Below are 109,893 nucleotides of genomic sequence, written 5' to 3'. Positions count from 1 at the left end.
GAGGGACCTCCCGTCCGGCCTTTACCTGAGAGGATAAGCGATCCCTGGCGGCCGGGCGCGGCTCGTTCGGAGGCGGCGACGGACGTGCGGGCGCCAGGGCGGGGGCACGTCGCCCGCACGTCGTCCCGTCGAAGGCTAGGGGCCGGGCCGGGTCTTGGGATCAGCCTGCCGGGTGAGATCGGCTCACCTCCTCGACGGACTGCGCACCTTCCTGAACAGCCGCCACGCGAGCACCGCCATCCCGATCATCAGGAACAGCACCAGAACCGGCAGGAAGATGGCGACCAGGCTCACGCCCAGCGAACCGGCGTCCTCCACCGTGCTGGCCACGGGGCCGCCCAGCCCTCCGGTGGTGGCGTTGACGACCGGCCTGGCCGTGGACTTCAGCACGTGCACGGCCAGCGCGGTCACGATGCCGATCAGCCACCCGGCCCACGGGTGCTCCGCCATCCAGGTGGAGTTGTCGAACTCGGCGGCGGCCGCCGTGGCGCTGAAGACCACGCCGCCGGACGCGGGCCGTATCGCGGTCTGGATGGCGTCGTTGACGCTGTCGACGACCGGCACCTTGTCCAGCACGAACTCGGCGAGCAGCAGCACCGCGATGATCGCCAGCACCCACCAGTCGGTCAGCCACGCGTAGCCGTCGGGCAGTTTGACCGCGTCCGTGATGTTGGCCAGCACCCCGACGACCAGCAGCGGGATGTAGGCGTTGAGCCCGGCCGCGGTGCTCAGGCCCAGACCGGTCAGTGCTGCGAGCATGGTGTTCCCCGTCCTGTACGGCCGGCACCCCACAGCCCGCCGCGGTCATTGCGTGACCCTCCGTCCTTCACGCTAACGCCGGCCGAACCGCGGTGCTCGCCATGGCGTCGCACCCGACGCCGGATCTTCCCCGTACTGTGACCCGTGACCCGTGACCCGCGGGCCTGTGGCGCCTGCGGCCCGTGACCCGCGGTCTGCGGCCGTGGTTTGCGGCCCGTGGTCTGCGGCCCGTGACACCTGACCCGTGGCGCGTGGCCTGCGGTCTGTCTGCGGGCCGTGGTCCGGTCAGCCGGTGATGGCCGACAGCCGTTCGACGGCCGCGGCGAACTCCTCCATCATCTCGTGCACCACCCTGCGGGCCGGCTTCACCTGGTCCAGCTGCCCCACCACCTGGCCGACGAAGTAGTTCGCCAGCTCCACCGCCCCCGGCTCGCCCCGTTCCGCGGCCCGTACCACGTGCGCCATCGCCGACTCGGCCAGCAGCATCTGCGAGGGCATCCCCAGCGGTCCCGGGCTGTCCTCGCCGCCGTCCCAGGCGGCCGTCCACGCCGAGGCCAGCTGACGGGCCGGCTTGCCCGTGCGCGAACGGGACCTGACGGTGTCGAGCGACGAGGCCGCCAGCATCTTGCGCTTCACCGACGGCGGCGTCTCGGCCTCCTCCGTGGTCAGCCATACCGACCCGCACCACACGCCCTGCGCGCCCAGCGCCATCGCCGCCGCCATCTGCCGTCCCGACGCGATGCCGCCCGCCGCCAGCACGGGCACCGGGTCCACGGCGTCCACGACCTGCGGCACCAGCACCATCGTGGCGATCTCACCGGTGTGGCCGCCGGCCTCGGTGCCCTGCGCGACGATGAGGTCGGCGCCCGCCGCCACCTGCCTGCGCGCGTGTTCGACGGTGCCCACCAGCGCGGCGACGGGCACGCCTGCGTCCCTGGCCATGGACACCATCGGCGGCGGAGGCGGCCCGAGCGCGCTTGCGATCAGGCCGATCCTGTGCTTGAGCGCCACCTCGACCAGTTCGGTGGCACCCCTCGCGGTGACGCGCTCGCCGAGCCCGCCCACCGGGCCCGCGTACGGCACGCCGTACCGCTGGAGCAGGTCGGCGGTGAAGGCGAGGTGAGCCGGAGGGATGGCCGGGCGCGGACCCTCGGTCCTGCCGGGAACGAGCACGTCGACCCCGTAGGGGCGGCCGCGGACCTGGGCGTCGAGCCGGCTCAGCTCGGTCTCGAGCTGCTCGGCGGTGTAGGCGACGGCGCCCAGGACGCCGAAACCGCCTGCGTTGGTGACCGCGGCGACCACGTCGCGGCAGTGGCTGAAGGCGAACAGGGGGAACTCGACGCCGAGGCGTTCACAGATCGCGGTCCGCATGACGTGACGCTAACCCCGGGGCCGGGCGGCTGCCAGAACCTCCGAGCCCGGGCCGCCGACAGAACCCCCGGGCCGGGCGGCTGCCAGAACCCCCGGGGCCGGGCCGCCGGCAGAACCCCCGCCCCGGCTCCCTGCGGGTGGTGCGGCGGGCGGGGTCAGGCGGTGGCCTGGCGGTCGAGCGGGGTGACGCCGGGCGGGTGCCAGCCGAGCTCGGGCGTGTAGCTCCTGACCAGCTTGGCCGGAACCCCCGCGATCACGCTGTGGTCGGGGAACTGCCCCCGCACCACCGCGCCGCCCGCCACCACGCACTGCCGTCCGATCCTGGTGCCCGGCAGGATGATGGCGCCGGTGCCCAGCCACGACCCGGCGCCGATCGAGACCGGATTGTTGCGCGGCCACTGCCGGCCGATCGGCGTCTCCGGGTCGTCGTAGACGTGATTCTGGTCGGTGATGTAGACGTAGGGGCCGGTGAAGACGTGCTCGCCGATGTCGATCGACTGGTGGGCGACGATGTGGCTGCCCCTGCCGATCGAGCAGCTCCCGCCGATCCGCAGGATGGAGGCGGGGCCGAGGTCCACGCCGGGGCCCATGCCGCACGACAGCGAGACCCGCTCCCCGATGAGCGTGTGGTCACCGATCTCGATCCACCGCTCGCCGAAGATGGCGCCCACCGGGAAGGCGATGCTGACGCCCTCGCCGAGCCTGCCGAAACGGTATCCGGCGGGGGTGGCGGGCGTGATCGCTCCCGCGGCGCGGATGGCGGCGTAGGCGCGGTGAACGAGGGAGCCGACCGCCCGCCGTACAAGTGACATAGGGCCCAAAGTTACTCTCTGGTACGCCGTTAGGGCATGTCGGGGCGCCGTTTGATATCCTGAGAGCCCGTGGACGTCAACGCCACACCTCGAGCCACGGGAGACTTCTTGCGCAGCGCATCGCAAACCAAGCATCTGTTCGTCACCGGCGGTGTCGCCTCCAGTCTCGGCAAGGGACTCACGGCCTCCAGCCTGGGCCGCCTGCTGAAGGCCCGTGGGCTGCGGGTCACCATGCAGAAGCTCGACCCCTACCTCAATGTCGACCCCGGCACGATGAACCCCTTCCAGCACGGAGAGGTCTTCGTCACCGACGACGGCTCTGAGACCGACCTCGACGTCGGCCACTACGAGCGCTTCCTCGACACCGACCTGCACGGCTCGGCCAACGTCACGACCGGTCAGGTCTACTCCAACGTCATCGCCAAGGAGCGGCGCGGCGAGTACCTCGGCGACACCGTCCAGGTCATCCCGCACATCACCAACGAGATCAAGGACCGCATCCGCGGCATGGCCGGTCCCGACGTGGACGTGGTCATCACCGAGGTCGGCGGCACCGTCGGCGACATCGAGTCGCTGCCCTTCCTGGAGTCGGTGCGCCAGATCAGGCACGAGGTCGGCCGCGACAACGTCTTCTTCCTGCACGTCTCGCTGCTGCCGTACATCGGGCCGAGCGGCGAGCTGAAGACCAAGCCGACCCAGCACAGCGTGGCCGCGCTGCGCAGCATCGGTATCCAGCCCGACGCGATCGTGCTGCGCTCCGACCGCCCCGTCCACACCTCCATCAAGCGCAAGATCAGCCTGATGTGCGACGTCGACGAGGACGCCGTGGTCAGCGCCGTCGACGCCGCCTCCATCTACGACATCCCCAAGGTGCTCCACTCCGAGGGCCTCGACGCCTACGTCGTGCGCCGCCTCGGCCTGCCGTTCCGTGACGTCGACTGGAAGGAGTGGGAGCAGCTGCTGCGCCGCGTCCACCGTCCGGCCAAGGAGGTCACGGTCGCGCTCGTCGGCAAGTACATCGACCTGCCCGACGCCTACCTGAGCGTCACCGAGGCGCTGCGCGCCGGCGGTTTCGCCAACGACAGCCGCGTCAACATCCGCTGGGTCAAGTCCGACGACTGCGAGAGCGAGGAGGGCGCGGCCCGCGAGCTCGACGGCGTCGACGGCGTGCTCATCCCCGGCGGGTTCGGCGTGCGCGGCATCGAGGGCAAGATCGGCGCCATCCGCCACGCCCGCGAGAAGAAGATCCCGCTGCTCGGCATCTGCCTCGGCATGCAGGGCATGGTCATCGAGGCCGCCCGCAACCTGGCCGGCGTCGACGACGCCAACTCCGCCGAGTTCGACCCCGACACCAAGCACCCGGTCATCTCCACCATGGCCGACCAGGAGGACGTCGTCGCCGGCGAGCGCGACATGGGCGGCACCATGCGCCTGGGCCTCTACACCGCCAAGCTCGGCGAGGGCACGCTGGCCCGCCAGCTCTACGGCGGCAAGGCCAAGGCCGACGAGCGCCACCGCCACCGCTACGAGGTCAACAACGCCTACCGCGAGCAGCTGGAGAAGGTCGGCCTGGTCTTCTCCGGGCTGTCGCCCGACGGCCGCCTGGTGGAGTACACCGAGCTGCCCGTCGAGCAGCACCCCTTCTTCATCGGCACGCAGGCCCACCCCGAGTTCCGCTCGCGGCCGACCCGCGCCCACCCGCTGTTCAAGGGCCTCATCTCGGCCTCGCTCGCCTACGCGGCGGGCCGCTCGCCCAAGGCGGCAGGCAAGTGAGCTCCGACGCCGGCCTGCCCGTGGCCGACTCTCCCGAGGAGTGGCCGGTCGTCGACTCGCGGGAGCACTTCAGGGGATACGTGATCGGCGTGCGCACCGACACCGTGCGCATGCCGCGCGACGAGGTCGCCCAGCGTGACTACGTCGTCCACCCCGGCTCGGTGGCAGTCCTCGCGCTCGACGCCGACCAGCGCGTCCTGCTGATCAGGCAGTACCGGCACCCGACGCGCCGCCTGCTGTGGGAGCTGCCCGCGGGCCTGCGCGACGTCGAGGGCGAGCCGCTGGTCGCCACCGCCGCGCGCGAGCTGGCCGAGGAGGCGGGCTACAAGGCCGACACCTGGCACACGCTCGTCGACCTCTACACCTCGCCCGGCATGTCCGACGAGCGCATCCGCGTCTTCCTGGCCAGGGACCTGTCCGAGACGGAGATCGACTTCGAACGCCGCCACGAGGAGTTCGACATGCCGGTCCAGTGGGTCCCGCTCGCCGAAGCGGTCGAGAAGACGCTCGAGGGAATGATCCACAATTCCCCGGCCGTGGCCGGTATCCTCGCCGCATATGCGGCGTCGGCCGACGGATTCGCCCACTTGCGGCCCGCCGACGCACCGGAGGCGTGACGGGAGGATCATCCGTGGAGGCAGTGCTCTCCAGCTACCTCGCCCATCTGGCGGTGGAGCGGGGCCTGGCTGCCAACACGCTGGCCTCCTACCGCAGAGACCTGCGCCGCTACGTCGACCACCTGCGGTCGCGCGGCCGGGTCTCGCTGGGCGAGGTGGGCGAGGCCGACGTCCTCGCCTTCCTCGCCGCGCTCCGCGAGGGCGACGGCGAGCACCCGGCCCTGGTGGCCAGCTCGGCGGCGCGCGCCGTCTCGGCCGTGCGCGGCCTGCACAGGTTCGCCCTGCGCGAAGGCGTCACCGGCCACGACCCCGCCCACGAGGTGCGCCCGCCCCGCCAGCTGCGCCGCCTGCCCAAGGCGATCGGCGTCGCCGAGGTCGAGCGGCTCATCGCCGCCTCCGGGCCCGACGGCGCGCCGCTGACCCTCCGCAACCGCGCCCTCCTGGAGCTCCTGTACGGCACGGGCGCCCGCATCTCCGAGGCCGTCGGCCTAGCTCTCGACGACCTCGAGGACGACCAGGTACGGCTGCGCGGCAAGGGCGGGCGCACCCGCGTCGTGCCCGTCGGCCGCTTCGCCAGGGAAGCGCTCGACGCCTACCTGGTGCGGGCCAGGCCGTCCCTGCTCGGCCACGGCAGGGGCACGCCGGCCGTCTTCCTCAACGCCCGCGGCGGCCGCCTCACCAGGCAGGGCGCCTGGGAGGTGCTGCAGGCCGCCGCCGAGCGGGCCTGCCTGGAAGGGATCTCTCCGCACGTCTTGCGGCATTCGTTCGCGACCCACCTGCTCGACGGCGGCGCGGACGTTAGGGTGGTCCAGGAGCTGCTCGGCCACGCCTCGGTGACGACCACCCAGGTCTACACGCTGGTGACGGTCGACAAGCTCCGCGAGGTCTACGCCGCCGCGCACCCCCGTGCCCGCCGGTGATCTATAGTCTTTGCGTCGTGCGGTAAGTCGGCGTGCCTTCTTGCCGCCTAAGTGCTGACGCCATAGTGTCCGTCCGGACGGTCCGGTTCGGGACCGTCAGGGAGGTTCGAGCTGGTGACTGTGACCGCCAACGGTTCGACCCCGGGGACCCCTGAGAACCCCTGGGGCGACACGAAGACCGACACGACCGCCAAGGGCGTGAATCTCGGCCCCACCGGGCGGCCGCGCCCGGTGTTCCCCGAGCCGGTGCCGCGCGAGACGCACGGCCCCGCGCGGGTGGTCGCGATGGTCAACCAGAAGGGCGGGGTCGGCAAGACCACCACCACGATCAACCTGGGCGCCGCGCTCGTCGAGTGCGGGCTGAAGGTCCTGCTGGTCGACTTCGACCCGCAGGGCGCCCTGTCGATCGGCCTGGGCATCAACCCGCTCCAGCTCGACCTGACGGTCTACAACATGCTCATGGAGCGCGACGTCGCCGCCGAGGACGTGCTGCTCCAGACCGGGGTCGAGGGCCTCGACCTGCTGCCGTGCAACATCGACCTGTCGGCGGCCGAAGTCCAGCTCGTCACCGAGGTGGCCCGCGAGCAGGTGCTGGGGCGCGTGCTCAAGCCGCTGCTGCCCTTCTACGACGTGTGCCTGATCGACTGCCAGCCCTCGCTCGGCCTGCTCACGGTCAACGCGCTCACCTGCGCCCACGGCGTCATGGTGCCGCTGGAGTGCGAGTTCTTCGCCCTGCGCGGTGTCGCCCTGCTCATGGACACCATCGCCAAGGTGCAGGAGCGGCTCAACGACGAGCTCGAGATCGAGGGCCTGCTGGCCACCATGTACGACGCCCGCACCCTGCACGGCCGCGAGGTGCTCGCCCGCGTCGTGGAGGCCTTCGGCGACAAGGTGTTCCACACGGTCATCAACAGGACCGTCCGCTTCCCCGACGCGACCGTCGCGGGTGAGCCGATCACCACCTTCGACCCGTCCTCGCTGGGCGCCAACGCCTACCGCGAGCTGGCCAGAGAGGTGCTCTCGCGCTGGCAGCAGCCTGCGACAATGGCCAGGTGACCGCGACCTCCCCCACACGCTCCGGGCAGGGGCGGCAGTCCCCGCCCGGGAAGGCCGGCCCAGCCGGCGGTCAGGGCGACGAGCGGCCGCAAGGTTTCCAGGTGCATCTCGACGTCTTCGAGGGCCCCTTCGACCTGCTGCTCGGGCTGATCTCCAAGCACAAGCTCGACATCACCGAAGTCTCGCTGTCGAAGGTGACGGACGAGTTCATCGCCTACATCAGGTCCAAGGGCCCCGAGTGGGACCTCGACCAGACCAGCCACTTCCTGCTGGTCGCCGCCACGCTGCTCGACCTCAAGGCGGCCCGGCTGCTGCCGACCGGCGAGGTCGAGGACGAGGAGGACCTCGCGCTGCTGGAGGCGCGCGACCTGCTGTTCGCCAGGCTGCTGCAGTACAAGGCCTACAAGGAGGTCGCCAAGGTCTTCTCCGGGCTGATGGCGGAGGAGTCGCTGCGGTTCCCGCGGGCCGTACCGATGGAGCCGCAGTTCGCCAACCTGCTGCCGGAGCTGGTCCTCGGCATCGGGCCCGAGCAGCTGGCGCGCATCGCCGCCAAGGCGTTCACGCCCAAGCTGCCGCCCACCGTCGGCGTCGGGCACATCTACCAACCGCTGGCGAGCGTCAGGGACCAAGCCGCTATCCTTGTGCGGCGGTTGCGGCACCTGCGCACGGCCACGTTCAGGACGCTGGTCGCCGACTGCGAGGGCACCTTCGAGGTGATCGCCCGCTTTCTGGCCGTGCTGGAGCTGTTCAGGGAGTCGGCTGTCAGCTTCGAGCAGGTGGAGCCCCTCGGCGATCTGCACGTGACCTGGACTGGAGCCGACGACGGAGACGTCGCGGTGGGCGACGACTACGAAGAGAGCGCGGAGAAGGCTGCTGATGAGTGAGTTCCCGGCTCCCAGGGACCCGTCGCCGTCCGAGCGCCGGGCCGACGGCTCGCCGGCGCCCCGGCGCGAGCGTCCGCGCGGGGCCGCGTGGGCGGGCCTGCCGGGTTCGGGCGCTTTCGGCGCCGACCTCGAGGACGCTCCGGCGGACCCAGCGGCCGCCTCCCGCGTGGACGACCCCGCCCCGCAGACGGCGGCGCCGGACGCGCCGGAGCCGCTGGAAGCGCGGGCCGAGCCGGAACCTGCCGAGGAGCCGCTGGAAGCGCGGGCCGAGCCGGAACCTGCCGAGGTCCAGGTCGGGCCTGACCTGCCGGGGGTGTCCGCTGAGCGGGACGTCCCGGCGGGGCTGGTCGAGCCGGATCGTACGGGCGGGCAGGATTCGTCGGTCCTTCCGGTCGCGCGGGCCACGTCGGACTTTCCGGCCGGGCCGGTCGAATCCGGCCCTCCGGCGACGCAGGTCAGGCCGGGCCTTCCGGCGGCACGGGGCGGGCCCGACATCCTGGGGACCGCGCACGTTCCCGGGGGGCACACCGGTTCCGAGGATGGCACGCCCGCCGCTCCGGAGGCCGAGCGCATGGCGGTCGCGGCCGAGTTCGCCGCTCAGGGTGTCGACTTCGCCGCTCCGGATGCCGAGTCCGGCGCTCCGGGCGCCGAGCTAGCCGCTCCGGAGAGGCCCGTGGGCGCGGCGGCGGATGAGTTCGCCGCTGCGGAGGCCGGGGATGTGGCTGCGGGGGTGTCCGGTGCCGTTCGGGGTGCCGGCCGTGACGGCGGGGAGACGAGCCCGGGTACGGGTTCGTCCGGCCTGGTCGGGTCGCCGGCCGATGACCCGCCCCGCCCGGACGAGGCGGACTTCGCGCCCCTCGACGCCGGCGAGCCCGAGCCCGGTACGGCCGCGCCGGATCTGAACGCGGCGCTGGAGGCGATCCTGATCGTCGTCGACGAGCCGGTCGACGCGATCACCCTCGCCCAGGTGCTCGAACGCCCCACCCACGAGGTCGAGGCCGCGCTGAATGCGCTGGCGGCGGAATACTCCGGTGCCGGGCGGGGTTTCGATCTGAGGGAGGTCGCAGGCGGCTGGCGGTTCTACTCGCGCGCCGACTGCGCCCCGCTGGTCGAGCGGTTCGTCCGCGACGGCCAGCAGGCGCGGCTCACCCAGGCCGCGCTGGAGACTCTCGCGGTCGTGGCCTACCGGCAGCCGGTGAGCCGCGCCCGTGTCGCCGCCGTGCGCGGCGTCAACAGCGACGGCGTCATGCGGACGCTGGTCGCCAGAGGGCTGGTCGAAGAGGCCGGCACCGATCCGGAGAGCCAGGCGGTGCTCTACCGGACCAGCTCCTACTTCTTGGAGCGACTGGGCCTGAAGAGCCTCGACGAGCTTCCCGAGCTCGCGCCCTTCCTGCCCGACGACGTGGAAAACCTTGAGGAGACAACGAAGTGATCAACAGGCGCAGCACCCCGTCCGGTGATGGACGCGGTCGAGGACGCACCGGCGGTTCCCGGGGCGCGAGCTCCAGGAGCGGCGGCAGTGGGCGTCCCGCCTACCGCTCCGACGACAGGCGCGACTCGCGCCGCGACGACTCTCGTGGCGGTCCCCGCCGCGACGACTTCGGCGGGGGTTCCCGCCGTGACGACTTCCGTGCCGGATCCGACAGCCGGGGCGGCTTCGGCGGTTCCCGCGACTCCATGCGCGCCGACCGCGGCGGCTCCCGTGCCAGGTACGGCAAGCCGCAGTCCCGCGACGAGCGCGGTGGCGGCTTCCGCGACGGCGGCCCGCGCGAGGACCGCGGCTTCCGCGACGGCGGGGGTCACCGTGGCGATCAGGCCCGAGACAACCGGGGTTTCCGCGACGGGCGGGGCGACCGGGACGGCCGGGCCCGTGAGGACCGCGGTTCTCGTGAGGACCGCGGTTTCCGCGGTGGCGAGCGCGGCTCCCGCGACGCCGGCCGCCAGGACCGGGGCGAGCGGGGTTTCCGCGCCCAGCGTGACGAGCGCGGCTTCCGTGCCGGCGACCGTCCGGGCCGCGGGTCCGGCGGTGGCGAGCGTGGTGAGCGTGGTGACCGCCGGTTCGGCGGTGACCGTGACGACCGCGGGTTCCGCGGCGGCGACCGGGAAGGTCGCGGGTCCCGCGAGCGCGGCTACGGCGATCGCGGGTTCGGCGGCGACCGCGGCGGCCGCGGGTTCGGCGGTGGCCGTGACGGGCGTGGATCCGGCGGCGGCGACCGCCCGGACCGCGGGTTCGGCGGCGACCGGGGTAACCGTGGTGACCGCGGCGACCGCGGTGACCGTGGGTTCCGTGACCGGGACGGCCGCGGTTTCCAGGGTGGCGACCGGGCCGGTTTCCAGGGTGGCGACCGGGCCGGTTTCCAGGGCGGTGACCGTCAGGAGCGCGGCGCCTCGGGCCGTGACGACCGTGCGGGCCTGAGGGCCGACAGGGTCGGCAGGCGCGGGGAGAGCTCCACGCGGGCCCGCTACGGCAGGCGCGAGGAGCCCCAGACGATCGGCCGGGTCCCCAGCCGTCCCGCCCCCAAGCGCGAGGCCGGCGCGGGCCGTACCGGAAGGGCGCAGTCGTTCGGCGGCGGCAAGCCGCGCGACGCCTTCAAGTCGGCTCGCCAGCCCATCCGCGACCGCGACTTCTACCCCGACGACTACGCCGACGAGCGCGACACCACCGAGGTGCCGGGCGGCGTGCGGCTGCAGAAGGTGCTCGCCCAGGCGGGCGTGGCCAGCAGGCGGGCCTGCGAGGAGATGATCGGCGAGGGCCGCGTCACCGTGAACGGCCAGGTCGTGCGGAGGTTCGGCGCGAAGGTCGACCCCGCGACGCAGGTCATCCACGTCGACGGCAAGCGCATCCCGACCGCTCCCGACCTGGTCTACTACGCGCTGAACAAGCCCATCGGCGTGGTCTCCACGATGGAGGACCCGCAGGGCCGCCCGTGCCTGGCCGACTACGTGCAGGAGCTGGCTCCCCGCCTGTTCCACGTGGGCAGGCTCGACACCGAGACCGAGGGCCTGCTGCTGCTCACCAACGACGGCGAGCTGGCCAACAGGCTGACCCACCCCAGCTACGGCGTGCAGAAGAAGTACTGGGCGAAGGTGCCCGGTCCCATCCCGCGCGACCTGGGCCGCAGGCTCAAGAAGGGCATCGAGCTGGAGGACGGCCTGGCCAAGGCCGACCACTTCGAGATCGTCCAGGAGCACGGGCAGCAGGCGCTGGTGGAGGTCGTGCTGCACGAGGGCCGCAAGCACATCGTCAGGCGCATGCTGGAGGAGTCGGGTCACCGTGTGATCGACCTGGCGAGGATCGAGTTCGGTCCGGTCAAGCTGGGCCGTACCAAGCCGGGCACGATCAGGGCGCTGACCCTCAAGGAGGTCGGCGACCTCTACGCGGCGGTCAAGCTGTAATCTGGCCGGACGCTGGAGCCCGCGCACGTGTGTGCGGGCTCCGAACCATATGGAGGGATTGACATGGTGCGGGCGATTCGCGGGGCGATCCAGGTGGAGGCCAACGACCGCGACGCGATCATCAGCGGGACCACCGAGCTGGTCTCGGCGGTCATGGAGCGCAACCAGCTGACCACCGACGACGTGATCAGTGTGCTGTTCACCGCGACGCCCGACCTCACTGCCGAGTTCCCCGCCCTCGCGGCGCGTAAGCTCGGCTTCCATGAGGTACCGCTCATCTGCTGCACCGAGATCGGCGTGCCGGGCGCGCTGCCGCGCGTGGTCCGGTTGATGGCGCACGTGCAGAGCGACCGTCCGCGCAGCGAGATCCAGCACGTCTACCTGCGCGGCGCGACCGTGCTGCGGCAGGACATCGCGCAGTGACGACCGCGCGTGGACACGCGGGGTCGTGATCGCGTGACGCGCACCTGACAATCGCGCAGTGAGAATGGACACGGAGAAAGTGGACACGGTGAAGCTCGACACCGTCCTCGTCCTCGGCACCGGCCTGGTCGGCACGTCGATCGGACTGGCGCTGCGCCAGCGCGGCGTGACCGTGCTGCTGGCCGACCGCGACCTGGGCGCCGTACGGCTGGCCAGGGAGATGGGCGCGGGCCAGGAATGGCGCCTGGGCGACCCGGTCGACCTCGCGGTGGTCGCCGTCCCGCCGGGCCATGTGGCCAGTGAGCTGCGCGGCCTGCAGCAGCGTGACGCGGCCCGCTTCTACACCGACGTCGCCAGCGTCAAGGCCAGGCCGATCGCCGAGGCGGCCGGGCTCGGCTGCGACCTGAGCACCTACGTCGCCTCGCACCCCATGGCGGGCAGGGAGAAGGCGGGCCCCGGCGCGGCCAGGGCCGACCTGTTCCTCGGGCGGCCGTGGGCGCTGTGCCCGACCCCCGAGGCCGCGCCGGAGGCCAGGGAGGCCGTGCTCGCCCTCATCGAGCTGTGCGGGGCCAACCCGGTCGAGGTGGCGGCCGAAGACCACGACAGGGCCGTGGCGGTCGTCTCGCACGCCCCGCACGTGGCCGCCTCGGCGGTGGCCGCCCGCCTGGCCGAGGCCTCGGACGTGACGCTCGGGCTGGCCGGCCAGGGTGTGCGCGACGTGACCAGGATCGCCGGCGGCGACCCCGGCCTGTGGCTGGGCATCCTGTCGGGCAACGCCGCCCCGGTGGCCGAGGTGCTGGAGGCGGTCTCGCGCGACCTGGCCGACGCCGCCACCGCGCTGCGGGCCATGGCCGCGGGCGACGACGGCGCCGGCCCCGAGGTGACCGAACTGCTCAAGCGGGGCGTGGTCGGCCACGGCAGGATCCCCGGCAAGCACGGCGGGCCCGCGGCGGCCTATGCCGTCGTCCAGGTGGTCATCGGTGACCGGCCCGGCCAGCTGGCCAGGCTGTTCCAGATCTGCGACGAGGTGGGCGTCAACGTCGAGGACGTCAGGCTCGAGCACGCGCCCGGCCTGCCGCTGGGCCTGGCCGAGCTGTCGGTGCAGCCGGACGCGGTCGCCGTCCTGAACCAGGCCCTGCAGGAACGCGGCTGGCAGGTTCCCTAGGAGAGCGCCGTCCTGGTCACTTCTGGGCGACCGCCTGGCTGACGGCGTTGGGGCCGTCGTACTCGCGGTCGGGAATGGACTCCAGCGCCTTGATCATCTCCTTGTCGGCGCCCTGCTCGCGGGCTGCCTTCACCAGATCGTCCCGTTTCGCGGGGTAGTCGACCCCGGACAGGTGCTTCTGCAGCTGGATCGGATTCGGTGTGTTCCCCATGAGGGGCGCGTACCCGAGGCGGGCGGCGGGTAACGGGTCAGGGGCGGCGTTCCAGCAGCACACGGGCCCGTTCCACGTCGCGCGGCAGTTCCTGCCGCAGGGCCAGCGCGCGCGGCAGCCGCCGTACCGCGGCGCGCAGCCCGGCCCGACCGGCGGCGCCGGCGGCGGCAGCGCGCAGCACCGTGCGGGCGACGACGGGCCACGGCCGGCGCAGCACCGCGGTCAGGACGGCGTTGCGGGCGGCCAGCGCCCTGCGCCCGTGCGGGTCGCGGGCGGGGGAGGGGTGGTGGTGGGCCACGACGTCGGCCACGTAGGCCAGCTCCCAGCCGCGCGCGGCCAGGTCCACCGCGAGCCGTTCCTCCTCCCCGAAGAAGAAGATCACGTCGTCGAAGCCGCCCGCCTCCAGGTAGGCCCGCCTGCGCACCACCGCGCCGCAGGCCAGGAAGCCGAGTACGCCGGGTCCGGCGGAGCCGGGCAGCGGCGAGCGGGCCATGACGGCGCTGACCGGGTCGGTGCGCTCCTCCGGTCCGACGAGTACGCGGGCGGCCAGCACCGCCAGGCGCGGGTGGGCGTCGAGCACGTCGGCGGCCCGGTCGAGCGCGCCGGGGGCCCACCAGGAGTCGTCGTCGGCGAAGGCCACGTAGGGGGTGGCCGCCAGCCGTACGCCGAGGTTGCGCGCGGGAGCGCCCAGGTTGCGTCCCGCCTCCACGACCCGCACGTGGGGGAAGGTGTGGCGGACGAAGGCGGCGGTGCCGTCGGCTGAGCCGTTGTCGACCAGGACGACGGGCCCGGGGTGCCGGGGCAGCGTCCTGGCCAGCGACTCGCGCCGGTCCCTCGTCGCGACGACCACGGTCACCCGATCGTTGCTCATGGGGGAGTTCTATCCGGGAACGCTCCCTTGACGCGTGGCGCGGGCGCGCGTACAAAGACGGTAACAGCGTTACCGCAGAGAAACGGCGTTACCGACCATGACGGCATACAGCGAGGCACAGCAGGTCGGGCAGGAGGCCGTCCGGGCCGCGATCCTCGACGCCACCACCCATCTGCTCGTCGCCGAAGGGCCGGGGGCGCTGACCGTGCGCCGGATCTCGGGCGCGGTCGGCTGCTCGACGAAGGTGATCTACACGCTGTTCGGCGCCAAGGAGGGGCTGGAGGAGGCGCTCTGGCTGGAGGGCTTCGCCAGGTTCGAGCGCGCCCTGCGGACCGGTCGCACCTCCGCCGACCCGCTGACCAGGCTGCACGAGTGCGGGGCCGCCTACCGCGCCTACGCCCTCGCCGAGCCCGAGTACTACCGGGTGATGTTCCAGGGGGCGCTGCCCGGGTTCGTGCCCGACGCCGCCGCGCTGGCCGCGGGCCGCAGGGCCTTCGACATCCTGTACGCCGACGTGGCTGCCTGCCTGGAGGCGGGACAGCTGCGCGGCGACGCCCAGGAGATCGCCGACCTGCTCTGGATGGCCGCGCACGGCGCGACCAGCCTCGAACTGTCCGGGCACTTCGGCCCGGTCGAGGCCGAACAGCGTTTCGTCACGCTGTGCGCCTCGGTGCTCACCCCGTTCCTGCCCGGCCCGCCCGACGAGAGGACACCGTCATGACCACCCCCTTCAGGGGCGGCTTCGCCCCCGTCGCGGAGGAGATCACCGCCTTCGACCTGCCCGTCACCGGGCGCGTCCCCGCCGAGCTGTCGGGCCGCTACCTGCGCAACGGGCCCAACCCGCTCGGCCTCGACGACCCCGCCGCCGCGCACCTGTTCCTCGGCCAGGGGATGGTCCACGGGGTACGGCTGCGCGACGGCAGGGCCGAGTGGTACCGCAACCGGTGGGTCCGCAGCGCCGACGTGGCCACGCGCCTGGGGGAGGAGCCGCGTCCGGGGCCCGTCCACGCCGACTTCGACTTCGCCGCCAACACCCACGTCATCGGCCACGCGGGGCGCACGTTCGCGACGGTGGAGGCGGGCGGCCGGCCGTACGAGCTGACCTACGAGCTCGACACGGTCGGCCCGTGCGACTTCGGCGGCACGCTGCCCGGCGGCTACGCCGCCCACACCAAGCTCGACCCGCACACCGGCGAGCTGCACGCCATCGCCTACTACTTCGGCTGGGACCACCACCAGCACGTGGTCATCGACCCGCAGGGCAGGGTCAGCAGGACCGTCGACATCCCGGTGGCCGACGCCCCGATGGTCCACGACCTGGCGCTGACCCAGCGCTACGTGGTGATCTACGACCTGCCCGTCACCTTCAGCATGGACCACGCGGCCAGGGGGGTGCCGCTGCCGTACAGCTGGAACGACGACCACCCCGCGCGCATCGGGCTGCTGCCGAAGGACGGCGGCGGCCCGGTGCGCTGGCTGGAGGTGGAGCCGTGCTGGATCTTCCACACCCTCAACGCCTACGACGACGGTGACCAGGTGGTCATCGACGTGGTGCGCTACCCCAAGAGGTTCGTCGACGCCCGGCTCGACCTGGGCGGCGTGCCCACGCTCGACAGGTTCACGCTCGACCTCACCTCGGACAAGGTCACCGAGACCAGGCTCGACGACCGGGCGCAGGAGTTCCCCCGCGCCGACGAGCGGCTCACCTCCCTCCCCTACCGGTACGGCTACGCCGCCGCGGCCGACGACCTGGCCGACCTCGTCTACCCCGGCGACAGCGACCTGGAGGACCTGCCCGACACCGCGTTCGGCAACGCGCTCATCAAGCACGACCTGGCGGCCGGCACGCAGGAGACACGCGAGCTGCCCAGGGGCGTCGCCGCGGGCGAGCCCGTCTTCGTGCCCTCCCAGGGCGGCGTGGCCGAGGACGACGGCTACGTCATGGCCTTCGTCAACGACCCCGGCAGGGGCGCCACCGACCTGCTGATCCTCTCCGCCCAGGACTTCACCGGCGAGCCGGTCGCCACCGTGCACCTGCCCGCCCGCGTCCCCCTCGGTTTCCACGGCAGCTGGGTGGCCGACACGGGCGCGGCCTGAGCGCCGGACCGATCCCGTCGCCGTCCCGCGCCGCTCCGTGTCTGTCCGCATGGGCATAAGGCGGTAGCCTCTTGAGGTTGGGAAAACGTGAAGAGGGAGAGGCCGTGACCGCTCTGGTCGTCGCCATGGACGGGCCTTCGGGGTCGGGTAAGTCGAGCGCGTCGCGCGGGGTGGCCCGCGCGCTGGGGCTGCGATACCTGGACACCGGGGCGATGTACCGCGCGATCACCTGGTGGATGCTCCAGCGGGGCGTCGACCTGACCGACCCTGCGGCTATCGCGGCCCGCGTGGGCGAGCCCTCGCTGGTCTCGGGCACCGACCCCGACGACCCCACCATCCACGTCGACGGCGTCGACGTGGCGGGGCCGATCAGGAGCCAGGAGGTGACCGGCGCGGTATCGCTGGTGGCCGCCGTGCCCGACGTGCGGGCCAGGCTCGTGGAGATGCAGCGGGAGATCATCGGCAAGGGCGACATCGTGGTCGAGGGCCGTGACATCGGCACCGTGGTCGCACCCGACGCCACGCTCAAGGTCTACCTGACCGCGAGCGCCGACGCCAGGGCGCTGCGCCGTACGGCGGAGCTCAACGTCGAGACGGGCGTCCCGGACACCACCACGGTGGAAGCGCAGCGCGCCGCGATGGCCAGGCGCGATTCTCTTGACTCGACACGGAAGACCGACCCTCTCTCGATGGCGGATGGCGCCGTCGAGATCGACACCACGCCGCTCGACCTCGACCAGGTCATCGCGGAGGTGCTGAGGCTGATCAGGGAGCGATCGAGCCAGGACGAGTCCTAGCTCGGCCGCGCCCATACACCGAGCGCGCCTGAGGCCAGGTGCGGTACTCAAAGGAACGAGACACGTGACTACGGGGGAGTACGACGACTCCGGCTGGATCGAGGCCGAGCTCGCCGACATGCGGATCCCTGACCACAGCGCCGACGAGCAGGTGGCGCTGCCGGTGGTGGCCATCGTCGGCCGGCCGAACGTCGGCAAGTCGACGCTGGTCAACCGCATCATCGGCCGCCGGGAGGCGGTCGTCGAAGACGTGCCGGGCGTGACCCGCGACCGCGTCACCTACGACGCGAACTGGCGCGGCAGGCGCTTCACCGTCGTCGACACCGGCGGCTGGGACCCGGACGCCACCGGCATGAACCTGCGCATCGCCGAGCAGGCCCAGGTCGCGGTCGAGCTGGCCGACGTGATCGTGTTCGTGGTCGACGCCGTCGTGGGCGCCACCGACGCCGACGAGATCGTCGGCGGCGTGCTGCGCGCCTCCGGCAAGCCGGTCATCCTGGTCGCCAACAAGGTCGACAACCAGCAGATGGAGCTGGAGGCGCACGCGCTGTGGTCGCTCGGCCTCGGCGAGCCGTACCCCGTCTCGGCGTTGCACGGCCGCTCCTCCGGCGACCTGCTGGACGTGGTGCTCGACGCGCTGCCGGAGACTCCCGAGCAGACCTTCGGCCAGGCGAGCGGCCCCCACCGGGTGGCGCTGCTCGGCAAGCCCAACGTCGGCAAGTCGTCCCTGCTGAACAAGCTGGCGGGCGAGGAGCGGGTGCTGGTCGACCCGATGGCCGGCACCACCCGCGACCCGGTCGACGAGCTGATCGACCTCGGCGGCACCACCTGGCGCTTCGTCGACACCGCCGGCATCCGCAGGCGTGACAGGGAGCTGCAGGGGGCCGACTTCTACGCCGCGATGCGCACCCGCGCCGCGCTGGAGAAGGCGGAGGTGGCGATCGTGCTGATCGACGCCTCCCAGCCGCTGACCGAGCAGGACCTGCGCATCATCGGCCTGGTCATCGAGTCGGGCCGGGCGATGGTCGTGGCCTTCAACAAGTGGGACCTGGTCGACGAGGACCGGCGCTACTACCTGGAGAAGGAGATCGACCGGCAGCTCGTCCGCACGCCGTGGGCGCTGCGGGTCAACATCTCCGCCAAGACCGGCCGCCACATGGACCGGCTGGTCCCGGCGATCGAGAAGGCGCTCGACTCGTGGTCCACCCGCGTGCCGACGGCACGGCTCAACGCCTTCCTCACCGAGCTGGTCCAGCAGACACCGCCGCCGGTGCGGGGCGGCAAGCAGCCGAAGATCCTCTTCGCGACGCAGGCGTCGACCGAGCCGCCCAAGTTCGTGCTGTTCACCTCGGGGTGGCTGGAGGACACCTACCGGCGCTTCATCGAGCGGCGCATCCGCGAGGAGTTCGGGTTCGCGGGCTCGCCGATCGAGGTGACGATGAAGATCCGCGAGAAGAAGAAGGGCGCCCCGGTCAAGAAGTAGGCCGCCGCCCGGCCCGCGCCCCTCTCCGCCCAGGAGGGGGGCGCTTCGCCTTTCCCGGAGACTCCAGGAGACTCCAGGAGACCGGTCCAGAGACCGGCGTGGTCGCGTCCGGGACGAGATCGGCGCGGTCGTGCTCACACCGCCGGGACGGCGACCGCCTGGGCGTGGGCCCGCGCGCCCCGCGACGCCGAGATGGCCGCGCCGAGCAGCAGCACGCCGACGACGGCGTGGAAGCCCAGGACGAACAGGCTCGCGGGCGTGGTCCTGTCCATCGTCGCGCCGGCCAGTTCGGCCAGCGGGAACAGCACGAACATCTGGACGGCGACCAGCACGATCGGCGCGGCGCCGGCGGCGATCACCTTGCCCGGCGCCCGCGCGATGGCCGCGATGATCGTCGTGATCAGGGCGACGGCGGGGATGACGATGAAGCCGTTGGCGACGTGCCAGTTGATGGCCGCCGCGTCCGGGTCGGCGGGCCTCGGCGTCTCGAAGGCGCCGTAGGTGGCCAGGTAGAACTGCAGGACGACGAGGGCGAGCTGGACCACGGTGCAGACGACCAGAACCTTGCGCATGTCGTGCTCCTCGGGGGGGATCGGTCCTGCCATGCTGCGCCCGGGACACCCGGCCGGGCATGAGTAGGCCCATACTCAGCTGTCCGGTAACGCGTGGTACTCTCCTGCGCAACACGTTGAGGGAGACGAGTAACCCGGATCGTCAACGGCCGAGAGAGCCGCCGGAAGCTGGAAAGGCGGTCCCGCGACCCCGGGCGAAGACACTCCTGAGTGCGGGGAGGAAATGCCCCGCCGGGTTGACCTCCGTCACAGGGTCGGATGAGGCCGCTCACGAGGCGGCGAAGGCGCGGTGGCACCGGGAGTTCCCTTCTCCCCCGCGTCCCCAAGGGATCATGCGGCTCAAGGAGTTGTGATGATCTCTCGTGTCCTGTCGGCAGAGCTCGCCGAGCATGCCGGGCAACGAGTGAAGGTCGCCGGGTGGGTGCACCGCCGGCGGCAGCTGAAGTCCGTTTCGTTTCTCATCGTGCGCGACCGCGCGGGTCTCACGCAGGCGGTCACCTCGGGCGACCTGCCGGTGGAGGAGAGCGTCGTCGAGGTCACCGGCACGGTTACGATCAACCCGCAGGCGCCCGGTGGCGTCGAGCTGACGTCGCCGGAGATCGCCGTGCTGGCCGAGCCCGCCGTGGCACCGCCGTTCGACCTGTACCGGCCGGGGGTCCCGGCGTCGCTGCCCACCGTCCTCGACCACGCGCCCGTCGCGCTGCGGCACCCGGCGTTGCGCGCGCCGTTCGAGATCGCCGCGGCCGGCGTGGCGGGATTCCGGTCGGCGCTGGACGCCCTCGGCTTCACCGAGATCCACACGCCGAAGATCGTCGCCTCGGCCACCGAGTCGGGCGCCGACGTCTTCGGCATCGACTACTTCGGCCGGCCCGCCTACCTGGCCCAGTCGCCGCAGTTCTACAAGCAGGCGATGGTCGGGGTGTTCGAGCGGGTCTACGAGGTCGGGCCCGTCTTCCGCGCCGAACCCCACGACACCGCCCGCCACCTGGCCCAGTACACCTCGCTCGACGCCGAGCTGGGCTTCGTGCGCGACCACCGCGACGTGATGGCCGTGCTGCGGGAGGCGATCGCCGGCATGACCGAGGAGGTACGGCTGCGCGCGGCCCAGGCCGTCGAGACGCTGGGCGTCACGCTCCCCGAGGTGCCGCAGGAGATCCCCGCGATCCACTTCACCGAGGCGCAGGCGCTGACCGGCGAGGACGAACCCGACCTGTCACCCGCGCAGGAGCGGTGGCTGTCGGAGTGGGCGCGGCGCGAGCACGGCTCGGAGTTCCTGTTCGTCACCGGCTATCCGATGGCCAAGCGGCCCTTCTACACCCATCCCGACCCGGAGCGGCCCGGCTACTCCAACGGCTTCGACCTGCTGTTCAAGGGCCTGGAGCTGGTCACCGGAGGGCAGCGGCTGCACCGGCACGCCGACTACCTCGCCGCGCTGGGCGGCGACACCGGGCCGTACGAGGGCTACCTGTCGGCGTTCGCGCACGGCATGCCGCCGCACGGCGGCTTCGCGATCGGCCTGGAACGCTGGACCGCCAGGCTGACGGGGGCCGCCAACGTCAGGTCCGCGACGCTCTTCCCGCGAGACCTGCACCGGCTCGCACCCTGACCAGCAGGGCGACCGCCGCGCCGAGCACGCACAGCGCGGCGGTCGCCACGAACATCTCGCTGTACTCGGTCCGCAGCGCCGCCTGCACCTTCGCGGTGTAGTCGGCCAGCTGCCGGGCGTAGGTCGCCGCGTCGACGCCGAGCGGCAGCGGGGTGTCGAGGTCGGCCGTCAGCGACTGGAAACGGTAGAACCCCCACGCCGACACCGCGGCGATGCCGATCAGCATGCCCATCATCCTGGCCACCACGACCGCGGCGGAGGCGACGCCGTGCTGGGCGGCGGGCATGACGCGCAACGCGGCGGAGGAGACGGGCGCGATCACCACGCCGAGCCCGGCGCCGGCGATCACCAGCTCGAGCGGGCCGGTGAGCGAGCCCGACAGCAGCCAGTAGCCGGCCGTCGCCACCAGCAGGCCCGCCGCCATGACCGGCGGCTCGCCGTACCTGCGGGTCAGCAGGCCGCCGGCGAGCGCGCCGGCCACCAGCGCGCCGAGGAACCAGGCCAGTGTCAGCGCCCCGCCCAGCGCGTCGGCCCCGAACAGCGTCTGCGCGGCCAGCTGCACGAACACCATCGTGACCAGCAGCGCCGCGCCCGACAGGAAGCTGACGCCGAGCGTGGCCAGCAGCGGCCGCTTGGCGACGCCGGTGAGATCCAGCAGCCGGACCGGTGAGCGGATCTCCCACCACACGAACGTCGCCCCGACCAGCAGGCCGGCACCGATCAGCGCCGGCCCCCAGGCGGGCAGGACGGCCTTGGCCGGATCGGGGTTGTACAGCCCCGCCACCAGCAGCCCGAGCGCGACGGCCAGCAGCGCGCCGCCCGTCACGTCGACCCTGCCGCCGCCCGTGGCCGAGGGCGGGACGGTCCGCTGGACCGCGACCGCCGCCAGTCCGGCCAGCGGCACGTTCAGCCAGAAGATCGCGTGCCAGCCGCCCAGGTCCACGCCGAACAGCGTGAAAGCGGGCAGCAGAGCCACGACCGCGCCGTAGAGCGGGCCCAGCGCGCTGCCCAGCTCCTGCGCCGCCCCCACGGCGCCGAGCGCCACGGGCCGCTCGTCGTCCTCCCACAGGTCGCCGACCAGCGCCATCGTGATCGGCAGCAGCGCGCCGCCCGCGATGCCCTGCACGGTACGGCCGGCCACGACCATCGGCAGGGAGGCCGCCAGCGCGGTCAGGACCGAGCCGAGCGCGAAGCAGGCCAGGCAGGCGTGGATGAGGGGACGCCTGCCGTACCTGTCGGACAGCTGGCCCAGCAGCGGCATCGCGGCCACGTAGCCGAGCAGGAACCCGGTGACCACCGGGGTGGCCCGCTCCAGCCGGTTGACGGGGACGCCGACGTCCTGGGCGATGCCGATCAGGACGGTGACGACCACGTAGGCGTCGAGGGCGGCCAGCAGAACGGCGGTGCCGCCGACCCCGAGGGCGACGCTGCGGCGCAGGCTCATCCGGCGGGCGGAGTGATGGTGAAGCGGGCGTCGTAGTCCGCCAGCGTCACGGTGACGGAGCCGCCGTCGAGCGGCAGGTCGATCCGGTTCAGCCGGCTGGAGGCGGCGTCGATCCAGAGCTTGCCCTTGATGTCGGAGGTGACGCCGGGGATCAGCGTGCCCATCGTCCTGCCGGGGAAGGTGGCCGCGACGCGGTAGGAGCCGTCCTCCTCCGCCTCCGTGACCGGGTCACCGAGCCCGCCGAGGAGGGAGGAGATGCCGGTGTCCGGATCGAGGAGCGTCGACGGGTCGTAGCCCACGCCCGCCATCAGCAGCCGCTTCGGCAGCTTCTGGTAGCCGCCCGTCATGGCCTTGAAATGGACGGTGTCGCCGACCACCACGAAGCTGAACTCCTGCAGGCTGTTCATGAGAAGGACCTGCAACGTGCCATCGGCCTCGCCGGTCGCGGTCAGCCTGCCGTCGGCCCGCTTCAGCTGGATCTTCGGCGCGCCGTCCGTCGTGATCGCGAACGAGGCGCTGGTCACCGCCTTCATCGCCGCCGCCGACTTCTTCACCAGCTCGGGGCCCGGCGGCAGGGTCTCCTGGCCGGCACAGGCCGTCAGCGCGAGCGCGAGGACGACGAGGAGGAGCTTTCGCAGCATGCCCGGATCGTAGCGCTCAGCGCAGGCTCTTGAGGTGCTCGAGAATCGGGTTGTAGGCCTGTTCGAGCGCCTGCAGCTGGTCGTCGGTCAGCAGGTCGACGAAATGGTCGCGGACGCTCTGGACGTGAAACGGCGCGACGCGCTGCATCGTGGCCCACCCGTCGTCCGTCAGCACCGCGAAGGTGCCACGCCGGTCGTCGGCGCAGTCCTCCCTGGTGACCAGGCCGGCCGCCTCCATCCGGGAGATCTGGTGCGACAGGCGGCTGCGCGACTGGATCGTGGCGTCGGCGAGGTCGCTCATGCGCATGCGCTTGCCCGGAGACTCGGAGAGGTTGACGAGGATCTCGTAGTCGTTCACCGACAGGCCGAACTCCTGCAGGTCGATGCCGAGGCGGTGCATGAGGAGCTTGTGCACGGCGAGGTGGGCACGCCAAGCGCGCTGTTCTGTCGTGGTAAGCCAGCGAGGCGTGCTCATGATCCCAATTTACCTCTCCGGCGGCGCTCACGACCGCGTCGCACCCCAAACGCCTGCCCGCGCAGGGGCGGGGACGACGAGGGCCTGACCGCGGAAACGCACGACGACCCTATTGCGCCGGAATCCGGACGGCAGGACGGTCGGTGATAACCGTCACCAGCACCGACCCGGGCGCCGTCCACTCCAGCAGATGACGGCCCCGCCACTCCTGCCGCTCCAGCGCCGCCAGCTCCGACAGGTCCACCTCACCCAACCGGTCGAGGGTCAGCTCGCCGCGCTTGACCAGCGCCTCCTTGCGCGCCCAGATCCTGATGAGGTCCGCGTTGCCGGTGACCAGCGCGCGCTCCCTGCCGGTGAGCGCCTGCCCGGCCAGAGCCTCGTCGAGGGGCCCGTCGGCCACCCGCTCGGCGTCGACGCCGACCTTCCCCTCACCGACCGCCGCGCAGACGTAGCCGTGGGTGTGGCTGAGGCTGACACCCAGCTCGGGATGCCCCTCCAGGTACGGCCGGCCGTGCCCGGCGCCGTGCACGTCGCAGTGTTGCAGCAGGGTGACCCGGTCGGGCGGCAGGTCGAGGTAGGCGGCGGCGCAGTGCCGTACGAGGAGGTGGGCGGCCACGAACGCGCGCCGGTCCGCCTCGCGGACGAACCTGGCGGCACGCTCCCGCTCGGCACCGGTCAGCCACCCCTCCGAACCGGTGATCTCCTCGACCGGTCCGCCCATCGCCAGAGGATCACGCATCCGCCCAGCCTAGAGGTCGGGAGGGGGATGGTCCTAGCCCTTCTTGTCGAGCTTGGTCTCGGTCTCCTTGGCCGCGCCGAGGACGGTGACGTCGCTGACCTTCCACACGCCCTTCTGCTTGATCATGACCAGCTTCAGGTGCGTGCCGAGGACGTTGCGCACCGCCTCCTTGCTGGTGACCTGCTGGTCCACCGAGACCAGCGCCTTGGCGGAGGCGTCGTCCAGCTCGGACAGGTACACCTCGCGGACCGTCGCCTTGGAGACGGCCTCCAGCTTGACGATGACCTGCTCCATCGGGCCGCCGAACGCCTCGTCGTAGGTGGCCAGGAAGTCGCCCGCGGTCATCGCGATGACCTTGCCGCGGGTGGTCTGCAGGTCCTTGTAGTCGTAGCTGAGCAGGGTGGTGGCGAACGCGCCGGCGGCGCCCGACACCTCCAGACGCAGGAGGCGGTCGTGCTCCAGCGGGGCCAGCCGCTCCTGGAGGCGGCCGGCGCTGATCCACTGGAGCACCGCGGTCGCGCCCGCCGTGGCCAGCACCAGTGCCAGCACCGCGCCGATCGCCACACCGCGCCACCGCGCGCCACGTCCTCCACCCGTACGGCCGGCACCCCCGTCCCCGGCGTCCCCGGCGGCGTCTCCGGTGGCGTCCCCGGCCGCGGTGCTCGCGGTCTTGGAGGCGACGGGCGGTGGATCGACGGCCTCCGAACCCTCGCCCTCCGGACCGTTGGTTCTCGAGGCCGGTGCCTTCAGAGCCTGTGCCCCCGGAGCCTGTGCCCCCAGAGTCTGTGCCCCCGAAGTCTGTGCCTCTGGGGTCTGTGCCTCTGGGGTCTGTGCCTTCGGGGTCGCCGCGTCCTCGGGGACGTCGGCCTTCGGGGCGTCGGTCGTCGAGGACGCGGCCTCCGGGACATCGGGCTGCGCGGTCTCGGTTCCCGAGATGTCGGCCTCCGGTTCCTCTCGGGTCGTCTCCTCGGCGAGGGACTGCTTGGTGGTCATGTGTCGTCACTCCGTTCCGCGGCGGCGAGAGGACCGTCCCACCGCGATCCAGCCCAGCACCCCGCCGCAGACGACGAGGGCCAGCAGGATCGCGACGACGAGCGGTGCGAGGTTCTGGGAGGCGGCAGCCGTGGGTGCCGCGCCCTCGGCGGCCGAGGCGGCCGGGTCGGCGTCCCGCGGCAGAGCCTCACCGGCGTCGCCATCCGATCCGGTATCGCCGTCGGTGCCGGGACTGGCGTCGGCGCCGGTCTTGTCCGCGCCCGTCCTGGCGTCCGTGTCGGCCGGGGTGTCGGCCGGGGTGCCGGCCTGGGTGTCGGCGGGCTCGGTGTCGGGTGCGGACTCCTGCGGGGCGGTGCCGTTCTCCGGTCGCCGCGGGTCGGCGGTCGTCGGGGCGTCCTCGTCCTCGTGCGGGCCCCGGTCCGCCGTGAAGTCGACCGTGGTGACCGGCGCGTGCTTCGGGCACTCCAGCAGCGGCGCCATCCTCGGCGGCCCGATCGGTTTCTCGTACTCCTCGGCGGGCTGCGGGCCGCCGGGGACGCTGAAGATGAACGTCGTCCTGCCGTACACGGTGCCGTCCGGGCGCTTGTCGCTGATGTCGTCGGTCAGGCTGAGCGCGGTCGGCACGACGCTGAGCAGGTGGTGGACGTCGCGTTCGGTCGCGGCGGAGAAGGCCGGCCGGTGCGGCAGGCCCGCGGCGGTGAGCGTGCACGACAGGCCGGGCCTGGCCGTCCTGATGAGGGTGTCGATCTGCCCGAACACGCCGGGCCCGTGGTCGAGGAAGGCGTGCAGGTCCTTGCGCGACTCGCGCAGCGAGCCGGTCACGGTCGCCAGGTCGGAGATGCCCGAGGCAAGCTTCTCCCTGCGGCCGGCCAGGGTGCCGGTCAGCCGGGTGAGCTGGACGGCCAGCTCGTCGAGGGTCCTGGAGTTGTCGGCGAGGGTGTCGGTCAGCCCGTGGGCGTCGTCGATGATGCTCCTGATCGCGGGCGCGCGGCCGTCCAGGGCCACCGCCAGCTCGTGGGTGACCGTCTTGGCGTCCTTGGCGGGGACCGCGTTGAGCAGCTTGCCCACGCCTTCGAACAGCTCCTTGTAGTCGAGCGGCACGCTCGTCCTGCGCACCGGGATCACGTCGCCCGGCGCGAACGAGGGCCCGTTCACGCCGGTCTCGGGCGGGGTCAGCTCCACGTACGGCTCGCCGATGGCCGACTTGCGCCGCACCTCGGCGGTGCTGGCTCTGGGCAGCCTGATCTCCCTGTCGATGTCGAGCCCCACGACGATCTTGCCGGGCGCGAGCCGTACGTCGCCGATCTTGCCGACGCGGACGCCCAGGTAGGCGACGTCGAAGCCGCGCACCAGGCCGGGGGAGGAGACGAACTCGGCGGTGATCCGGTACGGCTGGGTGATCACGTCGAGCTTGATGATCGTGCTGAACGCCCAGACCGTCATCACGACGCCGAGCAGCGCGAAGAAGCCCAGGTTGAGGTAGATGCGGGGTCTCATCGCGGCGGCTCCCACAGCAGCCGGAAGTCGTCCTTGCGGTTGGGCTGCGGGCCGGGGTCGACGTCGGGCCGGTTCGGGATGACGCCCTTGTTCTTCGGCAGCAGCAGGCCCTTCAGCCAGATGTAGATGAGCACCTGGCCGTTGACGGTGATCGGCGGGAGGTCGATGTAGGCCTGCATCCTGGTGACCAGCGTCTTGAGGTCCTCCTTGCCGCGCAGCATCGACGCGCTGATGGCGTCCACCTCCCGCAGCAGCGTACGCAGCCGGGCGGCGTGGCGCGGGTAGACCGTGACATTGGCCTCCTTCGCCAGTTTCGTCAGCGCGACGATCGCCTTCTTGATGTGCTTGCGGCCGTGCTTGACCCGGTCGGTGGCGGCGGCGAGCGTGCCGGGCAGCCGGTCGAGCTCCTTGCTGCCCTTGGCGAGCTGGTCGCCGAGCGCGGCCAGCCCCTCGATCGTGGCCGCGATCTCGGTCCTGGCGGCCGCGTAGCTGTCGGTGACCTGCGCGGTCTGCCTGATCAGCCGGTTGAGGTCGTCGCCCTTGCCGTCGAAGGCGGTGGCGGCGGCGTCGAGGATGGCGTTGACGTCCTGCGCGCCCAGCGCCTCGATCAGCGGGCCCGCCTTGGCGGTGACCTGCTCGATGTCGGGCTCCACGCTGGTGTCGGTGATCGTCGCGCCGCTGGGCAGGAAGGGCCCGGTGGCCATGGTCCTGCCCTTGGGCAGGGTGAGCAGCACGTAGTTCTCGCCGAGGATCGAGGTCTTGGCCACCGTGGCGCTGGTCCCGGTGGGGACCCGTTTGTCCTCCTGGATGGCCATCGTCACCCTGGCCCGGTAGCCGTCGAGCCGGACGTCGGTGACCGTGCCGACCCTGACGTCGGAGATCTGCACGCTGTGGCCGACCACCAGGCTCTGCACGTCGGAGAAGGTCGCCGACAGCGTCAGCTCGCCCTGCGTCGCGCCGACCGTCTGCAGCGTGCAACCCGAGGTGGTCAGGGCCAGGGCGAGCGCGGCGTGTCTGACTCTCATCGGCTCCCTCGCTCGTAGGGGCAGTTGCTCAGGCCGCCCGGCAGGCAGCTCATCCTGGGCAGGTTGAGCGACTCGAACAGGGGCGCCAGCCACGCCCTGGTCATCGCGTTGAGCACGACGCGGATCTTGAGGACGTGCTGCTCCTTGTCCCAGGCGTCGACGACCACGTCGGCGAAGTCGGCGGCGCCCTTGATGGCCTGGGCGAGCTGCTCGCTGTTGGCGCGCACGGTGAGCACCATCTCCGACAGCGTGGCGACGCCCTGGGGCAGGCGCTCCTGGTAGGCCTCGATGAGCACGTCGCCCCGCCGTACGAACTCGGCCATGCCGGCGACGAACCCGCGCAGCCGCCGGCGCTCCTCCGCCAGCGTGGCGCTGGCCTCGGCGAAGGCGTCGATGGTCTTGGTGACCTGGCTCTCCCGCTCGTTGAGGCTGGTGGCCAGCCTGTTCAGGCCCTTGGCCAGGTCGATGAGCTGCTTGTCCTGGGCGGCGAGCGTGCCGGTCAGCTTCGCGGTGTCGGCCAGCGCGTTGTTGATGGTCTTGCCGCGGCCCCGTACGCCGTCCGCCAGGTCGCCGGCCACGTCGCCGAGCTTGTCGGAGTCGAGGGCCTCGGTCAGCTTGGTGAAGGCGTCGAGGGCGTCGTCGATCTCCACGGGCAGGTCGGTGCGCCCGAGCGGGATGACCGCGCCGGGGGCGATCTTCGGCTTGCCGGGCTTCCACGGCGGGTACAGGACGACGTTGCGTTCGCCCAGGGTGTTCTGCGGGGCGACGACGGCCTTCACGTCGTCCGGCAGCGGGATCTCGGGGTAGACCGACATGTCCACCCTGACCTTGTCTCCCTCGATGGTGATCTTCTCCACGGTGCCGGCGTCCAGCCCCATGACCTTGACCCTGGCCTGCTCGTAGAGGCTCGGAGCCTTGGCGAAGATCGCGGTGAGGTGGTAGGGCGCGGGGCCGAGCAGCGAGCAGCCGCCGGTGGCGGCGAGCAGGACGGCCATGACGAGCAGCGCCATGCCGCGCCGGGCGAGGGTGCGCGGGCGCCGCCGCGTGCCGGGGCTCATCGGTCGTTCTTCCTGTCCTTGGCGATCGCGGCCAGCACCTCGGGGTTGATCGGTCCCAGCCCGGTGGCGATGGCCTCGATCCACGGCCCCTGCCCGCCCATCGTCGACAGCCCCGCGAACGTCGGGCCGGCCCACCCCAGCACGGAGTTGAACTCCTTCCTGCTCCCGGTCAGCTTCGTGGTGATCGCGCTGGTGTTGTCGAGGGTGTCCACCAGGCTCTTCTCGTGCTCGACGATCAGCTTGGTGGTGCCGGCGACCAGGTCGCTGCCGTCGCCCAGGAGCGTGCGCAGCTCGGCCCTGCGCGCCCGCAGCTCGTCCAGCATGACCTCGATCGCGTCGATGAGCCGCCCGATCTGCTTGTCCTTCTTCTCCAGGACGTCCATGATCTTGGTGCCGTTGTCGAGCAGGCGCTGCAGGTCGGGCTGGCTCCTGCTGATCGTGTCCGACAGGTCGCCGATGTTCTTCAGCAGGCGCGTCACCCGTCCCCGCTTGGCCAGGTCCACCTTGCCCAGCTCGGTGAGCAGCTTGTCGACCGCCTCGGTGTCGAGCCGTTTCACCAGCCTGGTGGCGTCCTTGAGCGCGTCGTTGACCAGGACGGGGGTGCCGGTGCGCTCGACCGGGATGGTCCGCTGCCCCTCGGGCAGCTGGTCCAGGTACGGCGCGGCCACCGGCCCGGTCAGCTTCACGTAACGCCCGCCCAGCAGGTTGGACAGCGTGATGTCGGCCCGGGCGTTCCTGCCGAGCCGTACCTCGCTGTCGACCTTCCAGGTGACCACCACGTGACCCTGTCCGTAGTCGGGGCGCACCTCGGTCACCTCGCCCACGCGCACGCCCGCCACCCGCACGTCGTTGCCCGTCTTCAGCCCGCCGGAGTCGACGAAGATCCCCGACATGTAGTAGCCGCCCTCGAGCAGGCCGAGCGTGCCGACCAGGAACGTGCCGACGAACAGCGAGACGAGCACGCCGAGCGAGACGAGCCCCACCGCGATCCTGTTGCGGTCGCGGAACGATTTCAGCGCCATCACCCACCCACCATGAGCCTGCGCAGGTCCTTGGAGCTCTGGATCCTCAGGCTCTCCCGCAGCGGGGGCGGCGACTCCATGGGATAGGGACACGGCTGGGGCCCGAGAGCCACGCACGGGACCGCCGAGATGAAGTAGTGGCCGCGGTTGACGCTGGCGTAGGCGCGGCTGAACAGCGGCCGGATGGTGTTCACCGTCCTGTCGACCTTGTTCACGTTGCGCCGGATGCCGGAGGTGAGCCGGGCCAGGCTGTCGGTGACCGCGCCGAGCTCCTCGGCGTTCTTGCCGAGCACCTCGTTGGAGACGCGGAAGGTGGTCGACAGCTCCACCAGGGACTCGTCGATCAGCCTGCGGTTGTCGGCGAACGACTCCGACAGCGTCACCAGGTTGTCGACCAGGCGGGAGATCTGCCGGTCGCGCCTGGCCACCACGCCCGTGACGGTGGCGTAGTCCTTCAGCAGCTGCCGGATGAGCTCCTTGCGCTGGTTGACCGTGCCGGTGATGTCGTTGACGTTGTCGAGCAGGCGGGGGATGTTCTCGTGGTTGCCCTCCAGGGCCTTGCCGGCGGCGGTGAGCAGCTGGTTGATCTGCTCGGCGTCCAGGCTCCTGGTGAGCGGGCCGAGGTCGCTGACCAGCTCGCCGATGTCCACGACGGAGGCGGTGCGCGCGATGCGGGCGCCCGGCGCGAGCCGGTCGGGGGCGGTGCCGGGGACGAGGTAGACCACGCGCTGCCCGACGGCGTTGCGCCACCTGATGGCCGCCTCGCTGTCGGAGGGGATCCGCACCGCCTCCTGCACCTCCAGCGTCACCTCCGCCCTGCCGTCGACGACCCGGATGGAGCGCACCTGGCCGACCGGCGCGCCCGCGATCTTGACCTGGTCGCCCACCAGCAGCCCCGAGACGTCGTCGAAGGTGGCGACCAGCGGGTATCCGGCGTCCGTGCTGACCCGGGCGATCTGTACGGCGAGCACGGCGATCAGCGAGACGGTGACGGCGAAGAACAGGCCGAAGCGCAGGAGCGTCCAGCGGCGCACGACGCGTTCCCTGGAGACGGCCATCTCAGCGCTTCCTCCCGTCCGTCGGACCGCAGGAGCCGACGATCAGCTCGCAGATGTCGGTGGCGACGAACGCCTCCACCTGGAGCTGGCGGTTCCCGTCGGGGCCGGGCGCCTCGATGAGCTTGTTGAGCAGGTCGACCAGCGTCGTGATGCCGCGCACCCCGTCACCCGCCAGGCCGAGCTGGGCGTAGATGAGCGCGGTCACCCGCTCGGCGGAGTGCACGCCCTCGCGCAGGTTCCGCCGGTGCTTGCGCAGGCCGTGGGCGCCGAGCGCGGAGACGTCGGAGATCTGGTCGAGCAGGACGCGCACCTTCTCGGCCCGCTCCAGCAGGCCGGGGGTGATGGTGTTGACGTCGGCGCCGATCGCGACGATCTCGTCGCCCTTGTCGGCGAGCGTGGCCGACAGCGCGGCCGCGTCGCCGAGGAAGCGCCTGGCCCGCTCGCGGTGCCGGTGCGCGACGCCGACCACGGTGCCCGCGTCGTCGACGAGCTCGCGCATCTTGCCGCCCTTGCCCTCCAGGCCCTTGGCGATCGTGTGCACGATGACCGTGACCTCGCGCGGGTCCACCGCGTCCAGGCCCCGGTAGGCGTCGCCGAGCGAGTCGGACAGGTCGAGTGGACCCTCCGTGTCGGTGATCACGGCGCCGGCCCCCAGGTAGGGGCCGCGCGCCTCACCGGAGCCGAGCCGCAGGTCGACGAACTTGGGGCCGAAGACCGAGCTCGGCTCGATGGAGGCGGCGGTCGTCTGCGGCAGCCGGACGCCGGGCTGGATGTGCATGGTGACCACGGCCTGGCCCTTGGCGTTCAGGTCGACCGCGGTCACGTCGCCCACGGTGATGCCGCGGATCTTGACGGGGGAGTTGGTGTCCATGCCCTGTCCCGCGCGGTCGAAGACCGCCTGGACCTTGGTGCCGCTGATCTCGGTGACGCCGCGCACGAGGAAGAAGCCCGTCGCGACCAGGACCACGACCACGACCAGCGCCACGGCCATGCGGGCGGGCAGGGACAGCTCGTGACGGCCCATGGCTCACCCCGTCAGCTTCACGCCGCTGCCGTCCCCCCAGAACAGGAACGACAGCAGCAGGTTGAGCAGGACGATCGTGACGATCGACTGGCGGATGGCGCGTCCCGCGGCCACGCCCACGCCGACCGGGCCGCCGGTGGCGTAGAAGCCGTAGTAGCAGTGGATGACGATGACCACGAACGCGAAGACGGCGACCTTGATCACGCTGTAGACGATGTCGCTGACCGGCAGGCCGATGTAGAAGTAGTAGTCGTAGACGCCCGGCGCCATCCCGAACAGCACCGTGCACATCAGCCGGGTGGCGAAGAAGCTGGCGAACAGCGCGATCAGGTAGATCGGAAGCAGCGCGACCAGCGCCGCGACGACCCGGGTGCAGATGAGATAGGTGAAGGCGTTGATGCCCATCACCTCGAGCGCGTCGATCTCCTCCGAGATCCGCATCGCGCCGAGCTCGGCGGTGAACGACGAGCCGACCTGCGCCGCCAGCGCCACCGCCGCGATGATCGGGGTGATCTCGCGGACGTTGGCGAAGCTGCCGACCAGGCCCATGAACGACTCGGCGCCGATCGCCTGCAGGCCCTGGTAGCCCTGCAGACCCACGGTCGCCCCCACGACGAAGGCCATCGTGAACACCACGAAGATCATGCCGCCGCCGACGACCGTCGCGCCGACACCCACGACCACGTCGCTGACCTGGCGCATGACGACCTTGAAGTACTTCAGGCGCAGGATCACGTCGCGGACGGAGTAGAAGAGCACCTTCCAGACGAACAGCGGCCAGTCGGCCAGGCGCGCGAAGCGCTCGCCCGCCTCGCGGCCGGCTGCCGCCAGGCGCAGGCCCGCCGTACGGGTGACCATCACAGCACCTTCGGGGGGAAGGCGAGGAAGTAGATCGCGGTGATCACGTAGTTCATCGCGAAGACCAGCATGAAGGTGACGACGGTGGCCCTGTTGACCGCGCGGCCCACGCCGACGGGGCTGGTGGCGCAGGTCATGCCCATGTAGCAGGACACCGCGGCGGCGACGAAGCCGAACACCCACGCCTTGAACAGGGTCACCACCAGGTCGGTCGGGACCACCAGCGACAGCGCCCCGTCGAAGTAGGCGCCGGGGGTGACGCCCTGGACGACCACGTTGAAGAAGTAGCCGCCGGCCGCGCCCGCCACGATCACCAGCGGGGCCAGGCACACCGCGACCGTGCTGGCCGCCCACATGCGCGGGGTGACCAGGCGGTGGATCGGGTTGACCGCCATGACCTCCATCGCGGCCAGCTCGTCGCGGATGTGGCGGGCGCCGATGTCGGAGGTCATCGCGCTGCCTCCGGCGCCGGCGATCAGCAGCGCGCTGGCCATGGGGGCCACCTCGCGCACCAGGCCGACGAAGACCGCGCTGCCGGTGGCCGAGGAGGCGCCTAACTGCCAGGCCAGCTCGCCCACCTGCAGCGCCACGGTGGCGCCCAGGGGGAGCGAGACCAGCAGCACGGGCACGCTGGTCACCCTGGCCAGGAACCAGCACTGGGTGACGAACTCCCACCACCAGGCCTTGACGTCCCAGGTACGGCGCAGGCCCTCCAGGGCGATCACGAACAGCTCGCCCACCTGGCCCAGCACGCTCGCGGCCTTGCGGCCGACGTACCCGGTCAGCGCCATGACCACCTCGGGGGCTCGACTATGGATCAGTCACCTTACTGACGGGTAGTCCAGTAAGTCGATGGTTCCCTGGGAATTTGAGGAAAAGGTATGAGACGCAGCTCACAGGTTGTCAGCCCGCCACGAAAAGTGACGGCCCTGTGACCTTCGGGCGTCCACCGCCGCGGGAACACGCGGGCCGGAGCAAAGCGAAAGGCCCGGCCGTGATACACGGCCGGGCCTTTCCGAAGTAGCGGGGACAGGATTTGAACCTGCGACCTTTGGGTTATGAGCCCAACGAGCTACCGAGCTGCTCTACCCCGCGTCGACATGCATAAGACTAGCAGCTCGGCGGGAGTGCTCGGGCACGTTTGTCTGGGTGCGCGGCCGCGCTCAGCCCAGCAGGGTCGCCATCCAGCCCTCCACCTCGTCCGGGTGACGGGGCAGCCCCGCCGACATCAGCCTGGCGCCGTCGGCGGTGACGACCAGGTCGTCCTCGATCCGCACCCCGATGCCGCGGAACTCCTCCGGCAGCGTCAGGTCGTCGGCCTGCAGGTAGAGACCGGGCTCCACGGTGAGGACCTGGCCCTCCTCCAGCACGCCGTCCAGGTAGCTCTCGGCCCTGGCCTTGGCGCAGTCGTGGACGTCGAGGCCGAGCATGTGGCCGCTGCTGCAGACCGTGTAGCGGCGGTACAGGCCGCTCTCCAAGAGCCGGTCCGGCGAGTCCTTCAGCACCCCCCAGTCGTGCAGGCCCTCGCAGATGACGCGCATGGCCGCCAGGTGGAAGTCGCGGAAGCGCGCGCCCGGCCTGAGGGTGGCGATGGCCGCGCTCTGCGCCTCGTACACCAGCTCGTACACCTGTCGCTGGACCGGGGAGAAGCGCCCGGACAGCGGCAGCGTCCTGGTGATGTCGGCGGTGTAGAGCGAGTCTGTCTCGATGCCGGCGTCCAGCAGCAGCAGGTCGCGCTCGTCCAGCCTGCCGTCGTTGCGGATCCAGTGCAGCACGTTGGCGTGCGCGCCGGAGGCGACGATGCTGTCGTAGCCGACGGCGTTGCCCTCCAGGCGCGAGCGCAGGCCGAAGACACCCTCCAGGTACCGCTCGCCGCGCACCTGACCCAGGGCCGCCGGTACGGCCCGCACCACGTCCTCGAACCCGCGGGTGGTCGCGTCGACCGCGAACTGCAGCTCGGCGACCTCCCACTCGTCCTTGAGCAGCCGCATCTCCGACAGGAAGGACTCCAGCTCCGCGTCACCCTCGCCCGGCGCGACCCTCGCGTCCACGCTCGCGTCGACGCCGCGCAGCACCCGCGCGGTCCCGCCCAGCGACAGCTCGCCGATGTGCGCGGTCGCCACCTGGTACAGGTCCTGGGCCTCGCCCAGGTCGGGGCGGCGGCCCACCCAGAACTCGCCGAAGCGCCGGTCGCGGTAGAACTCCTGGCTGCCCGCCCGCGGCGAGCGGGGGCGCAGGTAGAGCACGGCCTCGCCGGTCGGCTCGATCACCAGCACGTCGTCGGGCTCGGTGTCGCCGGTCAGGTAGGCGAAGGCGCTGTGCGTCCTGAACCGGTAGTCGCTGTCGTTGCTGCGCACCTTCAGCGAGCCGGAAGGGATGATCAGCCGTTCGCCCGGGAACCGGGCGGCCAGCGCGGCGCGCCGCTTGGCCGTCCACGGCGCGACGGGAAGCGGCTCGAGGCCGGTCTGCCGGGTGTCCGCCCAGCCCGTCTCCATGAAGGCGGCCAGCTCGTCGGTGATGGGCAGGTCGTGGCTGCCGGTGTTCAGCTTCTCGGACAATGCTGATCCCTGGGGTAGGAGGTGATATTTCACATGGTACGACGCTCGCGCCCCCCTGCACCTTAACGGCAAAAACAATGTCGCTCGTGATTGGTCCGAGTGAGCCCAGGGGAGAGTCAGGGGTACCTACAGCCGAGGTGGTGGTCCATGCTCATCGGAACGATCTTGCGGGGCAAGGGATCAGACGTGGTGACGGTGCGCCCGGACACCACGGTGCGAGAATTGCTGACCAGGCTTGCCGACTACAACATCGGCGCCGTCGTCGTGTGCGGGGACGACTCGGTGATCACCGGGATCGTGTCCGAACGTGACGTCGTGCGCAGGCTCAACGACAGGGGCCCCGAGGTCCTCGACGCCCCTGTCTCGGACATCATGACGGCCGAGGTGCGCACCTGCCAGATCGACGCCAACGTCGACGAACTGCGCAGGACGATGACCACCCACCGCATCAGGCACGTGCCCGTGATCGACGCGGGACGCCTGGTCGGCATCGTGAGCATCGGAGACGTGGTCAAGAGCACCATCGAGCAGCTCGAGACGGAGAAGGCCTCGCTCGTCGACTACCTGCACCGCTGACCGGAGGCGGGGGGACATGGCACGCTTGTCCCCGTGACGTACGGCCACCCCCCGCCACCACGCGCCTCGAGCAGCCCGACGCTGATCCTGCTCGCCTCGGGGCTGACCGGGATCCTCGGCTTCCTCATCGGCTTCTTCGCGGGCCTCGGATCGTCGGAGCCCGCCGCGGCGCCGCCGTACTCGGCGCCGGAGATGACCGTGACCATGGAGAGCCCGTCGGAGAGCCCGTCGGAGACGCCGACGGGCGGGATCGGCACGGCACCGACGGCACCGACGGGAGCGCCCACGGGAGGCACCGCCACGGGCCCGGCCACCGGCGGTCCGGCGCCGAGCCGGCCGCCCGCCGCGGTTCCCTCCGGAGGGTCGTCCGTGCCCTCGTCCGTGCCCTCGTCCGCGCCCTCGTCCGTGCCCTCGGCGGGGCCCTCGGCGGGGCTGCCGCTGGGCAGCGGCATCCAGGTGGTCGGCACCGACATCCAGCCAGGCACTTACAAGACGGAAGGCCCCGCCGCCGGCCAGCCGTTGTGCTACTGGGCCCGGTTGAAGGGCACGGGGGGCGATCCCGGCGACGTGATCACCAGCGGGATGCCCAGCGGGCCCGCGACCGTCACCATCGAGGCGACCGACAAGGCCTTCCAGAGCGGGGGCTGTGGACCATGGGTGAAACTGTGAAACTCAAGCTCGACCTGCACGACATCTACAACAAGGGCGACCAGATCGACAGGGCGCTGCGGGGCATCATCGACGAGGCCATCCGCAAGCGGGCCACCGAGGTCGAGATCATCCCGGGCAAGGGCAGCGGGCAGCTCAAGAAGAAGGTGCTGCGCTTCCTCGACCAGAAGGAGATCAAGGCGCTCTACCACCGCATCGACAAGGACGCCAAGAACCACGGGCGGCTCTTCGTGTACTTCCGCCACAAGTGAGCGCGGGCGGAGCAGCCGATCAGTGCCGGGAACACGCGCAAGCCGGTGGCCGTGGGAGGAACCGGGGGAGCGGGGAATGATGCGAGCATGTCGATCCTGCGAAACTTCCTGGAAAGCGTGCGCACCGGCGGCATCGAGGTCATCGACCTGACCGCGCCCCTCTCCGACCAGACGCCGATCCTTCAGCTCCCCGAACCCTTCGGGAACACGATCCCCTTCCGGCTGGAGGAGATCAGCCGCTACGACGACCGCGGCCCCGCCTGGTACTGGAACGACATCCACACCGGCGAGCACACCGGCACGCACTTCGACGCCCCCGTCCACTGGGTGACCAACCGCGACGGCCAGGACGTCTCCCAGGTGCCCGTGCAGCGCCTGCTCGCGCCCGCCGTCGTCCTCGACTTCGCCGCCGAGGCGTCCAAGGACCCCGACTTCCTGCTCGAGGTGGAGCACGTCGAGGAGTGGGAGCGGGTCAACGGGCCGCTGCCCGCGGGGGGCTGGCTCCTCTACCGCACCGGCTGGGACGCCAGGTCCGACAGCCCCGCCGACTTCCTCAACGAGGGCCACTCGCCCGGCATCTCGGTGGAGTGCGCGCGCTGGCTGGCCAGGCAGGCGCCGATCATCGGCGTCGGCGTCGAGACCGTCGGCACGGACGCCGGCGCCGCCCACTCCTTCGACCCCGCCTTCCCGTGCCACTCCTTCCTGCTCGGCGCGGGCAAGTACGGCCTGACCCAGCTGCGCAACCTCGACAAGCTCCCGCCCACGGGCAGCGTCGTGATCGCGCCCCCGCTGCCGATCGTCGGCGGCTCGGGCAGTCCCGTCCGCGTGCTCGCGCTGGTCGAACGGTGACCGTCGCGGCGCTGGTGGGCCGGATCCTCGCCGAGCTCGGCGTGGAGACGGTCTTCGGCGTGGTCGGCAGCGGCAACTTCCACGTCACCAACGCCCTCGTGGCCGGCGGTGCCCGCTTCGTGGCCGCCCGCCACGAGGGCGGCGCCGCGACCATGGCCGACGCCTACGCGCGGATGAGCGGCCGGGTCGCCGCCGTCTCGGTGCACCAGGGCCCGGGGCTGACCAACGCGATGACCGGCATCGCCGAGGCGGCCAAGAGCCGTACCCCGCTCATCGTGCTGGCCGGCGAGGCGACCCAGGTCCGCTCCAACTTCCACGTCGACCAGGACGCGATGGCCCGCGCCGTGGGCGCCACGGCCCTGCGGGTCCGCTCGGCCGGGACCGCCGTCGAGGACACCGTCGAGGCGTTCCTCACGGCGCGGGCCGGCCGTACCGTCCTGCTCAACCTCCCCCTGGACGTGCAGAGCGAGGCCGGGGACCGGGACGAGGCGTGGAAGGCGGCCGTCCTGAGCGCCCGCACCGCCGCCGAGCCGCCCACCGCCCCGTCCGAGGAGGACGTGGCCCGGCTGGCCGGCCTGCTGTCCGGCGCCGAACGGCCGGTGTTCGTCGCCGGCCGCGGCGCCAGGCACGCCCGCCGCGAGCTGGAGGCCCTCGCCGACCGGGCGGGCGCGCTGCTGGCGACCTCCGCCGTCGCCAAGGGGCTGTTCCGGGGCAGCCCGTGGGACCTCGACGTCAGCGGCGGCTTCGCCTCCCCCCTGGCAGCCGAGCTGATCGCGGGCGCGGACGTGCTGGTGGGCTGGGGGTGCGCCCTCAACATGTGGACGACCAGGCACGGCAGGCTCATCGGCCCGCGCGCCAAGGTCGTCCAGGTCGACCTCGACCCGGACGCCATCGGCGCCCACCGGCCCGTCGAGCTGGGCGTCGTGGGCGACGTCGCCAGGGTGGCCACGGCGGTGACGGCGGCGCTCGGCGGCACGCCGTCGAGGGCCTCCTGCCGCACGCCTGAGCTGGCCGCGCGGATCGCGGGGGAGGTGCGGTGGCGCGGCGTGCCGTACCAGGACGAGAGCGGGGACGGCAGGATCGACCCCAGGACGCTCACGATCGCGCTGGACGACCTGCTGCCCGCCGACCGCGTCGTCGCCACCGACTCGGGCAACTTCATGGGATATCCGGCGATGTTCCTCGACGTCCCCGACGAGCGGGGGTTCTGCTTCACCCAGGCCTTCCAGTCGATCGGTCTCGGCCTGGCCACCGCGATCGGCGCGGCGGTGGCCCTGCCGGACAGGCTCGCCGTGGCCGCGCTGGGCGACGGCGGCGCGCTCATGGGCATCGCCGAACTGGAGACCGTGGTACGGCTCGGGCTGCCGATGGTGATCGTGGTCTACGACGACGAGGCCTACGGGGCCGAGGTGCACCACTTCGGGCCGTCGGGGCACCCGCTCGACACGGTCACCTTCCCCGCCGTCGACCTGGCCGGGATCGCCCGCGGGTACGGCTGCGCGGCGGTGACCGTCACGGAGCGGGGCGACCTGGACGCGGTCGTCTCGTGGCTGGAGGGGCCGAGGGATCGGCCGCTCCTGGTCCATGCGAAGGTCAGCGCGAGTCATGGGTCGTGGTGGCTGGAGGAGGCGTTCCGAGGCCACTGACCGCCCCTCGGGCCGGCGGGGTGCCGGACGGCGGGCGTCGGGCTGGAGTGGCCGGGCCGGGCGGCGGTCAGAGCTTGCGGTAGGTGCGGGCCTCCTCCGCGGCGGCCAGCACCTGGGCGAGCGGCGCGCCCGCGGCGGCGGTCACGGCCGCGGCGATCGCGCCCTCCACGAACGGCACGTCGGCCAGCACCACCCGCCCCGGCTCCTCGAGGAGCTTCGCGGTCAGCACCGAGCTGCCGAGGTCGGGAACGAGCAGCACGCCCGCGCCGCCGTCCACCTCGGCCACGGCCCGCTCGATGCGGTCGAGGCTGGTGCCGAGCTCGCCGTCCTCGGTGCCGCCCGCGCCCGCCACCATCGCCTCGGGCCCGGCGATCTGCCGCGCCAGCGCGGCCGCCTCGGCCGCCAGCGCGGCGCTGTGCGACACCAGGACGATCCCCACCATGCCGCTCACGCTCGCCTCCCGGGCCGGCCCCGCCGGGCCGTCACCTTCGTCCTCCCGCCACCACCGGTGTCCCGGGCCGGCCCTGCCGAGCCGTCACCTTCGTCCTCCCGCCACGGGTGTCCCGGGCCGCCCCCCGCGGGGGAGGTCACGGGCGCAGCGCGGAGACGAGGAGGGCGGCCGAGGCGGCGCCGGGGTCCTCGTGGCCGACGCTGCGCGGGCCCAGATAGCTCGCCCTGCCCTTGCGCGCCTGCAGGGGGATCGTCGCCTTGGCCCCCTCGGCCGCCGCCACCGCCGCCCGCTCGAGCGCGTCGTCGGGCCGCAGGCCCTCCCGCGCCGCGTCGGCCAGCGCGCGCGAGGCGGGTGCCAGCGCGTCGACCATGGTCTTGTCGCCCTCCGCCGCCTTCCCGAGCCGCCGCACCGCGTCGATCGCCGTCGCGAAGGCGGTGGCCAGGTCGCCGAGGGAGACCTCCCGCGCGTCGCCCAGCGACTTGCCCAGCTGGCGGAACAGCGTGCCGTACAGGGGGCCGGAGGCGCCGCCGACCCGGCGGACCAGGGTGGTGCCCACGAGGGTGAGGAGCTGCCCGGGGTTGTCCTGCGGGCTCTCGGCCAGCGCCTCGCGGACGGAGGTGAAACCGCGGTCGAGGTTGGTGCCGTGGTCGGCGTCGCCGATGGCGGCGTCGAGGCGGGTCAGCCGGTCGCGGTTGACCGACACGACCCGGATGGTCTCCTGGATCCAGGCGGTGAAGAAGGCGAGGTCCATCAGCGGCCCCACCGCAGCGCGGGCGTCTGCACGGGCGCGTCCCACAGGCGCGTGAGGTCGGCGTCGAGCCGGCACACCGTCACCGAGAAGCCCTGCATGTCGAGGCTCGTGACGTAGTTGCCGACCAGCGAGCGGGACACGCGCGCCCCCTTCGCCTTGACGTAGGCCGCCACCTCGGCGAAGGCGACGTAGAGCTCGATCAGCGGGGTGCCGCCCATGCCGTTCACCATGACCAGCAGGTCACCGGCGAGGGGCAGGTCGCCGTGGATCGCGTCCATGGCGACGGTGGCGAGCTCCCGCGCGGGGGCGAGGGGCGCGCGGGAGCGGCCCGGCTCGCCGTGGATGCCGATGCCCAGCTCGACCTCCGTCTCGGGCAGGTCGAAGGTGGGCTTGCCGGCGGCGGGCACGGTGCAGGAGGTCAGCGCGATGCCGAACGACCTGCTGCGGGCCGCGACCTGCCCGGCGATCCGCGTGGTCTGCGCCAGCGGCGCGCCGCTCTCGGCCAGCGCGCCGGCGATCTTCTCCACGAACAGCGTGGCGCCCGTGCCCCTGCGCCCGGCGGTGTAGAGGGAGTCCTGGACGGCGACGTCGTCGTCGACCACGACGCTGGACACCGTCATGCCCTCCTCGGCGCACAGCTCGGCGGCCATCTCGAAGTTCATGACGTCGCCGGTGTAGTTCTTGATGACGTGGAGCACCCCCGCTCCGCCGTCGACGCGCCTGGTCGCCTCGACGACCTGGTCGGGCACCGGCGAGGTGAAGACGTCGCCGGGGCAGGCGGCGTCGAGCATGCCGTGGCCGACGAACCCCGCGTGCAGCGGCTCGTGTCCCGAGCCCCCGCCCGAGACCAGCGCCACCTTTCCCGGCCGTGGGGCGTCGGCCCGCCAGACCACCCGCCCGCCGACGTCGACCCGCAGCGTGGGGTGGGCCGCCGCGAGCCCCGCCAACGCGTCGGCGACCACGGACTCCGGGTTGTTGATGAGCTTCTTCACGCGCATCCTCCTGCCCGCTCGTTCCAAGGGACGTGCGATCACGCCGACCTCTTCTCCGGTTTACGCCTGGATGCGGGCCGAAGCGCCTCTTTACCTCAATCTTGACCCGGAGTTCTGACCACTGTCCAGGAGGGCGGGGCCTCCAGTGATCACGCGCCGGTGCTGAGCGCTCGGCGAGTGCGTTACCTTCTGCACATGGCTGAGATCGTGTACCCGCCGGTTATCGCCACCGCGCGGACCCTCTTCCGGATCATGGACTACCGCTTCCACATGGAGGGGACCGAGCACATCCCGCGCACGGGCGGGGCGGTGCTGGTCAGCAACCACATCAGCTATCTCGACTTCATCTTCGCCGGCTTCGCCGCGCTGCCGGCCAGACGGCTGGTGCGCTTCATGGCGAAGGACGACGTCTTCAAGCACCGCGTCTCCGGCCCGCTCATGCGCGGCATGCACCACATCCCCGTCGACCGCGGCGCGGGCGCGGGCTCCTACGCCACCGCGCTGCGCATGCTCAAGGCGGGCGAGATCGTGGGCGTGTTCGCCGAGGCGACCATCAGCCGTTCCTTCACCGTCAAGGACATCAAGAACGGCGCCATCCGCATGGCCCAGGCCACCAAGGTGCCGATGATCCCGGTGGCGCTGTGGGGCAGCCAGCGGCTGTGGACCAAGGGCCGGCCCAAGCGGCTCACCCAGCGCCACGTGCCGCTCACCATCCTGGTGGGCGAGCCGATGCACCCCAAGCGCGGCGACGACATGGCCGAGCTGACCACGCAGCTGCACACCAGGATGTCGGAGCTGGTCGACCGGGCGCAGCGGACCTACCCGGAGATCCCGCCGGGCGTGTGGTGGCAGCCCGCCCACCTCGGCGGCACCGCGCCCACGCCCGAGGAGGCCGCGGCCATGGACGCCGCCGAGGCCGAACGCCGCAAGGACGACGAGTAGCGATCTTCTGGGAGGCTGGCTGCCAGCCGTACCGAAGGGGTCGAATGTTTGGGATCGTCCGCCCGTGCCGCCATGCGTTATGCGGTGGGTTGTTCAAGCAGTGGATGGCGCATCTGTGCGGGTTGTGCCTCGCGCTGCGCGACGAGCACGGCCATGCCTCCAGGCTGGTGACGAACTACGACGGGTTGCTGGTCTCGGTCCTGACCGAGGCGCAGACCGTCGCGGCGGCGCCGCGCAGGCGGGCGGCGCCGTGCGCGTTGCGCGGGTTCAAGGGCGCCGACGTGGTCGAGGCCCAGGGTGTACGGCTGGCGGCGTCGGTCTCGCTGGTCCTGGCGGCCGGAAAGCTGCGTGACCACGTCGCCGACGGCGACGCCCTCTACCGCCGCCGCCTGGTGGCCGCGGCCGCCGAGCGCGTGGCCGCCCGCTGGTCGCGGGCAGGGTCCGACACGGCGGGCGCGCTCGGCTTCGACCCGGGACCGCTCACGCTGGCGGTGCGCGAGCAGACCCGGCTCGAACGCACGCCGGGCCTGTCGCTGCTGGAGCTGACCGCGCCCACCGAGGCCGCGGTCGCCGCCGCCTTCGAGCACACGGCGGTGCTGGCCGGCAAGCCCCACAACCGGCAGACGCTGCGGGAGGCGGGCCGCTTCTTCGGCCGGCTGGCCCACCTGCTCGACGCGGTGGAGGACCTGCCCCGCGACCGGGCCCAGGGCGCCTACAACCCGCTGGCGGCCACCGGCACGGACCTGGCCGGCGCCCGGCGCCACTGCGACGACGCCCTGCTGGGCCTGCGGCTGGCGGTGGAGGACCTCGACCTGGAGCGGCACGGCCTGGTCCGGGCGCTGCTGGTCAAAGAAGCCGGCCATGCGGTCACCCGCGCGTTCGCGGCGACCGATCCGGACAGCCCCGAACGCGTCAAGCGGCGCCCGGTGGACCCCGGAGGGCTGCTGTCGCTGGCGTGCACGACGCTGAGCTGCTGCACCTGCGGCCTGTACCGGCCGGAGTGGGACGAGGAGCACGAGCGCGGCTGCTGCTCCCGGCTCGACTGCAGCGGTTGCGAGGCCTGCGGCAACTGCGGCGACTGCTGCTCGTGCTGCGGCGACGGGTGCTGCGGCGACGGCTGCTCCTGCGGCTGCGACTGCTGAGCGGCCCCCTCGGGGGCCGCCTCGTCAGATCGCTTCCTGGTAGCTTCCCGGCGCGCGGACACTGGCCAGCATGCCCGCCACCCGCTCCGGCGAGGGACGGCGCGCGGGGTCGTGGTGGAGCAGACCCTCGATGAGCGGTCGCAGCATCCCCGCCCGGCGCGGGCGAGGGAAACCGCCCTGGCGGTAGAGCGCGAGAACGCTGGCGGCGTCCTTGCCCGGGTACGGCGGCCGCCCCTCGACCGCGCTGTAGAGCGTGGCCCCGAACGACCACATGTCGCCCTCCTTGGTGGCCATGCCGCCGGACAGCCGCTCGGGCGCCATGAAGGCGGGGGTGCCGCGCAGGCCGCCCGAGCGGGTGGAGGTCAGGTCGGCCTCGGCGGTGGCGATGCCGAAGTCGGTCAGGACGACCCGGTCGCCGGTCAGCATGACGTTGGCCGGCTTGACGTCGCGGTGCAGGACGCCTGACGTGTGCGCGTGGCGCAGCGCCCCCAGCAGGTGGCGGCCGAGGCCGGCGACGGAGGTGTCGGGCAGCGTGCCGACCTGGGAGAGCAGGTCGTGCAGCGACAGGCCCTCCAGGTACTCCATGACGATCCAGAGCCTGCCCTGCTCCTCGACGAGGTCGTGGACGGTGACGATGCTCGGATGGGTCAGCCGCGCCGCCAGCCTGGCCTCGCGCAGCACGCGCCTGCGCACCGCCTCGGCCTCGCCGACCAGTGTCAGCTCCTTCAGCGCCACCTCACGGTGGAGAAGCTGGTCGAACGCGCGCCACACCACGCCCATCCCACCCCGGCCCGCCTGCTCGCCAAGCCGGTATCGCCCGCCGCCGATCTCCCGCATGTCATCCCCTCGTCGCTAGGGGTAATGATGTCAAATGATCGCGAAGGATATGCCGCCTCGACTGATCTAGATATATGCGCGTTCGTAGGCATGCAGGTCAGAGCGGTAAGAACGTCGAGTCCGAGTCCCAGATCACTTTTCCTGACGGGTCGGTCAGGACCGCGTTGCCGTCGTCGCGCAGGACCAGTTCGCCGCCGGGCGCGCCTGCCGTACCGGAGCGGAAGGAGACCAGGTGGCGCCTGCGGTCGCGGGCCGCGCGGTAGACGACCAGCGCGCCCTCCGGCTGGAGCACGCACACGCTGCCGCGCTGGGGTGAGGTCATCCTGGCGTGGCGGCGGGCCACGCCGTCGGAGAAGAGGGTCAGCACGCCCTTGTCGGTGATCTCCAGCGAGTGCCTGCCGCCGGGGGAGCGGATGGGGAAGCCGTGCTCGATGGACTCGAAGCTTCTGATCCGGTTGTAGGAGGCCTGCCTGATCTCGGTGCCCGTGCACGGCGACCAGACGGGCCTGCCGTCGGGGGGGTAGATGACGAGGTTGCCGTCGTCGTGCAGGACCAGGAAGGAGCCCTCGGGGTGGCGGAAGGCGGGCTCGGGCCAGACGGCGCCCGCGGCGTTCCTGAGGCCGAGAGACCGCCCGCGGTCCATGGTGAGCCTCCCGCCGGGCACCCAGTGGTCGGTGGCCCACAGCGGCCTGCCGTACCTGTCGCTCGGCAGGGTGCCCTGGTCGTAGAGGACGAGGTTGCCGTCGGTCTGATACTCCAGCTTGAACTCCCGCCAGCCCTGTGCGGTCCTGCGCGAGAGGATCCGGTCGCCGGGGTTCATCGACTCGCCTGACTTGAGTACGCGCGTGCGCTCGGCCATACCACTCACACAGCCACAGGCTCGGGTGTGCGGGCAAGAGCCCGGGCGGCGAGAGGCATGACCATGAGGCAGAGGACGACCGCCCCGACGAAGACGACGGGCAGGCCCGCCACGCCGCCGACGACGCCGCCGAGCGCCGCGCCCAGCGGGTTGCCGCCCATCCCGATGAGCCGGTAGGCGGAGTTGACGCGGCCCAGCAGCTCCTCGGGGATGATCCGCTGGCGGAAGGAGACGACCAGCACGTTGCCCGCCGCGCTGGTGGCGCCGAGCAGGACGCCGGTGACGTAGACCGACGGGACGGTGGGCACGAGCACCGGCAGCAGCAGGGAGAGTCCGTTGACGGTCCAGAGGATGACCAGCGTCCTGCCCTCGCCGAACCGGCGGGCGGTCCGATGGGCGAGCAGCGAGCCCGCGATGGCGCCGACGGCCAGGACCGTCAGGACCGCGCCGTACTGGCCGGCGGTCATGCCGATCACCGACTCCTCGCCGACCGCCCACAGGACGAACACCGACAGGTAGGCCGAGCTGCACATGTTCATCACGCCGGCCGCGACGGCCAGGTCGCGGACCGTGCGGTCGCGCACCAGGTAGCGCAGGCCGGTGGCGATGTCCTGGCGCAGGGGCGCCGTGGAGACGGTGGCGGAGCGGTGGCGCCCCCGCATGCCGAGCAGGAGCAGCCCCGCGGCGGTGTACAGCAGCGCGGGCGCGCCGAACAGGGCGGCCGGCGCGAGGGCGGCCAGGAACCCGGCCACCGGCGCGCCGACGAAGCTGTTGCCGATCGTCCGCGCCGCGACGATGTGGCCGTTGGCCCTGCCGAGATCGTCCTTGCCGACGACCATCGGCAGCACGCTCTGCGCCGCGGTGTCGTTGAAGACCTCGCAGGCCCCTGAGACCAGAAGGATGGCGAGCAAGAGCGGCAGGCTGAGAGCGTCCATGGCCACGGCGACGGCCGTACCGGCCAGGGCCACGGCCCGCGCCCACGCGGTGACCACCATGATCCGGCGGCGGTCGCCGCGGTCGGCGAGGGCGCCGGCGTGCAACGCCAGCAGCAGCCACGGCAACGTGGTGGCCACACCGGCCAGCGAGACCAGCGCCGGGTCGCGGGTCAGGGTGATGGCGAGCAGCGGGGCGCCGGTCAGGAGCACGCCGTCGGCGAGGTTGGCCGAGGTCGTGGCGGCGAGCAGGTATCTGAAGGAGCGTCCCACGGTCTATCCTTTATGCGTAGGAAGTTGTGCACAGGTTTCTTTGCAAAGATAAGGCTGCACACTGTGGAAGGCAAGACCGTCAGAGAGATGGACGCCCAGGCGCTGAAGGCGTTCACGCATCCGATCCGGATGCGGCTGTACGAACTGCTCGAGGAGTACGGCGCGGCGACCGCCACCATGCTGGCCGGCCGTATCGAGGAGAACACCGGCGTGACCAGCTACCACCTGCGGCAGCTGGCCCGGCACGGGCTCGTCGTCGAGGTGCCGGAGAAGGCCAGGGGCAAGGAGCGGTGGTGGCGCGCGGCCGGCTTCACCAGCGACACCGACAGGTTCCGCAAGGACCCCGACACGGCCGAGGCCGCCGAGGTACTCATGGCCGGTCTGGTACGCCAGCGGCACGCCGAGCTGGCCCGCTGGGTCGAGGAGTCGAGGACCGCGTCCCGCGAGTGGATCGAGTCGGCCACGCACACCCGGCGCCACCTGCGACTGAGCCGGGAGCACCTGGCCGAGCTGGGCAGGCGGGTGCAGGAGCTGCTCGACTCCTACGACGACGACGGTGACGACGGCGAGCGCGTCATCGTCCACTTCGACGCCTTCCCGCTGGGCCTGTCCGGCGATCAGGCGGACGGCTGACCGGTTCCCGCCTCGGCGGATGTGGGCGGGCGGCGCCATCGTTCGGTGAACAGCCTCCCGGTCGGGGCCGGCCCGGGCAGCGGCTCGCCGTGCACGGCGCGCAGGCCGTCCACGGCGATGGCGACCAGGCGGGCGCGGGCGGCGGCGGCCTCGGCGAGCATGTCGCCGCGCCCCTGCTTGCGCAGCTGGTCGAGCAGGGGAGAGCTGCCCAGCTGCTCGATCAGCAAGGAGACGTCGACGGCGGTCACGCCGGGCCGCAGCACGCCCGCCTCACCGGCCCTGGTGACGAGCGCGTCGAGCAGCTCGTCACCCCTGTCGTTCTTGACCCGCATCTCCTGCGTGCCCTCGACCGTGCCGGCGACCGGGCTCAGCGTGCCCTGGCCGAACTCCACGCAGGCGGTGATGAAGCCGGCCAGCCCCTCCCACGGGTCGTCGGCCGCCAGCCCCTGCTCCGCGGCCGCGATCCACTGGTCGAGGGAGAGCACCAGCAGCCGCTGGAAGAGCTCCTCCTTGGTGCGGTAGCGCCGGTAGAGGCTGCCGATCCCGACACCCGCGCGGGCGGCGATCGCGGCCACGGAGGCGTGCGCGCCGTCGGCGGCCAGCACCTCCCTCGCCGCCTGGAGCAGCGCCCGGTCGTTACGCTCGGCCTCCGCCTGCCGCCTGCCGCGAGGTCTGCTGTCGGTCATGACGCACAGCCTACGACGGCTCGCGGAGCCCTTCACTCCGGCCGGACTCAGGCCGGACTCGGGCCGCGCTCCGGCCGGTGCTCGTGCCGCGCTCGTGCCGTACTCGGGCCGCGCTCCGGCCGCGCTCCGGCCGCGTTCGTGCCGGACTTGGGCCGCGCTCGGGCCGCGGCCGGACCTCGCGAGCGGGTCAGAGCCCCACCGGACCCGCCGGCAGGGCGTCGGCCAGGTAACCGTCCAGGTCGGGGACCTCGGGCGCCAGCATGTGGCGGACGAAGGCGCTGCGCTCGTGCTCCAGCGGCGGCAGCTCCCACACGCAGCCGATCCACGGCCGCTCCAGCGTCATGAAGTTCGTCGGATCCTCGTCGGGGCAGCCGACGGCCGGCTGCCCCGCGCACGCGGTGTGGATCTCGAGCACGTTGTCCCACACCCACGTGTAGACCAGCACGTAGGCGCCGCTGTCGCCGCCCCGGTGCAGCACGATCCAGCCCGCGGGCGAGTCGTCGGCGGACGGGGGGACCAGCCGCGGAACGTACGCGTAGGCCGCCTTCTCCACCTCGGGCTCGATCTCGTGCCCCTCACGGTCGACGTGATACCGCTTGTACGGCCTGCCGCCCAACGTGACGGGCGGCAGGGAACGCAGGTTCTTCTCCAGGAAAGCCATGACCCGGACGATAAGGATCACCCACTGACATCTATTGTCAGTGGATGCGCGCCTCCCGCCTGCTTTCGGTCCTCCTCCTGCTCCAGACGCGCGGCAGGATGACCGCGCAGCAGCTGGCCGACGAACTCGGCGTCAGCGTCCGCACCGTCTACCGCGACGTCGAGGCGCTGCACGCCTCCGGCGTCCCCCTGTACGGCGAGGCCGGCCACGAGGGCGGCTACCGGCTCGTCGACGGCTACCGCACCAGGCTGACCGGCCTGACCGAGAAGGAGGCCCAGGCGCTCTTCCTGGCCGGGCTGCCAGGGCCGGCCGCCCAGCTCGGGCTCGGCGCCCTGGCCGCGGCGGCCGAGCTCAAGATCGAGGCGGCGCTCCCTCCCGACCTGCGCGAGGGGTCGCGGTGCGTGCGCGACCACTTCCACCTCGACGCGCCCGGCTGGTACCACGACGGCGACCAGGTGCCGCACCTGCCCGCCCTGGCCGGCGCCGTGTGGAACAAGCTCGTCATCGACGTCCGCTACCGGCGCTGGCGGGAGCCGTACGAGGTGGAACGGACGCTGGAGCCGTACGGGCTGGTTCTGAAGGCCGGCAAGTGGTACCTCGTCGCGCGCAGCGGCGACAGCCTGCGCACCTACCGCGTCAACCAGATCCTCGACCTGCGGGTGACCGAGCGCGCCTTCGACCGGCCCGAGGGGTTCGACCTGGCCGCCCACTGGCGCGCGCACCTCAAGGACTTCCGGGCCCGCCTCGTCCAGGGCCACGCCGTCGTACGGCTGTCGCCCGCCGGCGTCGAGCGGGCCGGCGAGGTGATGAGCTCGGCCGTGATCGAGGCGATCTCCAGCGGCGTGACGGGCGCGGACGGCTGGGTCACCGCGACCGTCCCGATCGAGTCGCTGACCCACGCGCAGACCGAGTTCCTCAAGCTCGGCGCGGAGGCGGAGGTGCTGGAGCCCCCGGCCCTCAGGGACAAGCTGGTCGCGACGGCCCGCGCCATGGCCGCCCTGTACGCGACCTGACGGCGGGTCCCGCTACGGCGTCCCGGCGGCGGCGAGCGTCTCCCGGATGACGTGGCGGGCGTTGGCGGAGATGACCGGGTTCGTCGCGCGGTAGTACGGGAGCTGGATGACGGCCATGGACAGCGCCCAGCCGCGACCGCGCGCCCAGGTGGCGTCGTCGACGTCCAGGGCGTCCCTGAACACGCTCCTCGCCGGGGACGGCAGCAGGTTCCACGCGGGAATCAGGTCGCAGGCGGGGTCGCCGACCCCGACGGCGGCGAAGTCGAGCACCGCGGCGAGCCTGCCCCGGGCGACCAGCAGGTTGCTGGGCATGAGGTCGGAGTGCACCCAGCGGGGCGCGCCGGTCCACACCGGCGCGGCCAGCGCCTCGTTCCACACCGCGATGGCCGCGTCGGCGTCGAACGGCTCGTCGATGCGGCGCAGTTCCTCGATCGCGGCGCGTGTGCCCGCGTCGGCGGTCGCCAGCGGGACACCTCGGTAGGCGGTCGGCCCGCCGTCCAGGTCGGCCTTGTGCAGCGCCTGGACGAACTCGGCGAGGTCACGGGCCAGGACCTCGGCCTCGGCCTCGCCGACCCGGCCCTCGACCGGATTCTCGCCGTCGATCCACCGGTGCACCGCCCACGGCAGCGGGAAACCCTCGGCGGGCCGGCCCGTCCCCGCCACGGCGGGAATCGGAACGGGCAGGACCGGCGCGAGCTCGGGCAGCCACCGCGCTTCCCGCTCCAGGGACCTGACGCCGCCCGGCGTCAGGGGCAGGCGGACGGTGAACCCGGTGCCCAGGCGGTAGACCGCGTTGACGGTCCCGCCGGAGGCCAGCCGCTCGACCGGCAGGTGCGCCCACTGCGGGAACTGCCCCCGGACCAGCCGCCGGACCAGGTCGGCGTCGGTGTGGAGTTCGTCGGCGTGCATCGTGGCCATCCGAGCAGAAGACCGCCCGGCGACGCCACGCGTCAACAGCTTTTCCCGGGCGACACCCGTCGGTCAGCGGGTAGGTTGCGGCCGAGGGCCCACCACCGAGGGCCCGCACGGCACCGCCGCCCTGTCCGGCGGGGGGATCACGGCTTGCGGTAGGCGAGGAGCTGGCGGCGCTGGGTGATGGTGCCCACCCAGTGGGACACGTCCAGCAGGGCCGCCAGCACGATCCAGAACCACTCCCAGCCTCGCAGCCCGATGCCGGGCGTGTACAGGATGACGTACATCAAGGTAGCGAACGGCAGGAAGATGAGCCCGAGCAGCGGCCAGATCCAGGTGTGGAACGCCGCGTCGACCAGCAGGGGACGCGCCACCCAGACGATGAAGAGCCCCAGCCGCGGGAAGAGTCCCGCGAACACCGCGAACAGACACCCCATGCCGCCACCTCGCCGACCGCGGATATTCACCCCGAAAGGGTTATAGAGAGGAAATCCCCGGTCCCGTGCTCTCGCGCTCCCAGCGCCTCGTCAAGATTGCGTCAGACATCCTTGACGAGCGCGGCCCGCATCACCGGGTGGCCGGCCCGGCGCTTCTCTCAGGGCAGGCTCGTCCAGAGGCCTTCCAGCCAGTCAAGGGCCGGATCGGAAAGCCAGTTCACGACGAAGCCGAGGACGAATGCCAGAACCAGGAAAACCGCTTGCTGTGCGAGTCCGGATCGATTCTGGCCCACGAACTGCCGCTGCAGCGCTTTCTCCAGCGCCTTCACCTGTTCGGGAGTGAGAGCGGCCAGGCGTTCCTTCTCCTCCACCTGGGCGCTGAGAGCGTCAAGGGCGGCGAGCCGTTCCTGGAGGTAGAGTTCCAGCTCGTTGGAGACCGCCTTGGCTTCCGTGACCACCGTGGTGAGCACCTCGATGCGGTTCGTGAGAACGTCCTTCCGGCGAAGGATCAGCTCTTCGCGACGCCTGCGGGCGCGTACCATCCGCTGCACCGCGGTTACGACGGCGAAGATGACGAGCGGGACGCCCAGCAAGACGGAGAAGAAGTACAGAAGGAAGATCGACCACTCCCCGTCGAGCCCGTAGAGCAACACCGCCATCACGAAGGCCGCCGCGCACCAGGCGCCAAGGACGGCGATCGCGATGGTGCAGCCGCCGCTCGTGTCCACCTGTCGCTTCCCGTTCTCGGAATCAGGCGCGTCCGGTGAAGACGTCGCGGCGGGCGCCTTGGGGGGCGTCTTGGGAGGCTCGGTGCCGGGTTCCGGTTGGTCGGGAGATGCCGTCACGTAGGTAGAGTGCCGGTTCGCCAACCACACGATCAACCCTGATCCACAGATCCACGATCCTCGGCGGCGGTCGATTCCAGCGAGGCGCGGCCGCGCCGGCACAGGACCTGACGTCGTTCTCGGCAGGCTATCGTGGCGGTCATGGTCATCCCCCCGTCGTTGGAGCCCGCCGTCTTCCACGCGGCACTGCGCGATCAGTTCGAGGCGTTCCTCGACGAGCACCGGTCCGCGCTGAACGACAGCTTGACCGGGTTGACCGAGGAGCAGGCGCGCCGGTCGCTGGTCACGTCCAAGACCACGTTGCTGGGCCTGGTCAAGCACGCCACGTTCGTCGAGAAGGTCTGGTTCGACGAGGCGATCACGTGCCGGTCCCGCACCGAGATCGGCATTCCCGACTCGCCTGACGAGTCGTTCGACATCGACGACGGCGACACGATCGCCTCCGTCCAGCAGGCCTACCAGCAGGCCTGCGCGGCGTCGCGTCGGGCCACGGCGGAGCTGACGCTGGACGACCTCCTCCGCGGCAACCGCCGGGGCCCGCTGCCGCTGCGTTGGGTCTACCTCCACATGCTGCGTGAACTGGCCCAGCACTGCGGCCACGCGGACATCCTCCGTGAGCAAGTCCTCGGCGGCACCACACATCGCGGGTAGCCGGGGAGCACCTCAGTCCGGCCTCGGTTGCGCCGACAGCGGCCATCATCATCAGGACGGCCCGGGCAGGGAGGCGGCGGCGACGACCGGCGTGAAGGCGAGGAGCGGATCGTGTGAGTCGAGGAGGGGCCGAAGCCCTTTCCGACCATCCAGCTCTTGCCGGTGGGCAGGAGGTCCGCCCAGATACCTCCGCGATGGTAATGCGCCGTCGTCCGCCTCGACTCGGTTCAAGGCCGAGCACGGTCGTGCATGCAGTCAAGGTGACGCGGCGGTGGTGCCGAGCTCGACGCAGCACGCGCCCGGCCGGGGGACCAGGGCGGCCGTGATCGTGGTGGCGCCGAGCCCGTCGCAGTAGGCGGCCAGGAAGGCGTGGTTGATGCCGCAGACCAGGTCGGGGTCCTTGGCCGCCAGCGGGTGGAAGGGGCAGTTGTTCAGCTGGATCCGGGTCGGCGTCACGCGGACGGGTTCGAAGCCGTGGCCTTCCAGCATGTGCCCGACGTAGGTGAGGGCGCGTTCGGCGCCGAGACGGCCCGGCTTGAGCCGTTCGCGTTCGGCGTGGCCGAGGGCGTGGCCGCGGTGGCTCGCCACGCGCACGGCGGCCTGCGGCCCGCTCTCTTCCGGCCGTTGCGTCCGGACCGCGTCCATCAGGATCTCGGCGAGCAGGCCGTGCTCGCGCTGCGGGATGCTGATCCGCACCTCGAGGTCGGTGGGCCGGTAGACCTTGGGCGCCCGCCCCACCCGGCGCACCGCGTCGGGCTTGCCGTACTCCGCGGACAGCAACCCCACGTCGACCAGCTTGTCCAGGTGGAAGGCGGCGAGCTTGCGGGAGATGCCGGCGTTCTGCGCGGCCTCGTCCCGGGTGACCGGGACCGGTGATTGCCGGATGAACTCGTACATGCGGCGCCTCAGCTCGTCGCCGAGCGCCGCTACGGCCTGCACCGCGTCCCGCGTCACCCGAACACAATAACACCCGCCCTGATGGTCGAAACCGCGAAGTGCTTGACCGTCGCGGGAATAAGACTAAGACTTGTTGGTGAAATTGGAGGTGGTGCCAATGTCCGATCAGCTGCATCAGGCCAAGCGTCCCGTCACGATGATGGCCGGTCCGTACGGGCATCCGCTGCACCCGATCCTGGTCACCGTGCCGATCGGCGCCTGGGTGACCAGCCTCGTCTTCGACCTGGCCTCGCACGTCGTCGGCGACGCCGGCTTCCTCGTTCGCGGATCGCTGTGGCTGATCGCGATCGGGGTGATCGGCGCCCTGGCGGCGGCCATGTTCGGCTTCCTGGACTTCCTCGCCATTCCCCCCAGGACCGCCGCCTTCCGCACGGCCCGTGTCCATCTGGTGCTGAACCTCGCCGTCACCGCCGCGTACGGCGTGGCCTGGGCCTGGCGGTCCGGCGACCACGCGGGGCCGGTCCCCGTCGGGCAGATCGCGCTGTCGGTGATCTGCCTGGCCGTCCTGTCGGTGTCGGGCTACCTGGGCGGGATGCTGGCCTACCGCTACGGCGTCCGGGTCGCCGACGAGACCACCCAAGCAGAAGGCTTCCGTTCCTGACCTCAGGGAGGCAGATCATGGCCGTCGCCGCACTCGTCACCTGGTTGCTCACCGCACTGGGCGGCTTCTTCATGCTCGGCGTGTGGATCTCCCACGGCGGGCTCCGCCGCAAGGAGGCGGCATCCAGCCGCTTCCCGACGCCGGTGATCTTCGGTCACATGCTGCTCGCCGCGACCGGGCTGATCTTCTGGATCCTCTACCTGGCTCTCGACAGCGGGGCCCTGGCATGGATCGCGCTGATCGTGCTGCTCCCGGTCGCGCTGCTGGGCTTCGTCATGCTCGCCCGCTGGATCCCGGTGTCCCGCGCCGCCGCCACGGCGGCGCCGCCCGAGCGGGCCATCCCGGTCCCCGTCGTGGCCGGGCACGGCCTGCTCGCCGTCGTCACCCTCGTCCTGGTCCTGGTCACCGCGGTGACCGGGGGCTGACAGGCGGTCTTGTGTCAGGCCCGCGGCGGGTGGGCCGATGCTCCTCCACGATCATCCCTGCCGCCGGTTTCTGCACCTGACTTCTCGAAGGCCGGGCCGGATCCGCGGTGGCCGCCGTGCCAACCACCGAACGTGTCCTGCCGGCGCGCTCAACGACGATGCTTCTCGCGGCGTCGGTGCTCTTGCACAGAGGCTCGGACTGCTTCGTTCCCACTGTCGATCGCCCGGCGGTACCAGGTGCGGGCCTCCTTCACCCGCCCCTGCTCATACTCCAACTTGCCCAGGTCGAACATCGCCCACGGCGCATAGTCGGCGTGGCCGGTGTCGGCCGCCCGGTGGTACCAGGTGCGGGCTTCCTCCACTCGCCCCTGCTCATCTTCCAGGGTGCCCAGGTTGAGCATGGCCCTCGGCGCGATGCCGGCGTCGCCGGTATCAGTCGCCCGGTGGTACCAGGTGCGGGCCTCCTCCACCCGTCCCTGCTCATCTTCCAGGGTGCCCAGGTTGAGCATCGCCCTCGGCGCGATGTGGGCGTCGCCGGTGTCGGCCGCCCGGCGGTACCAGGTGCGGGCCTCCTCCACCCGCCCGTCTTCGTTCTCCTCGAACTCGCCCAGGTTGAGCATCGCCACAGGCGCGATGTCGGCGTGGCCGGTGTCGATCGCCCGGTGGTACCAGGTGCGGGCTTCCTCCACCCGTCCCTGCTCATCTTCCAGGGTGCCCAGGTTGAGCATCGCCGCGGGCGCATAGTCGGCGTGGCCGGTGTCGATCGCCCGGCGGTACCAGGTGCGGGCCTCTTCCGTTCGCCTGTCTTCGTTCTCCTCCAACTCGCCCAGGTCGAACATCGCTCTCGGCGCATGGTCGGCGTGGCCGGTGTCGATCGCTCGGCGGTACCAGACGCGGGCCTCGTCCACCCGTCCCTGGTCATGTTCCAGCTCGCCCAGGTTGAGCATCGCCCTCGGCGCGATGTCGGCGTGGCCGGTGTCGATCGCCCGGCGGTACCAGGTGCGAGCCGCCGCCACCCGGCCCCGCTCAGATTTCAAGACGCCGAGATCGAACATCGCTGAAGGCGCAAGGTCGGTGTGGCCACTGTTGACCGCTCGCTGGAGCCGGCGGCGGGCCGCCGCGGCGATGCTGGCGATGCGGTGAATGGTGTCCATGGAAGTGCCTTCGAGATGCAGTCGTAGGTGGCGTTCGGCGATGAGGCGATGCTGTGCGCTTACCTCGTGCCCTTTTCGGCCTTTTGTGGTGATATATCCCTTTATCTTGCCGGATGATAGTAAAAGGCCCTTGCAGGACGCTTTCAGTACACTTATCGGGTTTTACCGGCTGGGTAGGAATGGGAGGACGTCGAGCCTCCCGCCGTGAGGATCTTTTCCCAGGGAAGAAGGCATCGCCGGTGTCGTCGACCAGATCGAACGTTCACATCCACCGGACATCTCAGTCGTCGTGGGCGATGAGCATGAGCTGCCGCCACAGCAGCACCACGAACACCGCGGAACCGGCGAAGGCGAACCAGAAGGGCGCCGCGACACCGAGGCGGGTGGCCAGGACACCGCCGATCAACGAGCCGACCACGAGCCCGGCGTAGACGCAGACGGTGTTGACGCTGCCCACTCGGCCCTGCAGTTCAGGTGGGACCGCGCGCTGGCGGACGGTGACCGAGGTCGTGCCCCATATGAACGCGTGCGCGCCGAAGGCCAGGAAGATGCCCCCGGCGACCCACGGCGAATGGGTCAGGGCCAAGCCCAGGTGAGTGAACGTTTCGATGATGAGCCCGATGCGCATCAGGGCGCCGAGGCTCACCCTGCGGGTGATGGCCCCGTAGAGGCCGGTGCCGATCAAGCCGCCGATCCCGCCGATGGTGGTCATCAGACCGAAGCCCAGGGCGCCGAGTCCGAGCTGCTCCTGGGTGTAGAGGACGAGAACCGACCAGGCCGCGCCGAACGTGAAGTTGAAGATCAGGATTGTGAGCGCCAGCGTGCGGACCGCCGCGTGGCGGATCGTCCAGCTGAATCCGGCGATCAGTTCCCGCGCGGTGTCAGGCACGAGATCGTCGGCCTGCCGGCCGTGTGGCGGCAACCTGATCCGGGAGACCAGGACGATCCCCGCCACCGCCAGGAGCAGCTGGCCCGCGAACGGCCAGGTCGAGCCCAGGCCGAACAGTGCCGCGCCGATCGGCGGCCCGGCGAGCTGATTGAGCGTGATGAACCCCGTGCCCAGGCGGGCGTTGGCGATGACGAGATCGTCCTTGCTGACCATCATGGGAGTCAGCGTGGCCGTCGCGTTGTCGGCGAACACCTCGGCGATGGACCGGAGCGTGAGCGCCACCAGCGCCGTCGCCACGGTCACGGTGCCAGTCACCATGAGCGTGACGAGCGCCGCCAGCACCACGGCCCGCACCGCGTTCGCGACGAGCACGATCCTGCGCCGGTTGTACCGATCCGACAGCACGCCCGCGTACAGGCTGAACAGCAGCGGCGGCGCCCAGCCCACCAGGGCCGACAGCGAAATCATCAGCGGGTCGCGCGTCAACGTCGCGATCAGCAGGGGGCCCGCCGCGGCCGCGACCCCATCGCCGAGATTTGTCAGCCAGCTCGAGGCCAGCAACCATCGGAATCCGGTCCCCAGCCGGGCAGGCAGGACTCGCTCCACCACTGTGATCACGAGCGCAAAACCATACGTTTCGAGAGCATCAACGGCAACGCGTTTTCGCGTCGACGCACGGTGTGGCGAGTGGTCGTAGACGACAGTCTGCCCAGCTCACGCTGCGACAGGCCGGTCTGATGGCGCAGGTGGCGTCTGGACGGCGGTTGCCACGCGTGATCGAGGGCAACCGGGTCCTGGCGCGTGAAGCCGCGCCTGTTGCTCGGGCCGGGCGAAGATCCGGGCAGCGAGCCCGTGCTGCCGCGGGCCGCGTACGGGGACCACGCCCGGCCCGATCCCCCTTGCCGCCACCGCCGGAGTCCAGGCGGTGTGCGCGCATGCCGTAACCCTGCCTAGGAGATCTTGACGTAGCCGGTGGCTTCGGCGATCCGGCCGTCCCGGAGCCACATGAGGTTGACGCCTCTGGTCACTGTTCCGTCGGCCGACCTGGCGCGCCAGCGGATGGTCGCCCGCTCGCCTTCGCCGGTGACGTCCTCGACGGTCCAGGTGGTGCCGTGGTCGGCGGCCAGCGCCGACCAGAATCCCAGCGCCTCGCCTGGACCGGAATAGGTGGCGCCGTCGACGTTCTCCAGGACGCAGTCCTCGGCCACCACGTCGGCCAGCTCGGACGCGTTGTGCGTCTGGAAGGCAGCGTTGAACCGATCGATCACTTCGCTCATGGAAGCGATCCTGCCGAGGTGGCCTGCCGCCGGGCAATTCCCCGCGGGGAATCGTGGCCTGGAAAACGGCGGCGCCCCGGGCCCGTGCGGGGACCCGGGGCGCCGGTACGCGGTGCGCGTGGGTGCGCGCTGGTCAGGGGAGCAGGAATCCCCTAACTCACCGCGTGTGCGGAAATATCAGCCCATGTGGGGGTAGCGGTGGTCGGTCGGCGGCACGAACGTCTCCTTGATCGTGCGGGCGTTCACCCACCGGATCAGGTTGAAGATCGAGCCCGCCTTGTCGTTCGTGCCCGAGGCCCGCGCCCCGCCGAACGGCTGCTGCCCGACGACCGCGCCCGTCGGCTTGTCGTTGATGTAGTAGTTGCCCGCGGCGAACCGCAGCCGCTCCGACGCCGACGCGATCGCGTAGCGGTCCTGCGCGATGAGCGACCCCGTCAGCGCGTACGGCGAGGCGGCCTCCATCTGGTCGAGCACCGTGTCGAAGGACGAGTCGTCGTAGACGTGCACGCCGAGGATCGGCCCGAAGTACTCCTTGACGAAGATCTCGTCCGTCGGGTCGTCCGACACCAGGATCGAGGGCTTGACGAAGTAGCCCACGCTGTCGTCGTAGGAGCCGGTGAGCACGTCGATGGAGCCGGTCGCCCTGGCCCGGTCCAGCGCCGCCTTGTGCTTGGCGAAGGCCCTGTCGTCGATGACCGCGCCCATGAACGTGGACAGGTCGGCCGCCACGTCACCCACGGTCAGCGACTCGGCGGTGGCCACCAGGTCGTCCTTGATCCGCGACCAGATGGAGCGCGGGACGTAGGCGCGCGAGGCCGCCGAGCACTTCTGGCCCTGGTACTCGAAGGCGCCCCTGATGAGGGCGGTCGACAGCACGCCCGGGTCGGCCGACGGGTGCGCGAGCACGAAGTCCTTGCCGCCCGTCTCGCCCACCAGGCGCGGGTAGCCGCGGTAGCGGGCGATGTTCGCGCCGACGGTGCCCCACAGGTGCTGGAAGGTCGCGGTGGAGCCGGTGAAGTGGATGCCGGCCAGCTCGGGGTGGGCCAGGGCGACCTCGGAGACCGCCTGGCCGTTGCCGGTGACCATGTTGATGACGCCCGGCGGCAGGCCGGCCGCCTCGAGCAGCCGCATCGTGTGGTGCGCGGCGAACTGCTGGGTGGGCGACGGCTTCCACACCACGACGTTGCCCATGAGCGCGGCCGAGGTCGGCAGGTTGCCGGCGATGGCCGTGAAGTTGAACGGCGTGATCGCCAGGATGAAGCCCTCCAGCGGGCGGTACTCCATGCGGTTCCACACCCCGGCCGAGGAGGTCGGCTGCTCGGTGTAGAGCTGGCGGGCGTAGGCGACGTTGAAGCGCAGGAAGTCGATCAGCTCGCAGGCCGCGTCGATCTCGGCCTGCTGCACCGACTTGGACTGGCCGAGCATCGTGGCCGCGTTCAGCGTGGCGCGCCACGGCCCGGCGAGCAGGTCGGCGGCCTTGAGGAAGATGGCGGCCCGCTCGTCGAACGACAGCGCCCGCCAGGCGGGAGCCGCGGCCAGCGCCGCGTCGACGGCGTCCTGCACGTCCTGAGCCGTAGCGTCGTTGGTACGGCCCAGGACGGCGGTCTTGTTGTGCGGCTGCACGACGTCGAGGGCCGCGCCGCCACCCATCCGCTGCGCACCGCCGATGGTCATGGTCAGGTCGATCGAGGACCCGGCCAGTTCCTTGATGCGGTTCTCCAGCGTGGTGCGCTCGGCGCTGCCGGGCGCGTAGCCGTACACCGGCTCGTTGGCCGGCGTCGGGACGTTGCTGATCGCATCCATGATCACTTACCCCCAAGGGCACGAAGGAAGAAGGCGACGTTGGCGGGACGCTCGGCCAGGCGGCGCATGAAGTAGCCGTACCAGTCGTCGCCGTAGGGGACGTAGACGCGGACCGTGTGGCCGGCGCCCGCGAGGGACTCCTGCTTGTCGGTCCTGATGCCGTAGAGCATCTGGTACTCGTAGTCGCCGACGGCGCGGGAGAACCTGTCGGCGAGCAGTTCGGTGATGGCGATGAGCCGGTCGTCGTGCGTGGCCACCATGGGGTAACCCTTCCCCGCCATGAGGATCCGCAGGCATCGCACGTAGGCCTTGTCGACCTCGGCCTTGCTCTGGTGGGCGACCGAGGCGGGCTCGCGGTAGGCGCCCTTGACCAGGCGCACCCTGCTGCCCTCGACGGCCAGGTCGCGGCAGTCGGCCTCGCTGCGGAACAGGTAGGCCTGGACGGCGACGCCGGTGGAGGGGAAGTCCTCGCGCAGCGCGCGCAGGATGCCCAGCGTGGAGTCGACCGTGGTGTGGTCCTCCATGTCGAGGGTGACCGTGGAGCCGTTGGCGGCGGCGGCCGCGCAGATCTCGCGGGCGTGGTCGAGCGCCATGGAGTCGCTCAGCTCCTGGCCGACGGCCGACAGCTTCACCGACACCTCGGCGCGCGTGCCGAGGCCCAGCGGGCGCAGCGCCTCCAGCAGCGTGAGGTAGGCCTTCGCGGTCGCGGCGGCGGCGCCCGCGTCGCGGGTCTCCTCGCCCAGGTGGTCGATGGTGACGGTCAGCCCGCCGTCCACCAGGCGCTGCACGGCGGAGCTCGCCTCGGCGACGCTCTCGCCGGCGACGAACCGGTCGACGACCTTCCTGGTCGGCGGCAGCCCTGACACGGTGCGGCGCACGAGCGCGCTGCGCGACCCGGCGAGAAGTACGTGACCCAGCATGTTTCCAGGCTAAAACCCCTGCTCACGAGGGGCCCATTGACGTCCGTAACGCGGGTTGTGGCAGGCTGTCATACAAATGCACAACACCGATGACCTACAGGAGACCGTCGACGAGATCGCCCGCGTTCTCGGGGTCTCCGCGACGCTGGAGGACCGCTCCTTCCGGCTGCTGGCGTACGGCGCGCAGCACGGCGACATCGACACCGTCCGCCAGGAGTCCATCCTGCGCAGACGCGCCAGCCGCGAGGTCCGTGACTACTTCGAGCGCTTCGGCATCGCCAGGGCGGAGGGCCCCGTCCGCATCCCCGCCGACCGGGAGCTCGGCGTCCTGGCCAGGGTGTGCGTCCCGCTCCGGCACACGTCGGTGACCTACGGCTACCTGTGGCTGCTCGGCACGCTCGGCGATGCCGAGCTGGCCCGCATCAGGCCGCTCACGTCCAGGGCGGCCGCCATGCTCGCCCAGGAGGCCCGCAGCCGCCACGACCTGGGCAGGGAGCTGGCCGCGCTGCTGTCGTCGGACCCCGAGGAGCGGGCCGGAGCCGCTCTCGACCTGGCCGGTCCCGTGACCGCGATCGCCGTCAGGGAGTCGCAGGAGCGGGTGGCCGCCCTCTGGACGCTGCCGCGCGGCGTGCTGGCACGCGCGGGCCAGCCGGTCGCCGTGCTCGCCCCCGCGCACCTGGCGGGCGAGATCGCGGGCAACCTCCAGACCGCGTACGGCACCGCCGCCGGCATGGGCGCGCCGCGGGCCGATCCGGCCGACGCCTGGCAGAGCTTCCGCGAGGCCAGGCACGCCCTGCGGATCGCCGAGCACTTCCCGCGCTTCCATCCCGTCGCCTGCTGGCCCGATCTCGGCGTGCACCGGCTGCTGGCCCGGCTCGGCGGCGCCGACCTGCGCGAGCTGGCCGCCGAGACCGCGCCGCTGGACACCGAGCTGGCCCACACCGTCGAGACCTACCTCGATCTCGGCGGGCACGCCCAGAAGGCGGCGGCGGAGCTGGGCATCCACCGCCAGACCCTCTACTACCGCCTGGGCAAGGCCGAACGCCTGACCGGGCTCGACCTGTCGGACGGCGACGACCGGCTGGCCGTCCACCTGGGGCTGAAGGCGGTCAGGCTGCTCCGGTGAACCGGTAGACCTTCACCCAGTCGACGTACATCGACACGGTGTCGGGGGTGGCGGCGTTCCTGCACGGCGACCACTCGTTGCACACGACGTCGTTCTGCAGGGCCAGTCCCATCTTCCTGCCCTCGGGCACGTGCGGGCCGCGGTAGTCCCACACCTTCCGGCCGTCGAGCCAGAACGTCAGCCGTCCCGGCAGCCAGTCGACGGCCACCGTGTGCCACTGGGTGAAGTCGGCGCGCAGCTGCTTCTGCGCCCGCTCGCGGCCCGCGTGGACGAAGATGCCGCCGCCGCGCCGCTGCGGGTCGACGATCTCGGCGAAGTCGATCTCGGCGTAGTCGCCGTCGCTCTGACTGTCGGGCCACAGCAGCGCGACCGGGGTGTAGCCGGCGCCGGCCTCGGCCTTGAACCTGACCTCCCACCTGCCGTACTCCTGGGACGAGCGCGTGGCCAGCCCGCCCGACAGGTCCTTGCCGCCGTAGAAGCCGCCCTTCAGCCGGAGCACGCCGCCGGAGACGGACGTGGCCTTGCCGGTGCGGGGGTTGGTCTCGGCGCCGGGGGAGTGGTAGACCATCCACCTGCCGGTGTCCAGGGAGTCGAAGCCTTCGGTGAAGACCTGCTCGAACGGCGGCCGCTCGGTCGCGGTGGTGGCGGCGGGCGTCGCCAGGAGCGCCGCCGCCACGAGATAACCAGGAATCGACATGAGTCTCAGAAAAGCACAGATTGCGCTTTGGTAACGGCGCTTTCGACCCTCTCGCGGTGTTCCGCGGTTTTGTGGCCGTCGTCCTTGACCGTGCCACGCACCTCGCCGACGGCCGGCCGCAGCCCGGGCGCGGCGGGCGGGACGCGGGGCGGCTCACAGCGATTCGTACACCCGGAGCAGCTCCTGGCTGACGCGCTCCCACGAGTAGCGCGACCGCGCCCGGTCGGCGCCGGCGTAGCCGAGCGCCGTGCGCCTGGTCGGGTCGGCGAGCAGTTCGCGGATGAGCCTGGCGGTCTGGGCGGGCCGGTCCGGCGGCACCAGCAGGCCCGTGACGCCGTCGACCACGGCGTCCAGGTGCGCGCCCACGGCCGAGGCGATGACGGGGACGCCGCAGGCCATGGCCTCCAGCGCGACCGTCCCCTCGGGCGCCTCGCGCGGCAGCGACATGACCAGGTCGGCGCTGCGCATGAGCTTGGGCACCGACGTCTTCGGCACCCGGCCGAGCACGTTCACCCGCTCGGCCACGCCGGCCTGCCGGGCCAGCATGCGCAGCCGCCTGGCCTCGCGGTCCTCCTCCAGCCCCTCGGCCGGCGGCCCGCCGGCCAGGACCAGCTCGGCGTCGGGGACGGCGGCCAGCGCCCGCACCACGGTGTGCGCGCCCCGGTCGGGGGAGAGGGGACCGACGTGCAGCAACCGCCTGCGGGTGCCGCGGGCCGCCGCGCTGCCCTGGCGGCGGAACCTGTCCACGTCCACCCCGCAGGGCACGACCGCGATGTGGTCGCGGGGGACGCCCATCCTGATGAGCTCGGACTCCTCGTCGCCGCAGCCGGCGATGACCGCGTCGGCACGCCGGCCGAGCACACGCTCCAGCCTGAGATGCGCCGGCGGTACGGCGACGCCCAGGTCGTGGTGGAAGGTCTGCGTGACCGGCACGCCCAGCCCGCTGGCCCCGGCCACCGCCACCAGCCCCCCGGTCCACGAGTGGGCGTGGATCACGTCGGGCCGTTCCTCGAGCCAGCGGCGCATCAGGTACGCGCCCACGTCCGACAGGAACGGCACCACGTCGTCGGCGGGCAGATCCTGGGCCGGGCCCGCGGGTATGGACTCGACGGTGACGCCATGGCACACCTTCGTCCTGAGCTTCGCCTGGCCGTCACTGCGGCGGGAGAAGATCGTCACCCTGTGTTCGCGGCCCAGCTCGCGGGCCACCGCGAGGATATGAGTGCGCCGCTGGTCGGAAGCGACGATGGCGATATGCATGACACACCTCGGGCAGGTAACAGCTGCGGGGTGTGCCTGCGTCTTAGGCACTCACTTCCTTCTAGGCTTACCCCGGTGCCCGGGAAAAGTAAACCTGCTCGGGGGGCCCAAACCGGGCGGTGGTCACGCCACGCGGAGCGCGAGCACCACGATCTCGTCCCACACCCGCCCGCCGGAGAAGGCGTGCCTGTCCTGCTCGATGGACTTCACCACGGTCGAGGGCGGCTGCTGCACGCTGCGGGCCAGCACGTCGGCCAGCCGCTCCTCCCCGTACGGCTCGCCGTGCTCGCCGCGTGAGGAGACCAGGCCCTCGGAGTAGAAGACCAGCGTCTGGCCCGCCGTCAGGGTGATCTCCTCCACCGCCGTCTCGGCCTCGGCCGCGATGCCGAGCGGCACGCCGCCGCCGGAGACGAAGCGCACCCCGCCGTCCGGCTGCACCAGCGCGGCCGGATGGTGCCCGGCGGAGCTGACGGTGATCGTCCTGCCCTTCACGTAGCCGGCCGCGGCCATGACGAACATGCCGGAGCGCTGCGCGACCAGCGCCTCGTTGACCTTGCGCACCGCGATGTCGGGATCGCTCTCCCACACGCTCAGCACGCGCAGCCCGCCGCGCACCATCGCGCTGACCGAGGCCGCCTCCTCACCGGAGCCGACCGCGCCGCCCAGCGAGAACCCCCATCCGTCCTTGACGGGGAACACGTCGTAGAACTCCGCTCCCACCGAGGCGCCCTGGTGGTAGATCGCCGCCGCCTCGAAGCCCGGGATCTGCGGCAGGTTGCGCGGCACCACGCTGGCCGTCAGCGCGTCGGCGGCCTGCGAGCGGTCGCGGAAGCGCTCCCTGGCCGCCATCGCCATGCCCAGGTGCGCGCCCAGCTCCTGCACCAGCCCCAGGTCGGCCAGCGTGTACGGCTGGCGGTCGTGCGAGCGCACCAGCGTGAGCACCCCGCGGACCGCCCCCTCCACGCCGATCGGCACGCACAGCATGGAGCCGGCCCCCATCGTGGTCAGCAGCGGCCCGTCGGCGGACGAGCCGAGCAGCGACTCGTCCTCGACCATCTCGTGCACCACGCCGGTGCCCTGGTCGAGCACCTGCGCCACGAGCGGGCCGGCGGCCGGGTCGGCCCGCTCGACCAGCCGTACCAGCTCGGCCACCGGCTGGTCCTTCGGCCCCAGCACCACCGACCTGCTCAGCAGGTCGTCGCGCAGGACGTCGCCGATCACCCAGTCGGCCCACTCCTCGGCCAGCAGCCGCGCCGCCCGTGACAGGGCCACGGGCAGCCGCAGGCTCTCCTCGTCGAGCAGCAGCGACGTCATCCGCGCCAGCAGCTCCTGCCGCTTGGCGGCCGTCATCAGCAGCGCCGCGTCGGACAGCTCGGGACGGGGCGTGCCGGGCTCGGACACCTGCACCTGCGTCGGCAGCGCCACTGCCGCCACCATCTGCTGCGGCTCACCCGGCATCGTCAGTTTGGTCAGCACCAGCTGCGCGATGTGGGTGCGGCCCTGGTGGGCCAGCCTGGTCTCGAACGCGGCCGACTGCCCGGTCTGCAGCACCGCCGTCAGATGGGACCGGAAGGCCGCCCGCCGCGGCACGTCCACCAGCAGCGGGAACGACCTGCCGATCAGGAACCCGTCGGGGCTGCCGAGCAGCGCGGCCGTCTCGGCGTTGATCCGCCTGATCACGCCGCCGCCGTCCAGCACGATCACCGGCACGGGGAACACCCTGAACACCTGGCGCAGCAGTTTCAGCTCCCGCTGGGAGGCGCCCTTGCCCGCCTTGTTCCTGGCGGCGCCGGACAGCTCCGCCTTGGCCGCGGCCAGCAGCTCGGTGGCGGTGTCGAGTTCGGCCAGCGCGGCGTCGAGCGTCTGCGCCAGCTCCCCCGGGTAGGCGGACCGGGCCGCGCGCAGCGACGAGACGCGCCCCCCGAGCTCATCGAGGGCGTGTTCGAGGGCGGCCAGGCCGATGGGTTCGGTCACCTGTTTAATCTAGGCTCATCGGGAAGGGATTCGCCATGGCGAGAATGATCACCTCCGTGCTGGCGCGCGACCTGGCTGCGCTGGGCCGGGTCGGCGACGACACCTCGAGTGAGAGCGTACTTCGCGGGCTGACCACGACCCTGGCCCGGGGGGTGCCCGGCTGCTCGGGAGGGTCGGCCGAGCTGTGGCGCGACGACCGGGTGCTGGTGTCGGGGTCCCACAGCGAGCTCATCATGCTGGTCGAGGGCGAACGGCGGATCGGCGAGGGGCCCTCCATCGAGGCGCGGGGCACGCGGCGCCGCGTGGTGGTCGCCGACGTGCTGCGCGACCGCCGCTGGGCGCGCTACGCGGGCCTGGCCACCCGGTGGGGCGTCCGTTCGGCGTTGGTGTTGCCGATCGAGATCCAGCCCGTGCTGCTGGTGGTGGGCCTGTACTCGGTACGGCCGGGCGCCTTCACCGCGCAGGCCGCCGCGCCGCTGTCGGAGATGCTGTCCGAGCAGGTCGGGGTGGCGATGGCGAACATGTGGGAGTTCGACGAGATGCGCACCGACGCCGCCCAGTTGCAGGAGGCCATGGCCGGGCGGTCCGTCATCGACCAGGCCAAGGGCATCATCATGAAGACCAGCGGGTGCGGCGCCGAGGCGGCCTTCGAGGAGTTGCGGAGGGTCTCCCAGCACCACCAGGTCAAGGTCGCCGACCTGGCCCGGCTGCTGGTGGAGGAGCACCAGCGCAAGGCCCGCTGAGAGGCGCCGGTCCTGGAGCGGTGAGAGCACCTGCCGGCCCGGCGCGAGGTCGGCCGGGAGGTGCCGGTCAGCTCAGCGCGGCGAGCGCTTCGTCGAGCGTCTCGTACAGCGGCAGCCGCTGCGCCAGCCCGGTGATCCACATCACCTTCGACGGCGAGTAGCGCACGCCCACCAGTGCGAACCTGCCACCCGCCGACGTGCACCCCTGCCAGTGGTGCACGATCAGGCCGAGCGCGCGCGAGTCCATGAAGGTGACCCCCGCAAGGTCGAGGATGAGATCGTGGCCGTGGACGGCCACCACCTCGGCCAGATGGTCGGCGAACTGCTCCCTCGTCGTGGCGTCGAGCACGCCCTCCACGGCCACCACGGGCAGTCCGCCGGCGATCGACGACGTCAGACTCAGGGCGGCCTTCGGCCACTCACCGTTCTCCGACACCGTCACCCGAAGCCTCCTCCGTCGTCCCCTGTCTGGCAGGGCAACCCTACTGTCACCGCCCAGGGGTTGAATACTCCATCCCAAAGGGGGAAAACTGAAGTCGAAGTCCAGCAGAGGGCTTCCGAGCGACCTCTCGTGAGGCGCGCCTCTGCCTGGGCTTTTTCGCTGTGCGGGGGCGGGCTGCGACCATATGAGGAGCAGACGCCAATGGCTGTTCAGGAACGCGTCCTCGACGACATGACCGCGGAGGAACTCCTGGCCGAGATGGTCAGGGACGGCACCCCTGACTCGCTGCGCGAAAGGGTGCGAGAGCGCGTCGTCGAGATGCACCGGCCGCTCGCGATGGAGATCGCCAGACGCTACCGCTACCGGGGCGAGCCGATGGAGGACCTTCTGCAGGCCGCCTACGTGGGCCTCATGAAGGCCATCAACGGCTTCGACGCGGGCCTCGGCCACGCCTTCAGGGGCTACGCCGTCGTCACGATGACCGGTGAGGTCAAGCGGCACTTCCGCGACCGCACCTGGGCGATCAGGGTGCCCCGGCTCTACCAGGAGCGCCGCTCCGAGCTCAACAGGCTGGTCTCCGACCTCAGCCAGGATCTCGGCCGCGCTCCCACGGTGGCCGAACTGGCCGCCAAGATGAACATCTCGGAAGAGGACGTCCTGCTCACCCTCGACGCCTCCGCCGCCTACAGCACGCTCTCGCTGGACGCCCCGCTGGGCGCCGACGACGACGCCGCCTCCCTGGGGGACGTGATCCCGGAGGACGACGACACTCTCAACACCCTGGTCGACCAGCAGGCCGTCAAGCCTCTCATCGACGCCCTGCCCTCCAGGGAGAAGAACATCCTGCTGCTGCGCTTCTTCGGCAACATGACGCAGGCCGAGATCGCGGCGGAGTTCGGAATCTCGCAGATGCACGTCTCGCGCATTCTGCGCAAGGTCCTCGACCAGCTCAGGGCAGAACTGATCGCGGAGCGCTAGATGGGGGCTTCCCATGGACGGGGAACAAAGGAACGCCCTGCTCAGAGAAGTGATCTTCCGGCTGTCCGACCTGCCGGAGGTCCGGGGTTTCGCCGCGGACCAGGCGCGTGCGTCGGGCCTGTCCGAGACGGAGGTCACCGACCTCCTCGTCGCCGTGAACGAGGTGACCACCAACGCGGTCACCCACGGCGCCCGGGACAAGGCCCGCCTGCGCATCTGGCGGGAGGACGACCAGGTCGTCGTGGAGGTGCACGACGACGGCCGGTGGAAGCTCGAGGGCGAACCGGGCGCCACACCGCCCGCGCCCGACGCGACCAGAGGCATGGGCCTGTGGGTGGCCCGACGGCTCGCCGGCAGCGTCGACATCCGCACCGGCGAGGAAGGCAGCACGGTTACGATGCGCTTCGGGGGTAGAGGAGCGCGATGACTCCTCGCATCGTTATCCTTGGCGGCGGCTCGGTGGGGATGTTCACCGCGCTGCGGCTCCAGCGCCGGCTTCGCGCGGGCGAGGCGCACATCACCCTCATCGACGTCGACTCCTACATGACCTACCAGCCGTTCCTTCCCGAGGCGGCGGCGGGCAACCTGGAGGCCAGGCACGTCGTCGTCTCGCTGCGCCGGGTGCTGCCACGTTGCACGATTCTCAACGGCGTCATCGAGGACATCGACACCGGCAGGCGCGAGGTGAGCTTCCGGCCGCACCGGGGTCAGGCGCGAAGCGTCGGCTACGACCTGCTCGTCGTGTGCCCCGGCTCGATCTCCCGCACCCTGCCCGTCCCCGGGCTGGCCGAGTCCGGCATCGGGTTCAAGACCGTGGAGGAGGCCATCCACCTGCGCAACCACGTCCTCGGCCAGCTCGACCTGGCCGCCTCCACCGACGACGAGGCGATCAGGCGTGAGGCGCTGACCTTCGTGTTCGTCGGCGCCGGTTTCGCCGGCGTCGAGGCGCTGGCCGAGCTGGAGGACATGGCCCACGACGCGTGCCGCTACTACCCGGGCGTCGAGCCGTCCGACCTGAAGTGGTACCTCATCGAGGCGACCGACCGGATCCTGCCCGAGGTGGGGCCCGAGATGGGCGCCTGGACCCTGGAGCAGCTGCGCGCCCGCGGCATCGACGTGCGGCTGAAGACCAGCCTAGAGTCGGCCGTGGACGGGCGGATCGTGCTCGACGACGGCTCGGTGTTCGACGCGGCCACGCTGGTGTGGACGGCAGGCGTCAAACCCAACCCGGTCGTCGCGCACGGCGACCTGCCCCTCGACGGCAAGGGCAGGGTGCGGGCCACGCCGTTCCTCAACGTCGAGGGCCACGACGAGGTCTTCGCCGCGGGTGACTGCGCCGCCGTACCCGACCTGACCAAGCCGGGCCAGTACACCGCGCCCAACGCCCAGCACGCCGTACGGCAGGCCAGGGTGCTGGCCGACAACCTGCTGGCCACGATCCGGGGGACGGCGCGCAGGCCGTACCGGCACGCCTACGCGGGCTCGGTCGCCAGCCTCGGCCTGCACAAGGGCGTCGCGCAGATCTACGGCGTGAAGTTGCGCGGGCCGCTGGCGTGGTTCGTGCACCGGACCTACCACCTGTCGCGGATGCCCACCATGAACAGGAAGGCGCGGGTGCTCATGGACTGGACGCTCGCGCTGTTCTTCCGCAGGGACATCACGGCGCTGGCCGCGCTGAGCGATCCCCGCCGGGAGTTCGAGTACGCCGCCATGACCGAACGGACCGTCTCCCACGCCCGCTGAGCACGTGCCAGGCCGGGCACGCACGAGGGACGCCCTCCCGCAGGGCGCCCCTCGTGATCTCAGGGTGGATCGTGGTGGCGCTAGCGCCTGGTACGGCGCCAGCCGCCGCGGTAGCCGCTGATGCCGGCCGTCCCGATGCCCGCCTGGTGCAGGGCGAGCAGGCACAGGCCGAGCAGGACGAAGGCCATTCCGCTGATGCCGGCGATCCTCGTGTTCAGCAGGTCGAGTAAGAACCCGAGCCCGAACACGATCGCCGCGACGATGGCGAGCATGTCATGTCACCTTTCCGCCGGGGTGAGAGTGAGCAACTGGTCGACCATCAACCGGTATTCACGCAGGGCCTGGCGCAGCACCTCGGTGTCGCCCCCGCCGGCGTTCTTGCACCGGTCGCGCAGCTGGGCCGCACGGGAGGTCAGGGTCGCCAGCAGCTCCTCCACCAGCGCGTCGGCCCGGTCGACCGACTCGCGGGGATCGTCGACGAAGTAGGCCTGGACCTCACGCCAGCGGATGCGCACCTGCTCAGGGTCCTGGTCGAGCAGGAACCCGCCCGGCTCGGCGGCCTCGCGGCGGATGTCCTGGCCCGCGGCGGATCCCGGCCCGGCGGGCCCGGCCGTGGCCGGTTGCGTCCGCTCCGGCTCGGCCGTTCCCGCGCCCTGCCCGGCGGCCTCCGGCCGGGCGGTCTCGCCGCGGTGGCCGGCGAGGACGTCGTCCGGCGCCTGCGTCTCGTAGGGGTCGTGGTAGCGGGTGTCCTCCTGCTGACGGCCGGCGTCGGCGTCCATCATCGGCTGGTGCCGCTCCTCGTGGCCGCCCTCCCACGCCTGGCCGGCGCGCGCCTGGTCCTCCTGGGCCAGGTCGTCGCGCGTGCGGCCCTGCCACTGCCGCTCGGCGTTCTGGTCACGCGATTCTGCGGCGGTGGCCTGGAAGTCGCGGTCGGTGGCGTCGTCGGTGGCGTCGGGATCGTTCCTGGCCTGGTCGGCGCGCGGTGGGGGCACCTGCAGCGCGTCCTCGGCGGGTCTGTGCTCGGTCATATCGTTCACCGTCCTCTGGGTTCCTGACGGGGGAAGTGAGGGGCGTCGTCGTGCAGCAGGTCCTGGAACAGCGCGCGGTAGTGCACCATGGCCTGGCGGAGTTCCTCGGTCGAGGCCTCCTTCCTGGCCGCGCGGCCGCTGATCTCGTGGGCCTTGCGATAGTGGTCCAGCGTCGTGGCGTGCGCGACCGACAGCGTCGAGACCTTGTCGTCGTAGTCGCCCGTGGGGTAGCCGCGGTCACCCATCACCGAGGTGACCAGCTGGTCCGCCTCGGTCACCGCGAACCCTGGCGCGTCGACGAAGCGCTCCTGCACCTCGCCCCACCGCACGGCGTAGACCTGCCGGCTGCCCTCGTCGAGCGGCCTGATGTCGAGCTCGGAGAAGCGCTGCTCCCGCGCCATCAGTTCCTGCTCCGCCTCGCGCGTGCTGTCGTGCTCGGCGACCGCGCGCTCGTATTCCGGCCCGAACCTGTCGCGCAGGCCGGCCCGGCGTCTTTGCTGAAGGATGACGTAGCCGACCGCGGCGATGGCGATGACCACCACCACGATGACGGCCACCCAGATCAGAGTTGAGGTGGTCATCAGACGCCTCCGGAGTCTGTCGGGATGTGCCGTGATCGGCCTTCCGACTGCCCCGGAGGCGCGTGCCGAAACGCCTCCGTCAGCTACCCTCGACGGCCTTCACAGCGCGGCCCAGCACCTCGGCGACATGCGAGCCGGACGGGGCCGCCGGGACCTCCGTGAACCCCTCCACCGGGTCATAGGCCACGTCGAGACCCTGGTCCACCAGCCGCCGCGCCCACCGCAGGGCGGTGTTGAGCCGCTCGGGCGCCACCGGCCTGCCCTGCGCCGCCGCCGACAGGTTCCGCAGGTTGGTGGCGGGCCCCGACTGGGCGTGGGTACGGCTGAGCGTCCACGGCAGCGCCCCGCCGTGGTCGAGCTGCGCCTTGGCCAGACCCGCGGCCCGCTTGGCCTGCAGCACGCCCGACTCGCTCACCCCGAAGTGGGCCGCCAGCTCCCGCACGCTCATGCCCTCGCTGACCAGCCGCGCCAGCTCCGCCCTGTCGATCGTCGGCCTGCGCCCCACCACGTCCTCCAAGCTCGCCGTGGCGTCCAGGGTAGGCGCTCGCCGCCTGCCGGGTCACGAAAGGATCACCGGCGCGGATCCGATAGCGTCGATTCCATGCGGCTTCACGTGGGATGCGCGATGTGGACTCATACCCCATGGCAGGGGCGTTTCCTGCCGCATCCGCTCCCACCGGGCGAGCGCCTGCGCGCCTACGCGAGCTGGTGCGACGCGGTGGAGGGCAACACCACCTTCTACGCGACGCCGACGCGCGCCACCGTGGAGACGTGGGCCGCCCAGACCGGCCCCGACTTCCGCTTCGTGGTGAAGCTGCCCAGATCCATCACGCACGAGCGCCGCCTGAGCGGCGTCGAGGAGGAGCTGAGCGCGTTCCTGGAGGCGATCGAGCCGCTGGGGCCGCGGGCGCACGCCCTGTGGGTGCAGCTTCCCGGATCGTTCGGGCCGGCCGACCTCGGCGCCCTGGCCGCCTTCCTCCGCCGCCTCCCGCGCTCTCACCGGTACGCCGTCGAGGTCCGCCACCGCGCCTTCTTCGACGACGCCCGCTCCGAGCGGCTCCTCGAACAGGTGCTGGCGGGCGTCGAGGCCGAATGGATCCCGTTCGACACCACCACCCTGTTCCGCAGCCCGCCGACCAGCGACGCCGAACGGGACGCCTGGACGAAGAAGCCTCGCGTGCCCCGCCGGTCACGCGCGCTGACCGGCCGTCCGATCGTCCGCTACCTCGGCAGGGACGACACCGGGCGCACCGTCGAGGGCTGGCGGCACTGGGTCGGTACGGTCACCGAGTGGCTGCGCGAGGGCCGCTCGCCGACCGTGTTCATCCACACGCCCGACAACGCCGACGCGCTGCCGCTCGCCCGCCGCTTCCACGACGAAGTGCGGGCCCGCCTGCCCGAGGTGGAGCCGCTGCCCGAGCCGGTGCCCGCCGAACCGCTGACCCTCTTCTGACCCGCACGTGCCGGCTTGGCGCCGCGTGCGTGGCCGCCGGGCGTCCACGGCGACGGGCAGCGGCACGCGCGGGGGCGGCCGTGTCCTCCTGCCCGCGACCGCTCTGCTGGGCGCGGGCGTGGGCGCGGCGGGGCTCCTCGCCCACCGTCGGGTCAGACGCGGAACTCCGCGCTGAAGCCGAGAACGGCGGTGGCCCTGGTCAGCTTCAGCGGGACGGTGCGTCCCGGCAGGGGGCAGCGGATCTCGGCGGCGGGGTGATAGCGGCGGAGCAGATCCTCGGTGGGGTGGGAGACCAGGGTTTCCGGGGCCGCGACGGTGACGACGTGGAAGCCGGCGGGGCTGAGGCCGAGCAGGCACGCCCGGGCCGCGTCGCGGGTCTCGAGGTAGGCCCACAGGCCGGGCGCGTGCAGGCCGGGGTCCAGCTCGCACCGTCGCGCGAAGTCGAGGAGGCGCTCGTCGAAGCCGCCGACGTACGGCAGGCGCAGGGCGACCACCGACATGCCGTAGCGGCGCGACATCATCTGCGCGGTCAGCTCGTCGACCTGCTTGGACAGCGCGTAGGGATCCTCGGGCCCTGGCGGTTGCTCCTCGTCCACGGGGACGTATCGCGGGTGGAGGGCGCGCGCGGCGAACGGCAGCCCCGAGATCGCCGTGCTGCTCGCGGTGCACACCCGGGTGATCCCCGCCTGGCCGGCCTGCTCCAGCACGGTGTAGGTGGCCTGGGTGTTGGTGGCGAAGACCGTCTCGGCGGGATGCCGCTCGGGGGTGGGGATCGCGGCGAGGTGGATCACCGCGTCGGCCCCCCTGAGGGCTTCCCGCACGGCGCGCGGGTCCGTCGCGCTTCCCTCGACGACCAGCTCGGCCCTGAGGTCTCCGGGATCTTCCAGCACGAGGGCGTTGGCCGGGATCCCCCGCCGGCCGAGCAGGTCGAGGACGGCCCGGCCGATACGGCCGGCCGCACCGGTGACCAGGACACGCTTCATGGGTCTACTCATACACGCGTACCGCCACGACATGGGCGTACGGTGTCCCGTTGCCGGCCTCGACCACGATCCTCAGCGCGTCGGCGGCGACCGGCTCGAGGTCGTGGACGTTGCGTCGGCGCCGGTTGCCGCGCACCTCGGCCACCGTCCGCCAGCCGCCGTCCTGCCGTACCCGCAGACGGTAGTCGCGGAGCAGCGTCGGCATGACCTCGAACGGCGTGCGGTGGTGGTGCAGGTTGATCAGGTCCTCGTTCACGTCGTCGTCGGCCAAAACGTCGACGCGGCCGATCGTCACCGGCGACGGCCAGGACAGTTCGAGGGTGGCGGGCAGGGTGTCCGACACCCACATGTGGGGTCCGGCGTGCGGACGCTGGAAGCCGTCGAGCGCCTTGGACGGCGCGAAGACGTCCGTCGGGCCGGCCCGGAAGCAGAAGGTGCGGCGCAGCAGACCGGCGTCGGACCACTCCCGCAGCAGCTGGGGCGCCTCGTCCTGGGGGCGCAGCGGGACCCGGGTCAGGCAGAGCACGCCAGGCGTGGGCCGGTCGGCGACATGGAGGCGGACGTCAGGGTTCGCCCTGATCAGCAGGAACGCGTTCTGCGCCCGACCGGGCCGGAAGGACAGATCCACGCGGACCCACTGGTTCTTCCCCGGCTCCACCGGTACGGCATGCGAGGCGATCAGCTCCCGCGGCACGTAGTTCTGGCCCAGCACCGGATCGTAGAGATCCACGACCAGTTCGGTGCCGGCAGCCGCGTCGAGCATGAGCTCGATCGCGTCCAGAGCCGGGTCGACCGGCACGACCAGTCCGGCGTCCGCCTCCAGCGGCCACACCTCGGCCGAGGTCTCGACCGCGAATCGGGTCAACGTGCTCGACGCGGAGGCGGTGGCGGTCCGCGCGAGATCCGAGGGGTCCTCGTACGGCAGGCCGATGATCGAGCTGTCCTCCCGCAGGAGGGTTCTCTGAAGGTCGCGCGCGTCCAGCTCGCGAGGTGAGAGACCGCCGGCCACGCACAGGGCGGCCGCGGTGCCGGCCGCCTGGCCGATCGTGGCGCAGGTGGCCATCACCCTGGTCGAGCCGAACGCCACGTGCGACGCGGAGATGTTCCGCCCGGCCATGAGCAGGTTGGGCACGTTCCGCGAATAGAGGCACCGGTAGGGGATGTGGTAGATCCCGTCGGCGTAGCGCTGCTTCGCGCCGTCCTCCTTGGCGTACATGCCCTGCGGCGGGTGCAGGTCGATCGACCATCCGCCGAAGGCGACCCTGTCGTCGAACGGGGTCTGGCCCAGCACGTCGTGCTGGGTGAGCACGTGGTCGCCGAGGAACCGGCGGTACTCCCGCTTGCCGGGCAGCGACCCCACCCACTCCAGGGTCATGGTCTCCGCGTCGAACTTCCCGGAGTTCTTGATGTGGTCCCAGATGCCGTAGATGACCGACCACAGCTCGTCGCGGATGCGGTCGTTGTCGTGCACGGTGTCCAGCTCGCCGCCGAACTCGATCCACCAGTAGGCGCAGCCGTTGTCGCCGGCCCTGATGATCCGCCGCTCGGGGATCGACGTCCCGGTGATGTCCTTGGCGAAGCTGGGCGGGACGTAACGGACCGGCTCGCCCGCGTCCTTGGTGTAGAAGAGCAGCGTGCTGCCGAGCGTGATGTCGTCGGGCACCTCCGGCGCCCACGGCTCGCCGTACTCCGCGCGTCCCTCGCGGCCGACGCGGTGGCTCGCGCCGGCCAGGTGGCCGACGAGCCCGTCGCCGGTGCAGTCCAGGAAGATCGGCGACTCGAAGGTGATCAGCCGCTCCGAGCCCATCATCCAGCCGGTCACGGCGCTGATCCGGCCCGCCGGGCACGACACCTCCCGCACGTCGGTGTTGAGGAAGAGCGCGATGTTCGGTTCCTGCCGGACGAGGTCGAGAACGGTCGTGTCCCAGAAGTAGGGATTGCCCTGCGGGTTCCTGTACTGGTTCTCCAGGAAGAGCTCGCCCATGATGCCGCCCTCGCGGGCGTGGTGGTTCCTGCCGTGCCCGGTCGCCCCGACCACCCAGACCCGGACCTCGCTGCTGGAGTTGCCGCCGAGCACGGGCCGGTTGGTGACCAGGGCGACCGTACGGCCCAGCCGGGCCGCGGCGACGGCGGCGTTGACGCCGGCCAGACCGCCGCCGATCACGGTCACGTCGTGGGAGAGGGATTCGGTTCTCATAGCTCCAGCCCGTAGTAGAGACGCGGGGCGCCGTCCAACGTGACCTGGACGCGGCGGCCCGTGGCGGTGATCGTGCGCTCCTGCCCGATGCAGTCGATCTCCCGGATCGCCGGACCGGAGGACTTCAGGGACACGCACGTCTTGGTCGGCCAGTGGTCCACCCAGCCTTCGGGGTGCGGGTACCACTGGTCGGCGCCGTGGTCGCGGTTGAGGATGTAGCCGTCCTTACGGCTCCACAGGACCGCGAGCTTGCCGCGCGGAGTGTCGAAGAGCAGGCCCTTCAGGTCGGGGTCGGCGAAGGTGAGCCAGCGCTTGAACGTCGCGCCCTCGAGGTGGCGTGTGGCCGTCGCGAACGCCAGCAGCGCGGGCTTGGCGCTGGTGTCGCGGTTCAGCAGCCCGAAGTGGTATTCCGGGTTGTTCGGATCGGCCTCCTGCGGGTGGTGGATGGTGCTGTCGTGGGGCTGGTACCAGTTGACGCCGTCCACGCCTTCCGACAGGCAGAGCGCGAGCTGGAGCAGCACGTTCTCGGCGGCCTGGCGGTGGGTGTCGTTCCACCAGCGGTTGGGCCGGGTGCAGGCGTAGGCCTCGGTCAGCCAGAGCTCCTTGTCGCCGCCGTACTCGTCGAGGGTCTGCCTGGCCTTGCGCAGCGCGCCCAGGAAGTTCCAGTAGGAGCCGTTGGCGCCCTGCTCCCACTCCTCCGGCGGCGGGGCGTAGTCGGCGGTGAAGTTGCCCCGGCCGGGATGGAAGGCGAACGCGTCGATCAGGTCCCAGCCGCCCGCCGCGTGGAAGTTGGCCGTCCAGCGGTGGTCCATGCCGCCCAGCCCGCAGTTCATCAGCTTGACGCCGGAGTCCTTGAGCCTGTCGTGGATGGGTTTCAGGCCGTCGCGCACGTATTCGGCGGCCTTCTGCCCGGACATCCAGGGCTGGTTCAGCTCGTTGGCCACCTCGAAGTAGGCGGCACCCGACTGCACGGCGATCCTGGCCCGGTCGTCGGCCCAGGCGGCGATCTGCTCCGCCGTACCGTTGAAGATCACGCCGCCGAGCTGGACGTTGTGCCTGATGCCCAGCGCGTCGAGTTCCGCGGGCGGGATGCCCGGCGCGCCGTCGTAGGCGATGCGCACCCATCTCACGCCGATCCTCTGCATCAGCCGGCCGACCTGCTGCTTGTCCGGGACGAGCAGCCAGGTGTAGTTCGCGATGCCGAACCTGCCGTCGGCGCGGTAGGCGTAGGGCTTGAGAGTGGCCAGGTTCGTCCGCGCGAACGCCTCCTCATCTCCCGAGGTGGCCTTGACCTCGGTGAACACGAGGCCCTGCGCGGGCCCCCGCACGGTGAGCGTCTCCTGCCAGGCCGCGCCGGGCTCGACGGTCCTGGTGAGCCGGCCGGTGCCGAGCACGGTGCCGTTGAAGTCGCGGGCCCACCAGGTCAGGGTGACGGGCTTGGCGTCGGCGGCGCCGTTGACCACCTGCGCGTTGACCGCCATGGTCGCGCCCGGCTCGTAGAGGCCGAAGGGCTGGTCGCTCCACACGTCGACGCCGAGCGGCGCGGCGGTCGCCACGGCGTTGGCCGCGCTCGGCCGCAGGTCGCCGAGGACCAGCTCCACCCGGGTCGCTCCGTCCTGGCCGGCCGGCGCGTGGATCCAGGTGGCGTTGGTGAACGACGGATTGGAGGCCGCCAGCCGGAAGCAGGCGCGCGTGCCGGCCCACGTCTCCTGGTAGAGCGAGCCCGCGTTGACCTCGTACGGCACGCCGCCGCGGGGGTCCTTCGTCCAGACGGTGGCGGGCACGTACTTCTCCGGCGCGGTGTTGCCGACCAGAGCGCGGGAGAACATGTAGCCGGTCGGGGAGAGCGTGGCGCTGCCGGTCACCTCCCAGCTCAGGCTCGCCCGGCGGGCGGCCACGGTGAACGTGCCGCGCACGGTCACCGCCGAGGCGCTCGCCGGCATCGTGTAGGCGACCTGGAGGGCGGGCCGGCCGTTCACCGTGGTCAGGCTCGGCGTGCCGCCGAACGTGCGCTGCTGCCCGAGCACGGTGTCCTTGATCATGAAGTGGCCGATCCTGAGGAGATCGGTCCCCGAACCGTCGCGGACGAGGATCGAGCCGCCGGCCTCGGCGACGAGCGTGATGCCGTCGGCCGAGATCGACAGGGCGTCCGCCTGGGCGGGGGTGACGGTGAGCGCGGAGGCCGCGCCGGCGAGCGCGGCGGTCTGGAGAAGGGTGCGGCGGGAGACATCAGGCATGGGGGGTCCGCCTTTCGGGGGGTTAGCCTTTGACGCCGGTGAAGCCGAGCCCGGCGACGACGTACTTCTGGAAGACCGAGAACAGGAGAACCGGCGGGGCCAGCGCCATCGCCATGCTGGCGATCAGGAGGTCCTGCGGCGCCTGGTCGGCCAGCGTGGCCAGGGCCACGCTGATGGGTTGCTTGTCCGGGTCGGTGATGGCCACGAGCGGCCAGATGAAGTCCTTCCAGCTGTGCATGATCGCGATCAGGCTGATGACGGCCAGGATCGGGCGGCTCATCGGCAGCACGATCCTGGTCAGCAGCTGCCAGGAGCCGGCGCCGTCGACCCGGGCGGCGGCGAAGAGCTCCGGCGGCAGCGCGTCGAAGAAGCGTTTGGCCAGCAGCACGTTGAAGGCGCTGGCTCCGGCGGGCAGCCAGATCGACCAGTAGGAGTCGACCAGGCCCAGGTCGATGATGGTCAGGAAGAGGCTGGCCATGGAGACGGTGTAGGGGACGAACATCGTGGCCAGGATCGCGCCGTAGATCAGCCTGCCGAGCCGGGGTTTCAGGACCGACAGGGAGTAGCCTGCCGTGATCGCGACGACCAGCTGGACGGCCCACGAACCGCCGACGACCTGCACCGTGTTGAGCAGGTAGTGGCCGATGCCCAGGTCGTTCCAGGCGGTGCCGAAGTTCTCCGGCCTGGGGTCGCCGGGCCAGAGCTGGAGCGGCTCGGCGATCAGGTCGGTGGCCGGGGAGACCGCGCCCTTGACGGTCATGTAGAGCGGGCCGACGCCGATCAGCAGGAGGACGGCCAGGGTGAGCCACTGGACCGCGCGCACCGCCGCCCTGACCGCCGGGCGGCGCTCCTCGACGTGGGAGATCAGGCTCATGAGGAGCTCCAGGCGCGGGTGGCCCGCAGGTAGATCGCCGACATCAGGCCCAGGAAGATCGCCAGGAGGAAGGCGAGCGCGGCGGCCTGGCCGTAGGCGCCGTCCCTGAAGGCGTACCTGAAGATCAGCAGGAGGATCGTCAGCGTGCTGTTCTCCGGGCCGCCGTCGGTGAACACGTAAGGCTCGGTGAAGACCTGGGTGGTGCTGACCAGCTGCAGGAGCAGCAGCAGGCCGATGGTGGGGCGGAGCTGGGGCAGGGTGATGTGCCACAGCCGGCGCGCGATCGACGCGCCGTCCATCTGCGCCGCCTCGTAGAGTTCGGCGGGGATGGTGACCATGGCGGCGAGGTAGATCAGGACCGTGCTGCCCATCCAGGCCCAGGTGGACTGGATGACCAGGCTGAGCATCGCGGTCCTGGGCGACTCCAGCCAGGGGAAGGGGCCCAGGCCGGCCAGGCCCAGCAACTCGTTGAACAGGCCGTGCCCCGGGTCGTAGAACCACTTCCACAGCAGGATCGCCACCACCGGCGGGATCACCACCGGGAGGTAGACGAGGAAGCGGTAGATCCCCGCGCCCTTCCGCACCGTCGACATGACGGTGGCCAGGATCAGCGGCGCCGGAAACCCGATCAGCAGGCCGAGCCCGACGAACAGCAGGGTGTTCGCGATCGCCGTGGAGAGCAGCGGATCCCGCAGGAGCGCGGCGAAGTTGTCCAGCCCGACCCAGGTGGCCGGGTCGACCAGGTTCGTCTCCTGGAAGGAGATCAGCAGTCCCCGGATCATCGGCCAGTAGGAGAACACCCCGAAGGCGACGAAGGCCGGGATGAGGAACAGGAACGCCATGACGGTGTTCCCCCGCCTCCTGGCGCGCGTCGCGACGGTCACTGCCGGCTCGCGGCGAGCTTGGCGTTCACGTCGGTCTCGGCCTTGGCCAGCAGGGCGCTGACGTCGGCGTCCCTGTCGGTCAGGACGGCCTGTACCACGCTGTCGAGCACGGCGTAGACGGCCTGGGCCTGCACCGGCGGCTCGGCGCGGAGCCGGAGCCTGGGGGTGCCCTCGATCCACGGCCGGAAGTGCTCGAGCTTGACGTTCACGTAGGGCCTGACGGCCTCGTCGATCTTCGCCTGCCGGGCGGCGTCGAACATCGGCAGCGTCGGCACGCCGACGGCGGCGTTCGGATCGGCCGCCAGCGCCTTGGCCCGCTCGGCGGCGGCGCCGGTGTCGTACTGCGGCTGGGCGTAGGCGAACAGCAGCCACTTCACCGCCGCCGCCGTCTTCCCCGCGGAGGCCGACCTGGGCACCATGTAGACGTCACCGCCGGTCAGCGTGGCGTTCCCGCCGGCCTGGGGGAGCGGGCCGATGCCGAACGCGTCGATGTTCCGCATGCCGTAGGTCATCTTGGCCAGCCGGTAGGTGCCGGGCGTGCCCAGGTACATCCCGACCTCGCCGGCGGCGAACCGCTTGATCACGTCGTTCTGGTCGTTGAGCTGGTTGGCGCCCATGGAGTCGTCGGTCCAGCGCATCTCCTTCAGCAGGGTCAGCGCCTGCCGGGTGGGCTCGGCGTTGAAGGCGGCCACCCACCTGTCGCCGTCCAGCCGCTCCATGTCGCCGCCGAAGGTGTAGGTCAGTTTCGTGAGCTGCCAGCCGCCCTGGTTGTTCTTGGACTCGTGCACGAATCCGGCCTTGCCGGTCTTCTCGGCGATCCGTTCGGCGTGGGCCCGCACCTCCTCCCAGGTGACCGGCGGTTTGTCCGGGTCGAGGCCCGCCTTCTCGAACAGCTCCCTGTTGTAGACGAGTCCCATCGCGAAGGGCGACTGGGGCACGCCGTACACCTGGCCGGCGGCGTCGCTCAGCGGCCGCAGCACCTGCGGGTTGACCTCCTTGTAGTGCGGCCACTTGGCCAGCTCGGCGGTCAGCGGCTTGACCTGCTTGCGGGCGATCAGGCCCTGCGGCTCGGTGAGCGGCACCTTGATCACGTCCTCGACCTTGCCGCCGGCCAGCTTGGCGGAGAACGTCAGGGGGTCGTAGGTGGCCGGGGAGCCTTCGACGGTGATGCCGGGGTTCTGCTTCTCGAAGTCGGCGACCGTCTTCTCGAACGCGGCCAGGCCCGGCTTGTCCGTCGCCGGAGGCATGCCCTGGACCCTGAGGGTGATGGTGGCGGACTCCTGCCCGGCACCGGAGGACGATCCGCACGCGGCGGCGGTCGTGGCCAGAACGGCGACGCCGAGGGAGGCGGTGATCTTCTTCATCTGAACTCCCGCATTCAGGTCATAGCAGGAAAAACGGTGTTGAAGACGGCATGACGGGATGGCGGTACGGCGCGCGCCGTACCTCGGGAACCGCGGTCAGCGGAGGACGGGACCGGTCGAGGCCCTGGGGATGAGCCGGGAGCCGATCTCCAGGACGCGACCGGCACCGCGCCCGGCGATGGTGTCGAGCAGCAGGTCGGTGGCCTGGGTGGCGAGCTCCTCGGCCGAGATGCGGATGGTGGTCAGCGACGGGGTGGAGGTCTCGGCGAGCAGGGTGTCGTCTATGCCGATCACGCTGACCTCCCGCGGCACGTCGACGCCGAGCTTGGCGAGCTGGTGCAGCACGCCGAGCGCGACCAGGTCGTTGTGGGCGAGCACCGCGGTGGCGTCGCAGGAGGTGACCAGGGTGGCGGCGTGCACGCCGGTCTCGAAGCGCGGCTCGTAGGGGCCCAGCTCGACGAGGGACAACTCGTGCGCCTCGAACGCCTCTCTTATCGACTTGCCGCGGCTGAGCTCGGGCCGCGAGCCGTTGACGAAGACGCACCTGGTGTGGCCGTAGGCCTTCAGGTGCTCGGCCGCCTGGGAGATGCCGGCGGTCAGCGAGATGTGGATCTCCGGAATGCCGGGCACGTGCCGGTTCACCAGCACCACCGGCATGGTCCGCGCCAGCTCGGCGAGCCTGTCCTCCGGCAGGGTGGAGGCCCACAGGATCATGCCGTCGACCCGCTTGGCGACCGCGGTGATGGTCTCCAGCTCGTCGGACTCCCGCTCGTCGGTGTCGGCCGCCAGGACGGTGTAGCCCAGCCGCCTGGCGCGGGCCTGCATCGACTTGAAGATCGGCGGGAAGAACGGGTTGGCGATGTCGGGGATGATCAGCCCGAGAGACTCGGTCTTCCCGCCGCGCAGCGAGCGGGCCGCCGGGTTGGGCGCGTAGCCCAGCTTCGCGGCCGTGTCGCGGATGCGCTGCAGGGTCTGGGGCTGCACCTGGTCGGGGGTGGTGAACGCGCGGGAGACGGTCGAGACCGACACTCCGGCGGCCTGCGCCACCTGCCTGATCGTCACTGCCACGTTGCCCTCCGCCACGTCGTCGGTACGGAGGATGGTTGCAAACGTTCCCGGAAGCGTCAAGAGCGTATCTTCGCGGTTCGAAACCTGGTGAACCCGTGTCTGGCGGACGGTGTGGAGATGATGCATGATGGCGTTTCTGAGAATCCCGGTAACGTTCTCATAGGAGTTCGCCTGTGAAGATCACTGGTTGGGAAGTGCTCACCCTGCCCGAACACGGCGACAGCATGATGCTGCTCGTCGTCGACACCGACGAGGGCGTGCACGGCATCGGCGAGGTGGGCATCCGCTCGCGGCAGAAGGCGGTCTCGGGGGCGATCGAGCACCTGGGCGAGCTGCTGCTGGGCGAGGACCCCGCCCGGATCGAGCACCTGTGGCAGGTGATGTTCCGCCGGGGCTTCTTCCCCGCCGACCGGATCGTGTCGTCCGCCATCGCCGCGATCGATGTGGCGTTGTGGGACATCCGGGGCAAGACGCTGGGCGTGCCGGTCTACGAGTTGTTCGGCGGGCGGGTACGTGACCACGTCCCCGCCTACGCGCACCTGGGGGACGACTATCACGACCTCGAGGCGTTCCTGGACCGGGCGCGGGCGCTCGTCGGGGAAGGCTGGCGGCACCTGCGCTTCGCCGTGCCCCATGACAGGGACGGCACCCTCGACCAGCGGGCCTCGATGCGCTGGGGCATCGAACTGTTCCACGCGGTACGGCAGGCCGTGGGTGACGACGTGGAGCTGATCCTCGACGTGCACACGCGGCTCGACCTGCCCGAGGCCGTGACGTTGTGCCGCGAGATCGAAGCGGCCAAGCCGTACTTCGTGGAGGACCCGCTGCGCTGCGAGGGCCTCGAAGCGTATCGGTCGTTGCGGTCCCGCACGGCGGTGCCGCTGGCGGCGGGCGAGCAGTTCGGGTCGAAATGGGAGTTCCAGCGGCTCGTCGAGCAGGACCTCGTCGACTACGCCAGGGTGGACGTCGCCGTGGCGGCGGGGCTCACCGAGGCCAGGAAGATCGCCGCGATGTGCGAGACGCACTACGTCAAACTGGCCACCCACAACCCCCTCGGCCCGGTCACCGCCGCCTCGTCGCTGCACCTGAACCTGGCCGCGCCGTACGTCGGGGTGCAGGAACACCAGGCCCAGCCCGAGCTGGCGGACGTCTTCACCGCTCGGCCGCAGGTCCGTGGCGGTCGCCTGGACGTCCCGGATCTGCCAGGCCTCGGCGTCGACATCGACCGCGTCCAGGCCAGGAAGTACCAGGCCGTCGCCGCCGAACGCCCCCACCTGCGCACCCGCGACGGGGCCTTCACCAACTGGTGAGCCGACGCCGCGGCACCCGCCTGAGGTCGGCATCTTCCTGCCACGCGGGAACCCTGGCCGCCGCCGGACCCGGATGGTGTGATCGAGGCCCGACGCGAAAGGAGCCGTCGATGGCGGACTTCGACCACTGGGCCGAGATCTACAGCGCGTGGACGGCGATGGCGCAGGACGACCCCGCCGAGATCGAGTTCTACCAGCGCCTGGCCGGCGCGGCCGACGGGCCGGTGGCCGACCTCGGGATCGGGGTCGGGCGGCTGGCGGCCAAGCTGGATCCCCAGGTGGGCGTCGATGTGTCGGAGGCGATGCTGGCCGAGGCCCGCACGCGGCTGGGGCCGGGCATCCGGCTGATCAGGGCCGACCTCGCCGCGTGCGAGCTGCCCGAACCGGCCGCGCTGCAGTACTGCGGCCAGAACACCCTCAACCACCTGTCCCGGCGGTCGGTGCCGGAGGCGTTGCGGTGCGCCTTCCGTAACGCCAGGCCGGGCGGGCGGCTGGCGTTCGAGGTGGTGCAGCCCCGGCCGGAGCGGCAGAAGGCGAGGGACGGGGTGCCCCGGCTGCGGGTCTGGGACGAGGGCCGGGCGATCTACGAGATCACCCGCATGCTCGACAAGCAGGGGCTGGAGGCCGAGCTGGTCGGGCTGGTGGAGCGGCTGGACGGTGACCGCAGGGTGGTCGAGCGCGGCTACTTCCCGCCCATCCGGTTCTGCTTCCTCACCATGGCCGAGGTGGCGGGCTGGGCCGAGGCGGCGGGCTGGCAGGTGGAGGGCGCGTACGCCGGTTTCACCGGCAGGCCGCTCGCGCCCGAGTCCTCGACCGCGGTCTGGTGCCTGCGCAGGCCGCCGCGATGAGCCGGGTGAGCGGGGTGAGCCGGGTGAGCGGGGTCGGGGTGAGCGGGGTCGGGGTGAGCGCCGCCCAGCTGGAGGGCACGCTGGCGCTGGTCACCGGTCAGGAGCTGGAGACTCCCGGCGAGATGCTGTACGTCGCCAGGCGGGAGCAGCCCTCGCTGGTGGCGACACTGCTGAGCGCCTGGGAGGGCGAGGGGCGGCGGCTGGGCCCGGGGCTGGCGCACGAGCTGGCGCAACACCGCGGGCGGATGGCGTTCTACCGGCAGCAGCAGGCGCGCCTGCCCGTCGCGGTCGTCTCGCTCAAGGGGCTGGAGATCGCCGACAGGTACCCTGACCCGCTGCTCAGGTACATGAACGACCTCGACTTCTGGGTGCCGCAGCGGGAACGGCTGTGGGAGCTGGCGGCCTGGCTGCTGGACGACGGCTGGTCCATGCACACGGCCACCTTCATCCGGCTGGAGCGGGAGCCGGAGGTGATCCTGAGCCTGCGCAGGCGGCCCGACGACCCGTACGGCCTGCCGTACGGGATCGAGCTGAGCACGCTCGCCTACCTGGGCGACGGCCTCGGGGCGCCGCACCGCACGAGCGTGCCGGGCGACCCGGTGGTGAAGAACCTCGTGGCCCTGCTCTACGAGCGCTTCGAGCAGCCCTACCGGGCCAGGGACCTGATCGACGTGGCGGTGCTGCTGGGGGCGGCCTCCCCAGGGACGCTGCGGGCCTGCGCCCTGGCGGTCAGTGAGCTGGCGCTCTGGCCGGAGTACGCCGAGCTGGCGGCACTGCTGGCGGCCGGCCCGCTGGAGGTGCCCGAACTGCCGGGGGAGCGCAGGGCGCTGGTGCGCGCGAGCCGGCTCCGGCGGCGCACGACGGTGGTGAAGGCGCTGCGCAGGCCGGTCAGCCTGGCCGCGACGGCGTTGCAGAGCCGCATGACGGGCGCCGCGGTGCTGGACCGGCTCAGCCCGAAGGCGGCGCTGGAGGCGGGGCTGGCGCTGTTCGCGCTTCCGGTCGAGGGCGGTGTCCGCGCCGACCGGCTGACGATCGGCGAGAGCGGCGGGGCGCTGTGGGCGCACACGCCCGTCGGGCGGTTCATCCTGGTCCACGGCGACGAGGTGGACGAGGAGCTGCTGGGCGGGGCGAAGGCGGCGGGCGCGCTGTGACGCGACCGGTCCGCGCCGACCCGGCGGGCGGCCCGCCGGCGTGGGTCCTGCACCGTCCGCAGGCCGACGTGACCACGGTGAGCGTGTGGCTGCGCACCGGATCCCGCGACGAGGACGAGGCCACCGCGGGCGGCACGCACCTGCTGGAGCACATCCTGCTGCAGGCGCCGTCGGCGGGCGGGGAGCGGGCGGTGGACCTGCTGGAGGCGCTGGGCGGGGAGGCCAACGCGATCACCAGCCGCGAGCACCTGGTGCTGTACGCGCGGGTGCCCACCGAGGCGGCGGTGCGCGCCCTTGACGTGCTGGCCAGGGCGCTGGCCGAGCCGGAGCTGAGCGGCGCGGTGCTGGCGGCCGAGCGCAAGGTGGTCCAGGAGGAGCTGCGGCTGGCCGCCAGCGACCCGCTGGACGTGGTGCACGACGTCTTCTTCGACCTCGCCTTCCCCGGCCATCCCCTGGGCCGCCCGGTCGGCGGCACGATCGAGGAGGTCGGCCGGGTGGAGCTGGAGGCGTTGCGCGCCCACCACGCCCGGTGGCTGGGCTCGACGGGGGTCGTGGTCTGCGGCGGCGCCGCGCCCGAGGCGGTGGCCGGCGCCCTGGAGAAGGGGCCGCTGGCCGCGCTCCCGCCGTGGACGCCGCCCGCCTGCGCCGGCCCGCCGGTGGTGGGGGCCGGGCGGAAGGCGCTCGAGCTCAACAGCGACACCGCCGGGGTGGTGCTGGGCGGGCCTGCGGTGCCGTACGGGCACCCGTTGCGACCTGCCTGGCTGGTGCTCATGGAGTTGCTGGCCGGGGCCAGCTCGGCGCTGCTGACCGAGGAGCTGCGCAACCGGCGCGGGCTCTGCTACGAGCTGTGGGCGCTGGCCGCGCCCTACCGCGACACCGGGGTGTGGCGCGCCTTCGTCGCCACGGCGCCCGAGCATGTCGAGGAGGTCGTGGCGACCGCCGTCGCGCTGCTGGCGCAGCCCGCCTGGTCGCCGGCGGAGGTGGCGCGGGCCGCGCGGCGCACGGCCGCGCTGCTGCGGCTGGAGGCGGAGCAGTCGCTGGAGGAGGCCCTGCTGTACGGCAGGCACGCCCTGGTGGCCGGCTGCCCGGACTGGACGCTCGCGGGCGAGCTGGCGGCCATCGAGGCGGTGACGCCGGAGGGGATCGCGCGGGTGGTCGCGCCGGACGAGATGGCGCGGGCGGTCGCGCCGGAGGGGATCGCGCGGGCGGCCTGGCCGGACGAGATGGCGCGGGTGGTCGCGCCGGAGGGGATCGCGCGGGTGGTCGTGCTGGACGAGGCGGCGCGGGCGGTGGGGACGGGAATGGTCGCGCCGTCGATCGTGGCCGTCGCCGGAATGGCGGTTTCCTGCCAAGAACTCCCGCTCCCGGAAAATCACCGTGAAATGGGGCGAACATAAGCCTAGGAATGGGCCGCGGGCGGCGCTTGTCCGGCCGCCCGCAGACGAAGTGAGGAGCAGAGAATGGACCGTAACCGAGTCGTGTCGCGACGTCCCCGAGTATCGAAGTCCCGCAAGGGCTGAGGCGTCTTCCAGGGAGTGACGGATGACCGGGATCGTGTGGGACAGGACCGTCCTGTTCCTGTTTCCGCCCGATGCGCTGATGCGGCATCTGTGCACTCCCGTCCTCGACATCCTTGAGGAGCACGGGTTCGAGCCGGTCCGTTACGAGGTGGTGTGGCACCGGCCGCCCAACCAGGACGCCTTTCACGAAAGCAAGATCACTTCCGCTTGGAAGGCCTACTTCTACCGGCAGGTCGACCTGGTGTTCGACCTCGGGCCCAGCCTCGTCCTGCTGGTAGAGGACAGGTGCACGGCTGACGCTCACGCGAGGCTGCGTGCCCTCAAGGGCGCCAGCGACCCGGCGCAGGCGGCGCCCGGCACCATCCGGGGCGACCTGCGCGGCGTCAACGTCATGCTGGACATCGTGCACAGCTCGGACAGCCCGCAGGACTCCCGGCACGAGGCGGAGATCTTCCTCGGCCCGGGCTGCGGCACCCCGCTCGACGGCGACCAGCGGGCGCTGCGCGACCTGGTGGCGCTGCTGGAGGCGGGCATCCCCAAGGAGAGCAGGGAGTTCGACGACGTGCGCGCCGGAGTGCGCTCCCGGGTGGTGGCCGCGATCTGGCACGAGCTCGACGACGAGGCGCGCAAGCTGGCCCCGGAGCTGGCCGCGAGCGCCCGGCCGGGCGCGGGCGCGGAACTGGCCGCCCTGCTGCCGCCCCGCCATCCGCTGGCCGACCTGCTGGCCTGCGAGTTCCTGCCCGGCCTGCCGCGCGTGGACCTGCGCAGGACCGCCGCCCTGCTCGCCTGCTACGGCCTGGCGCTCGACCGCTGGGAACAGGCGGTTCTGCAGACCTCGATGCTCTTCCCGCCCCTCCGGCGTTCGGAGTGAGAGTTCGGTGCTCTTCCCGCTCCTGCGGCGTTCAGGGTGACAGTTCGGTGCTCTTCCCGCCCCTCCGGCGTTCAGGGTGACAGCTCGGTGGTCCGGGCGCTCCACTCGACGACCGGCTCGAGCGCCGGGTCGAGGGCGAGGACCCAGGCCGGCAGCTCGACCGCCCGGCAGCCACGGGACAGCTTGGCCCGCCAGCTGCCCTGGCCGTAGTGGAGGCGGGTGACGCCCTGCTCGGCGGCGTGGCGGGCGGGCTCGTAGAAGACGGTCGCGAAGTAGGTGTGGCGGGCCCCCGCGGAGCCGTACCACCTGGCGGTGCTGACGCAGTACCACGTCTCCCGGTGAGGGATGAAGAGGGCGTAACCCACCAGGTGGTCGTCGTGCTCGGCGCTGAACAGCAGCGCTCCGCCGTCGCACAGGGCCGCCAGGCGGTGGGCGACGGCCGCCGGGTCCGCCGCGCCGCCGTACTTGCGGGAGTGCAGGCACTTCAGGTCGACCATCCCCGGCACCGGCCGGGAGATGTCGCTCACGCGCAGCCGTACCCCTGCCTCGGCCAGCCGGCGCAGCTCGCGCCGGGCCTCGCTGCGGCGCTTGGCCGGGAGCCGGACGCCGGGTGAGAGCTCGCACGAGTAGGACAGGGGGATGCGGGCGAAGCCCCGGCGCCCCAGGACCTGCTGCAGCTCCGGTGTGGTGGTGTAGAGGAAGGCGACGGCGCGCAGGCCCTCGGCGCGTGACCAGGCCACGATTTCGTCCACCAGGTCGCCGAGCGTCGCGCCGTCGCGGGCGGCCGGGCCGAGCGGGTGGCACTCGTAGCCGGGCAGCATGACGACCAGGTGCGGGGTCCAGGCCGGGGACCCCGCGAACCGCCGGCGGGCGGCGCGGGCGGCCTCGCTGAGCGGCAGCTGCGCCGGGTCGGCGGTGAGGATGTACGGCAGGTCGAAGGGCTCTCCCGGATGCGCGCCGCGCACCACCGTGCCGTGGAGCACCGCCCCGTCCAGCTCGAAGGTGTACGGCAGGCCGGGCACCCGGTCGCGCATCGCGGCCAGCCACCGGCCGGTGGCGAAGAGCGGCCCGTCGGCGATCGGGCGCAGGCCGGCCGTCACGCGCATCAGACCTCCAGCAGGCAGGCGTCCAGGCCGAGCCGGACCAGCCCGTGCTTGAGCTTGAAGGCGGCGTTGCCGCGCCCGCCCTCGAAGAGCGTCCGGTCCTCGCGTATGGCCTGCTCGACCGTGGCGGCGTGGAGCAGGGGGTAGGGGCTGAAGCGGCCGTCGACCCGGTAGTCGACCCCGCAGGCCCAGGCGTGGAAGCGGTGCCGGTCGCGCAGGCAGACACCGGCGGCGATGAGCCGCTCGCCCTGACGGACCTCGACCGCCTGCGCGAGATCGCCGAGCGCGGTGACGAAACCGGCGAAGAGCTCGGGCGGGTAGAAGCCGCTCGAGCCGTGCTTGGCCGCGGTCATGGCGCACAGCCTGCCGATCTCGGCGAGGTCGGCGGTGCCCGCGGGCCTGACCGTGTACGACACGCCGGCCTCGGCGGCCCGGCGGCGGTTGCGCCGCAGGTTGGCCCGGCCCCTCGGGGTGGCGGGGGCGGCGTGGTCCGTCACGCCGCGCAGGTCGAGGCGGAAGCGATCCTCGATGTGCTCGGCAGGGAAGCCCAGCTCGATCAGGGACTCGCGCAGGGGCGAGCCGTGGGCGACGTTGACGAAGCCGTACCAGGCCGCGCCCAGCTCGCCGGCCAGCTCGCGCATCGCGTCGACGACCGCTTCGAGGTGGGGTGCGCCGGGCAGCCAGGCGTCGTAGCAGTGCCAGACGTGGCTGAGCAGGCCAGGCTCCTGGCCGGTCAGGGGATAGCGGGCGCGGAGCTGGCCGAGCGGGTCCAGGCCGTCGATCAGCGAGACGGGCAGGACGGCCACGGCCCGCCCCCGTTCGCGGACCACGAAATAGCGAAACAACTTCACCGGCGTCAGCGGAAAGCTCTCGTATGCCCGCAGATAACGAGATTGATAGAAAACCGGCGCCCCCGAGGCTGCCACGACGCCATCCCATTCCGCGTCGTCAAGGGCTTCGATTGACGTGAATATGCCAACTTCCACGTTCTCTCTCATATCGCCCTTTCTTTGGATGTAGAACGATATTAAGCATTAATTGAGGCAAGGAGGAAGTCGTGGCTCATGTCGTCTTCCACAATAAGGTGGGCGGATCGGAAACCCTGGAGGCCGCCCCCGGCCGGCCGTTGACGGAGGTGCTGACGGCCCACGGCATTCCGGTCAACGCGGTGATCACCCTGCGGAACGGGAAGATCGTCCCCGAGGAGACGACCGTCGTCGGCGAGCACGACGTCATCGAGCTGCGCCAGGTGCGCCACTACGACCTCGACGTCACCCGCCGGCCCGCCACCACCGTGTACGGCACGCCCGACCCGATCTACACCAAGTCCATCCTGTTCGACACCGCCGGAAGCCTGGAGCGGCGCGTCGAGCAGTTCGACGAGGAGAGCTTCGTCCGCTACGTGGAGGAGACCTTCGTCCAGAGCGTCCTCAGCCACGGCGTGCTCAACCCGGGCGACTCGGTCGTGATCGGGCTGTCCGGCGGCCGTGACAGCGTCGCCTTCCTCAAGCTCCTGGAGCGCACCCGGCACCGGCTGCCCGACTTCTCGATGACCTCGGTGACCATCACCGGCCTGCCCGACTGGGAGGAGCCGGCCACCTTCGCCGCCGCCAGGGCCTCGGCCGAGGGGCTCGGCATCGACCAGGTCATCGTCGACGCCGCCGACATCGAGCGGGTCTTCAAGCTCCGCCGGCCCTTCGTGGAGGCCATGAACAGCGTCGTGGGAGGGGATCGGCGCCACCTCAGCATGGTCGTCGGCCACCAGGTGCTGCGGCGCATGCTGGAGAACCACGCCGAGAGCATCGGCGCCGGCACGGTCGCCTTCGGCTTCAACGCCGACGACCTGGTGGCCAGCATGGTGACCTGGCTGACCAGCGGTTACCGGATGGGCGGCATCCCCGTGCGGCACATCGGCGGGATGCGCTACATCTTCCCCCTCTACCGCATCCCCAAGAAGGAACTGACCATCTACCTGGAGCTGGTGGCGCCCGAGCTGAACCGCCAGGGCACCCCGGGCCGCTTCACCACCGGACCCCAGGAGCGCTCGATGGCCTACGCGATGGCCGACCACCTCTACGGGCTCTGGCCGGGGATCGACTACTACCTGTTCGAGGCCTTCGCCACCATGCAGCGCTCCATGTTCCCGCTGGTCGAGGACAAGTGCCGGGTCTGTGAGGGGGTGTTCGTGCTCCAGGAGGGCGTGCGCAACCCCATCGGCGTCTGCGACGTCTGCGACTTCTTCGCCCGGCAGGAGTTCGCGTGACAGGCTGGTACACCGGCTACTTCACCGAGGACTACTGGCGGTTCGCGCGGCACGAGTACACCGCCGAGCGCACCGCCGCCGAGGTGGACTACCTGGTGAAGGTCCTGGCCGAGCACGCGCCAGGGCGGCGGGTGCTCGACCTGGGCTGCGGGACGGGGCGGCACGCGGTCGAGCTGGCCCGGCACGGGTACGAGGTGACCGGCGTGGACGTCTGCCCGTGGGCGCTGGAGCAGGCCCGCGCGGCGGCCGTCCGGGCCGGGGTGCCGCTGGAGCTGGTGCCCGCGGACCTGCTGACCCGCGCCGAGCTGCCGGTCGTGGACGCGGCGATCTGCGTGCAGTCCTTCGGATGGGGACGCGACGACGAGCAGCTGGCCTTCCTGCGCCGGGTCAGGGACCGGCTGGCGCCCGGCGGCGTGCTGGTCCTCGACCACTCCAACGTCGCGGCGATCCTGGCCGGCTACCGGCCGACGGCGCGCTTCGAGGCCGACGGCGAGGTCTTCGACTTCCTGCGCTCCTACGACCCGCTGTCGGGGCGCAGCCGCGGGGAACTGCGCGTCACGCGGCGCGACGGCACGGTCGCGGTGCTGCGGGACGACGTCCGGCTCTACCTGCCGGGCGAGGTGGCGCGCCTGGTCGGGGAGGCGGGTTTCGAGCTCCTGCGCGCGGACGCGGACTTCACCGCCGGGTCTGCGGTCCGGCCAGGGACCCGTTACGTCCAGCTCGTGGCGGTCGCGCCGGCCCGCCCCGAGCCGGCCGTGCTCCGCCACGCGACCGCCGAGCCAGGCGTGGACCTGCGGTGGGCGCCGGACGAGGTCGAGTTCGTACGGGACACCGTCGAGCGCGCCTGGCACGGCGTCGGCGAACCCGGCGAGGCGGCCCGGCACTACGCCCTGGACGACCCCTACGGCGGCGCCCGCTCCGCGCCGGTCCTCAGCCGCCACTTCGCCGTGGAGCTCAGCCCCGGTCAGGTGGTGACCGGAGCCGGCACGACGGGGCTGCTGCACGCCCTGGCCGGGCCTGGAAGGCTGCTGCACGGCCCGCACGCCCATCCCGACCTGCCGGCCTGGGCCGCCCGGCGGGGCGCCGACGTGCGCGTCTTCGACCGGTGGCAGGACGTGGCGGCGCAGCGGCCCACCATGGTCCTGCTCGACCGCCCCGGCGTCCGCGGCGACCTGCTGCCCCTCGACCACGTCGCCGAGCTGGCCGAGGCGGTGAGCGCGGTGGGCGGGGTGCTGGTGGTCGACGAGGCGTGCGCCACCTACCTCGGCCCGGCGGCCAGCGCCGTCCCGCTGACCACCCGGGTACCCGGCCTGGTCGTGCTGCGCAGCCTTTCCAAGGGTTACTGCTGCGGCGGGCTGCGCGCGGGCTTCGCGATCTCCTCTCCCGACGTGGCCGCCGCCGTGCGGGCCGCGGTGCCGCCGCTCGGCGTGTCGGCCCTGTCCCTGGAGCTGGCACTGCGCCTGCTCGACCAGGGTGACGTGCTCGCCCCGCTGCGGGCGGCGGTGGCCGCGGCCAAGCCGGAGCTCGTGGCCGCCCTGGCCGCGCTCGGCTGCCGGGCCGAGGCAGGACACCCCGACCTGCCGTGGGTGGTGACCGAGGACGAGCTGCCCGCCGGGCTGGCGGGCCGGCGGCTGCCCGGACTGACCCGCGTCAGCGTGCCGCTGTCGGCGGCACGCAGGAGCGCCCTGCGCCGGATGGCGGCCCGGACGGAGGCCCAGTCAGTGGCCCGAACGGCGGCCCGGACGGAGGCTCGAACAGTGGCCCGACCAGTGGCCCGGACGGTGGAGAGGTGAACGTCGGCGAGGTCGTCCGCCTGGTCCATGCCGGATTCGACGTCGACCAGGCCGTCAAGGACGTCGCCGAACTGGCCGGGTTCGACCGCTACCAGGCCTCCGACGGCGTCATGGCCGCCGCGCGGTACGTCGCCGACCGCGCCGAGCAGGCCGGACTGCGCGATGTCCGGCTGCTGGAGTTCCCGGCGGACGGCACCCGGCGCTGGTGGAGCTTCCGGTCGCCCCGTTCGTGGACGCCCGTGCGCGCCGAACTGGCCGGGGTGGCGCGCTACCCCGACCAGCCCTTCGCGCTGGCGGCCTACTCGGCGCCGACCCCCGGCGAGGGGATCGTGGCGCCGGTGGTCCGGCTGCGCTCCGGGGAACTGCGCGGCGCGCTGGTGGTGCACGACGACCCCCAGACGCCGGTGGCGGCCGCGATCGAGCTCGCCGCCCGCCACGGCGCGCTGGGCCTGGTCACCGACCGCCTGCCCGGGCCCGGCCGGATCGAGCTGCCGCCGGGCGGCCCGCTGGTGGCCTTCAGCCTGACCTCCGCCCAGGTCGCCGAGCTGGTACGGCGGGGCCGCGTCCGGGTCGTGGTCCAGGTGCACGAGCGGGCGCCGATGCCGCTGGTGACGGGCGTGCTGCCGGGCGAGGCGGCCGAGGAGGTGCTGCTGTCGGCCCACCTGTGCCATCCCTGGCCGAGCGTCAACGACAACGCCTCGGGCGCCGCCGCGCTGCTGGGAGCGGCGGCCGTGGCCAGGGACCTGCCCAGGCGCAGGGGCATCAGGTTCGTGTGGGGGCCGGAGTTCACCGGCATGGCCGCCTACCTTCACGACGTGGCCACCACCGTGCCCGTCGCGGCGGTCAACGTCGACATGGCAGGGCAGGACCAGCGCCGGTGCGGCGGGCCGCTCATCGTCGAGCGCAGTCCCGACCACCTGCCCGGTCTCGTCAACGCCCTCGCCGAGCACGTCGTGGCGGCCCTGCCGCAGGCCGCCCGCTCGTACTCGGGCGCGGTGGCCTGCGACACCTGGGCCTGGCGGGCGACGCCGTTCGTCGGCGCCTCCGACCACAGCCTGCTGGTGGACTCCGCCATCGCCTGCCCCACGGTGTCGCTCGGGCACTGGCCTGACCGGTTCAACCACAGCGCCGCCGACACCCTGGACAAGCTCGACCCCGACGAGCTCAGGCGCACGGCCACGATCGCCTGCGCCACCGCGGCCGTGCTCGCGGGGGCGGCAGGCGATCGCGGCGAACTGGAGCGGATCGCGATGGGCTGGGGCGCGGCCCGCGTGATGGAGTGCCTGCCGGGGAGGGAGCGGGCCACCCGGGGGTTCCTGCGGCACCGTACCGCCGTGGCGCTGGGGGCGCTCGACGGGGTGGACGCGCTCTACGGGCCGGGTGGCGGCCGGTCCCGCGACTGGCTGCGCGCGCTGTCCGGGCACCTGGCGGACCTGCTTCCCGGCGAGGATCCGGCGGGGGCCGGCGGGCCGCGGCTGCGCCGTACCTGGTCAGGGCCCTTCAACCTGCGCGGGCTGGCCGAGGCGGCGGGTCCGGCCGGGCGGGCGTGGATCGACGGGCAGGTGGCGGCGGAGCGGGCCCGCTCCTACGCGCTCATGCTCGCGCTGGCCCACGGCATCGACGGTGAACGGGACCGGGCGGCCGTCGCCACGTACGCCGCCCACGCGGCGGAGCTGCCGGTCCCCGGCGAGTTCGCGAACGACTTCCTGACCGTCCTCGTCGAGGCGGGCTGGGCGGAGGAGGGCTGATGCGCCAGTTGCTGCGTGACCGGCGGTTCCTGCTGCTGTTCCTGGGCCAGACGATCAACATGGTCGGCGACCGGGCGCTGCTGGTGGTGCTGGCCATCTACGTCAAGGAGCTGACCGGCTCGGACGCGATGGCCGGGGTGGTCTTCGTGCTGCTGTCGGTGCCGTCGTTCTTCGCGCCGCTGACCGGGCTGCTGGTCGACCGCTTCCCCCGGCGGCTGACGCTGATCGTCAACGACCTGGCCGCCGGGGTGCTGGTGCTGGGCCTGCTGCTGGTGCGGCATCCGGGCGACCTGTGGATCGTCTTCGTCGTGACCCTCGGGTACGGCTTCGCCAACCAGATCTTCACCGCCGCCCGGGGCGGCCTGCTGCACTCGATGGTGCCCGACGGGATGCTCGGCGAGGCCAACGGGCTGTTCAGCTCGCTCGGCCAGGGGCTGCGCATCTTCGGGCCGCTGCTGGGCGCCGCGGTCTACGCGAGCCTCGGGCTGGGCGCGGTGGCGCTGCTGGACACCGGGACCTTCCTGGTGTCGGTGCTGGTGCTGCTGATGCTCAGGCGGGCGCCCGACCTGGCCCGGCCGCAACCGCACGAGCGAGGCCGGTTCCGGGCCGATCTGGTGGCCGGGGTCCGGCACATCCTGGGCGACCGCGAGCTGCGCGGCGGCGTGCTGGCGGTCGCGGCGGCGCTCGGCGCGGCCGGTCTGGTCAACCCGGCCATGTTCGCCGCCGTGGAGCAGGGGCTGGGGCGTCCGGCGGCCTTCATCGGGGTCATCGGCGCCTTCCAGGGCGCGGGATCGGTCGCCGGCGGGTTCGTGGTGGGCCGGCTCATCAGACGGTTCGGCGAGCACCGGACGGCCGCGATCGGGTTCGCCCTCAGCACGGCCGGGCTGGCGCTGGTCGTTCCCACGACCGACGTGACGATGTGCGTGGCGGGGATCTTCGTCGGCCTTTCCATTCCCATCTTCATGGTGGCCACCACCACGCTCGTGCAGCGGCGCACCGAGAGCGGACTGCAGGGCCGGGCGTTGACGGCGATGGACGCGGTCATCGACCTGCCTTTCGTGCTGTCGATGGCGGCCGGGGCGTGGATCGTGGGGCTGGTGGAGTATCGCGTGATCTATGCCTTCAGCGCGACGGCCTTCGCGGCAGTGGCGGCGTATGTGCTGGTGGCAAGGCAATGGCGGGTTGATGCCAGCATTTCTCATGCTAATTGACCCGAAAACTCCGGATTTCTAGAGTTAAATGCATCGGGTAGTGGACAAATTGTCCACCCGGCGCAGGAGGCGCATGTGATCAGGGAAAGCGTCCAGACCACGGTAAAGACGCCAATTATGACAACTCCGGAATTCGTCGAGAAGATGCTGGCCGCACGCCAGGAGGTGCAGGTCGTGAAATTCCGGACGACGTGCACCGATTGTGTGCCGAACTACTGAGATGACCGGGCCCGGGACAGGGATCGCGCCCCGTCCCGGGCCTTCCCTGTGCGATGTGCCCGGCCTGGTTCTCGACGAGCTGGGCCGGGCGGGTCGCGGCGTGGTCGTGCTGGCCGTCGACGGGCTGTCCTGGCAGGCCGCCGGCCGGGCATGGCGGGCGGCCGAGCTGAGCTGTCTCACCTCGACGTTCCCGAGCACGTCCGCCACCGCCTGGATGTCGTCGATTACCGGTGCGTCCGTGGCCGAGCACCTGGTCGTGGGCGCGGCCTACCGGGAGCGGGCCGGAGGTCCGCTGGTCGACGTGATCACGGGGAAGACCCTCGCGCGACCGGTCGACGGGCGTCCGGCGGCACGGGAACCGACGGGACCGGCCGCGGGGACGGCCGCGGGACCGGCCGGGCGGACAGCCGTGCGACCGGCCGTCGGTATGGCCGCGGAGACAGCCGTGGGACCGGCCGGGGGGATGGCCGATGGGATGGTCGGCGGGATGGCCGGTGGGGTTGCCGGCGGGAGGGCGCTCGCGGGATGGCCGACGCTCTTCGAGCGGGCGGCAGGGGTCGCCGATGCGGTCGTGGCGGGCCGCGAGCTGGACACGCTCGCCAGCCCGTGGGTGACCGCCCTGACGCGCGGCGCGCGCCGTACCCCCGCCTCGGGGAGACTCACCCGCGACCCGCAGGAGCTGGTGGCCGGGGTGGCGGCGGACGTCGAGGCGGTCATCGGGACGCGGCGGGCGCGCCCGCTGCTGCTGTGGATCTACGTCAACCTGGACGACCACGTGCACCGCCACGGCTACGACGGCCGGGCCATGGACGCGCTGGGCCGGCTGGAGCGGCACGCGCTCGACTGGGCCCGGCGGGGCTGGCACGTGATGGCCTGGTCGGATCACGGGCTGGTGCCCGCCACGCCGGACAGGGAACTGGCGGAGCGGTGGGCGCGGCTTGAGTCGCCGGAGCTGTGCGAGCTGCCCGGCGGCGGTGCCGGCCGGGTGCGCTGGCTGTATCCCCGGCCCGGCCGCGAGGGGGAGGCCACCGAGCGGCTGGCCGCCGCGCTCGACGGCCACGCGCAGGTGCTGCCCGCGACCGCGCTGGGGGAACTCGGCCTGCTGGAGCCGACCGGGCCGGTGCGTGAGCGGATCGGCGCGGTGGTGGCCGTCGCCACCTCGCCGCGCTTCCCGATCCCCGACCCGGGGCTGGCCTTCGAGCACGGGGCCCGCAGCCCCGAGGAGACGCTCGTGCCGCTGGCGCGCTGGGTCAGATCCAGCCGCGCCTAGCGGCCTCCGCGCCGGCCTGGAACCGGCTGGTGGCGTTGAGGTTCTCCATCACGCTGGCCACGCGGCGGGCGAAGGTGCGCTTGCTCAGGTGCAGCCGGGCCGCGGCCCGGTCGTCGGTCAGCCCGTCGTTCAGCGCCCGCAGCACCTCGTGCTCCTCCTGCCCGCCGGGCACGCAGCCGCGCTGCTGGTCGGTCAGGATCCGGTGGATGGTGTCGAACACCCCCGCCACGGAGGCGGCGACCAGTGGGTTGGCCACCCGCTCCAGCCGGTCGGCGGCGGGCTGGTCGGGGTGCGGCACGTAGACGACCATCCGGTCCCGCACCAGCACCTGGTACGGCAGGCCGGCCACGGCGTGCACCATCGCGCCCGCCTGCCATGCCTGCGTGAAGGGCGAGGTGCGGCCCGGCTGCCCGGGCCCGTGCAGGATGCGGATCGCCAGGCGCCGCCTGGCCAGCTTGGCGAACAGCCGCGGCAGGGAAGGATGCATCCGGTCCGGCTCGGCTGACAGGACCAGCAGCTCCGAGCGGGTCTGCTCGGCCAGTTCCAGTTCGACGAGCGAGATGCCGAGGTCGGAGGGGGAGTGATCGCGATCCGCGTTCCGGGTCGTGCGGGGCCTGTGCTGTGCGGTCAGAGACATCGATACCAACCAGCTCACCTGAGGGGGACCATCTGCCATGAACGGTAGATGGGCGCTATGTGGATGCGATTTCGGCGAGTTATCGGTATTTATCGGTACATGTCGGGGGTGATTCGGATCCGCTCGGTAGAAGTCCATGTGCACCGCCACAAATACCGCCCACCCTTCTCGGCATTTGTGGCATTACCGATCTTCCGCGGGTACCGTACGATCTTCGGTGGAGAGAGCTCAGGAACGGCATCTGACCACGTCTGAGACGAACCCAGGTGGGCATGCGCATGGAGTTTCGCATCCTCGGTCCCCTCGAGGCCGTCTCCGGTGATCGGCATATCCCGCTGGGCGGGCCCCGCCAGCGCGCGGTCCTGGCGATGTTACTGATCAACGTCGGCAGGGTGGTCACCACCGACCGGCTCGGGACGGCCATCTGGGGGCACCGGCCGCCGGCCACCGCCCGCAACCAGGTGGCGATCTGCGTCTCCGGGCTACGCCGCGAGTTCGCCGCCGCAGGAGTCGCCCACGACCCCATCGTCACCGCGCCCTCCGGCTACCTGCTGCGCCTGGGCGAGGACGACGTGCTGGACGTCAAGCAGGTCGAGGAGATGCTGCGCCAGGGAAGGGCGGTGCGCGCGGCCGGCCGTCCGGAGAAGGCCTCGGAGTTCCTCGCCGACGCCCTGGCGGTGTGGCGGGGCGAGCCGCTGACCAGCGTGGAGGGCGAAGTGATCCGCTCGGAGGCCGAGCGGCTCAGGGAGTGGCGCCTGGCCATCCTGGAGGAGTTCTTCGAGGTCGAACTGGAGCTCTCGCGCGACTACCAGATCGTCGGGGAGCTGACCGCTCTGGTCACCGAGTTCCCGCTGCGCGAGCGGCTGCGCGCGCTGCTGATGCTGGCCCAGAGCCGGGCCGGTCGCCGGGCCGAGGCCCTGGCCACCTACCAGGAGGGCTACCGGCTCAGCGTGGAGCGGCTCGGGCTGGAACCCGGCGAGGAACTGGCCGGCCTGCACGAGGCCATCCTGCGCGGCGAGGCCGGCGCGCGGCAGGGCTGGCTGCCGGTGGAGCGTTCCGCGGCCGGCGCTCCGCCCGCCGTCCCCGCGCAGCTCCCGCCCGACGTCGCCGGCTTCGTCGCCAGGGAGAGGGAACTCGGCTACCTCGACCAGCTGCTGGAGCGCAAGCTCGAGAACGGCCTGCCGTTCATCGCGGTCATCACGGGCATGGGCGGCGTGGGCAAGAGCGGCCTGGCCGTGCACTGGTCGCACACCATCGCCTCCCGCTTCCCCGACGGGCAGCTCTTCGTCGACCTCAACGGCTACTCCGAGACCGGCCCGCCGCTGTCTCCCTTCGACGTCATCGACAACCTGCTGCGGGCGCTGAGTGTCTCCCGCAACCACCCCCTGTCCACGCTGGAGGAGCGGGCGGCCACGTTCCGCAGCGCGCTGGCCGGACGGCGGGTGCTGCTCGTCCTCGACAACGCCCGCGACTCCGGCCAGGTCCGTCCCCTGCTGCCGGGCGCGACGGGCTGCGCCGTGGTGGTGACCAGCCGCGACCAGCTCACCGGCCTCATCACCCTGGAGGGCGCCACCCCGCTGCGACTGGGCGTGCTGGAGCCGGAGGAAGGCGTGGGCGTGCTGGCCCGCATCGCCGGCGAGCAGCGGGTGAGCGAGGACATCGAGGGCGCCATGCGGCTCAGCGAGCTCTGCGGCGGGCTGATGCTGGCGCTGCGGGTGGCCGCCGCCCGGCTGGCCATCAGGCCGTCCTGGACCAGCGCGGACCTGGTCGCGCGCCTGACCGACGAGAGCCGTCGCCTGGACGAGCTCAGCCAGGGCGAGGTGGACCTGCGGACCAAGTTCATCCTCAGCTACCGCGACCTGGCCCCGCAGGTGGCGGTCATGTTCCGGCGGCTGGCGCTGATCGACGTGGCCGAGTTCGGCCCATGGCTGGGGGCGGCGCTCCTGGAGGTGCCCGAGGGCCGCGCGCAGGACCTGATCGAGCAGCTCGTCGACGCCCAGCTCCTCGAACTGGGCCAGCCCCGCCTGGGCGGGCAGGCCCGCTACCGCTTCCACGACCTGGTGCGCCTGTACGCGCGCGAACGCGCCCTGGCCGAGGAGAGCGAGCACGAGCGGGAGGCCGCCCTGCGCCGCGCCCTGGGCTGCTGGCTCGGGCTGGCGGAGGCGGCCCACGCCCGGCTGCTCGGCGGGGACTTCGCGGTCCTGCACGGCTCGGCCGCGCGTTACCCGCTGGCTCCCGCGGTGCTCGACCGGCTGCTGGCCGACCCCATCGAGTGGTTCGAGGCCGAACGCCAGCAGCTGCTGTCGGCCATCGGACAGGCCGCCGCGGCGGGTTACACCGAGATCTGCTGGGACCTGGTGATGACCTCGGCCACGTTCTTCGAGTCACGCAGCTACTACGACGACTGGCGGTCGACGCACGAGCTGGCGCTGACCGCCGCGCGGCGCGCGGGGAACGCGCGCGGCGAGGCGGCCATCACCTACGGCCTGGGCAGCCTCCAGCTCTTCCGCCAGCGCTACGACGCGGCCGAGCCGCTGCTCCTGCGGGCCGTGAGCATGTTCGCGGAACAGGGCGAGGACCACGGCCGCGCCCTGGCGCTGCGCAACCTCGCCCTGCTCGACCGCATCGCCGGCCGCTTCGAGCTGGCGCTGGATCGCTACGAGGAGGCGCGCGGCGTCCTGCGGGCGCACGGCGACCGGGCGGCCGAGGCGCATGTCACGGCCTGCGTCGCGCAGGTGCGGATGGAGCGCAGGGAGTACGGCGCGGCCGAGTCGCTGCTCAGGCTGGCCCTGGGCATGTTCGAGGAGATCGGCCACCAGCGCGGGGTGGCCCAGGCGCTGCACCGGCTGGGCGAGGTGCTGCTGCGCACCCAGCGGATCGACGCCGCCCGGCAGACCCTCGAGAAGGCACTGGAGACGGTGCAGCAGCTGCGCGACGTGGTGGGCGAGTCCTACGTGCTGCGGGTGCTCGGCGAGACCTACGCCAAGCAGGGCCGTACGGAGAACGCGGAGAAGGCGCTGCTCACCTCCCGGGACATCGCCTACCGGGTCAGTGAGCAGTTCGTGGTGGGGGCGGTCTCGCTGGCGCTGGGCAATCTCTACTTCGGGACGGGGAACGCCGCGCTCGCCCGCAACAACCTGACGCTGGCCGCGAAGGTCTTCGAGGAGCTGGGCGCCAGGGTCTGGCACGCGCGCGCCCTGGAGGCGCTGGCCGCCACCGAGGCGATGCTCCACAACGACCAGGGGGCGCACGAGCTGTGGGCCCGTGCCTCCGCCCTGCTCGCTGCGGAGCGCGGCTGAACGCTGCTGAGCGCGCCGCTACGGCTTGGGGACGACGATGACGGTCCCTGTCCAGTGGAAGTTGCTGGCGCCCTCGCCGGGGCCGCCGGGCTCGTCCGCACCGGCCTGGGCCAGGCCGCCGGAGAGGGCGGTCAGGATCGCGGCAAGGACGACCGTGGTCGCGAATCGGCGCATCATCGTGGGTCCCTTCTGAGTGGATGGTTGCGCGACGGGAGGGGCGGGGCGAGCGGCCAGGGGAGCGGGCCCGGCACGTCCGTGGTGCCTCCGGTGCCGAAGGCGGACGTGGTCGCGCCGGCCGTCTCGCCGCCGTCGACGACGAGCTCCTGGCCGGTCATGAACGAGGCCTCCGGGGAGGCCAGATAGTGGAAGGCGGCGGCGATCTCCTCCGGCTGGGCGTGCCTGCCGAGCGGGATGGTGCGGTTGACCTCGTCGAACATCCCCGGGGTGTACTCGGCTTCCTGCATGGGGGTCAGGACCGCTCCCGGGCTGACACAGGCCACGCGCACCTGAGGGCTCAGCTCCAGCGCGAAGGTGCGGCACAGCGCCAAGATCCCCGCCTTCGTGGCGTTGTAATCCGCGTAGTAGGGATAGCCGCGCGAGCCGTTGACGGAGGCGGTCGCCAGCAGCACCCCGTGGCCCTGGCGCGCCATGTAGCCGGCGGCGCAGCGCCACAGGCCGAGCACGCCGAGCAGGTTGACGTCCACCACGCGGCGCGCCGTGGCCTCGTCGATGTTGAGCACCCCGTGCCGGACGCTGATGCCCGCGTTGGCGATCACCACGTCCAGCCGGCCGTGCTCGGCCCAGACCTCGGCCACCGCGGCCTCGACGGCCGGCCAGTCGGTGACGTCGGCCTCCATCCAGCGGACCGGCTCCTCGGGAACCGTGCGGGGCGGCTGCACGTCGAGGTTGATCACGATGTCGCCCGACCGCGCGAAGCGTTGGGCGGTGGCGAAGCCGATCCCGCTGGAGGCGCCGGAGATGACCACAGTACGCATGACGGTCCCCCTCAGAAGATCACCCGCGGGCTCGCGGTCGCCCGGTTGCCGATGGACCTGCGCAGGTTCCTGCTGACCGTCAGCTTCTTCAGCCACCGGTCGGTGCCGTCGTAGCGGGGCGAGAAGGGTTTGCGGCCATGGACCACCAGGTAGTTGTCGATCACCAGCAGGCTGCCCTGCCCGACCACCACGTCCTGCTGCCTGGCCTCCAGCTCGGCCACCAGCGCGTCCAGCGCCCGCTCCGCCTCCGCGTCGCCGTCCACGCACGTCATGAACGGCCGGTCGAGCCGGAGGTAGGGGCGGCGCGGGTCGCCGACGAGGACCGGCACCGGCTCGGGTTCGTCCCGCATCCGGCGCATCAGCTCCAGCGCCGGATGGTCCGGCTGGCGCAGCTCCAGCTGGCGCAGGTGCTCGTCGTCGGGCCTGATGTGGAAGCGGGGCCGGCCCAGCAGTTCCTCCTGCTCGGGCGGCAGCTCCAGCTCACGCACCGACGAGACGGTGGTCGGCACGCGGTCGTGGTTGCGCAGGCCGAACAGCAGCAGGTAGTCGCAGCGCAGCGGGTGGAAGCCGTCCTCGGTGTGGAACTCCAGCAGGGACTGGCTGCCGTGGCCGCTCTGCCGCATCTCGTCGCCGCGGATCGGGACGATGTTCTGGACCATCCGGCCGCCCTGCAGGGTGGACCAGGCGAAGGGCTCGCCCAGGACCATCCCGCACAGGGCGAGGAAGATCTCCGCCTCGCTCGCCGTCCGCGACTGCCCGGCGCCCGACCAGTGGTCGGGGGTGGGGCCGAGCGCCCGGTCGTCGACGGGGAAGCCGTGCACCATGCAGACGCCGGCCGGCTCCGTGCGGCGGAAGTCCTCCAGGAAGCGCCGCAGTCCCACCGGCAGTTCCTCGCGGACGTGCCAGCACCGGTCGTAGAAGCCCGGGTCGGCGGGGTCCTCGTCCAGGGCCCTGATGCGCTCGGCGACGGCCAGTATCGCGTCCACCTCCTTGCCGTCGAGGAGGTACTCGACCGTCTCCGCCGTCATGCGAGCGCTCTCCTGACGCTGGCGGGGCGGATGTCGGTCCAGCTGCGCTCGACGTGCTCCAGCGCCGCGGCGCGGCTGTCGGGGCCGAAGACCACGCTCCATCCCTCGGGCACCTCGAAGGCCGCCGGCCACAGGGAGTGCTGCTCCTCGGCGTTGACCAGGACGAGGAAGACGCCGTTCGCGTCGTCGAAGGGGTTGGCGCTCATGTCAGCCCTCCGGGCGCAGATCGAACAGGATGCCCCTGGGCGGGGCGGCGAAGTGGCGCTCGTCGGCGCACACCCATCCGGACTCCCGGAAGGCCTCGTGCCACTCCTCGCGCGTGGGCAGGTAGACCCCCATCAGCGCGTGCACGAGCTCGAAGCCGAGGGTGAAGATGCGCGTGTCGGGGCCGGGCAGCGTCTCGCTCCTGACCACGTCGCACAGCAGCAGCCGCCGCGCGTTGGGGAAGGCGGTGCGCAGCTTGCGCAGGCCCGCCACGCAGGTGGCCTTGGGCCAGAAGTCGTGGCCGAGGAAGACACAGGTGATCAGGTCGACGTCGGCGAACTCCGGCCTGGGCTCCAGGTTCCGCACGTCACCCGTGACGATGCTGATCCGGTCGGCCATACCGGCCTCCGCCACCGACGCCCTGGCCAGTTCCACCGCGGCCGGCGCGACGTCCACGCCCACCCCGCGCACCCCTGGCCGGCGACCGGCGGCGCCCATCAACCGCTGGCCGGAGCCGCAGCCGAGGTCGGCGATGACCTCGTAGTCCAGTTCCGCCAGGAGCTCGACGAAGTGCGGCTCGACCTCCGTGTCGCCGATCAGCCGGGAGCCGACCGCCACCGCCCGCATGTCCCTGGTGTAGAAGTCGCCGGTCCGGTCCTCGGTCCTGGCGACCTCCGGCACCACGGAGAACAGCTCGCCGCAGCCCCGGACCATCCAGTAGAAGTAGCCGCGCGCGGCGTAGGCGCTCTCGAAGAGCGGGCCGGTGACCGCCTTGTCGTCGGCGACCTCCACGACCTCCGCCCACGAGAGCGTCACCAGAAGCTGGCGCACCACCCCGCGGTCGAGCCCGTCCGCCTCGGCGGTCTCGAAGGAGTAGCTGCCCTGCTCCTTCAGCGCCTCCAGGATGCCCAGCTCGGCGGCCGCCGACAGGGACACCGCGACGAGATAGGACGAGAACAGGTCCGCAACCGGGCCGCGCGTGAAATCCGCGCTCATGGGATTCTCCTTTTTCGCCGACATTTCGCTCACGCTTTTCCGGAATCGGCCCAGAGCGTGTCCATGGTCTCGTGCGTCAGCACCGTCTCCAGGTCGCTCTTGGCGGCGTAACCCATATTGATGATCGTGCGCACCCCGGCGCTGATCGGATAAACCCGGTGCAGGGTGGTGTTCGTGCGCATGACGTACAGGTCCCCGGCCCGCACCTCGAACGAAAGGGTGGGATTGCCGAGAAACGCGCGATGGATGGCCGGATCCTGCTTGTTCCATGTTGTGCCGGGCACGCACTGGACGAATCCGCCGTGTTCGGCGGGCGGGCACTCGACGACCCAGACCAGCGCGAAGCTGTAGTCGTCCCAATGCCAGCCGTGGGTGTCGCCGTTGTGCTCCAGGCGGGTGATGACGTACTGCTCCGGCTCGTACGGACAGGCCAGCACCGGCTCGTCCACGATCTCCGAGAGCAGCCCGACGAGCGCTTCCGACTCGTACAACGCCGGGATCACGCTGCTGCGCTCCGCGATCTCCGCCCGCGTCACGTTGCGCATCCTGCGCGGTGTGCCGCCGGTTTCCTTGAATCGCAGATCGCGCCGCACCCCGGATTCTTCGATGAGGGAGAGCACGTCGCCCGACACCGCCTCCTTGATGCTCGGCGGCACCAGGAAAGATGCCGTCGCGAAGCCGTGGGCGGCGAATTTCTGCCGGGCCGCCGACAATTCGTCGGCCAGTCCGGGGCGGCGTGCATGCTGGTTCAGCTCCTGCAGTATGAGGGCATTCACTGCGGGGATCCTTCGCTTCGCCTGATGGGGATCTCGCTGCTACGGAACGTAGGGCCGCGAGTGGGGGCGGAAAAGCGCCCGGCGCGACTGTGGCGAGAAATCGCCATTCATTCCCGGCGCGACCGGGTGCCGGGCCGGCCCTTTTACGCTGGGCGGGCATATGAATTCCCCGGTTAGACAGGATGCGCCATGCCCACCGGCGTCCCCCTCTTCCTCCTCCAGCTCATCGTGATCCTCCTGCTGGCCGTGCTGCTGGGCCGGCTGGCCGCCCGCTTCGGACAGCCGGCCATCGTCGGGGAGCTGTCGGCGGGACTCCTGCTCGGCCCGGCGGTGCTGGGACAGCTGGCGCCCGAATGGTCGCAGTGGCTGCCCAAGCCGGGCTCCGGCGCCCTGATCGACGCCATCGCCCAGCTGGGCGTGCTGCTGCTGGTCGGGCTCACGGCGGCGCAACTCGACCTGGCCGCGCTCGGCCGGCAGGCGGGCACCCTCGCCCGGATCAGCGCCTGGGGGCTGCTGGTGCCGCTCGCGCTCGGGGTGGCCGCGGGCTTCGCGGCCCCCGAGGTGCTGCTCGGGCCGGGCACCCGGCGCGAGGTCTTCGCCATCTACTTCGGCGTGGCGCTGTGCGTCAGCGCCATCCCGGTCATCGCCCGCACCCTGACCGACCTGCGGCTGCTCGACCACCGCATCGGCCAGCTCATCCTGGCCTCCGGCGCGTGCCAGGACGCCGTCGGGTGGGTGCTGCTCGCGGTCGTCGGCGCGATGGCGGCCACCGGCCTGGACGTCGGCGCGCTGGGCCTGTCCGTCCTCTGGCTGGCGGTGCTGCTGGCCGTGGTCCTGGCCGCCCGGCCCCTTGCCCGCCGCGTGCTGCGCGGAGGCGAGCAGGCGCCCACCATGACGATCGTGGTGGTGATGATCCTCACCGCCGCCCTGGCCGCCCATGCCGCCGCGCTGGAGCCGGTCGTCGGGGCCTTCATCGCCGGCCTGCTCGTGGGTGTCAAGGGCGGAGCCGACCCCAGGCACCTGGCCACCCTCCGCACGGTCGTCATCGCCGTGCTCGCCCCCGTCTTCCTCGCCTTCGCCGGGCTCCACCTGGACCCGGCCGCCCTGGCCGACCCCGTGGTGGCCGCCGCGGCGGCGGCCGCGCTGGCGATCGCCGTCCTGGGCAAGCTCGCGGGCGGTTACGTCGGTGCCCGCACCAGCGGGCTGTCGCACTGGGAGTCCTTCGCCATCGGCGCCGGGCTCAACTCCCGCGGCCTGATCGAGGTCATCGTCGCCACGGTCGGCCTGCGGCTGGGCATCCTCACCCCGGCCGCCTACTCGATCATCGTCCTGATCGCCGTCACCACCTCGCTCATGGCGCCTCCCCTGCTGCGGATGGCGCTCGCCAGAGCTTCGATTGGAGAGCCGGATGGCCGTCGCCAGAGTGAACGGAACCACGATCACCTACACTGACCAGGGCTCGGGCGAGCCGGTCATCCTCGTCATGGGCACCGGCAGCCCCGGCCACGTCTGGCAGCTGCACCAGGTGCCCGCCCTCCTCGCCGCCGGCTACCGCGTGATCACCTTCGACAACCGCGGCCTGGCGCCGGACGGCGGGCCCATGCCCGAGATCGACGACCTCGTCGGCGACCTGGCCGCGCTGATCGAGACGCTGTGCGGCGGGCGGTGCCGGGTCGTCGGGGTGTCCATGGGCGCCCACGTGGTCCAGGAGCTGCTGCTGGGCCGGCCCGCGCTGGTCTCGCAGGCCGTGCTCATGGCCACCCGCGGGCGGCCCGACCACTTCCGTGCCCGCCTGTGCGCCGCCGAGGCCGAGCTGTACTCCAGCGCCGTGGAACTGCCGGCCGCCTACGGCGCGGTGCTGCGGGCCGTGCTCAGCCTCTCCCCGCACACGCTCAACGACGAGCGGGAGGCACGCAAGTGGCTGGACCTCTTCGAGGTCTTCCCCACCGCCGCGGCGGTCATGCGGGCGCAGAGCCGGCTCGAGAACATCTCGGACCGGCTCGACGCCTACCGGTCGATCAGCGGGCGGTGCCTCGTCATCGCCTTCGAGGACGATCTCATCACCCCGCCCCACCTGGGCCAGGAGGTGGCCACGGCCATCCCGGGCTGCCGGTACGCGCAGGTCGCCAAGTGCGGCCACTACGGGTACCTGGAGCAGCCCGACGAGGTCAACTCGCTGATCATGGACTTCTTCTCCGCCTCCTAGCCCGGCCGTCAGGTGGTGGTCAGCACCGGTAGCCTCCGACGGGAGCTGACCAGGGAGCGGCGCGGCCGGGGCAGCGGGTCGACCCCGGTCTCGACGAGGACGAGGCTCATCGCCCGCTCACCCTCGACGAAGATCAGCCCCCGTTCCCGCAGCGCGGCCACGTGCTCGGCGGCCTCGGGCGCGAGACGGTCGAGGCGCGTCGGGCGCTCCAGCGTGACGAGCACGTCGGCCACCGCGGGATCGAGCGGGTACCGCAGGGGCGAGCCGGACCGGGAGTCGTGGACGACCCAGACGCCGTCGTCGTCCCGCTCCATGCGCAGCTCCGGCGGCGTCCCTTCCCACGAACCGAGCCAGGCGCCCACGGCCGCGCTGAGCGGCCGGATCCAGCGGGCGACCCCGATCATGTACGGCGAGACCGCCCGGTCGGTGAAGTAGTAGGCGAGCCGCCGCAGCGACTCCTCGGGGAAGGGGTAGGTCAGCCGGTAGTGGTCCACCGGATGCAGGTCGAGCCCAAACTCGGCGGCGTTGTTGAAGTAGGGGCTGTAGCGGTCGAACCGCACAGGGAAGACGCCCTCGGGCGGCGGCAGGTGGGTCAGGAGCGGCAGGTCGTCCACGTACTTGGCGAAGGTCGACTCGGGCTCGCCGGGGAAGCCAATGAGCAGGTTCCAGGCGGGCGAGATGCCGTAGCGCACGCAGTTCTTGAGCAGCTGGATGTTCTGGAAGGAGGAGGAGCCCTTCTTCATCAGCTTGAGCGTGCCGGTGGACAGGGCCTCGATGCCGGGCTGGATGCGGTTGACGCCGGCCCTGGCCATCTCGGCCATGTCCTGCTGGTCGAGGCCCACCTTGACCTCGTAGAAGATCGAGGCCTGCGGAGGGGGCTGGATCCTGGGCAGGACCTCGGTGAGGTACTCCAGGGGCATGATGTTGTCGGTGCAGGAGTAGACGGTGCACCAGGGCGCGTAGGAGAACAGGCGCTCGAACTGGGCGACCGCCTTGTCCGGCGACATGGCCCGGTAGGCCATGCCCTGGCCGTTGAGACCGCAGAACGTGCAGTGCGAGCGCTCGCCCCACCAGCAGCCGCGGGAGGTCTCGAAGAAGAGGATGGGCTCCACCTTGTCCTCGACCGCGGCGGTGAGCTCGTCGAAGGACGTGGCGAAGGAGGCGTAGTCGGGCTCGACGCTGTCGTCGATGTCGGTGTCGGCCCCGATGGCGCGGCGGTAGCGCTCCTCGTGGCAGTTGTCGCGGGAGACGACGCCGAGGATCGTGTGCGCCGCCGGCAGCTCGCCGTCGAGCATCGCGCGCAGGAAGCGGGGGAAGGTGTTCAGCGCCGGGCCTGAGAAGACGAAGTCGAGCTGCGTGGCGTGCTCGACCAGGGCCGCGCCCATCGGGGCCTCGCAGTTGGCGCCGCCCATGACGGTGACGGTGTCCGGGGCGCGGTCCTTGACGATCCTGGCCATCGCCAGGCTGGGCACGGTCTGCATGAACATCGAGCTGAAACCGACCAGGTCGGCCTCGGCCAGGCGGTACTTGTCGGCCAGGAAGGCGCAGAACTCGCCCAGCCGGTCCCGGCGGCGCAGCAGCTCCGCGCGGAAGGGGGCGCGGTCGGGGCCGGCGAAGTAGCGGGCGAAGTACTGCTCGCCGTTGTCGGGCTCCTCGGGGAAGGCGACCTGGCGGAAGAGCCAGTCGCCGATGCCGGCCACGTGCTGCTCCATGCCTTCGGCGATGGCGTCGTAGAGCTCGGTGCCGAAGAAGCGCACGAAGTCGTGGTTGAGGTAGCAGACGCGCACGTCGATCTGGGCGCCGAAGTCGCGGCGGACCAGCGCGCCGAGCTGGCTGAGGGCGAAGGAGGGTCGTCGCCGATCCGCGAACGGCATGTTGACCAGGGCAACGTCAAGCACTGAGAGTCCTTTCGCCTTCCGTTCGCCAGACGGAGTACTGGCGGAAGCCGTAGAGGAGGGGAGTTTCGGGGGCGCTGTGGATCTCGGTCACCCGGCCGAGCACCAGAGCGTGGTCGGTGACCGTCCAGACCTGCTCGACCAGGCATTCGGCCCAGCCGTGCAGGTCCTCCTCGAGGCGGGGCAGGCCCAGCCGTCCGTAGGGTGACCACTGGACGGAGGAGAAACGGTCGGCGGTGAGGGAGGAGAACAGTTCGGCGACGGGGCGGGCCCGGGCGGGCAGGAGGTTCACGCCGAAGCCGCCGGAGCCGAGGGCGGCGGCCAGCGTCCGGCTGTGGATGTTCATGCTGACCAGGAACGTGGGCGGGCTGAGCGTGACGCTGATGAGCGACGAGCAGGTCAGGCCGCAGGGCTCGCCCTCCGGGCTGATGGCGGTGACCACCGCCACCCCCGTCGGGTAGGCGCTCATGAACATGCGGCAGGACTCCACCAGGGCGGTGGTCATCGCAGGCTCGTCAGGTATTCGTGCGCGGTGGGCAGGGCGGCGACCATGCGTTCCGCGGCGGCGCGGACCGCGGCGAACTCGGCCCGCGCCCGCGCCGGATCGATGTGGTGGAGCGCCGGCCGCGGGCGGAGGGGCGCGTGCCCGAGCCCGAGCAGCATGGTGATCCACGAGTAC

108 protein-coding genes and 1 tRNA gene are annotated in these 109,893 nt (G+C 71.9%); 45 read left to right on the top strand and 64 right to left on the bottom strand.

What is annotated here, in order from left to right; all coding sequences use genetic code 11:
- Positions 1–183 precede the first annotated feature (183 nt).
- From ACWDLG_RS17005 to ACWDLG_RS16995, 3 genes are all read right to left on the bottom strand, one after another.
- Positions 184–759, bottom strand: coding sequence for a DUF4126 domain-containing protein (locus ACWDLG_RS17005; RefSeq protein ID WP_354910617.1), 576 nt, complete (start codon positions 757–759; stop codon positions 184–186).
- 285 nt (positions 760–1,044) lie between these two features.
- Positions 1,045–2,130, bottom strand: a complete 1,086-nt coding sequence (locus tag ACWDLG_RS17000; RefSeq protein ID WP_449920794.1) for an NAD(P)H-dependent flavin oxidoreductase — start codon at positions 2,128–2,130, stop codon at positions 1,045–1,047.
- A 155-nt stretch (positions 2,131–2,285) separates the two neighbouring features.
- On the bottom strand, positions 2,286–2,942 hold the full coding sequence (locus ACWDLG_RS16995; protein WP_449920792.1) for an acyltransferase: 657 nt from the start codon (positions 2,940–2,942) through the stop codon (positions 2,286–2,288).
- A 108-nt stretch (positions 2,943–3,050) separates the two neighbouring features.
- On the opposite strand from ACWDLG_RS16995, the gene ACWDLG_RS16990 reads away from it, so the two are divergent.
- From ACWDLG_RS16990 to ACWDLG_RS16950, 9 genes are all read left to right on the top strand, one after another.
- Positions 3,051–4,715 carry a CTP synthase gene (locus ACWDLG_RS16990; protein WP_354910623.1) on the top strand — a complete coding sequence of 555 codons (1,665 nt, stop codon included), beginning with the start codon at positions 3,051–3,053 and terminating at the stop codon, positions 4,713–4,715.
- Positions 4,712–5,332 (top strand): NUDIX domain-containing protein, encoded by a 621-nt coding sequence (locus tag ACWDLG_RS16985; protein ID WP_449920789.1) that lies wholly within the window; start codon positions 4,712–4,714, stop codon positions 5,330–5,332. The genes ACWDLG_RS16990 and ACWDLG_RS16985 overlap by 4 nt, the downstream gene beginning before the upstream one ends.
- Before the next feature lie 14 nt (positions 5,333–5,346).
- Complete coding sequence (locus ACWDLG_RS16980; RefSeq protein WP_449920786.1) at positions 5,347–6,252, top strand: site-specific tyrosine recombinase XerD; 906 nt, start codon at positions 5,347–5,349, stop codon at positions 6,250–6,252.
- Between the two features lie 114 nt (positions 6,253–6,366).
- Positions 6,367–7,308 carry a ParA family protein gene (locus ACWDLG_RS16975; RefSeq protein WP_449920784.1) on the top strand — a complete coding sequence of 314 codons (942 nt, stop codon included), beginning with the start codon at positions 6,367–6,369 and terminating at the stop codon, positions 7,306–7,308.
- A gap of 101 nt (positions 7,309–7,409) precedes the next feature.
- On the top strand, positions 7,410–8,192 hold the full coding sequence (locus tag ACWDLG_RS16970) for a segregation and condensation protein A (RefSeq protein ID WP_354910999.1): 783 nt from the start codon (positions 7,410–7,412) through the stop codon (positions 8,190–8,192).
- Between the two features lie 898 nt (positions 8,193–9,090).
- Complete coding sequence (gene scpB, locus ACWDLG_RS16965) at positions 9,091–9,624, top strand: SMC-Scp complex subunit ScpB (RefSeq protein ID WP_354911001.1); 534 nt, start codon at positions 9,091–9,093, stop codon at positions 9,622–9,624.
- A complete protein-coding gene (locus ACWDLG_RS16960; RefSeq protein ID WP_449920782.1) occupies positions 9,621–11,588 on the top strand; it encodes a pseudouridine synthase in 1,968 nt (655 codons plus the stop codon). The genes scpB and ACWDLG_RS16960 overlap by 4 nt, the downstream gene beginning before the upstream one ends.
- Before the next feature lie 63 nt (positions 11,589–11,651).
- Positions 11,652–12,011, top strand: coding sequence for a chorismate mutase (gene aroH / locus ACWDLG_RS16955; RefSeq protein WP_449920780.1), 360 nt, complete (start codon positions 11,652–11,654; stop codon positions 12,009–12,011).
- Between the two features lie 64 nt (positions 12,012–12,075).
- Positions 12,076–13,176 (top strand): prephenate dehydrogenase, encoded by a 1,101-nt coding sequence (locus tag ACWDLG_RS16950; protein ID WP_354911003.1) that lies wholly within the window; start codon positions 12,076–12,078, stop codon positions 13,174–13,176.
- 16 nt (positions 13,177–13,192) lie between these two features.
- Here ACWDLG_RS16950 and ACWDLG_RS16945 read toward each other — a convergent pair whose 3' ends face one another.
- Together ACWDLG_RS16945 and ACWDLG_RS16940 are read right to left on the bottom strand one after the other, a co-directional pair.
- Positions 13,193–13,387: a DUF2795 domain-containing protein gene (locus tag ACWDLG_RS16945; protein WP_449920778.1), complete on the bottom strand. Its 195-nt coding sequence runs from the start codon at positions 13,385–13,387 to the stop codon at positions 13,193–13,195.
- 37 nt (positions 13,388–13,424) lie between these two features.
- A complete protein-coding gene (locus ACWDLG_RS16940) occupies positions 13,425–14,258 on the bottom strand; it encodes a glycosyltransferase family 2 protein (protein WP_449920775.1) in 834 nt (277 codons plus the stop codon).
- A gap of 97 nt (positions 14,259–14,355) precedes the next feature.
- Between ACWDLG_RS16940 and ACWDLG_RS16935 the strand changes: the two genes are divergently transcribed.
- The 4 genes from ACWDLG_RS16935 to der all read left to right on the top strand — a co-directional run bounded on the left by ACWDLG_RS16935 (position 14,356) and on the right by der (position 18,635).
- On the top strand, positions 14,356–14,979 hold the full coding sequence (locus tag ACWDLG_RS16935; RefSeq protein ID WP_449920773.1) for a TetR/AcrR family transcriptional regulator: 624 nt from the start codon (positions 14,356–14,358) through the stop codon (positions 14,977–14,979).
- A complete protein-coding gene (locus ACWDLG_RS16930; protein WP_449920771.1) occupies positions 14,976–16,355 on the top strand; it encodes a carotenoid oxygenase family protein in 1,380 nt (459 codons plus the stop codon). Before ACWDLG_RS16935 ends, ACWDLG_RS16930 begins: the two co-directional genes overlap by 4 nt.
- Before the next feature lie 125 nt (positions 16,356–16,480).
- Positions 16,481–17,152, top strand: a complete 672-nt coding sequence (cmk, locus tag ACWDLG_RS16925; protein WP_449921425.1) for a (d)CMP kinase — start codon at positions 16,481–16,483, stop codon at positions 17,150–17,152.
- A 64-nt stretch (positions 17,153–17,216) separates the two neighbouring features.
- On the top strand, positions 17,217–18,635 hold the full coding sequence (gene der / locus ACWDLG_RS16920; protein ID WP_449920769.1) for a ribosome biogenesis GTPase Der: 1,419 nt from the start codon (positions 17,217–17,219) through the stop codon (positions 18,633–18,635).
- 134 nt (positions 18,636–18,769) lie between these two features.
- Here the strand turns inward: der and ACWDLG_RS16915 are convergent, their stop codons facing one another.
- Positions 18,770–19,207, bottom strand: coding sequence for a DUF6220 domain-containing protein (locus ACWDLG_RS16915; protein WP_449920767.1), 438 nt, complete (start codon positions 19,205–19,207; stop codon positions 18,770–18,772).
- Positions 19,208–19,559: 352 nt separating this feature from the next.
- On the opposite strand from ACWDLG_RS16915, the gene aspS reads away from it, so the two are divergent.
- Positions 19,560–20,813 (top strand): aspartate--tRNA(Asn) ligase, encoded by a 1,254-nt coding sequence (gene aspS, locus ACWDLG_RS16910; protein WP_449920764.1) that lies wholly within the window; start codon positions 19,560–19,562, stop codon positions 20,811–20,813.
- Here the strand turns inward: aspS and ACWDLG_RS16905 are convergent.
- The 15 genes from ACWDLG_RS16905 to ACWDLG_RS16835 all read right to left on the bottom strand — a co-directional run bounded on the left by ACWDLG_RS16905 (position 20,764) and on the right by ACWDLG_RS16835 (position 35,205).
- Positions 20,764–22,257, bottom strand: a complete 1,494-nt coding sequence (locus ACWDLG_RS16905; RefSeq protein WP_449920762.1) for an MFS transporter — start codon at positions 22,255–22,257, stop codon at positions 20,764–20,766. The genes aspS and ACWDLG_RS16905 overlap by 50 nt on opposite strands.
- A complete protein-coding gene (locus ACWDLG_RS16900) occupies positions 22,254–22,898 on the bottom strand; it encodes an LppX_LprAFG lipoprotein (RefSeq protein ID WP_354910652.1) in 645 nt (214 codons plus the stop codon). The genes ACWDLG_RS16905 and ACWDLG_RS16900 overlap by 4 nt, the downstream gene beginning before the upstream one ends.
- Before the next feature lie 16 nt (positions 22,899–22,914).
- Positions 22,915–23,373: a MarR family winged helix-turn-helix transcriptional regulator gene (locus ACWDLG_RS16895; protein ID WP_449920760.1), complete on the bottom strand. Its 459-nt coding sequence runs from the start codon at positions 23,371–23,373 to the stop codon at positions 22,915–22,917.
- Between the two features lie 109 nt (positions 23,374–23,482).
- The gene (locus tag ACWDLG_RS16890; protein ID WP_449920758.1) at positions 23,483–24,112 is read right to left on the bottom strand and encodes a 4'-phosphopantetheinyl transferase family protein; all 630 of its coding nucleotides are present in this window, start codon (positions 24,110–24,112) and stop codon (positions 23,483–23,485) included.
- 33 nt (positions 24,113–24,145) lie between these two features.
- Positions 24,146–25,105: a hypothetical protein gene (locus ACWDLG_RS16885; RefSeq protein ID WP_449920755.1), complete on the bottom strand. Its 960-nt coding sequence runs from the start codon at positions 25,103–25,105 to the stop codon at positions 24,146–24,148.
- Between the two features lie 6 nt (positions 25,106–25,111).
- Positions 25,112–26,602, bottom strand: coding sequence for an MCE family protein (locus ACWDLG_RS16880; protein WP_449920754.1), 1,491 nt, complete (start codon positions 26,600–26,602; stop codon positions 25,112–25,114).
- On the bottom strand, positions 26,599–27,627 hold the full coding sequence (locus ACWDLG_RS16875) for an MCE family protein (protein WP_449920751.1): 1,029 nt from the start codon (positions 27,625–27,627) through the stop codon (positions 26,599–26,601). Before ACWDLG_RS16875 ends, ACWDLG_RS16880 begins: the two co-directional genes overlap by 4 nt.
- The gene (locus ACWDLG_RS16870; RefSeq protein ID WP_449920749.1) at positions 27,624–28,685 is read right to left on the bottom strand and encodes an MCE family protein; all 1,062 of its coding nucleotides are present in this window, start codon (positions 28,683–28,685) and stop codon (positions 27,624–27,626) included. Before ACWDLG_RS16870 ends, ACWDLG_RS16875 begins: the two co-directional genes overlap by 4 nt.
- On the bottom strand, positions 28,682–29,707 hold the full coding sequence (locus tag ACWDLG_RS16865; protein ID WP_449920747.1) for an MlaD family protein: 1,026 nt from the start codon (positions 29,705–29,707) through the stop codon (positions 28,682–28,684). Before ACWDLG_RS16865 ends, ACWDLG_RS16870 begins: the two co-directional genes overlap by 4 nt.
- Complete coding sequence (locus ACWDLG_RS16860; protein WP_449920745.1) at positions 29,707–30,765, bottom strand: MCE family protein; 1,059 nt, start codon at positions 30,763–30,765, stop codon at positions 29,707–29,709. The genes ACWDLG_RS16865 and ACWDLG_RS16860 overlap by 1 nt, the downstream gene beginning before the upstream one ends.
- A 1-nt stretch (position 30,766) precedes the next feature.
- Positions 30,767–31,789, bottom strand: coding sequence for an MlaD family protein (locus ACWDLG_RS16855; RefSeq protein ID WP_354910673.1), 1,023 nt, complete (start codon positions 31,787–31,789; stop codon positions 30,767–30,769).
- A gap of 3 nt (positions 31,790–31,792) precedes the next feature.
- Complete coding sequence (locus tag ACWDLG_RS16850) at positions 31,793–32,647, bottom strand: ABC transporter permease (protein ID WP_354910676.1); 855 nt, start codon at positions 32,645–32,647, stop codon at positions 31,793–31,795.
- Positions 32,647–33,438: an MlaE family ABC transporter permease gene (locus ACWDLG_RS16845; RefSeq protein WP_354910679.1), complete on the bottom strand. Its 792-nt coding sequence runs from the start codon at positions 33,436–33,438 to the stop codon at positions 32,647–32,649. The genes ACWDLG_RS16850 and ACWDLG_RS16845 overlap by 1 nt, the downstream gene beginning before the upstream one ends.
- 230 nt (positions 33,439–33,668) lie before the next feature.
- Positions 33,669–33,742 (bottom strand) — tRNA-Met (locus tag ACWDLG_RS16840).
- 68 nt (positions 33,743–33,810) lie between these two features.
- Positions 33,811–35,205: an aminopeptidase P family protein gene (locus ACWDLG_RS16835; protein ID WP_449920739.1), complete on the bottom strand. Its 1,395-nt coding sequence runs from the start codon at positions 35,203–35,205 to the stop codon at positions 33,811–33,813.
- Between the two features lie 147 nt (positions 35,206–35,352).
- On the opposite strand from ACWDLG_RS16835, the gene ACWDLG_RS16830 reads away from it, so the two are divergent.
- From ACWDLG_RS16830 to ACWDLG_RS16810, 5 genes are all read left to right on the top strand, one after another.
- Positions 35,353–35,781, top strand: coding sequence for a CBS domain-containing protein (locus ACWDLG_RS16830; protein WP_449920737.1), 429 nt, complete (start codon positions 35,353–35,355; stop codon positions 35,779–35,781).
- Between the two features lie 33 nt (positions 35,782–35,814).
- On the top strand, positions 35,815–36,450 hold the full coding sequence (locus ACWDLG_RS16825; RefSeq protein WP_449920735.1) for a hypothetical protein: 636 nt from the start codon (positions 35,815–35,817) through the stop codon (positions 36,448–36,450).
- Positions 36,447–36,701: a Smr/MutS family protein gene (locus ACWDLG_RS16820; RefSeq protein ID WP_354910689.1), complete on the top strand. Its 255-nt coding sequence runs from the start codon at positions 36,447–36,449 to the stop codon at positions 36,699–36,701. Before ACWDLG_RS16825 ends, ACWDLG_RS16820 begins: the two co-directional genes overlap by 4 nt.
- Before the next feature lie 87 nt (positions 36,702–36,788).
- Positions 36,789–37,550: a cyclase family protein gene (locus tag ACWDLG_RS16815; protein WP_449920732.1), complete on the top strand. Its 762-nt coding sequence runs from the start codon at positions 36,789–36,791 to the stop codon at positions 37,548–37,550.
- The gene (locus tag ACWDLG_RS16810; protein ID WP_449920729.1) at positions 37,547–39,196 is read left to right on the top strand and encodes a thiamine pyrophosphate-binding protein; all 1,650 of its coding nucleotides are present in this window, start codon (positions 37,547–37,549) and stop codon (positions 39,194–39,196) included. The genes ACWDLG_RS16815 and ACWDLG_RS16810 overlap by 4 nt, the downstream gene beginning before the upstream one ends.
- 67 nt (positions 39,197–39,263) lie before the next feature.
- Here ACWDLG_RS16810 and dhaM read toward each other — a convergent pair whose 3' ends face one another.
- The 3 genes from dhaM to dhaK form a co-directional block, all read right to left on the bottom strand.
- Positions 39,264–39,638, bottom strand: a complete 375-nt coding sequence (dhaM, locus tag ACWDLG_RS16805) for a dihydroxyacetone kinase phosphoryl donor subunit DhaM (protein ID WP_354911008.1) — start codon at positions 39,636–39,638, stop codon at positions 39,264–39,266.
- 145 nt (positions 39,639–39,783) lie between these two features.
- Positions 39,784–40,398 carry a dihydroxyacetone kinase subunit DhaL gene (gene dhaL, locus ACWDLG_RS16800; RefSeq protein ID WP_354910697.1) on the bottom strand — a complete coding sequence of 205 codons (615 nt, stop codon included), beginning with the start codon at positions 40,396–40,398 and terminating at the stop codon, positions 39,784–39,786.
- Positions 40,398–41,390, bottom strand: coding sequence for a dihydroxyacetone kinase subunit DhaK (dhaK, locus tag ACWDLG_RS16795; RefSeq protein WP_449920726.1), 993 nt, complete (start codon positions 41,388–41,390; stop codon positions 40,398–40,400). Before dhaK ends, dhaL begins: the two co-directional genes overlap by 1 nt.
- 195 nt (positions 41,391–41,585) lie before the next feature.
- On the opposite strand from dhaK, the gene ACWDLG_RS16790 reads away from it, so the two are divergent.
- Positions 41,586–42,332 carry a lysophospholipid acyltransferase family protein gene (locus tag ACWDLG_RS16790; RefSeq protein WP_449920724.1) on the top strand — a complete coding sequence of 249 codons (747 nt, stop codon included), beginning with the start codon at positions 41,586–41,588 and terminating at the stop codon, positions 42,330–42,332.
- A 44-nt stretch (positions 42,333–42,376) separates the two neighbouring features.
- Entirely contained in the window at positions 42,377–43,474 is a 1,098-nt protein-coding gene (locus ACWDLG_RS16785) for a DUF5685 family protein (protein ID WP_449920722.1), read from the top strand.
- A gap of 24 nt (positions 43,475–43,498) precedes the next feature.
- Here ACWDLG_RS16785 and ACWDLG_RS16780 read toward each other — a convergent pair whose 3' ends face one another.
- The 3 genes from ACWDLG_RS16780 to ACWDLG_RS16770 all read right to left on the bottom strand — a co-directional run bounded on the left by ACWDLG_RS16780 (position 43,499) and on the right by ACWDLG_RS16770 (position 46,375).
- Complete coding sequence (locus tag ACWDLG_RS16780) at positions 43,499–44,311, bottom strand: serine/threonine-protein kinase (protein ID WP_449920720.1); 813 nt, start codon at positions 44,309–44,311, stop codon at positions 43,499–43,501.
- A gap of 97 nt (positions 44,312–44,408) precedes the next feature.
- Positions 44,409–45,170 (bottom strand): hypothetical protein, encoded by a 762-nt coding sequence (locus tag ACWDLG_RS16775; protein ID WP_449920717.1) that lies wholly within the window; start codon positions 45,168–45,170, stop codon positions 44,409–44,411.
- Between the two features lie 5 nt (positions 45,171–45,175).
- Positions 45,176–46,375 carry an MFS transporter gene (locus ACWDLG_RS16770; RefSeq protein ID WP_449920715.1) on the bottom strand — a complete coding sequence of 400 codons (1,200 nt, stop codon included), beginning with the start codon at positions 46,373–46,375 and terminating at the stop codon, positions 45,176–45,178.
- Between the two features lie 63 nt (positions 46,376–46,438).
- On the opposite strand from ACWDLG_RS16770, the gene ACWDLG_RS16765 reads away from it, so the two are divergent.
- Positions 46,439–47,008, top strand: a complete 570-nt coding sequence (locus ACWDLG_RS16765; RefSeq protein ID WP_449920712.1) for a winged helix-turn-helix domain-containing protein — start codon at positions 46,439–46,441, stop codon at positions 47,006–47,008.
- On the opposite strand, the gene ACWDLG_RS16760 is transcribed toward ACWDLG_RS16765, so the two are convergent.
- On the bottom strand, positions 46,993–47,694 hold the full coding sequence (locus ACWDLG_RS16760) for a TetR/AcrR family transcriptional regulator (protein WP_449920710.1): 702 nt from the start codon (positions 47,692–47,694) through the stop codon (positions 46,993–46,995). The genes ACWDLG_RS16765 and ACWDLG_RS16760 overlap by 16 nt on opposite strands.
- 187 nt (positions 47,695–47,881) lie before the next feature.
- On the bottom strand, positions 47,882–48,355 hold the full coding sequence (locus ACWDLG_RS16755; protein ID WP_449920709.1) for a hypothetical protein: 474 nt from the start codon (positions 48,353–48,355) through the stop codon (positions 47,882–47,884).
- Positions 48,356–48,399: 44 nt separating this feature from the next.
- On the opposite strand from ACWDLG_RS16755, the gene ACWDLG_RS16750 reads away from it, so the two are divergent.
- Positions 48,400–49,368 carry a helix-turn-helix transcriptional regulator gene (locus ACWDLG_RS16750; RefSeq protein ID WP_449920706.1) on the top strand — a complete coding sequence of 323 codons (969 nt, stop codon included), beginning with the start codon at positions 48,400–48,402 and terminating at the stop codon, positions 49,366–49,368.
- A gap of 12 nt (positions 49,369–49,380) precedes the next feature.
- Here the strand turns inward: ACWDLG_RS16750 and ACWDLG_RS16745 are convergent, their stop codons facing one another.
- The 3 genes from ACWDLG_RS16745 to ACWDLG_RS16735 form a co-directional block, all read right to left on the bottom strand.
- A complete protein-coding gene (locus ACWDLG_RS16745; protein WP_449920704.1) occupies positions 49,381–50,286 on the bottom strand; it encodes an aminoglycoside phosphotransferase family protein in 906 nt (301 codons plus the stop codon).
- 137 nt (positions 50,287–50,423) lie between these two features.
- Positions 50,424–50,717, bottom strand: coding sequence for a hypothetical protein (locus ACWDLG_RS16740; protein ID WP_449920702.1), 294 nt, complete (start codon positions 50,715–50,717; stop codon positions 50,424–50,426).
- A gap of 158 nt (positions 50,718–50,875) precedes the next feature.
- Positions 50,876–51,562 carry a hypothetical protein gene (locus ACWDLG_RS16735; RefSeq protein WP_449920699.1) on the bottom strand — a complete coding sequence of 229 codons (687 nt, stop codon included), beginning with the start codon at positions 51,560–51,562 and terminating at the stop codon, positions 50,876–50,878.
- Between the two features lie 141 nt (positions 51,563–51,703).
- On the opposite strand from ACWDLG_RS16735, the gene ACWDLG_RS16730 reads away from it, so the two are divergent.
- On the top strand, positions 51,704–52,213 hold the full coding sequence (locus ACWDLG_RS16730) for a DinB family protein (protein WP_449920696.1): 510 nt from the start codon (positions 51,704–51,706) through the stop codon (positions 52,211–52,213).
- 255 nt (positions 52,214–52,468) lie between these two features.
- Here the strand turns inward: ACWDLG_RS16730 and ACWDLG_RS16725 are convergent, their stop codons facing one another.
- Positions 52,469–53,167 (bottom strand): helix-turn-helix transcriptional regulator, encoded by a 699-nt coding sequence (locus ACWDLG_RS16725; protein WP_449920694.1) that lies wholly within the window; start codon positions 53,165–53,167, stop codon positions 52,469–52,471.
- 100 nt (positions 53,168–53,267) lie between these two features.
- Here ACWDLG_RS16725 and ACWDLG_RS16720 point away from each other — a divergent pair, with 100 nt between their 5' ends.
- Together ACWDLG_RS16720 and ACWDLG_RS16715 are read left to right on the top strand one after the other, a co-directional pair.
- On the top strand, positions 53,268–53,771 hold the full coding sequence (locus tag ACWDLG_RS16720; protein WP_449920691.1) for a DUF2231 domain-containing protein: 504 nt from the start codon (positions 53,268–53,270) through the stop codon (positions 53,769–53,771).
- Between the two features lie 17 nt (positions 53,772–53,788).
- Positions 53,789–54,196: a hypothetical protein gene (locus ACWDLG_RS16715; protein WP_449920689.1), complete on the top strand. Its 408-nt coding sequence runs from the start codon at positions 53,789–53,791 to the stop codon at positions 54,194–54,196.
- Between the two features lie 149 nt (positions 54,197–54,345).
- On the opposite strand, the gene ACWDLG_RS16710 is transcribed toward ACWDLG_RS16715, so the two are convergent.
- From ACWDLG_RS16710 to ACWDLG_RS16690, 5 genes are all read right to left on the bottom strand, one after another.
- The gene (locus ACWDLG_RS16710) at positions 54,346–55,350 is read right to left on the bottom strand and encodes a tetratricopeptide repeat protein (RefSeq protein ID WP_449920687.1); all 1,005 of its coding nucleotides are present in this window, start codon (positions 55,348–55,350) and stop codon (positions 54,346–54,348) included.
- A gap of 280 nt (positions 55,351–55,630) precedes the next feature.
- On the bottom strand, positions 55,631–56,857 hold the full coding sequence (locus tag ACWDLG_RS16705; RefSeq protein WP_449920685.1) for an MFS transporter: 1,227 nt from the start codon (positions 56,855–56,857) through the stop codon (positions 55,631–55,633).
- A 332-nt stretch (positions 56,858–57,189) separates the two neighbouring features.
- A complete protein-coding gene (locus tag ACWDLG_RS16700) occupies positions 57,190–57,516 on the bottom strand; it encodes a nuclear transport factor 2 family protein (protein WP_449920682.1) in 327 nt (108 codons plus the stop codon).
- A gap of 177 nt (positions 57,517–57,693) precedes the next feature.
- Complete coding sequence (gene pruA, locus ACWDLG_RS16695) at positions 57,694–59,319, bottom strand: L-glutamate gamma-semialdehyde dehydrogenase (protein ID WP_449920680.1); 1,626 nt, start codon at positions 59,317–59,319, stop codon at positions 57,694–57,696.
- Between the two features lie 2 nt (positions 59,320–59,321).
- Entirely contained in the window at positions 59,322–60,239 is a 918-nt protein-coding gene (locus tag ACWDLG_RS16690; RefSeq protein WP_354910757.1) for a proline dehydrogenase family protein, read from the bottom strand.
- Between the two features lie 76 nt (positions 60,240–60,315).
- Between ACWDLG_RS16690 and ACWDLG_RS16685 the strand changes: the two genes are divergently transcribed.
- Positions 60,316–61,365, top strand: a complete 1,050-nt coding sequence (locus ACWDLG_RS16685; protein ID WP_449920677.1) for a PucR family transcriptional regulator — start codon at positions 60,316–60,318, stop codon at positions 61,363–61,365.
- Here the strand turns inward: ACWDLG_RS16685 and ACWDLG_RS16680 are convergent.
- The 3 genes from ACWDLG_RS16680 to ACWDLG_RS16670 form a co-directional block, all read right to left on the bottom strand.
- Positions 61,349–62,062, bottom strand: coding sequence for a glycoside hydrolase family 16 protein (locus ACWDLG_RS16680; RefSeq protein WP_354910762.1), 714 nt, complete (start codon positions 62,060–62,062; stop codon positions 61,349–61,351). The two genes, ACWDLG_RS16685 and ACWDLG_RS16680, sit on opposite strands and share 17 nt — an antisense overlap.
- 153 nt (positions 62,063–62,215) lie before the next feature.
- Positions 62,216–63,322: a glycosyltransferase gene (locus tag ACWDLG_RS16675; protein WP_449920674.1), complete on the bottom strand. Its 1,107-nt coding sequence runs from the start codon at positions 63,320–63,322 to the stop codon at positions 62,216–62,218.
- A 123-nt stretch (positions 63,323–63,445) separates the two neighbouring features.
- Positions 63,446–65,296, bottom strand: a complete 1,851-nt coding sequence (locus ACWDLG_RS16670; RefSeq protein ID WP_449920672.1) for a SpoIIE family protein phosphatase — start codon at positions 65,294–65,296, stop codon at positions 63,446–63,448.
- A 35-nt stretch (positions 65,297–65,331) separates the two neighbouring features.
- Here ACWDLG_RS16670 and ACWDLG_RS16665 point away from each other — a divergent pair, with 35 nt between their 5' ends.
- The gene (locus tag ACWDLG_RS16665) at positions 65,332–66,039 is read left to right on the top strand and encodes a GAF and ANTAR domain-containing protein (RefSeq protein WP_354910770.1); all 708 of its coding nucleotides are present in this window, start codon (positions 65,332–65,334) and stop codon (positions 66,037–66,039) included.
- Between the two features lie 67 nt (positions 66,040–66,106).
- Here ACWDLG_RS16665 and ACWDLG_RS16660 read toward each other — a convergent pair whose 3' ends face one another.
- Positions 66,107–66,481 (bottom strand): STAS domain-containing protein, encoded by a 375-nt coding sequence (locus ACWDLG_RS16660; protein WP_354910772.1) that lies wholly within the window; start codon positions 66,479–66,481, stop codon positions 66,107–66,109.
- 201 nt (positions 66,482–66,682) lie between these two features.
- Here ACWDLG_RS16660 and ACWDLG_RS16655 point away from each other — a divergent pair, with 201 nt between their 5' ends.
- The 3 genes from ACWDLG_RS16655 to ACWDLG_RS16645 are packed head-to-tail and all read left to right on the top strand — an operon-like array spanning position 66,683 to position 69,202.
- On the top strand, positions 66,683–67,459 hold the full coding sequence (locus ACWDLG_RS16655; protein ID WP_449920670.1) for a SigB/SigF/SigG family RNA polymerase sigma factor: 777 nt from the start codon (positions 66,683–66,685) through the stop codon (positions 67,457–67,459).
- 13 nt (positions 67,460–67,472) lie between these two features.
- Positions 67,473–67,886 carry an ATP-binding protein gene (locus tag ACWDLG_RS16650; protein ID WP_449920668.1) on the top strand — a complete coding sequence of 138 codons (414 nt, stop codon included), beginning with the start codon at positions 67,473–67,475 and terminating at the stop codon, positions 67,884–67,886.
- Positions 67,883–69,202 (top strand): NAD(P)/FAD-dependent oxidoreductase, encoded by a 1,320-nt coding sequence (locus ACWDLG_RS16645; RefSeq protein WP_449920665.1) that lies wholly within the window; start codon positions 67,883–67,885, stop codon positions 69,200–69,202. The genes ACWDLG_RS16650 and ACWDLG_RS16645 overlap by 4 nt, the downstream gene beginning before the upstream one ends.
- Before the next feature lie 80 nt (positions 69,203–69,282).
- On the opposite strand, the gene ACWDLG_RS16640 is transcribed toward ACWDLG_RS16645, so the two are convergent.
- The 4 genes from ACWDLG_RS16640 to ACWDLG_RS16625 all read right to left on the bottom strand — a co-directional run bounded on the left by ACWDLG_RS16640 (position 69,283) and on the right by ACWDLG_RS16625 (position 71,316).
- Entirely contained in the window at positions 69,283–69,474 is a 192-nt protein-coding gene (locus ACWDLG_RS16640; protein WP_354910780.1) for a hypothetical protein, read from the bottom strand.
- Positions 69,475–69,480: 6 nt separating this feature from the next.
- On the bottom strand, positions 69,481–70,230 hold the full coding sequence (locus tag ACWDLG_RS16635; protein WP_449920662.1) for a hypothetical protein: 750 nt from the start codon (positions 70,228–70,230) through the stop codon (positions 69,481–69,483).
- Positions 70,231–70,235: 5 nt separating this feature from the next.
- Complete coding sequence (locus tag ACWDLG_RS16630; protein WP_449920659.1) at positions 70,236–70,811, bottom strand: hypothetical protein; 576 nt, start codon at positions 70,809–70,811, stop codon at positions 70,236–70,238.
- Between the two features lie 79 nt (positions 70,812–70,890).
- Positions 70,891–71,316, bottom strand: a complete 426-nt coding sequence (locus tag ACWDLG_RS16625; protein ID WP_354910787.1) for a hypothetical protein — start codon at positions 71,314–71,316, stop codon at positions 70,891–70,893.
- A 96-nt stretch (positions 71,317–71,412) separates the two neighbouring features.
- On the opposite strand from ACWDLG_RS16625, the gene ACWDLG_RS16620 reads away from it, so the two are divergent.
- Positions 71,413–72,264: a DUF72 domain-containing protein gene (locus ACWDLG_RS16620; RefSeq protein ID WP_449920657.1), complete on the top strand. Its 852-nt coding sequence runs from the start codon at positions 71,413–71,415 to the stop codon at positions 72,262–72,264.
- A 152-nt stretch (positions 72,265–72,416) separates the two neighbouring features.
- Here the strand turns inward: ACWDLG_RS16620 and ACWDLG_RS16615 are convergent, their stop codons facing one another.
- From ACWDLG_RS16615 to ACWDLG_RS16585, 7 genes are all read right to left on the bottom strand, one after another.
- Positions 72,417–73,247 (bottom strand): NAD-dependent epimerase/dehydratase family protein, encoded by an 831-nt coding sequence (locus ACWDLG_RS16615; protein ID WP_449920654.1) that lies wholly within the window; start codon positions 73,245–73,247, stop codon positions 72,417–72,419.
- A gap of 4 nt (positions 73,248–73,251) precedes the next feature.
- Positions 73,252–75,444, bottom strand: coding sequence for an FAD-dependent oxidoreductase (locus tag ACWDLG_RS16610; RefSeq protein WP_449920652.1), 2,193 nt, complete (start codon positions 75,442–75,444; stop codon positions 73,252–73,254).
- Positions 75,441–77,681, bottom strand: a complete 2,241-nt coding sequence (locus ACWDLG_RS16605; protein ID WP_449920651.1) for a hypothetical protein — start codon at positions 77,679–77,681, stop codon at positions 75,441–75,443. Before ACWDLG_RS16605 ends, ACWDLG_RS16610 begins: the two co-directional genes overlap by 4 nt.
- 22 nt (positions 77,682–77,703) lie before the next feature.
- Positions 77,704–78,555 (bottom strand): carbohydrate ABC transporter permease, encoded by an 852-nt coding sequence (locus tag ACWDLG_RS16600; RefSeq protein ID WP_449920649.1) that lies wholly within the window; start codon positions 78,553–78,555, stop codon positions 77,704–77,706.
- Complete coding sequence (locus ACWDLG_RS16595) at positions 78,552–79,397, bottom strand: carbohydrate ABC transporter permease (protein ID WP_354910803.1); 846 nt, start codon at positions 79,395–79,397, stop codon at positions 78,552–78,554. The genes ACWDLG_RS16600 and ACWDLG_RS16595 overlap by 4 nt, the downstream gene beginning before the upstream one ends.
- 38 nt (positions 79,398–79,435) lie before the next feature.
- Positions 79,436–80,803 carry an ABC transporter substrate-binding protein gene (locus ACWDLG_RS16590; RefSeq protein ID WP_449920646.1) on the bottom strand — a complete coding sequence of 456 codons (1,368 nt, stop codon included), beginning with the start codon at positions 80,801–80,803 and terminating at the stop codon, positions 79,436–79,438.
- 96 nt (positions 80,804–80,899) lie between these two features.
- Entirely contained in the window at positions 80,900–81,871 is a 972-nt protein-coding gene (locus ACWDLG_RS16585; protein ID WP_449920643.1) for a LacI family DNA-binding transcriptional regulator, read from the bottom strand.
- 173 nt (positions 81,872–82,044) lie between these two features.
- Between ACWDLG_RS16585 and ACWDLG_RS16580 the strand changes: the two genes are divergently transcribed.
- From ACWDLG_RS16580 to ACWDLG_RS16560, 5 genes are all read left to right on the top strand, one after another.
- Positions 82,045–83,181 carry a mandelate racemase/muconate lactonizing enzyme family protein gene (locus ACWDLG_RS16580; RefSeq protein ID WP_449920641.1) on the top strand — a complete coding sequence of 379 codons (1,137 nt, stop codon included), beginning with the start codon at positions 82,045–82,047 and terminating at the stop codon, positions 83,179–83,181.
- Between the two features lie 110 nt (positions 83,182–83,291).
- Entirely contained in the window at positions 83,292–84,029 is a 738-nt protein-coding gene (locus tag ACWDLG_RS16575; RefSeq protein WP_449920639.1) for a class I SAM-dependent DNA methyltransferase, read from the top strand.
- The gene (locus ACWDLG_RS16570) at positions 84,026–85,180 is read left to right on the top strand and encodes a nucleotidyltransferase family protein (RefSeq protein ID WP_449920636.1); all 1,155 of its coding nucleotides are present in this window, start codon (positions 84,026–84,028) and stop codon (positions 85,178–85,180) included. The genes ACWDLG_RS16575 and ACWDLG_RS16570 overlap by 4 nt, the downstream gene beginning before the upstream one ends.
- A complete protein-coding gene (locus ACWDLG_RS16565; RefSeq protein ID WP_449920634.1) occupies positions 85,177–86,577 on the top strand; it encodes a M16 family metallopeptidase in 1,401 nt (466 codons plus the stop codon). The genes ACWDLG_RS16570 and ACWDLG_RS16565 overlap by 4 nt, the downstream gene beginning before the upstream one ends.
- A 145-nt stretch (positions 86,578–86,722) precedes the next feature.
- Positions 86,723–87,571 carry a nucleoside-diphosphate kinase gene (locus ACWDLG_RS16560; protein ID WP_449920632.1) on the top strand — a complete coding sequence of 283 codons (849 nt, stop codon included), beginning with the start codon at positions 86,723–86,725 and terminating at the stop codon, positions 87,569–87,571.
- A 71-nt stretch (positions 87,572–87,642) separates the two neighbouring features.
- On the opposite strand, the gene ACWDLG_RS16555 is transcribed toward ACWDLG_RS16560, so the two are convergent.
- Both ACWDLG_RS16555 and ACWDLG_RS16550 read right to left on the bottom strand, forming a co-directional pair.
- The gene (locus ACWDLG_RS16555) at positions 87,643–88,677 is read right to left on the bottom strand and encodes a GNAT family N-acetyltransferase (RefSeq protein WP_449920630.1); all 1,035 of its coding nucleotides are present in this window, start codon (positions 88,675–88,677) and stop codon (positions 87,643–87,645) included.
- A complete protein-coding gene (locus ACWDLG_RS16550) occupies positions 88,677–89,525 on the bottom strand; it encodes a GNAT family N-acetyltransferase (protein WP_449920627.1) in 849 nt (282 codons plus the stop codon). The genes ACWDLG_RS16555 and ACWDLG_RS16550 overlap by 1 nt, the downstream gene beginning before the upstream one ends.
- 206 nt (positions 89,526–89,731) lie before the next feature.
- Between ACWDLG_RS16550 and ACWDLG_RS16545 the strand changes: the two genes are divergently transcribed.
- The 5 genes from ACWDLG_RS16545 to ACWDLG_RS16525 all read left to right on the top strand — a co-directional run bounded on the left by ACWDLG_RS16545 (position 89,732) and on the right by ACWDLG_RS16525 (position 97,178).
- Positions 89,732–90,937 (top strand): hypothetical protein, encoded by a 1,206-nt coding sequence (locus tag ACWDLG_RS16545; RefSeq protein WP_449920624.1) that lies wholly within the window; start codon positions 89,732–89,734, stop codon positions 90,935–90,937.
- On the top strand, positions 90,934–92,730 hold the full coding sequence (locus ACWDLG_RS16540) for an aminotransferase class I/II-fold pyridoxal phosphate-dependent enzyme (protein ID WP_449920622.1): 1,797 nt from the start codon (positions 90,934–90,936) through the stop codon (positions 92,728–92,730). The genes ACWDLG_RS16545 and ACWDLG_RS16540 overlap by 4 nt, the downstream gene beginning before the upstream one ends.
- Positions 92,727–94,478 (top strand): DUF4910 domain-containing protein, encoded by a 1,752-nt coding sequence (locus ACWDLG_RS16535; RefSeq protein ID WP_449920619.1) that lies wholly within the window; start codon positions 92,727–92,729, stop codon positions 94,476–94,478. The genes ACWDLG_RS16540 and ACWDLG_RS16535 overlap by 4 nt, the downstream gene beginning before the upstream one ends.
- Positions 94,478–95,689, top strand: a complete 1,212-nt coding sequence (locus ACWDLG_RS16530) for an MFS transporter (RefSeq protein ID WP_449920616.1) — start codon at positions 94,478–94,480, stop codon at positions 95,687–95,689. The genes ACWDLG_RS16535 and ACWDLG_RS16530 overlap by 1 nt, the downstream gene beginning before the upstream one ends.
- Positions 95,690–95,963: 274 nt before the next feature.
- Positions 95,964–97,178, top strand: a complete 1,215-nt coding sequence (locus tag ACWDLG_RS16525; protein WP_449920613.1) for an alkaline phosphatase family protein — start codon at positions 95,964–95,966, stop codon at positions 97,176–97,178.
- Here the strand turns inward: ACWDLG_RS16525 and ACWDLG_RS16520 are convergent.
- Entirely contained in the window at positions 97,159–97,815 is a 657-nt protein-coding gene (locus ACWDLG_RS16520; protein ID WP_354910839.1) for a helix-turn-helix transcriptional regulator, read from the bottom strand. The two genes, ACWDLG_RS16525 and ACWDLG_RS16520, sit on opposite strands and share 20 nt — an antisense overlap.
- A gap of 278 nt (positions 97,816–98,093) precedes the next feature.
- Between ACWDLG_RS16520 and ACWDLG_RS16515 the strand changes: the two genes are divergently transcribed.
- Entirely contained in the window at positions 98,094–101,114 is a 3,021-nt protein-coding gene (locus ACWDLG_RS16515) for a BTAD domain-containing putative transcriptional regulator (RefSeq protein ID WP_449920612.1), read from the top strand.
- Positions 101,115–101,132: 18 nt separating this feature from the next.
- Here ACWDLG_RS16515 and ACWDLG_RS16510 read toward each other — a convergent pair whose 3' ends face one another.
- From ACWDLG_RS16510 to ACWDLG_RS16485, 6 genes are read right to left on the bottom strand one after another with little or no spacing between them, the layout of a single operon-like run.
- Entirely contained in the window at positions 101,133–101,291 is a 159-nt protein-coding gene (locus tag ACWDLG_RS16510; protein ID WP_449920609.1) for a hypothetical protein, read from the bottom strand.
- Positions 101,288–102,109: an SDR family NAD(P)-dependent oxidoreductase gene (locus ACWDLG_RS16505; RefSeq protein WP_449920606.1), complete on the bottom strand. Its 822-nt coding sequence runs from the start codon at positions 102,107–102,109 to the stop codon at positions 101,288–101,290. Before ACWDLG_RS16505 ends, ACWDLG_RS16510 begins: the two co-directional genes overlap by 4 nt.
- Before the next feature lie 11 nt (positions 102,110–102,120).
- Positions 102,121–103,137 (bottom strand): guanitoxin biosynthesis L-enduracididine beta-hydroxylase GntD, encoded by a 1,017-nt coding sequence (gene gntD, locus ACWDLG_RS16500; RefSeq protein WP_354910847.1) that lies wholly within the window; start codon positions 103,135–103,137, stop codon positions 102,121–102,123.
- Positions 103,134–103,343, bottom strand: coding sequence for an MbtH family protein (locus tag ACWDLG_RS16495; RefSeq protein WP_449920604.1), 210 nt, complete (start codon positions 103,341–103,343; stop codon positions 103,134–103,136). Before ACWDLG_RS16495 ends, gntD begins: the two co-directional genes overlap by 4 nt.
- A 1-nt stretch (position 103,344) precedes the next feature.
- The gene (locus tag ACWDLG_RS16490) at positions 103,345–104,337 is read right to left on the bottom strand and encodes an SAM-dependent methyltransferase (protein ID WP_449920601.1); all 993 of its coding nucleotides are present in this window, start codon (positions 104,335–104,337) and stop codon (positions 103,345–103,347) included.
- A 29-nt stretch (positions 104,338–104,366) separates the two neighbouring features.
- Positions 104,367–105,113: a HalD/BesD family halogenase gene (locus ACWDLG_RS16485; protein WP_354910855.1), complete on the bottom strand. Its 747-nt coding sequence runs from the start codon at positions 105,111–105,113 to the stop codon at positions 104,367–104,369.
- Positions 105,114–105,302: 189 nt separating this feature from the next.
- Between ACWDLG_RS16485 and ACWDLG_RS16480 the strand changes: the two genes are divergently transcribed.
- Entirely contained in the window at positions 105,303–106,565 is a 1,263-nt protein-coding gene (locus tag ACWDLG_RS16480) for a cation:proton antiporter (protein ID WP_449920597.1), read from the top strand.
- Positions 106,522–107,319 (top strand): alpha/beta fold hydrolase, encoded by a 798-nt coding sequence (locus tag ACWDLG_RS16475; RefSeq protein WP_449920594.1) that lies wholly within the window; start codon positions 106,522–106,524, stop codon positions 107,317–107,319. Before ACWDLG_RS16480 ends, ACWDLG_RS16475 begins: the two co-directional genes overlap by 44 nt.
- A gap of 8 nt (positions 107,320–107,327) precedes the next feature.
- On the opposite strand, the gene ACWDLG_RS16470 is transcribed toward ACWDLG_RS16475, so the two are convergent.
- Both ACWDLG_RS16470 and ACWDLG_RS16465 read right to left on the bottom strand, forming a co-directional pair.
- Positions 107,328–109,217 (bottom strand): RiPP maturation radical SAM C-methyltransferase, encoded by a 1,890-nt coding sequence (locus ACWDLG_RS16470; protein ID WP_449920591.1) that lies wholly within the window; start codon positions 109,215–109,217, stop codon positions 107,328–107,330.
- Positions 109,210–109,719 (bottom strand): flavin reductase family protein, encoded by a 510-nt coding sequence (locus tag ACWDLG_RS16465; protein ID WP_354910865.1) that lies wholly within the window; start codon positions 109,717–109,719, stop codon positions 109,210–109,212. Before ACWDLG_RS16465 ends, ACWDLG_RS16470 begins: the two co-directional genes overlap by 8 nt.
- Positions 109,720–109,893 lie beyond the last annotated feature (174 nt).

This window comes from Nonomuraea sp. NPDC003727 (assembly GCF_053586935.1).
This window is presented reverse-complemented; position numbering and strand designations above follow the sequence as displayed.

Excerpts from the sequence above, each read along its gene's own strand:
- ACWDLG_RS17005 (WP_354910617.1), bottom strand. The coding sequence starts at position 759 with ATGCTCGCAGCACTGACCGGTCTGGGCCTGAGCACCGCGGCCGGGCTC.
- ACWDLG_RS17000 (WP_449920794.1), bottom strand. The coding sequence starts at position 2,130 with ATGCGGACCGCGATCTGTGAACGCCTCGGCGTCGAGTTCCCCCTGTTC.
- ACWDLG_RS16995 (WP_449920792.1), bottom strand. The coding sequence starts at position 2,942 with ATGTCACTTGTACGGCGGGCGGTCGGCTCCCTCGTTCACCGCGCCTAC.
- aroH (WP_449920780.1), top strand. The coding sequence starts at position 11,652 with ATGGTGCGGGCGATTCGCGGGGCGATCCAGGTGGAGGCCAACGACCGC.
- ACWDLG_RS16950 (WP_354911003.1), top strand. The coding sequence starts at position 12,076 with ATGGACACGGAGAAAGTGGACACGGTGAAGCTCGACACCGTCCTCGTC.
- ACWDLG_RS16945 (WP_449920778.1), bottom strand. The coding sequence starts at position 13,387 with ATGGGGAACACACCGAATCCGATCCAGCTGCAGAAGCACCTGTCCGGG.
- ACWDLG_RS16940 (WP_449920775.1), bottom strand. The coding sequence starts at position 14,258 with ATGAGCAACGATCGGGTGACCGTGGTCGTCGCGACGAGGGACCGGCGC.
- ACWDLG_RS16935 (WP_449920773.1), top strand. The coding sequence starts at position 14,356 with ATGACGGCATACAGCGAGGCACAGCAGGTCGGGCAGGAGGCCGTCCGG.
- ACWDLG_RS16930 (WP_449920771.1), top strand. The coding sequence starts at position 14,976 with ATGACCACCCCCTTCAGGGGCGGCTTCGCCCCCGTCGCGGAGGAGATC.
- cmk (WP_449921425.1), top strand. The coding sequence starts at position 16,481 with ATGGACGGGCCTTCGGGGTCGGGTAAGTCGAGCGCGTCGCGCGGGGTG.
- ACWDLG_RS16915 (WP_449920767.1), bottom strand. The coding sequence starts at position 19,207 with ATGCGCAAGGTTCTGGTCGTCTGCACCGTGGTCCAGCTCGCCCTCGTC.
- aspS (WP_449920764.1), top strand. The coding sequence starts at position 19,560 with ATGATCTCTCGTGTCCTGTCGGCAGAGCTCGCCGAGCATGCCGGGCAA.
- ACWDLG_RS16905 (WP_449920762.1), bottom strand. The coding sequence starts at position 22,257 with ATGAGCCTGCGCCGCAGCGTCGCCCTCGGGGTCGGCGGCACCGCCGTT.
- ACWDLG_RS16900 (WP_354910652.1), bottom strand. The coding sequence starts at position 22,898 with ATGCTGCGAAAGCTCCTCCTCGTCGTCCTCGCGCTCGCGCTGACGGCC.
- ACWDLG_RS16895 (WP_449920760.1), bottom strand. The coding sequence starts at position 23,373 with ATGAGCACGCCTCGCTGGCTTACCACGACAGAACAGCGCGCTTGGCGT.
- ACWDLG_RS16890 (WP_449920758.1), bottom strand. The coding sequence starts at position 24,112 with ATGCGTGATCCTCTGGCGATGGGCGGACCGGTCGAGGAGATCACCGGT.
- ACWDLG_RS16885 (WP_449920755.1), bottom strand. The coding sequence starts at position 25,105 with ATGACCACCAAGCAGTCCCTCGCCGAGGAGACGACCCGAGAGGAACCG.
- ACWDLG_RS16880 (WP_449920754.1), bottom strand. The coding sequence starts at position 26,602 with ATGAGACCCCGCATCTACCTCAACCTGGGCTTCTTCGCGCTGCTCGGC.
- ACWDLG_RS16875 (WP_449920751.1), bottom strand. The coding sequence starts at position 27,627 with ATGAGAGTCAGACACGCCGCGCTCGCCCTGGCCCTGACCACCTCGGGT.
- ACWDLG_RS16870 (WP_449920749.1), bottom strand. The coding sequence starts at position 28,685 with ATGAGCCCCGGCACGCGGCGGCGCCCGCGCACCCTCGCCCGGCGCGGC.
- ACWDLG_RS16865 (WP_449920747.1), bottom strand. The coding sequence starts at position 29,707 with ATGGCGCTGAAATCGTTCCGCGACCGCAACAGGATCGCGGTGGGGCTC.
- ACWDLG_RS16860 (WP_449920745.1), bottom strand. The coding sequence starts at position 30,765 with ATGGCCGTCTCCAGGGAACGCGTCGTGCGCCGCTGGACGCTCCTGCGC.
- ACWDLG_RS16855 (WP_354910673.1), bottom strand. The coding sequence starts at position 31,789 with ATGGGCCGTCACGAGCTGTCCCTGCCCGCCCGCATGGCCGTGGCGCTG.
- ACWDLG_RS16850 (WP_354910676.1), bottom strand. The coding sequence starts at position 32,647 with ATGGTCACCCGTACGGCGGGCCTGCGCCTGGCGGCAGCCGGCCGCGAG.
- ACWDLG_RS16845 (WP_354910679.1), bottom strand. The coding sequence starts at position 33,438 with ATGGCGCTGACCGGGTACGTCGGCCGCAAGGCCGCGAGCGTGCTGGGC.
- ACWDLG_RS16830 (WP_449920737.1), top strand. The coding sequence starts at position 35,353 with ATGCTCATCGGAACGATCTTGCGGGGCAAGGGATCAGACGTGGTGACG.
- ACWDLG_RS16815 (WP_449920732.1), top strand. The coding sequence starts at position 36,789 with ATGTCGATCCTGCGAAACTTCCTGGAAAGCGTGCGCACCGGCGGCATC.
- dhaM (WP_354911008.1), bottom strand. The coding sequence starts at position 39,638 with ATGGTGGGGATCGTCCTGGTGTCGCACAGCGCCGCGCTGGCGGCCGAG.
- dhaL (WP_354910697.1), bottom strand. The coding sequence starts at position 40,398 with ATGGACCTCGCCTTCTTCACCGCCTGGATCCAGGAGACCATCCGGGTC.
- ACWDLG_RS16790 (WP_449920724.1), top strand. The coding sequence starts at position 41,586 with ATGGCTGAGATCGTGTACCCGCCGGTTATCGCCACCGCGCGGACCCTC.
- ACWDLG_RS16785 (WP_449920722.1), top strand. The coding sequence starts at position 42,377 with ATGTTTGGGATCGTCCGCCCGTGCCGCCATGCGTTATGCGGTGGGTTG.
- ACWDLG_RS16780 (WP_449920720.1), bottom strand. The coding sequence starts at position 44,311 with ATGCGGGAGATCGGCGGCGGGCGATACCGGCTTGGCGAGCAGGCGGGC.
- ACWDLG_RS16775 (WP_449920717.1), bottom strand. The coding sequence starts at position 45,170 with ATGGCCGAGCGCACGCGCGTACTCAAGTCAGGCGAGTCGATGAACCCC.
- ACWDLG_RS16760 (WP_449920710.1), bottom strand. The coding sequence starts at position 47,694 with ATGACCGACAGCAGACCTCGCGGCAGGCGGCAGGCGGAGGCCGAGCGT.
- ACWDLG_RS16755 (WP_449920709.1), bottom strand. The coding sequence starts at position 48,355 with ATGGCTTTCCTGGAGAAGAACCTGCGTTCCCTGCCGCCCGTCACGTTG.
- ACWDLG_RS16750 (WP_449920706.1), top strand. The coding sequence starts at position 48,400 with ATGCGCGCCTCCCGCCTGCTTTCGGTCCTCCTCCTGCTCCAGACGCGC.
- ACWDLG_RS16745 (WP_449920704.1), bottom strand. The coding sequence starts at position 50,286 with ATGGCCACGATGCACGCCGACGAACTCCACACCGACGCCGACCTGGTC.
- ACWDLG_RS16740 (WP_449920702.1), bottom strand. The coding sequence starts at position 50,717 with ATGGGGTGTCTGTTCGCGGTGTTCGCGGGACTCTTCCCGCGGCTGGGG.
- ACWDLG_RS16730 (WP_449920696.1), top strand. The coding sequence starts at position 51,704 with ATGGTCATCCCCCCGTCGTTGGAGCCCGCCGTCTTCCACGCGGCACTG.
- ACWDLG_RS16720 (WP_449920691.1), top strand. The coding sequence starts at position 53,268 with ATGTCCGATCAGCTGCATCAGGCCAAGCGTCCCGTCACGATGATGGCC.
- ACWDLG_RS16715 (WP_449920689.1), top strand. The coding sequence starts at position 53,789 with ATGGCCGTCGCCGCACTCGTCACCTGGTTGCTCACCGCACTGGGCGGC.
- ACWDLG_RS16710 (WP_449920687.1), bottom strand. The coding sequence starts at position 55,350 with ATGGACACCATTCACCGCATCGCCAGCATCGCCGCGGCGGCCCGCCGC.
- ACWDLG_RS16700 (WP_449920682.1), bottom strand. The coding sequence starts at position 57,516 with ATGAGCGAAGTGATCGATCGGTTCAACGCTGCCTTCCAGACGCACAAC.
- pruA (WP_449920680.1), bottom strand. The coding sequence starts at position 59,319 with ATGGATGCGATCAGCAACGTCCCGACGCCGGCCAACGAGCCGGTGTAC.
- ACWDLG_RS16690 (WP_354910757.1), bottom strand. The coding sequence starts at position 60,239 with ATGCTGGGTCACGTACTTCTCGCCGGGTCGCGCAGCGCGCTCGTGCGC.
- ACWDLG_RS16685 (WP_449920677.1), top strand. The coding sequence starts at position 60,316 with ATGCACAACACCGATGACCTACAGGAGACCGTCGACGAGATCGCCCGC.
- ACWDLG_RS16680 (WP_354910762.1), bottom strand. The coding sequence starts at position 62,062 with ATGTCGATTCCTGGTTATCTCGTGGCGGCGGCGCTCCTGGCGACGCCC.
- ACWDLG_RS16675 (WP_449920674.1), bottom strand. The coding sequence starts at position 63,322 with ATGCATATCGCCATCGTCGCTTCCGACCAGCGGCGCACTCATATCCTC.
- ACWDLG_RS16665 (WP_354910770.1), top strand. The coding sequence starts at position 65,332 with ATGGCGAGAATGATCACCTCCGTGCTGGCGCGCGACCTGGCTGCGCTG.
- ACWDLG_RS16655 (WP_449920670.1), top strand. The coding sequence starts at position 66,683 with ATGGCTGTTCAGGAACGCGTCCTCGACGACATGACCGCGGAGGAACTC.
- ACWDLG_RS16650 (WP_449920668.1), top strand. The coding sequence starts at position 67,473 with ATGGACGGGGAACAAAGGAACGCCCTGCTCAGAGAAGTGATCTTCCGG.
- ACWDLG_RS16645 (WP_449920665.1), top strand. The coding sequence starts at position 67,883 with ATGACTCCTCGCATCGTTATCCTTGGCGGCGGCTCGGTGGGGATGTTC.
- ACWDLG_RS16640 (WP_354910780.1), bottom strand. The coding sequence starts at position 69,474 with ATGCTCGCCATCGTCGCGGCGATCGTGTTCGGGCTCGGGTTCTTACTC.
- ACWDLG_RS16635 (WP_449920662.1), bottom strand. The coding sequence starts at position 70,230 with ATGACCGAGCACAGACCCGCCGAGGACGCGCTGCAGGTGCCCCCACCG.
- ACWDLG_RS16630 (WP_449920659.1), bottom strand. The coding sequence starts at position 70,811 with ATGACCACCTCAACTCTGATCTGGGTGGCCGTCATCGTGGTGGTGGTC.
- ACWDLG_RS16620 (WP_449920657.1), top strand. The coding sequence starts at position 71,413 with ATGCGGCTTCACGTGGGATGCGCGATGTGGACTCATACCCCATGGCAG.
- ACWDLG_RS16615 (WP_449920654.1), bottom strand. The coding sequence starts at position 73,247 with ATGAAGCGTGTCCTGGTCACCGGTGCGGCCGGCCGTATCGGCCGGGCC.
- ACWDLG_RS16610 (WP_449920652.1), bottom strand. The coding sequence starts at position 75,444 with ATGAGAACCGAATCCCTCTCCCACGACGTGACCGTGATCGGCGGCGGT.
- ACWDLG_RS16605 (WP_449920651.1), bottom strand. The coding sequence starts at position 77,681 with ATGCCTGATGTCTCCCGCCGCACCCTTCTCCAGACCGCCGCGCTCGCC.
- ACWDLG_RS16600 (WP_449920649.1), bottom strand. The coding sequence starts at position 78,555 with ATGAGCCTGATCTCCCACGTCGAGGAGCGCCGCCCGGCGGTCAGGGCG.
- ACWDLG_RS16595 (WP_354910803.1), bottom strand. The coding sequence starts at position 79,397 with ATGGCGTTCCTGTTCCTCATCCCGGCCTTCGTCGCCTTCGGGGTGTTC.
- ACWDLG_RS16590 (WP_449920646.1), bottom strand. The coding sequence starts at position 80,803 with ATGAAGAAGATCACCGCCTCCCTCGGCGTCGCCGTTCTGGCCACGACC.
- ACWDLG_RS16575 (WP_449920639.1), top strand. The coding sequence starts at position 83,292 with ATGGCGGACTTCGACCACTGGGCCGAGATCTACAGCGCGTGGACGGCG.
- ACWDLG_RS16570 (WP_449920636.1), top strand. The coding sequence starts at position 84,026 with ATGAGCCGGGTGAGCGGGGTGAGCCGGGTGAGCGGGGTCGGGGTGAGC.
- ACWDLG_RS16560 (WP_449920632.1), top strand. The coding sequence starts at position 86,723 with ATGACCGGGATCGTGTGGGACAGGACCGTCCTGTTCCTGTTTCCGCCC.
- ACWDLG_RS16555 (WP_449920630.1), bottom strand. The coding sequence starts at position 88,677 with ATGCGCGTGACGGCCGGCCTGCGCCCGATCGCCGACGGGCCGCTCTTC.
- ACWDLG_RS16530 (WP_449920616.1), top strand. The coding sequence starts at position 94,478 with ATGCGCCAGTTGCTGCGTGACCGGCGGTTCCTGCTGCTGTTCCTGGGC.
- ACWDLG_RS16520 (WP_354910839.1), bottom strand. The coding sequence starts at position 97,815 with ATGTCTCTGACCGCACAGCACAGGCCCCGCACGACCCGGAACGCGGAT.
- ACWDLG_RS16515 (WP_449920612.1), top strand. The coding sequence starts at position 98,094 with ATGGAGTTTCGCATCCTCGGTCCCCTCGAGGCCGTCTCCGGTGATCGG.
- ACWDLG_RS16510 (WP_449920609.1), bottom strand. The coding sequence starts at position 101,291 with ATGATGCGCCGATTCGCGACCACGGTCGTCCTTGCCGCGATCCTGACC.
- ACWDLG_RS16505 (WP_449920606.1), bottom strand. The coding sequence starts at position 102,109 with ATGCGTACTGTGGTCATCTCCGGCGCCTCCAGCGGGATCGGCTTCGCC.
- gntD (WP_354910847.1), bottom strand. The coding sequence starts at position 103,137 with ATGACGGCGGAGACGGTCGAGTACCTCCTCGACGGCAAGGAGGTGGAC.
- ACWDLG_RS16495 (WP_449920604.1), bottom strand. The coding sequence starts at position 103,343 with ATGAGCGCCAACCCCTTCGACGACGCGAACGGCGTCTTCCTCGTCCTG.
- ACWDLG_RS16490 (WP_449920601.1), bottom strand. The coding sequence starts at position 104,337 with ATGAGCGCGGATTTCACGCGCGGCCCGGTTGCGGACCTGTTCTCGTCC.
- ACWDLG_RS16480 (WP_449920597.1), top strand. The coding sequence starts at position 105,303 with ATGCCCACCGGCGTCCCCCTCTTCCTCCTCCAGCTCATCGTGATCCTC.
- ACWDLG_RS16475 (WP_449920594.1), top strand. The coding sequence starts at position 106,522 with ATGGCCGTCGCCAGAGTGAACGGAACCACGATCACCTACACTGACCAG.
- ACWDLG_RS16465 (WP_354910865.1), bottom strand. The coding sequence starts at position 109,719 with ATGACCACCGCCCTGGTGGAGTCCTGCCGCATGTTCATGAGCGCCTAC.